The following is a 114,022-nucleotide window of genomic DNA, read 5'->3' as shown; positions in this document are numbered from 1 at the left end:
ATAGTGCCACTTACCCTGGTATTTGTTATGTGTCACCAGGCCATCTTCAACAATACGTTTGAAGAACTCATTTAAAAACAGTGGGTTTCCGCCTGTTTTGTCATGTATGAGTTTGGCCAGAACGCTAATATCTGTGGTGCGTTGTTGAAATACCTCGGTCAGCCAGCGGGTGACGTCTTTAACGGAAAGCGGTGCTGGGATAATCTCGATATTCCGTTGTGCGGCGTTCTGGAGAAGGGTCTGCGTCAAGGAGGTGTTGTCTGTTGCGTCAGTCTCACGCAGGGCCACCACCATCAGTAATGGCAATGTGCGGCTGTTCCTCAGTAACGATTCCAGCACCTGGAGACTGGCAGTATCAATCCATTGAATATCATCAATCAGCAAGACCAGTGGAGCGCCCGGCAAGGTAAAAGCAGTGACCAGAGCGGATATCATGTAATTAAAGCGCGCTCTGGCATCGGTTGAAATCGAGTCGGGTAGGTGGCGGGGTTTATGCTCCAGTAACAGCCCTAATTCAGGGACAAAACTCACAGCCAGGTGTTCGTAACCTTCCAGTGCGCGTGACAGCCGGGTTTTCCTGATGGCCACTTCTTCGCCAGGTGATCCCAGCAACGTGAGCGTCAGCGTCCGGAAAGCCGTGGATAAAACCCCATAAGGCAGCGAGGATGAAAACTGGTCAACTTTTCCCACAGCCAGTAGATTGCGCTTGTTCTGCAACTCTTGCAGGGCTGAAGCAATCAGCGAGGATTTACCGATACCCGATGGCCCGCGGATGATGGCAAGCAAATGTGTGCCGCTGCGATTCACATCATCAAATGCGGCAACCAACTCACCCGTCTGGGGGTGGGCAGTATATAGCGTATCCGCCAGATGGACTTCGGGTGACCTGTCTTGTAAGCCCGGAGTGAAAGGGATGATTTTATTGTCTTCGGTCAGGGTCGCCTGGCAGCGGCGCAAATCGGCGATCAGGCCATCAATGGTCTGGTAGCGGTTATCTGGCGACTTTGCCAGTAAACGAAGGATAACGGTGGAAAGCATCACAGGCACTGTTTCGCGCACGAAATGCGGCGGTTTAGGTTCCGAGGCAATGTGGTGATGCGCCCATTGTGCAGGGTCATCTTCGCTGAGATCAAAAGGTAGTACGCCGGTTAGTAGTTCATAAAATACAATGCCGAGGCTGTAAAGATCGCTGCGGCTGTCTATCGGGCGTTGAGTACGAGTGGTGTGCTCAGGCGACATATACGCAAGCGTACCGCCAGAAAACGAAAGTCGGACCTTTTTCAACTCTTCCGAGGTGCCTGTCGTCAGGCCAAACCGTGCAAGGCGGCAGGATGAATCACCGTGAAGGAAAATATTCCCGGGTTTGATGTCGCCGTGAATCAGATTCAGCATGTGCATTTGACGTAGCGGAAGGCATATCCGTATCGCCAGCTCAATAAAACTGGCAATGCATGTTCTGGGCTGCCTCATGATGCGAGCCAGGGATTCAATGTCCAGCGTCGGATAGATCAGCGCATAACGGCCACGATATTGGGTGCAGGCTGCGGGTTTAACGGCCCAGCTATCGGATAAATACGCGCGCAGTGAAAACTCGTTTTTGAGCAGTTGGGTGGCGTCCGGTTCCGCCTCATCACTCACTGCCGTGGCGAGAATAAAAACCCCGTTTGATAAAGAGTGCCGCCCTTTCATCCAGATAATACTGCCTTCTGTGGTCAGCGGAGTAAAAATCACATCATCTTTATAGGCAAAGAGTTGCCCATCCTGAATTTCTGGAAGGAGAGAATATTCAGGCGGTAACAGCTTATGAATCATTGAGATCTCTCGCAGTGAGCGGTCTTATCAGGGTGTCAGGTGTTTTCTTCGGGTCTGATTGCTTTCTGTAAATGATTAAGTAGGACTTCAATGTCGATAGGCTTACGCAAAAAAGCAACGGCGCCCAGACTGATGGCAAACCGTTGCATGTTTTCATCCCCGTGTCCGGATATAAAAATCACCGGGGGCGGTGTCGCGTAAGTCTTTATTTCTTCATAAAAATCCAATCCACTCATTCCTTTGAGCTTAATATCAATAATCATAAGCGAAACGTCGAAAAGTGCATTCTTATCGTTTAAAAATGCCTCAGCAGACTCGAAGGTACATGTCAAATAGCCGTCTGATTGCAGCAGGTTGCTCAACCCACTGCGAACGGCGCGTTCATCATCGACAATGGCAATTCGCTGCGACAGCTTCATGCAGTCATTCCTCTGGTCTTCATCTCTACCGCGGGGGAGCCTCAGGGGGAGTCGGCGCCTGTGTGGGCGGCGGAGTTCCGCTTATTTGTGGAACGCATTCATGGCGAAACCATGCAAACGTAAAGGGTTGACGGCTTACCAGACGCCGGGTAATAGGAATAATTTGTTCGCCAACCAGCATGCCGAACAGGCCCAGCAGCGCAATAACAGGAGGTGCCGGAGAGTGAATATCCAGTGCGGCATAAATAACCCCTGCGAGCAGGCCGAGTGCCAGAGAAATAATCCAGATCTTCATGATTTAGCTCCTGGCGGGCAGGCGGTATTTAACGATGCCGTCGCGGTGGGTTGTGCCGGGCAGGTGTGAAGCGCGGTGGTGTGCACCGGTTTCAGCATTTGCACCGTGACCTGCTCGCCAATAAGCATGCCTAACAATCCCACCAGTGCGATGGCGGGTGGTGCCGGGGAACGAGCTTTAAGCAGGGCATATATCAGGCCAATCAAAATGCCAGCAAACAGTGACAGTAATTCTGCACTCATGTTTATCTCCCAAATCAAGCTGGCCAGTGTTTACCGGCCAGCTCCCGCTGATTAACGTGCCGCGACCGGTGGCAGGGTTTCATGCTCGCTCTTCTCACGAGAAGGAGCCTTATGCACCATGGTGTAGGCGTAATCTACCCCCATACCGTAAGCACCAGAATGCTCACGCACGATATCCATCACGGCGTTGTAAGTCTCTTTGCGAGCCCAGTCACGTTGCCACTCCAGCAACACCTGCTGCCAGGTGACCGGGATAACACCCGCCTGAATCATGCGCTGCATAGCGTAATCATGGGCTTCTTTTGAAGTGCCACCGGAGGCATCCGCCACCATATAGATTTCATAGCCACCTTCAAGCATGGCGCAAAGTGCAAAACTGTTGTTGCACACTTCGGTCCACAAACCCGATACCACCACTTTTTTCTTGCCGTTGGCAGCCAGCGCGTCACGCACTTTCTGGTCGTCCCATGAGTTCATTGAGCTGCGTTCGAGGATCTCTTTACCAGGGAACACATCCAGCAGCTCCGGATAGGTATGGCCTGAGAAACTTTCGGTTTCAACGGTGGTGATGATGGTGGGAATGTTGAATACTTTGGCGGCTTTTGCCAGGCCGACGGTGTTATTTTTGAGTACCTGGCGGTCAATCGACTGCACGCCGAAAGCCATCTGTGGTTGTTGGTCGATAAAGATAATTTGACAGTTATCAGGCGTCAGGACTTCAAGCTTAGAGGTTGTCATAGCAATACCCATTCAGAATGTGGTTAAAAGTATCAGAACCGCCACGCTTGAGACGCAGCGACAGTCGGGACAGCAACCCGGTGATGGATGTCATCAACGAGCTGAATACTAGGCGGGTGAAAGGAGTAAAACTATTATCTGATGGTATAACTAACCCTTGGTATAACTATACTTTGGTATAGCTATCCCAATGTATAACTAGGCATTTCAACCCACCATTTACATACTCTTTCCTGTTCATGCCACCCACTGAGGGGGCGTGCTGTTTGTCCGGTCTGAGCCGGGCATCTCTAACGGGAGGATGTATGGTTTCACTGGGCAAAGCAGATTTAATCCTGGTTAACGGACAGTTTCATACCGTCGATCGCGAAAACCCGCTCGCAGAAGCAGTCGCAATTCGTGAGGGGAAATTCCTTGAAGTCGGCACGGTGGCGCAGGTCATGCAGCACCACGCTGAAGGGACAAAAGTGGTGGACCTGAAAGGGCACACGGCCATCCCTGGACTGAATGATTCCCACCTGCACCTGATTCGTGGTGGCCTAAACTACAACCTTGAACTGCGCTGGGAAGGGGTGCCTTCGCTGGCTGACGCGCTACGGATGTTAAGAGAACAGGCGCTGCGTACCCCGTCACCACAGTGGGTGCGTGTGGTGGGCGGCTGGAGCGAATTCCAGTTTGCCGAACGCCGTATGCCTACGCTCGATGAGATAAACGAAGCAGCGCCGGAAACGCCTGTCTTCATTCTTCATCTTTATGATCGTGCTTTGCTTAACCGCGCAGCGCTTCGCGTGGTGGGTTACACCAAAGACACGCCAAATCCACCGGGTGGGGAAATTCAGCGCGACAGCAACGGCAACCCAACCGGCATGCTGATTGCGCGACCGAATGCGATGATCCTTTATTCCACGCTGGCTAAAGGCCCGAAATTACCCCTCGAACATCAGGTCAACTCAACGCGCCAGTTTATGCGTGAACTGAATCGTCTGGGATTGACCAGCGCTATCGATGCGGGTGGTGGCTTCCAGAATTACCCGGAAGACTACGAAGTGATTGCCGAGCTGCATCAGAAAAAACAGATGACACTGCGCATTGCCTACAACCTGTTTACCCAACGTCCGGGCCACGAACTGGAAGATTTCGAGAAATGGACGGATATGTTGACCCCCGGCCAGGGCAGCGATTACTTCCGCCATAATGGCGCGGGTGAAATGCTGGTGTTCTCCGCCGCTGATTTTGAAGATTTCCTCGAACCACGTCCGGATTTAGCACCAGGAATGGAGGACGAGCTGGAGCGAGTGGTGAGCCATCTGGTTGAACATCGCTGGCCTTTTCGCCTGCATGCCACCTACGACGAATCCATCAGCCGCATGTTAGACGTGTTTGAAAAAGTGAACCGCGAAATCCCATTCGACGGTCTGCACTGGTTCTTTGACCATGCGGAAACCATCACCCAGAAAAATATCGACAGAATTAAGGCGCTGGGCGGGGGCATTGCGGTTCAACATCGTATGGCTTTCCAGGGCGAATATTTTGCCGGGCGTTATGGCATAGAAGCGACTCGTCATACGCCTCCGGTCGCACGCATGCTGGAAACAGGTGTTCCGGTGGGGCTGGGAACCGACGCAACCCGCGTAGCCAGTTACAACCCGTGGACGGCACTTTACTGGCTGGTTTCAGGCCGTACGGTGGGGGGTATGCAGATGTATGACGTCAATGCGCGCCTGGATCGTGACACGGCGTTGATGCTATGGACGCAGGGAAGTGCATGGTTCTCCAGTGAGCAGGGCAAAAAAGGGCAAATCAGAGCGGGGCAACTGGCGGATCTGGCGGTACTGAGTAAAGATTATTTTCGCGTGCCGGAAGAGGAAATCAAAGGGATTAAATCCGTGTTAACGGTGGTAGATGGCAACATTGTCTATGCCGCAGGTACGTTTGGCCCCTTGTCGCCGCCATCCATTCCAGTACTGCCGGAGTGGTCACCCGTGGTGAATGTCCCCGGTCACTACCGCTCTGCACCACCTGTTGCCCAGACACGCGTGGGGATGACGGCGCAGATGCACCATTGCAGTGGGCCCTGCGGCGTTCACACCCATAATCATGATTTCGCTCGCGGCTCAAGCGTACCCGTTGCAGATGACACTGCATTCTGGGGTGCGCTCGGCTGCAGCTGCTTCGCGTTTTAATGCCATGAATACTTCATCGAGATACTTCATTACACCACAGATAAACCTCGGACTGTTCTTTCTGCGGGTGGCGGGCAGTCTGCTTCTGCTCTACGTTCACGGGCTGCCGAAGGTGTTCCACTTCAGCGAAGAACTGACGCGGATTGAAGACCCTTTTGGCATGGGGCCTTACTTCAGTTTGATACCGGCAATAATCGCTGAGGTTATCTGCCCGCTGTTCATTATTTTGGGGTTCGGGACGCGTATCGCCTGCTTGCCCATCATCGGTGTGCTGCTGGTGGCGATGTTGTTCGTGCACCCTGGCTGGTCCATCGCCGAGGGGCAGTTTGGCTGGTTACTCCTGATTATCTTCACCACGCTTGCTATAACCGGGCCGGGTAAATGGTGCATCGGGGCAGGCAAACAGCGGGAATGGCGTCATGGCATCGATCAATGAAGTTCACCACGTTAGCGCTGAATCACTAAAAGAGGCGACCACGACCAGCGGGTCACCCTGGCAGCCCCTGCGCCTGCGTGTGTTCCGCATGTTATGGATTGCGACTGTCGTGTCGAACATCGGTTCATGGATGAACGATGTTGCCATGAACTGGACCATGCTGACGCTCAGTGCCGACCCACTGTCAGTTGCCATGATCCAGGCCGCCAGCAGCCTGCCGATGTTTTTGTTTGCCCTACCGTCAGGCGTGATGGCGGATATTGTCGACCGCCGCAAATATCTGATTTTTTCGCAGGTGTGGACGTTACTGGCGGCGTGCGGGTTGACCGTGCTTTCGCTGACCGGACATGTGACTCCCGGCGTGCTGCTCGTCGCCGCTTTTCTGATGAGCACCGGTGCGGCAATGAGCTCCCCGCCGTTCCAGGCCATCGTACCGGACCTGGTTCGCAAACAGGATTTAGGGGCGGCAATAGCTCTTAATTCACTGGGGATTAATATCAGCCGTGCCATTGGGCCGGCATTGGGTGGGCTGATCCTCTCTTTTGCCGGGGCGTGGGTGGTGTTTGCGCTCAATGCGGTTTCCGTGTTGGGGGTTGCCTGGGTGTTATACCGCTGGAAGACAGAACCTTCCGTGCAGCGTCTGCCACCTGAGCATTTTTTCTCTGCCGTACGTGCCGGGGGGCGTTATGTCCATGCCGCCCCTGTTCTACGCAACGTACTGGTTCGTACTGTCGCTTTTTTCCTGTTTGCCAGCGCGGCCTGGTCTTTACTGCCGTTAGTGGCCCGGCGCGAACTCGGTTTAGGGCCCGGTGGTTACGGAATTATGCTGGCCTGTATTGGCGTGGGGGCCATTTTTGGCGCGGTGACGCTGCCGCGCCTGCGTAAACATCTTAATCCCGACCGTTTAATGGTGCTGGCGAGCGTGATGTTTGCTGTAGCGATGTTGGCTCTCGCGTTTGTGCGGCACTTCTGGCTGTTAAACGTCTTCGAATTTATGACGGGTTTTTCCTGGATAGCTGTGCTGACAACGCTCAATCTCGGCGCACAGCGCAGTGCGGCGAAATGGGTGAAAGCGCGGGCACTTGCGATTTACCTGACGGTTTTCTTCGGTTCGATGACCGCAGGCAGCGCGCTGTGGGGGCAACTGGCATCACATTATGGCATCGCCGTTTCGCTGAGTGTGGCGACCCTTGGCATGTTACTGGGTTGTACGGCTGTGTTGCGCTGGCGGCTGGATAAAGACCCTGACCTGAACCTTGATGCCAGCGTAGAGAATCACATTGCCCCTGAGATTGACGTGCATCACAGCCGTGGTCCGGTGATGGTGAGCTACGAATATCTGATTAAGGCTGAGGATGCACACGCATTTACCGTCTGTATGCAGGATATGCGGCGCGTCAGGCGACGCGGTGGCGCACTGAGCTGGTCGGTTTATGAAGACATTCTTAAACCTGGAATTTTTGTCGAAACATTTTTGGTCGGTTCCTGGGTTGAACATCTGCGACAGGAAGAACGTTACACCATGAATGACCGAAAAATAGAACATCGTGTTCAGCAATATCATCAGGGTGAATCCCGCCCCGAGGTCCGTTATCTGGTGGCTCCGGTTTAACCGTGTTTGCCAGTCAATATCTTTCCCAACACACAATGCAGAGGTCTACGATGAGCACAATCAGCACAAAAGATGGCACGCAGATTTATTACAAAGACTGGGGTAAAGGAAAGCCCGTGTTGTTCAGCCACGGCTGGCCACTGGATGCGGATATGTGGGACAGCCAGTTGAATTTCCTGGCTGAGCGAGGATATCGTGCCATTGCTTTTGACCGTCGCGGGTTTGGCCGCTCAGAGCAACCCTGGACAGGTTATGACTAAGACACTTTCGCCTCTGACATTAACGACCTGATCACCCAGCTCGACTTGCAGGAAGTCACGTTAGTGGGGTTCTCGATGGGCGGCGGTGATGTGGCACGTTATATCGGGCGCTACGGCAGCGAGCGTGTTGCAGCCCTGGTACTGTTGGGCGCTGTCACACCGGTCTTTGGTAAAAGTGCGACTAACCCAGACGGTGTTGATCTCTCTGTATTTGAAGGGATCCGCGAGGGATTACGTCAGGATCGCGCTCAGTTTATCAGCGATTTTGCACCCGCATTCTATGGCACTAATGCAGGGCAGACGGTATCAGAGGGCGTATTCACTCAGACACTAAACATTGCGCTACTGGCTTCACTGAAAGGAACCATTGATTGCGTCACGGCGTTTTCTGAAACCGACTTCCGTGAAGATCTGGCAAAAATTGACGTCCCGACACTGGTTATTCATGGTAGCAACGACCAGATAGTGCCAATTGATACCACGGGCAAAGCGGCGGCTGAAATGATCCGGGGTGCGGTACTCAAAGTCTATGACGATGCACCGCACGGTTTTGCCGTTACCCATCAGAGCCAATTGAACGACGATTTATTAGCGTTTTTGCAAGCGCGCTAAGTTAATCCCTGGTGCAGGGACCCATGGGTCCCTGCATATCAAGAAGAATGATGATTTATCAGGATGTTTTGACTTTATTCAAATTCAGGCGCTCGGCATGGCGAACCAAATCGGCGAGTGAGCGTACCTGCATTTTATCCATGACTCTGCGTCGATGAACCTTCACGGTGATTTCACTGACGCCCAGTTCCGCAGCAATTTGCTTATTGAGCAGGCCTTTAATCGTCAACGCCAACACTTCTTGTTCACGCGGCGTGAGTGTCTTATGACGCTGCTTGAGATTGTGATATTCACGCAGTTCGTCAGCGTTGTCTGAGGCCAGTGTCAGTGCGTTTTCAACGGCCCTGAGCAGCTCCTCGGCTTTAACCGGTTTGGTTAAGAACTCATATGCACCGGCTTTCATGGCCTGTACCGACATAGGAATGGTGCCGTAGCCTGTGAGGAAGATGATAGGCATTTCCGTATCGCGTGTATTTAGCACGTCGGCGACTTCTAAACCGTCTTTGTCCGGCATTTTCATATCCAGAATGACGCAACCCGGTAAGTCAGGAAAGGGATAGGCCAGAAAAGAGTCAGCAGATTCGAACTCGATAGCGCTGTAACCTGCAGAGTTGAGTAGTCGAACAATCGATTGCCGTACTGAATGGTCATCATCAACAACATAAACGATGTGTTCCATAATTCCCTCTGTCACCCTGGTTTAAAAGAGCAGTCGTCGACTTAATGCCAAAAACAAAAGGCAGGTATTTTGTATGGGCAATTTCGTCGTAACATATTGAAAACAGTATAGTAACACGACTTCAATCATTACAAATAATACTTAAGGATAATAGACATTCACATTATACAAACAGCCTCTGAAACCAAAAACTGAAAGGAATTAAATTGGTAGACCTTCCTCTCACTTCACTCGACATATTCAGGTAGCAATCTATACCGGCAGCGGTACACGCAGAGGTAATCAGACGTTCATCATTGATATACAGCACCCATGATAATCGGGCCGTAAAGGTCATTGACCGCATAACCGGTGTTCAGCACCATAATCTCCGGTTTGAAACGCTGCAAGCTTCTTGCGTAAGGCTTAACCCAGACGGTATCACCCGCGAGATACAGCGTTTTTTCATTAAGATAGATGAAGACCAGCCCATATGCATCACCCAGTAGCTCACCCCACTTGGCATCTGCATACAATTCGTTGCTGCCGTGCTGACCATCGGTTTTGTAAATCGTCGTGCCGTCGACGAAATGATTTTCATCTTTCATAACGCGAATGTTCAGAAAGCTCTGGGAACGGAGAAGCGCCGCATCTTTACCCTCCCAGATTTCTTTTTCGGCCAGCATAGGATCGATAAGGAATTTTTTACCGGCATGTTCCAGTTCCAGCGTGGCATTGCGGATTTGCGTTAATTTCATTGATTGCTCCAGTCATTAATCAGAGTTATTCATCCTCCGTATTGGCTGTTATGCCGGAGTCTTGTCCATCTTCATATTTGCAACAGAGCCACATACACTATTACCCGCATAATGTCGACAAGACTCCCTAATATAGTTTAACTGAGAATTATTTTCTTTTAAGGCTTACCAAACCTCTAGCGGCTTGATTTAATAATCGACTGAATGCTAATTAGATGTTGGATAGAAATGATATTCACCCGTTTTACTACATTAAGACAAATCCCCCGCGGTGTTTGGGTGCTGGGTGGTGTCAGTATGCTGATGGATGTTTCTTCCGAAATGGTCCACAGTCTGCTCCCGCTGTTTATGGCCACAACGCTAGGGGCAAGCGTTGTGATTATCGGCCTGATTGAAGGTCTGGCAGAAGCCACTGCGTTAATTACCAAGGTATTTTCAGGTGTACTCAGTGATTATCTGGGTAGACGCAAGGGGCTGGCCCTGTTGGGGTATGGATTGGGAGCACTCAGTAAACCTTTGTTTGCGATAGCATCCAGCGCAGGTCTGGTGTTTGGCGCACGCATGATAGACCGTATAGGTAAGGGTATCCGTGGTGCGCCGCGTGATGCGCTGGTCGCCGATGTTACACCCCCGGAGATCCGTGGGGCAGCTTTTGGTTTACGTCAGTCACTCGATACCGTCGGCGCGTTTATGGGGCCACTACTGGCCGTTGGATTGATGCTGCTGTGGCACAACGACTTTCGGGCCATTTTCTGGGTTGCTGTGATCCCTGGCGTACTGGCCGTTGCGTTGCTCTTTTTCGGACTGCAGGAGCCCATATCGCCGGTCAAACACAAACGCCGCAACCCCATCAGGCGGGAAAATTTGACCCGACTGGGAAGAGGATATTGGTGGGTTGTCGGATTGGGGGCCGTATTTACCCTGGCCCGCTTCAGCGAGGCTTTTCTGGTATTAAGGGCGCAGCAGATGAATATTCCCCTGGCCCTCATCCCATTGGTCATGGTGGCAATGAACTTGCTCTATGCCTTTTCAGCGTACCCCTTTGGCAAGCTTGCTGACCGTATGAGCCACAGCAATATGTTGCAAACAGGTTTACTGGTGTTGATTGCTGCCGATCTCGTACTGGCGGTCAGTCATCACTGGACCGGACTCCTGCTAGGGGTAGCGCTGTGGGGGATTCATATGGGGATGACCCAGGGGTTACTCGCAGCCATGATCGCCAATACTGCGCCGCCAGACTTACGTGGCACCGCCTTCGGCATGTTTAACCTGATGAGCGGCGTTGCGCTGCTGTTGGCCAGTCTGGGCGCCGGTATTTTATGGGAAACATGGGGGGCGGCATCGACCTTCTATACTGGAGCAATAATTTGCGTGATGTCGTTGTTGGGCATGCGAATAGCAGAAAAGATCGGAGTTATTCATTGAGGTAGGTTTCAGAAGTGTTGCAGTTTTTTCGCGCGCATTTTCGCGTCAATTCGGCTACTTGCCTCGCGAGAGCAAATCCCTCGGGGCTCGATATTGAAGGAATGTTTTAGTCCGCTTATGGATCAAAAAAGAGTGTTATTCATTATTTACACAAAATATCGAAAAATTAATCCAGATCATTAAATGTTAAATTAGCCAGCGAAGTGTGATCGTGGTTAGATCACTTTGTACCCAAAAGTGAGTATATTCAGCCCGCTTATAAAACCATAACAAGGAGAGGGCTATGAAAAAATTATCTGTGGCGTTACTTGCATTAAGCTGTTTGTCGGGCGAGGTGTTGGCGCACCAACAAGGTGAGTTCTTCATGCGTGCGGGTTCTGCCACCGTGCGTCCTACGGAAGGTTCTGACAGTGTGCTTGGCATGGGCGGCTTTAATATCAGTAACAATACTCAACTGGGACTGACATTCGATTATATGGTGACGGATAACATCGGTATCGAGCTATTGGCTGCGACACCGTTCCGTCATCACGTAGGTTTAGGCCCAACAGGAAACCTGGCAACGGTGAGCCAACTGCCGCCGACACTCATGGCGCAGTGGTACTTTGGTAATTCGAAAAGCAAAGTGCGCCCTTATGTTGGCGTGGGCATCAACTACACCACTTTCTTTGATACCGATTTTAATCAGACCGGTAAAAATGCAGGTTTTACCGATCTCAGCGTGAAAGATTCATGGGGCGCGGCAGGTCAGGTGGGGCTGGATTATATGATTAACCCAAACTGGCTGTTGAATATGTCGGTCTGGTATATGGATATCGACACCGAAGTGAAGTTTAAAGCCGCTGGCGAGCAGCAGAACATTAATACGCGTATCGATCCGTGGGTGTTTATGTTCTCAGCGGGTTATCGCTTCTAAATGTCCTTCACAAAAGCTGGTCATTACTCGGCCAGCTTTTTTATTGTTCGCGAATCATTCCTGCGTATTAATCCTCATGAATGATTTCCGCCCCATGTGTCACTGAACACCATGATATCCATCAAGATAGGTTTCGCGTAACTCCTCGGCCCATAACATGACATCTTTTGTTTCACCAGGTTCGATGCTAGAAGCGGCCTGTGGCGCATTAGAGAAGGACTTTTTCTGCGTAGCTCCCAGGTTCGCAGTTTTGATCAGTTCCGCCTTTTGCAATGCGGTTTCTTCGCTGACGCCTGCGGCACGATCGACTTTGCCGGAATTATACAGTTCTTCGAAAACATGGAGATTCAGACGAGCTGTCGCATCAGGTCTGCTGACCAGGTTGCCGTTAAGCTCAGAGGATTGATGTGTGGCGTAGTGGTAAGAATGACGCATAGGGGCAGTTTTAGCACACCCAACAAGTGTGGTTGCAATAGCTATCAAAATCAGAGTATTACGCATGAAAATAATCCAGGGAATGAAAAGATGCCCAGATTAGATTCAGGTGCGCTTACAAAAATTGATCTAAATCTATCTAACTTTACATTTGTACGATGAATGTATCTTCTTGAAATTATTTCATGATGGGATGAATTGTGAAGAAAAGGCCGGAATTGCTCCGGCCTTATGTGACTTACGCGGAGAGAGTCGCAGCTTTCAAACTCTGCACAAACGCTTTTAGCTCACTGAGCATCACATCGGGTTTATCCAGGTTTTTCTCAATAATCTTCACGATCGCAGAGCCAGAAATTGCGCCCGCTGCACCGGCGTCAATTGCATCCTTAACCTGCGAAGGCTCGGAAATCCCAAAGCCTTGCAGTGAAGGTGCGGCACCAAATTCCGCTAACTTTTCGACCAGATGATGAAGCGGCAACTGTGCACGCGTTTCTGCACCCGTGACACCGGCACGAGAAAGCAGGTAAGTGTAACCACGGCCATGGGTGGCGATTTCACGCAGCAGCGCATCATCAGCATTTGGCGGACAAATGAAGATAGGCGCGACGTTGTGGCGCATTGCCGCCTGGCGGAATGGCGCAGACTCTTCAATTGGCACATCAGCAATCAGCACTGAATCCACACCGACTTTGGCGCACAGCGCGTAGAACTCATCAATGCCACGGTTATAAACCAGGTTGGCGTACATCAGCAGGCCGATTGGAATCGTCGGGTGCTTCTGGCGAATCACGGCCAGCATTTCGAAACACTGCGTTGGCGTTACGCCTGCGGCAAATGCACGCAGCGCCGCATTCTGAATGGTTGGGCCATCGGCCAACGGGTCAGAGAACGGGATGCCTAATTCCAGCGCATCGGCCCCGGCTTCAATCAGCGTGTCGATAATTTTCAGCGACTGCTCAGGTGACGGATCGCCCAGCGTGACGAAGGGAACAAAAGCGCCTTCTTTACGTGCCTGTAACTGCTCAAAAGCGTGTTGATAACGTTCCATTAGATTTCCCCTCGTGCTTTCAAAATGTCGTGAACGGTGAAGATGTCTTTGTCACCACGGCCAGAGAGGTTCACCACCAACAGTTGTTCTTTTTCCGGATTCTCTTTGATCATTTTCAGTGCGTGAGCCAGCGCGTGGGAAGACTCCAGCGCCGGGATTATTCCTTCGCTACGGCACAGCGTTTTGAAGGCTTCGAGTGCTTCGTCATCGGTAATTGAAACATAATCGGCACGACCGATACTGTTCAGGTGCGCGTGTTGCGGCCCGACAGAAGGGAAGTCCAGACCGGCAGAAATTGAATAAGATTCTTCAATCTGACCTTCGTCGGTTTGCATCATCGGCGATTTCATACCGAAATAGATGCCCACACGACCATGCTTAAGTGGCGCGCCGTGTTCACCGCTTTCAATACCATGTCCGGCAGGCTCCACGCCAATCAGACCGACTTTAGCGTCATTGATGAAATCAGCAAACATACCAATGGCGTTTGAACCACCGCCGACACAGGCGATAACCGCATCAGGGAGACGGCCTTCTTTTTCAAGAATTTGCGCTTTTGTCTCTTCGCCAATCATGCGCTGGAATTCACGCACGATAGTCGGGAACGGGTGCGGGCCTGCTGCGGTACCGAGCATATAGTGAGCGGTGTCGTAGCTGCCAGACCAGTCGCGCAACGCTTCGTTACACGCATCTTTCAGCGTCGCAGAACCGCTGTGTACCGGAATGACTTCCGCACCCATCAGACGCATACGGAACACGTTCGGCGACTGGCGCTCAACGTCTTTAGCACCCATGTAAATACGGCATTTCAGGCCGAGCAGGGCGCTGGCTAAGGCAGAAGCCACACCGTGTTGCCCGGCCCCGGTTTCCGCAATGATTTCGGTCTTGCCCATTCTTTTAGCAAGCAGAGCCTGGCCGAGAACCTGGTTAGTTTTGTGTGCGCCACCGTGCAGCAAATCTTCACGCTTTAAATACAGTGTGGTTTTGGTGCCAGCCGTCAGGTTGCGACATTTAGTCAGCGCCGTTGGACGGCCTGCGTAGTTCTTCAGTAAATCGTTAAATTCAGCCTGAAAATCTGCATCACTTTGCGCAGCAACAAAGGCTTCTTCCAGTTGACGCAGTGCTGGCATCAGGATTTGCGGCACGTACATGCCACCGAACTCACCAAAATAGGGATTAAGTAAAGTCATGATATTTTCCTTAGTAAGCCCGCAGCGTCTGGAAGACGGCAGCCAGCTTGTTAGCATCTTTAATACCCGGCGCGCTTTCGACACCTGAGTTGAAATCTAAACCGATGCAGCCCGTTTTCGCTGCTTCAATGCAATTATCCGCACCCAGTCCGCCAGCCAGAATCACGTTGTCCAGATTCTGTCCTGCAAGGAGTGACCAATCAAACCGTTGCCCGCTACCGCCCTGGCCGTTGTCGAACAGGTAGTTATCAACGTGGTTTAAATCACGGGCTGGCAAAGTATCTTTCACGCTCAGCGCTTTCCAGATTTGTACATTTTCAGGAAGGGCAACGCGCAGTTCGTCGATATAGGCCTGGTCTTCATCGCCATGCAGCTGTACGGCATTGAGCGAGAACTTCTCCACTTTTTGCAGCACTTCCGAAAGCGGCGTATTGCGGAAAACCCCTGCGTATTTCAGCGGTGCAGCGGCGATAACCGTTGCAGCGGTTTCATCGCTGACAAAGCGGGGTGATGAAGGAACAAAAATCAGCCCGCCATAAATGGCACCGGCTTCATAGGCGGCGCGGGAATCTTGCGCCCGCGTTAGTCCACAGACTTTATTGTTCCCTAAGGTGACGCGACGAACCGCAGCATTGAGATCGTCTTCGCCCATTAAGGCGGAGCCAATCAGGAAGCCGTTGGCAAAATGGCTCAGTTCACGAATCTGGCCGTAGTTGCTGATGCCTGACTCACTAATCACCGTCACGCCGTGACCTAAACGCGGCGCTAACTGGCGCGTACGGTTCAAATCAATCGACAAATCACGCAGGTCGCGGTTATTGATACCGACGACTTTTGCACCCAGAACGATGGCTCGCTCCAGCTCTTCTTCGTTACTGACTTCAGTCAATACGCCCATATTCAGGCTGTGCGCGACCGCCGCGAGCTGGCGATATTGCTCATCATCAAGCACAGAAAGCATCAGCAGACAGGCATCGGCCTGGTAAAAACGCGCCAGATGAATCTGATACGAGTCGATAATAAAGTCTTTGCACAGCACTGGCTGCGTGACAATGTCACTTACGATCGGTAGGAAATCAAAACTGCCCTGAAAATACTTTTCATCGGTTAAGACTGAAATCGCAGAAGCGTAGTGTTTATAAACGTTTGCAATACGCGCCGGGTCAAAATCATCACGAATCACGCCTTTGGATGGAGAGGCTTTTTTGCACTCCAGAATGAAAGCGGTTCGGGCACCTTGCAGTGCGTGATAAAAATTACGTGCCGCCGGTACAATGTTGTTCTGGAAACTTGCCAGGGGTTGTTGTTGCTTGCGTGCTTCAACCCATATCGCCTTATCAATGACGATCTTCTTTAATACGGTTTCCTGCATGACTTATCCTCTTCCTGCCAGCGCTGTTACCCGGTCATACGCAGCACCGCTGCGCAGTACTTCCAGCACTCGTTGTGCGTTTGCTTTGAGATCTTCTTGCCCGTGAAGACGCATTAACATGGCGACGTTTGCCGCTACCGCAGACTCATGAGCCGTCTCTCCTTTACCTTGTAACAGGCGGGTGAGAATGTCACGGTTTTCTTCCGGTGTGCCGCCTGCAAGCTCGTCCTGGTGATAGGCGGGCAGGCCGAAATCGGTGGCTTCAAGCTGGTAACTTTTAATCTCGCCTTCGTTCAGTTCTGCCACTTGCGTGGTGGCATGCAGAGAAACTTCGTCCATTCCACCGCTGTGTACTACCGCCGCACGTTTGTATCCCAATACGCGCAGGGTTTCGGCAATTGGCAGCACCAGTTCCGCGCTATAAACACCAATCAGCGCCATTTGCGGGTGAGCCGGGTTAATCAGCGGCCCGAGTACGTTAAACAATGTGCGTGTTTTTAACTGCTGGCGCACAGGCATCGCGTGGCGGAAACCGGTGTGATATTTCGGCGCGAACAGGAAACAGACACCTAAATCATCCAGCGCTTTGCGCGATGCATCAGCACTCATTTCCAGGTTAATACCAAAAGCGGCCAGTAAGTCTGACGAACCTGATTTACTGGAAACGCTGCGGTTGCCGTGTTTGGCAACTTTCAGTCCGACCGCTGCGGCAACAAACGCGCTGGCGGTCGAGATGTTAATGCTGTTGCTGCCATCGCCGCCGGTACCAACGATATCGGCAAACGGGTAGTCCGGGCTTGGGAATGGCGCAGCCGCTTCAAGCATCGCTGTTGCCGCCCCGGCAATTTCGTTTGGATGCTCGCCGCGCACTTTCATACTTACCAGCGCAGCGGCCAGTTGTTCTGGCTTCAGCTCGCCGCGCACTATTGCGGCGAACAGTTGGTGGCTCTCTTCCCGGCTCAGGGTTTGCGCTTTATACAGTTTGTCGAGAATCGGTTGCAGCGTGTTGGCTTGTTTTAACTTCAACAGCGCCCAGTCGAGCGTTTGTTCGAGCAGACGCGCGCCGTGGGTAGTCAGGATGGATTCAGGGTGGAACTGGAAACCACATACGCGGTCAGCGTCGTGGCGAACCGCCATCACCATGCCATCGAAATGGGCGTTAATCGTCAAGCCTGCCGGAATGTTGCTGCCAACCAATGAATGATAACGGGCAACTGGCAGCGGATTTGGCAGACCGGCAAACATCGCTTCGCCATCATGAGAAATAATCGAGGCTTTACCATGCAGGATTTCACCCGCCTGGCCAACGTACCCGCCGTAGGCTTCAACAATCGCCTGGTGGCCGAGGCAGATACCGATAATCGGCAATTTGCCGCGCAGGCGAGTCAGTAACTCTGGCATACAGCCTGCTTCACTTGGCGCGCCAGGGCCTGGGGAAAGCATCAACACCGGGTTATCCATGGTTTCCAGACGTTCAATTAACGTTTGCGCCGGAACATGGTTGCGATAGATAACGACATTGTGTCCGTTGGCACGCAACTGATCGGCCAGGTTATAAGTGAACGAGTCGATGTTATCGAGCAGCAGAATGTCAGCCATCAGAAAATCTCCTGTGCGTGATGCGCGGTGGCAATGGCGCGCAGTACAGCGCGGGCTTTATTGCGGGTTTCATCGGCTTCGGACTGCGGGACGGAGTCCAGCACCACGCCAGCGCCTGCCTGAACGGTGGCAATACCGTTTTCAACGTAGGCAGAGCGGATAACGATGCAGGTGTCTAAATCACCGTGCGCGGTGAAGTAACCGACCGCGCCGCCGTAACTGCCACGGCGCACGCCTTCGGCTTTGGCAATCAACTGCATCGCACGAACTTTTGGCGCACCGCTCAACGTGCCCATATTCATGCAGGCGCGGTAAGCATGCAGCACATCGAGATCTTTATGCAGCTCGCCTACAACACGGGAAACCAGGTGCATCACAAACGAATAACGGTCGACTTTCGTCAGGTCGGCAACGTAACGGCTGCCAGGAGTGCAAATGCGTGCCAGGTCGTTACGGGCGAGATCTACCAGCATTAAATGCTCGGACATCTCTTTATGGTCAGTACGCATTTCCAACTCTATGCGGCTGTCGAGGTCACGATCCAGCGTTCCATCTGCGCGGCGACCGCGTGGGCGAGTTCCGGCAATCGGGTAGATTTCAATCTGGCGGGAATCCGCGTCGTATTTCAACGAGCTTTCCGGGGATGCGCCAAATAAGGTGAAATCATTGTCCTGCATAAAGAACATATACGGGCTTGGGTTGCTCTTTTTCAGCGTCTGGTACGCAGCCAGTGGAGAAGGGCAAGGGAGTGAGAAGCGACGCGATGGCACGACCTGGAAAATCTCACCGATGCGGATCGCTTTTTGCATTTTGCGCACCACATCGCCAAATTCTTCATCGCTCTGGTTGCACTCGCAGGTCATGCGTTCCACTTTTTGCACCGGCAGCGCAGAAGGCTCTTGCTGCATTTGCTTGCTCAATTGCGCCGTGCGCTGAATTAAACGCTGTTTTTCAGAAGCTGACGGAGTGAACAGGCTCGCCTGGATACGGGTATGTTTTCTCTGATGGTCAATCACCAGCAGCGTTTCAGCTAAATAGAAACAGTAATCAGGGCAGTTGTTGTCTTGCTTGAGAGTAGGTAAGTCTTCAAATCCCGCAACCAGGTCGTAGGCAAACAAACCGCCGAAGAACATCGCCTCGCGTTCGTTTTCCGGCACCGTGACCAGTTCCTGCATAATGCGGAAGGCATCAAATACCGACAGTGAACACAGACGCGCATCTTCATCGAGCAGGGAACTCACCGCCGGGAAGCGCAGGACACGGCCTTGCGGAGAATGTTGGTTCTCAACTCCAGCAGGAAGTGCTGCATCAAGCAAAGGGAGTAATGAAGCACCGTTCTCAGATAGAGCTTGAATCGTGACGGTGTCACCTAAAGCGGTAATCCGTAGCGCGCTGTCAACTAACAGCAGGCTTTTCAAATCATCTTTGCTGTCGATATCGGCTGATTCGAGCAACAAGGTCGCAGGGCGCGCGCCGCATAGCTGGTGGAAAACCGCTGTTGGGTTATCACGATATGGCGCGTCACCGATGAGTAATTCGAGCGCTGGTTTTTGTGTTTGCATTTTCTGCTCTCATATTTTGTTCAAAAAAAAGCCCGCTCTGGGCGGGCCTGGTATCTGGGCTGAATTTCAGCCATAGCGATTACACTGCCCGTTATCAGGAAGTACGCCACCCGCTATGCATGAGGATGTTCGCTTTCATTTTCAGATACCTTTCTCGTGTGAACTTTCGTACTAGTTAACTAGTTCGATGAATCAAAGTCAATAGCGATTTTTAGTTATTGCCGAATATCGTTATTATGAGCGGCGTTTTCTTTTTATTAACACACCCGGAGCCATTTTGAGCGAACCCACACTAGCGGTGATTTACGACTTACATAGCCATACCACCGCGTCAGATGGCTTGTTAACGCCCGAAGCGCTGGTGAAGCGTGCAGTAGAAATGCGAGTGGGTATTCTGGCAATCACTGACCATGACACAGTAGCCGGAATTGGCGCTGCAAGGGAAGCGGTATCACGCCTGCAACTGCCCCTGCGCGTGATCAGCGGTGTGGAGATTTCCACCGTCTGGGAAAATCATGAAATCCATATCGTTGGATTGGGTGTTGATGAACATCATCCCGTTCTGACAGAATTTTTAGCGCAGCAAAGCGAGCGCCGTGTTCAACGTGCGGCCTTGATCGCAGAACGGCTTGAAAAAGCCCATATCCCCGGTGCGCTGGAAGGTGCAATGCGTCATGCCAACGGCGGAGAAGTCACCCGTGGGCATTTCGCGCGTTATCTGGTGGAGTGCGGGAAAGCCAATACCATGGCCGATGTGTTTAAGAAATATCTTGCAAAAGGGAAAACCGGTTACGTTCCGCCACAGTGGTGTACAATAGAACAAGCTATTGATGTCATTCATCATTCTGGCGGACAAGCGGTTCTGGCACATCCAGGCCGTTATGACCTTACCGCTAAATGGCTGAAAAGATTGCTGGCGCAGTTTGCCGAAAGTGGTGGCGATGCCATGGAAGTCGCCCAGTGTCAGCAAGCCCCCAATGAGCGCACCCAACTTGCGAGTTACGCACAGCAATTTAATTTGCTGGCGTCGCAAGGCTCAGATTTCCATATGCCATGTGCGTGGATTGAGCTTGGGCGCAAGCTCTGGCTGCCCGGTGGCGTCGAGCCGGTCTGGCAGAATTGGGAGAAAAGTTATAGCGAAAAAGAGAGGGCACTATGAGTCAATTTTTCTATATTCATCCGGATAACCCGCAACAGCGCCTGATTAACCAGGCGGTAGAAATTGTTCGCAAGGGCGGCGTCATTGTTTATCCCACCGATTCGGGTTATGCGCTGGGGTGTAAACTGGAAGATAAGTCGGCGATGGAGCGCATTTGCCGTATTCGCCAGTTACCTGACGGGCACAACTTCACCCTGATGTGTCGCGACCTGTCGGAGCTTTCGACCTACGCATTTGTCGATAACGTGGCGTTTCGCTTAATCAAAAATAATACGCCGGGCAATTACACGTTTATTCTCAAAGGCACGAAAGAAGTCCCGCGCCGTTTGTTGCAGGAAAAGCGCAAAACTATTGGTCTGCGCGTGCCTTCAAACCCGATTGCGCTGGCACTGCTCGAAGTGCTGAACGAGCCGATGCTATCGACGTCGCTGATGCTGCCAGGAAGTGAATTTACCGAGTCTGACCCGGAAGAGATTAAAGACAGACTCGAGAAAGTTGTCGATTTAGTGATTCACGGCGGTTACCTCGGCCAGCAACCGACAACGGTGGTGGATTTGACCGACGATTCACCGGTTGTTATCCGCGAAGGCGCGGGCGATGCAAAACCTTTCTTATAAGTTCGTCTGCGGCTATACTGTCCGGCCTAAAATGGGGCTATCAGGCCCCATTACCCCAATTCGACGCCTGTGAAGGCGACACCCGAGGAAGCTCAATGAGCGATAAGAGCGAAAAGTTACAAAAAGTTTTAGCCCGTGCTGGTCATGGTTCCCGTCGTGAGATTGAAACAATTATCTCCGCAGGCCGTGTCAGTGTGGATGGCAAAATTGCCAAATTAGGCGACCGTGTTGAAGTGACACATGCGCTGAAAATCCGTATTGATGGTCACCTGATTTCTATTAAAGAATCTGCTGAACAAATTTGCCGCGTGTTGGCTTATTACAAGCCAGAAGGCGAATTATGTACGCGTAATGACCCTGAAGGGCGTCCAACCGTATTTGACCGTTTACCAAAATTGCGCGGCGCGCGTTGGATTGCGGTCGGTCGTCTGGATGTGAATACCTGTGGTTTACTGCTTTTCACCACTGATGGTGAGCTGGCAAACCGCCTGATGCACCCAAGCCGTGAAGTTGAGCGTGAATACGCGGTGCGTGTATTTGGCGAAATTGACGACGACAAAGTGAAACAGTTGGGTCGTGGCGTGCAGCTTGAAGATGGCCCAGCGGCATTCAAAACCATCAAATTTACCGGTGGTGAAGGGATTAACCAGTGGTACAACGTGACTCTGACCGAAGGCCGCAACCGTGAAGTGCGTCGCCTGTGGGAAGCGGTTGGTGTGCAGGTTAGCCGTCTGATTCGTGTGCGTTACGGTGACATTCAGTTGCCGAAAGGCCTGCCGCGTGGCGGTTATACCGAACTCGATCTGGGGCAAACTAACTACCTGCGTAAATTGGTAGAACTGCCTGAAGAGACAGAAAGCAAAGTGGCGGTTGAAAAAGACCGTCGTCGTATGAAAGCGAATCAGATTCGCCGTGCGGTTAAACGCCATACGCAAACCACGGGTGGCGGCGGTCGTCGCGGTGGTCGCAGCAGCTAAAATACAAACCCCTCAGTTGAGGGGTTTTTTAATGCTTAATAATCAATACCGATTTGCGCTTTAACACCCGCATCAAACGCGTGCTTCACAGGCCGTAACTCGCTGACGGTATCTGCGATTTCAAGAATATCCCGATGACATCCACGTCCGGTAATAATCACCGTCTGGCTCTCTGGACGCTGTGTCAGGGCCGTCAGCACCTCTTCCAGCGGTAAATAGTCATAGGCCACCATGTAGGTGATTTCGTCGAGAATAACCATATCCAGTGAGCTGTCTGCCAACATACGCTTTGCATGCTCCCACACTTCCACGCACGCTGCGGTATCCGTTTCGCGGTTTTGTGTATCCCAGGTAAAACCGGTCGCCATCACCTGAAATTCCACGCCTAATGGCTCCAGTAAATTGCGTTCGCCATTCGGCCATTGGCCTTTGATGAATTGGATAACGCCGACTTTTTTGCCGTGCCCGACTGCGCGTGTGGCGGTGCCGAAAGCGGCTGTCGTTTTACCTTTACCGTTTCCGGTAAAGACAATCACAATCCCGCGTTCTTCTTGCGCTGCTGCGACGCGGGCATCCACTTTTTCTTTCTGGCGCTGTTGGCGCTGCTGGTAACGATCTTCACTCATTCGGAAATTCCTGGTTTACGATTGGGTTGAGCATCAAAGCTCATGCCTGTTTTGCGGCGGCTGTCATCGCCCATTAGCCAAAGATAGAGCGGCATTAAATCACGTGGCGTTTTCAGTTTTTCGGGGTCTTCGGTCGGGAATGCACTTGCGCGCATAGCAGTTCGCGTTCCGCCTGGGTTAATACAATTAACGCGTAAATTATGCTGCTTATACTCTTCTGCGAGCACCTGCATCATGCCCTCAGTCGCGAATTTTGATACCGCATAGGCACCCCAGCCCGCGCGGCCCTGACGACCGACACTCGAACTGGTGAACACCAGTGAGCCTGAGTCTGATTTGAGTAATAAAGGAAGCAAAGCCTGTGTCAGGAAGAAAGTCACATTCACATTGACCTGCATCACAGCCTGCCACGTTTGCGGATCTTGCTCGTCCATTGGCCGAATATCGCCGAGGATCCCGGCATTATGCAGGACGCCATCCAGGCGGGGAATTAACCCTGAAAGCTTGTGTGCCAGACTCTGGCAATCATCAGGTGTCGCCGTGGCAAAATCGAGAATAAACCAGTGGGGAAGGCTGCCGTAGCGGGTCTGTAGTTCATGGGCAACGCTGCGCAGTTTTTCTTCGTTACGACCCAGTAATATGACGCTGGCACCGTATCTGGCGTAAGTTAGTGCGGCTTCTCGACCGATGCCATCGCTGGCCCCGGTGACTAAAATGATGCGGTTTTGCAGTAAGTCGGTCTTCGGTTGATAGTGCACATTCAACTCCTCGCGTGATGTGTCGCTCACGTCTTGATTCTCAGAAATACCTGGGTATGCATGGGCTTTACGCTTTATGCCTGAAAGGGCTTGTTATTTCAATCAGGCAACAGGAGACAATACCTTTGATTAACATTTTGCAAAAGTTTCATTTTATTAAAAACGTTCAGGAAGCAGGCTCGCAGCATTTATAGTTGCTTGCAGACGCGGAATCACCGCTCGGTTACACTGAGCAGAAGATATTTAATGTCCTGAATGGAAGGCGGAAAGCGTGGATTTGATTGCAAACTATGGGCTTTTTTTGGCGAAAATCGTCACGGTCGTTGCGGCTATTGGCATTCTTGTCACAATAATCGTGAATGTTGCCGGGCGTAAAAGACACCAACGTGGGGAATTACGTCTCACCAATTTAAGTGAACAATACCAGGAAATGCAGGAAGAAATGCAGGTCGCAAGACTTGATGGTCATCAGCAGAAACTCTGGCATAAAACCCAAAAGAAAAAACATAAGCTGGAAGCTAAACAAGCCAAAGCGCGTGCTAAACGTGGCGAAACGGTTATTTCTGACAAACCGACGCTTTATGTTCTGGATTTTAAAGGAAGTATGGATGCGCATGAAGTCACTTCCTTACGTGAAGAAATCACAGCCGTGCTGGCGGTAGTCAAACCCGAAGATGAGGTTTTACTCCGTCTGGAAAGCCCTGGCGGTGTGGTGCATGGTTATGGGCTGGCGGCATCACAGTTGCAGCGTTTGCGTGAGAGCAAAGTGCGCCTGACGGTTGCTGTCGATAAAGTCGCGGCTAGCGGCGGTTATATGATGGCGTGCGTGGCAGATAAAATCGTTGCCGCTCCGTTTTCTATTATTGGTTCGATTGGCGTGGTGGCTCAGGTGCCTAACTTCCACCGCTTGCTGAAACGCAATGATATTGATGTCGAACTGCATACTGCTGGTCAGTACAAACGTACTCTGACTTTGTTTGGTGAAAACACCGAGCAGGGGCGTGAAAAATTCCGTGAAGACCTGAATGAAACACATCTGCTATTTAAGCAGTTTGTGCATGACATGCGTCCATCACTGGATATTGATTCTGTTGCAACGGGCGAGCACTGGTACGGCACGCAGGCACTGGAAAAAGGTTTGATTGATGCGGTAAGCACCAGCGACGACCTGCTGATTGGCCTGATGAAAAATCACGATGTGATTAATGTGCACTACACGCGCCGCAAAAAAATGATGGATCGTTTCACCGGTAGCGCGGCTAACAGTTTAGATAATCTGTTGTTGCGCTGGTGGCAGCGTGGTGAAAAACCACTGTTGTAATCAGATTTGAGGTGAAAGTAGAAACGAGGCCATTTGGCCTCGTTATTTTACTTAGTCTTGCAGGTGATATTTCTCTGCAAACACATGCGCAAGATGCTTGAACATATTAAATACTGCGGTGCTTTTCCCGGTAGGTAAGCCTTGCTCATCAAGGAAGTATTCACCTTTGAATACCAGCACCCCGTTTTTTTGTTCAACGTCCGTTGCTTCCATTCCATGCATGAAATCTTCATGAGCACGGATCACTTTATTGGCTTCAACGAGTAGCGACTGTTTATCGATAGGTTGAGTGGTTGGTAGCATGATTTCCTCCTTTAAAAACTGGCAGTAGTGTACTTCCGCTATACTGCAAAGGGCAATATCTCCCTGTAAACCTAAGGTGATTTAATCAGTTTACTGTGCTGGCAGGAATCCGGGTTGCATGCTAATAAAGTTGCGTAACTCATTTTATCAGGTAGAGTGTGACGCTTTCGCAAATCTGGCAACGGAATTGCTTGACATTCAACCAAAGTTCCGTCGTGCTATGTCACCGGTGCGAAAGACTCGTTATCTCAATCACCTGCGAATGTTCGCTAATCAGCCGGTGGATGAAAAAAGAGTTGATATCCATTGACGCTGCCGCAATATAAAAAAGCGCGTCGCCAGTGGAAGGTGTGATTAGTGTGCGACGTCTCCTGGAAGAATTACATTAGGTAAAGGTGAATATGGGTAAAGCTCTCGTCATCGTTGAGTCCCCGGCAAAAGCCAAAACGATCAACAAATATCTCGGTAATGACTACGTGGTTAAGTCCAGCGTCGGTCATATCCGTGATTTGCCGACCAGTGGATCAACCACCAAGAAGAGCGCTGACTCCGCCTCCACCAAAGGGACCAAAAAGGTCAAAAAGGATGAACGCGGCGCGCTCGTAAATCGTATGGGTGTCGATCCATGGCACAACTGGGAAGCACAGTACGAAGTGCTGCCTGGTAAGGAAAAAGTGGTTTCAGAACTGAAGTCACTGGCTGAAAAAGCAGACCATATCTATCTCGCAACCGACCTTGACCGCGAAGGGGAAGCCATTGCATGGCACCTGCGGGAAGTTATCGGTGGGGATGAAACGCGTTACAGCCGTGTTGTGTTTAACGAGATCACAAAAAATGCAATTCAACAGGCCTTCGAAAAGCCGGGCGAATTGAATATTGACCGTGTTAACGCACAGCAGGCGCGTCGTTTTATGGACCGCGTTGTGGGTTACATGGTGTCTCCGCTGCTGTGGAAAAAAATTGCCCGTGGTCTTTCTGCTGGCCGCGTACAGTCCGTTGCTGTGCGTCTGGTTGTTGACCGTGAACGTGAAATTAAAGCGTTCGTACCGGAAGAGTACTGGGAAGTTGACGCGAATCTGACAACGCCGAAAGGCGATAGTTTGCCGGTTCAGGTCAGCCACCATAAAGACAAGCCGTTCCGCCCGGTTAACCGCGAGCAGACAATGTCTGCGGTTAGCGAGTTGGAAAAAGCGCGTTACACCGTGCTTGAGCGTGAAGATAAACCGACCAGCAGCAAACCTGGTGCGCCGTTTATCACCTCCACGTTGCAACAGGCTGCAAGCACCCGTCTTGGTTTTGGTGTGAAGAAAACCATGATGATGGCGCAGCGTCTGTATGAAGCGGGTCATATCACTTACATGCGTACTGACTCAACCAACTTGAGCCAGGATGCAGTGAGTATGGTTCGTGGGTATATCGAAGAGAGTTTCGGTAAGAAATATCTCCCGGAAGCCGCGAATCAGTACTCCAGCAAAGAAAACTCTCAGGAAGCGCACGAAGCGATTCGTCCTTCTGATGTGAGTGTCGTTGCTGAGTCGCTTAAAGATATGGAAGCTGACGCGCAGAAACTTTACCAGTTGATCTGGCGCCAGTTTGTGGCGTGTCAGATGACACCAGCGCAATACGATTCCACCACTTTGACGGTGCAAGCAGGTGACTTCCGCCTTAAAACGCGTGGCCGTACGCTGCGTTTTGATGGCTGGACTAAAGTCATGCCTGCACTGCGCAAAGGCGATGAAGACCGTACTTTACCCGCCGTTGAACAGGGTGATGAGCTCGCGCTGGTTGAAGTTATTCCTGGGCAGCACTTTACAAAACCACCGGCTCGCTTTAGCGAAGCTTCGTTGGTTAAAGAGTTGGAAAAGCGTGGCATTGGCCGTCCGTCTACTTACGCGTCAATCATTTCCACCATCCAGGATCGTGGCTATGTGCGTGTAGAGAACCGCCGCTTCTACGCTGAAAAGATGGGTGAAATAGTTACTGACCGCCTGGAAGAAAACTTCCGTGAGCTGATGAACTACGATTTCACCGCGCAGATGGAAAGCAGCCTTGACCAGGTGGCCAATAATCAGGCCGAGTGGAAAGGGGTGCTGGATAACTTCTTTAGCGACTTCAGCGAACAGCTTGGTAAAGCTGAACTGGATCCGGAAGAAGGCGGTATGCGTCCAAACCAGATGGTTCTGACCAGTATTGATTGCCCGACCTGTGGTCGTGAAATGGGTATTCGTACTGCCAGCACTGGTGTGTTCCTGGGTTGTTCTGGTTATGCACTGCCGCCGAAAGAACGCTGCAAAACCACCATCAACCTGGTGCCGGAAAACGAAGTTCTCAACGTGCTGGAAGGCGATGACGCGGAAACTAACGCCCTGCGTGCGAAGCGTCGTTGCGTGAAGTGTGGCACTGCGATGGACAGCTACCTCATCGATCCGAAACGTAAACTTCACGTCTGTGGTAATAACCCGACGTGTGATGGTTACGAAATCGAAGAGGGCGAATTCCGCATCAAGGGTTATGACGGCCCAATCGTTGAGTGTGAGAAATGTGGTTCTGAAATGCACCTGAAAATGGGGCGTTTCGGTAAGTACATGGCTTGTACCAATGACGATTGCAAAAATACGCGTAAGATCCTGCGTAATGGCGAAGTGGCACCTCCGAAGGAAGATCCGGTTCCATTGCCTGAGTTGCCTTGCGAGAAGTCCGACGCTTACTTTGTTCTGCGTGATGGCGCGGCGGGTGTTTTCCTTGCGGCAAACACTTTCCCTAAATCGCGTGAAACACGTGCGCCGCTGGTCGAAGAGCTTTATCGCTTCCGCGACCGCCTGCCAGAAAAACTGCGTTATCTGGCCGACGCACCACAGCAAGATGCAGACGGCAACAAAGCGGTTGTTCGCTTTAGCCGTAAGACTAAGCAACAGTATGTTTCTTCTGAAAAAGAAGGCAAAGCGACTGGCTGGTCAGCATTCTTTGTTGATGGTAAGTGGGTTGAAGGTAAGAAGTAACTAGCCTTCAGACGCAAAAGCCGGGGCCGATGCTCCGGCTTTTTTATATCCTTTTATATAACCTGATTATTATTTTTTCTTTCTAACTATACATAGATAGTATAAGTGATATAGTAATCCGAGAGAATTTCACCTTGTCTGAATCCCTGCCACCGCACGTGTCGGGGCTGTTTTTACTGCGGATGGAACGTCATGAAACTACAGCAACTTCGTTATATCGTAGAGGTGGTAAATCACAACCTCAACGTCTCGTCGACGGCAGAAGGGCTTTACACTTCTCAGCCGGGGATCAGTAAACAAGTTCGTATGTTGGAAGACGAACTGGGGATTCAGATCTTTGCACGTAGCGGCAAACACCTGACTCAGGTAACGCCTGCGGGGCAGGAGATTATCCGTATTGCCCGCGAAGTGTTGTCAAAAGTTGAAGCCATTAAGTCCGTGGCGGGTGAGCATACCTGGCCGGACAAGGGTTCATTGTATGTCGCGACGACCCATACACAGGCGCGTTACGCGCTGCCAAATGTGATTAAAGGGTTTATTGAGCGCTATCCACGCGTTTCCCTTCACATGCATCAGGGTTCGCCTACGCAGATTGCTGAAGCGGTATCCAAGGGTAATGCGGATTTTGCTATTGCGACTGAAGCTCTGCATCTCTACGATGATTTAGTGATGCTGCCGTGCTACCACTGGAACCGTTCGATTGTGGTGACGCCGGATCACCCGCTGGCATCGAAAGAGTCGGTTTCCATCGAAGAGTTGGCTCAATATCCGTTAGTCACCTACACCTTCGGTTTCACCGGGCGTTCCGAATTAGACACTGCATTTAACCGTGCCGGATTAACGCCGCGAATTGTCTTCACGGCAACAGATGCTGATGTGATTAAAACCTACGTGCGTTTGGGCTTAGGTGTGGGGGTTATTGCCAGTATGGCGGTTGATCCGGTTTCTGACCCGGACCTGGTGCGTATTGAAGCGCAGGGCGTTTTCAGCCACAGCACCACGAAAATAGGTTTCCGCCGCAGCACTTTCTTGCGCAGTTACATGTATGATTTTATTCAGCGTTTTGCGCCGCACCTGACGCGTGATGTTGTCGATACCGCCGTTGCTTTGCGTTCAAATGAAGATATTGAAGCCATGTTTAAAGATATTAAATTACCGGCTAAATAATATCTGAAGGTATCTTTTCTCCCAGGAAAGATACCTCTTCTCTTTGCATTAAAGAATATGATTCATCCCTTCCAGTTTTAAATATCCCTCAAATCTTTATTACCCATACTTTTTAAGTGGTTAATCTGTCTCAATTAAGAGACAAACGTAGATAATAATTAACTACCCTGCAAATTTATTGTTTCAATTATTTATTTCAGGTCAAAAGATTAAATCTTTTCCTGCATTCGGGAAGCAATTTCGCTGGCTTTTGTACTAGAGTTTCTTTAGGATTAATCCCATCAGGCGATTAATTATACCGATTGTTTAAGATTTTATGATAAGTGGTGCCGATTGTATGAGGTTAGCAATGCCTTCAGGAAGTGAAGAACCGCAGAGGGAAACAGGGCTAAAACGTAAAGCCTGGATGGCGGTGTTTTTGGTATCAGGTCTGTTCTGGCTTGTCGTTGCAGTGGCAGCCTGGCATTTTTGGGGGTAACAATGACTTCCTTTGCTCAAACACAAGCACAGAAAACGGTGCGTCAGAAAGATGACAAACCACAACAAGAAGCGAAACCTGGAAAAGTTCAGGTGCCTGAGTCATGGCAACTGACGCAACAACAAAAAGACTTTATCGATCTGTTTTCAACAGACGAACATATTAAACAATAAATATAATTCTCATTTACCTTTATTTAACTTGCTGTCAGTCACACTTTATAATTAAGCGTGATTAAGAGCACACTCTTTAAGTAATCACTACACACAGCAATATTCAAATCGACTGATTAATTATTCAGTCACAGTGTTTACTAAAATAAAGAGAGCGGCTTATGAATACTCACTGTAGCGTCAAGTACTGGTCATGGTTTACCGCATTTACTGTTTCGTTAGCCTTTTGGGCGCAAATGGTTTGGATGCTGACTCAGTAACACTTTCTTGATTGTGCCCTGGTTCTCTGCCGGGGCGCTGATTCACTCCTCCTTTCCCTTTACACTTCTCGATTTATCAATTTGGGTTGTTATCAAATCGTTACGACATCTTTGTGTTATCTTTAATACTGTCCCTGATCTTCATCCGGGATACCGCTATCCTAAGAAATTTATGGAGGAGCTATGTCGTTAACCCTACGAGAAGCCAGTAAGGACACTTTACAGGCGCTGAATAAAACCTATCACTATTACAGCTTGCCGCTGGCCGCAAAAGAACTTGGGGATATCACCCGGTTACCCAAGTCGTTAAAAGTTTTGCTCGAAAACCTGCTGCGCTGGCAGGATGAAGATTCTGTCACTCAAGATGACATTCACGCGCTGGCCGCCTGGCTGAAAGACGCTCACGCGGACCGTGAAATTGCTTATCGCCCAGCTCGCGTACTGATGCAAGATTTCACCGGTGTCCCGGCGGTGGTTGACTTAGCCGCCATGCGTGAAGCGGTTAAACGCCTCGGTGGCGATGTGGCCAAAGTTAACCCGCTTTCCCCTGTGGACCTGGTCATTGACCACTCGGTGACTGTCGATCACTTTGGCGACGATGATGCATTTGAGGAGAACGTGCGCCTCGAAATGGAGCGCAACCATGAGCGCTATGTCTTCCTGCGTTGGGGGCAGCAAGCTTTCAGTCGCTTCAGCGTTGTGCCACCGGGAACCGGTATTTGTCACCAGGTTAACCTGGAATATCTCGGTAAAGCCGTGTGGAGTGAAATGCAGGGGGATGAGCTGGTGGCTTATCCTGACACGCTGGTGGGGACTGACTCCCATACCACCATGATCAACGGTCTCGGAGTTTTGGGCTGGGGCGTAGGGGGGATTGAAGCCGAAGCGGCCATGCTCGGCCAGCCGGTTTCAATGCTTATTCCGGATGTGGTCGGCTTTAAACTTGACGGTAAATTGCGCGAAGGCATTACCGCGACAGACCTGGTTTTGACCGTTACGCAAATGCTACGCAAACACGGCGTTGTGGGCAAGTTCGTTGAATTCTACGGCGACGGGCTGGACACTTTACCCCTGGCCGATCGCGCAACAATTGCCAACATGGCTCCTGAATATGGTGCCACCTGCGGTTTCTTCCCGATTGACGCTGTGACGCTGGATTATATGCGTCTGAGTGGACGCAGCGAAGAGCAGATAGCATTGGTTGAGGCGTATTCCAAAGCCCAGGGCATGTGGCGAAATACCGGCGATGAACCGGTATTTACCAGCACTCTGGCGCTGGATATGAATGAAGTTGAAGCAAGCCTGGCGGGGCCAAAACGTCCGCAGGATCGCGTTGCGCTGGGCGATGTCCCGAAAGCGTTCAACGCCAGCAATGAACTCGAACTCAACTCCTCTCACAAAGACCGTGCGCCGGTGAATTACACCATGGGTGGGCGCGAATACCAGTTGCCTGATGGCGCGGTGGTCATTTCTGCGATTACTTCTTGCACTAACACCTCAAACCCCAGTGTTCTGATGGCTGCAGGGTTGCTGGCTAAGAAAGCGGTGACTTTAGGTTTAAAACGCCAGCCTTGGGTAAAAGCGTCGCTGGCGCCTGGCTCAAAAGTGGTTTCGGATTACCTGGCGAAGGCCCGATTGACACCTTATCTCGATGAATTAGGTTTTAATCTGGTGGGATACGGTTGTACCACGTGCATCGGGAACTCTGGCCCATTACCGGACCCTATTGAACAAGCAATCAAGAAGGGCGATTTGACCGTGGGGGCCGTGCTTTCGGGGAACCGTAACTTTGAAGGGCGAATTCATCCATTGGTGAAAACCAACTGGCTCGCATCCCCTCCACTGGTGGTGGCTTATGCTCTGGCTGGGAACATGAATATTAATCTGACCACCGACCCACTTGGTCATGACCTCAAAGGCGAGCCGGTTTATCTCAAAGATATTTGGCCGACCAGCCAGGAAATAGCTCGTGCGGTCGCACAGGTGACAACGGAAATGTTCCACAAAGAATATGCCGAAGTCTTCCTGGGGACACCTGAATGGCAAAGCATCGAGGTGGACCGTTCAAATACTTACGGCTGGCAAAGCGATTCTACCTACATTCGCCTGTCGCCATTCTTTGATGATATGGAAGCCACACCAAAACCCGTACCGGAGATTCATGGTGCGCGCGTTTTGGCGATCCTCGGCGACTCGGTGACCACAGACCATATTTCACCTGCCGGTAGCATCAAGCCAGACAGTCCGGCTGGGCGCTATCTGCAAAACCATGGCGTTGAGCGTAAAGATTTTAACTCTTATGGCTCACGACGCGGCAACCATGAAGTGATGATGCGCGGCACGTTTGCCAATATTCGCATTCGCAATGAAATGGTGCCGGGAGTTGAAGGGGGCATGACGCGATTGTTACCGGGCGATGAGGTTGTCTCGATTTATGATGCGGCAATGAAATACCGCGATAAAGGGATCCCGCTTGCCGTGTTTGCCGGTAAAGAATATGGCTCCGGTTCTAGCCGTGACTGGGCGGCAAAAGGGCCGCGATTACTGGGTGTGCGGGTCGTTATTGCCGAGTCCTTCGAGCGAATTCACCGTTCCAACCTGATTGGTATGGGGATTCTTCCGCTGGAGTTTCCGCAGGGCGTGACGCGTAAAACGTTGGGGCTGACGGGCGAGGAGTTTATCGATATCACTGGCCTGAACGAACTGGTGCCCGGGACTACGGTGCCGGTGTCATTAACCTTTGCCGATGGTAGAAAAGAGGTGATTGAGTGTCGCTGCCGAATTGATACCAGTAATGAACTGACGTACTTCAAAAATGATGGGATTTTGCATTACGTGATTCGTAACATGCTGAAGTAGTAGAAATTCTCCCCCAGCGATGGGGGAGAAAACAGCTTATTCTTTGGACAGTAAATGACCCATTTTGGCCGCTTTGGTATCCAGATAATGCGCGTTCTTCGGGTTGCGACCCACAATAAGTGGCACTCGCTCAGTGATGTTAATTCCTGCCTCAGAAAGAATCTCAACCTTGCGCGGGTTGTTGGTCAGCAAGCGTACCGCATCGATACCCAATAATTTAAACATGTCTGCGCACAGCGTGAAGTCGCGTTCATCGGCAGCAAAACCGAGTTGGTGGTTCGCTTCAACGGTGTCGTAGCCTTTATCCTGCAACGCGTAGGCGCGAATTTTATTCAGTAGGCCAATGTTGCGTCCTTCCTGGCGGTGATACAGCAACACACCGCGACCTTGTTCAGCAATTTGAGCCAGAGCTGCTTCAAGCTGGAAACCACAGTCGCAGCGCAGGCTGAAAAGGGCGTCGCCCGTCAGACACTCTGAATGTACACGCGCCAGAACAGAATCATTTCCAGTAATGTCACCAAAAACCAGTGCAACGTGATCTTGCCCGGTTGCCAGTTCTTCAAAACCCACCATCAGGAAATCGCCCCATGGGGTAGGCAGTTTGGCTTCTGCCACACGTTTAAGCTGCATGTGATTCTCCAGGTACTCTTATTGGCTCACGAAGTATTGACTCGCGTGATACCTGCCAGCTTTCTGGCTTGTTAAATTCCTATTGGCTATTTTGCCACAACGCCGGGCACTTCGCCTAATTGACTGGGCGCACTCCTATTTTTACGCTTAAAGTCACGCCACGTTTTCCCATCGGTGCGCTTTATCGGGTATTCTTAATGCTCAAATTGCATAAGGAAAAGTGATGAGGGCAATAGCGAAGCGAACGACAATTGGAGCCGGAATACTATTAATCATGCCGCTAGCGGTATGGATTTCAGGTTGGCAGTGGGTTCCTGGTGCGCAAGGCGCCTGGCTTAAAATGATGTATTGGATGACAGAAACCGTCACGCAACCGTGGGGCATCATTACTCATGTTTGCTTATGCGCCTGGTTTTTATGGTGCCTGAGGTTCCGCCTAAAAGCGGCAGTCATGCTATTTGCCATCCTTGGTGCGGCTATTCTTGTTGGGCAAGGCGTGAAATCCGTCATCAAAGACAAAGTTCAAGAACCTCGTCCTTTTGTGGTATGGCTTGAAAAAACACAACATATTCCAACAGATGAGTTCTACAATTTAAAGCGTAAGCAACGTAGCGAACTGGTTAAAAGTCAGCTCGAGTCTCAGGCGGAAGTGCCTGGTTGGCTACGTAAACACTGGCAAAAAGAGACCGGATTTGCTTTCCCTTCCGGGCACACAATGTTTGCCGCAAGTTGGGCATTACTGGGCGTTGGCCTGTTGTGGCCGCGCAGGAGAACGTGGACTATTGCTTTGTTGCTGGTGTGGGCAGTCGGGGTGATGGGGAGTCGGTTAGTGCTCGGTATGCACTGGCCGCGAGATTTGGTAGTCGCAACATTAATCTCCTGGATATTAATTACCCTGGCAACCTGGCTTGCGCAAAAGTTATGCGGTCCACTATCGCCACCAAGGCAAGAAGATGAGGAAATAGCCGAACGAGACGGCGAACCTTGAGAATCTTGATTTAATCCCCATTTCTTATGAATTGGACGTCGCTAATGGATTCCCCGGAACACCGGGAAATGGTAGTTTATACCGTTGGAAATGCATTAGGGCATAATTTAGTCGCGTAAGACCACATGACGGGAAGTAATGTGAAATATTTATTCATTTTCTTACTGGTGCTAGCGATTTTTGTGATTTCTGTCACTCTGGGCGCGCAAAACGATCAGGTTGTACACTTCAATTATCTGTTGGCACAAGGCGAGTATCGCGTCTCCACCTTGCTGGCGACTCTTTTTGCTGCGGGTTTTTTATTGGGTTGGATGATTTGTGGTCTGTTCTGGCTGCGTTTGCGAGTTTCCCTTGCCCGCGCCGATCGCAAGATCAAACGCCTGGAACAGCAAATCACCACGGGTTCTGACACCACCACAGTGGTTGCACCGGCTGTGAAGGAATAACCTGCCATGTTGGAATTGTTGTTTCTGCTGTTGCCTGTTGCCGCCTTCTACGGCTGGTATATGGGCCGCAGAAGCGCGCATCAAGACAAGCAACAAGAAGCCAACCGCCTGTCGCGTGATTACGTGGCGGGGGTTAACTTTTTGCTGTCTAACCAGCAAGATAAAGCCGTAGATTTATTCCTCGATATGCTTAAAGAGGACACCAGTACCGTTGAGGCTCACCTCACGCTGGGTAACTTGTTCCGTTCCCGCGGTGAAGTCGATCGCGCCATCCGAATCCATCAGTCATTAATGGAAAGCGCCTCGCTAACCTACGAGCAGCGCCTGCTTGCGGTTCAGCAATTGGGTCGTGACTACATGGCCGCCGGTTTGTATGACCGTGCAGAGGATATGTTCGGGCAACTGATCGATGAAACAGATTTCCGTATTGGTGCCTTGCAGCAATTATTACTGATTCATCAGGCGACCAGCGACTGGCAAAAGGCTATTGATGTTGCCGAGCGTCTGGTGAAACTGGGTAAAGATAAACAGCGTACTGAAATCGCTCACTTCTATTGTGAACAAGCCTTGCAGTTGATGGGGAGCGACGATCTCGACCGCGCCATGTCACTGCTGAAAAAAGGGGCAGCGGCCGATAAAAACTGTGCGCGAGTTTCTATTATGATGGGCCGTATCTTCATGGCTCGAAATGAATATGCAAAAGCGGTTGAGTCATTACAACGCGTCATCAATCAAGATAGTGAGTTAGTCAGTGAAACGTTGGAGATGCTCCAGACTTGCTATCAACAACTCGATAAGCCACAAGAGTGGGAAGCCTTCTTAAAACGCTGTGTTGAAGAGAATACCGGCGCAGGGGCAGAACTGATGCTCGCAGAGATCCTTGAGCACAAAGAAGGGTCTGAAGTCGCTCAAATATATATCAACCGCCAGCTCCAGCGCCACCCAACCATGCGTGTGTTCCATCGTTTGATGGATTATCACTTACAGGAAGCGGAAGAAGGGCGTGCGAAGGAAAGCCTGATGGTGTTGCGAAACATGGTGGGTGAGCAAGTGCGCACCAAGCCACGTTATCGTTGCCAGAAGTGTGGATTTACCGCTTTCACGATGTACTGGCATTGTCCATCTTGCCGGGCATGGTCGACCATTAAACCGATCCGCGGTTTGGACGGGCAATAACGCATAGAAGGCGTAGCGTTATAAAAAAAACGCGCACTTTAGTTACAACATACTAATGGTTAGTATCAGGAACTAAACCTCAGCACCGAGTCGTTTGTGTCTTGCAGAGTGCAATGGCAACTGTAATTTTCTTCCCGCCGCGAGTAGAATGCTTGCCGTTTATCTCTTGCGCCGTGCTGGTGCCCAACAGTCAGAAGGTTTAGCCATGAATTCAACTGCATCCTCCTCCTCCCGTGTTGCCACCGACTCCCCAATTGTTGTTGCACTTGATTACGATAATCGCGATAAAGCCTTAGCTTTCATTGACCGTATCGATCCGCGCGACTGTCGTCTGAAAGTCGGCAAAGAGATGTTCACTCTGTTTGGGCCACAACTGGTGCGTGATATCCAGCAGCGTGGTTTCGACGTCTTTCTCGATTTGAAATTTCACGATATCCCAAACACAACGGCTCACGCGGTTGCGGCAGCGGCAGATCTTGGCGTGTGGATGGTGAATGTTCATGCAAGCGGCGGGGCGCGCATGATGAGTGCTGCGCGAGAAGCATTGCAGCCCTTTGGCAAAGATGCACCACTTCTAATTGCTGTGACCGTTCTGACCAGCATGGAAGCAAGCGATCTGGCGGATCTCGGCATTACCTCGACGCCTGCGGAATATGCTGAGCGTCTGGCACGCTTAACACAGAATTGCGGATTAGATGGCGTGGTTTGTTCTGCACATGAAGCTGCGCGTTTCAAAAGTGAACTGGGGCAGGCATTTAAACTGATTACTCCGGGTATTCGTCCGGCTGGAAGTGACGCAGGCGATCAGCGCCGCATCATGACGCCACAGCAGGCGCAAAGTGTAGGTGTCGATTTTATGGTAATTGGACGCCCGATCACCCAATCTGCAAATCCAGCTCAGACGCTGCATGATATCCGTCAGTCTTTGAAGCAGGGGGCATGATGAAAGACGATAACAGCCGTTTAGTTTACTCCACAGAAACAGGCCGCATTGACGAACCTAAGGCGGCACCGGTTCGTGAAAAAGGCGATGGGGTTGTACGCATTCAGCGCCAGACTTCGGGCCGTAAAGGCAAGGGAGTATGTCTTATCACCGGAATTGATGCTGATGATGCTACGCTCACTCTGCTAGCCGCAGAACTTAAGAAAAAGTGCGGTTGTGGTGGCTCTTTAAAAGATGGCGTTATTGAAATTCAGGGCGATAAACGTGACCTGATTAAATCGCTGTTGGAAGCTAAAGGCATGAAAGTAAAATTAGCAGGCGGTTGATTTAGTTGCTGAAAATAATCAGGCCACGGTAAATATACCGTGGCCTTTTATTATGACTGCTGAAAGTCAGACCTGAATATCAAAGCTATTTATAATAAATTAAAAGCGTTTGCGCTTTCACAGGCAACAGGCTTTATTTACCCACCTGATGGCCGATAATACCACCCACTGCGGCACCACCTAATGTACCCAGTGCGCTACCGTCAGTTAAGACAGCACCACCCACAGCACCAGCACCAGCACCAATCGCGGTGTTACGGTCACGTTTGGACCAGTTAGAGCAGGCGCTAAGGGACATTGCAACGGTCAAGGCCAGCACAACGGCAGCAATTTTTTTGTTATTTAAGGTCATATTACTTTCTCCTGAATTATTGATTCACGGAAATAAGTTTCTCTAAAAGTATAGTGGTTCTCAGGCAACTGATAGAAAGTCTCCGCGAAACTGCATGACGATATAAGACCTAAAAGATAACGCCAGTGATTATCACTTCCTGTTATATCGCTAATAAACATTCTAATTTCTACAGTAAATAACAACAGGTAAATAATCTTAAAGGGTGTGCAGGATAATTCTGATAAGAGAACTGCCCGCAACCGATGCAGGCAGTCTAAATGACATTATTCGAGGGGGAATTGTTTAACGATATTGACCTGTACGCCGCTGTCCTGAATCTGCTGCGTAGCGTTTTCGCTAAGACCATCATCGGTAATCACCCGGTTGATGCGTGAAATGGGGCCTAGCGTGTAGGGATGCATAGCTCCAAACTTACTACTGTCTGTCAGAACAATGGTTTCGCTGCCTTTTTCCAGAACCGTATTCACCACATCAGCACGCATCATATCGCGGCTGGTAAACCCGGTTTCCGGCAAGAATCCATCGATGCCGATAAACGCCTTACTAAAGTGCACTTGCTGAATAAACTGGCGCGTCAGCGGTCCAACCATGCTTTCGCTTTTCTTCTGGTAGATTCCGCCCAGCAAAACAACTTCACAGTCAGTATCTTTCAAAAGATGGGCGATGTAGCTACTCACGGTAATCAGCGTAATCTTTTTCTGCTCGGCTAAAGCGCGTGCCAGAAGGGCGTTACAGCTACCGTTTTCGATAAAAATGGTTTCACCGTCATTAACCAGTGTGGCCGCAAAATCCGCAAGTTGACGTTTCAGCGAATAATTGTTCATCATCCGCGTTTCAACATCTTCGCTATCCAGCGGTACGGCATAACCGTGAGCACGGCGCAGATAGTTTTTTTTCTCCAGCAGATTAAGATCCTGGCGAATAGTTACTTCTGAGACACCGGTTGTTTTAGCGAGTGAGGCCACACTCATGCGGCCTTGATCGATAACCATTTGTAAGATTATTTGTTGTCTGGAGTTCATGTCAGCCAATTATGGGCGGTGCTTAATGCACCGCCGGGATTATCAAAGTGTATGTTCAGTACGGGCTATAATATCATCCTGAGCGTCTGGAGATAAGGCAGTAAAGAAAGCAGAGTAACCTGCTACACGTACGACCAGATCACGATATTTGTCAGGATGTTGTTTGGCATCTAACAGGGTTTCGCGGGAAACAATGTTGTATTGCACATGCCAGCCTTTATGCGCCTCGAAGAAAGTACGCAGCATAAACATCAACTTCTCGCGGTCACGCGGGTTATCCAGGGTTGCTGGGTTCAGTTTTTGATTCAGTAAAACGCCCCCCAGAATTTTGCTGGTTGGCAGTTTGCCGACAGAGCTGATTACCGCGGTTGGCCCCAGACGGTCGGTACCTGATGCTGGGCTTGCGCCTTCAGCCAGCGGGGTTGTCGCTTTACGACCATCCGGTGTTGCCATGGTTGCGGCACCAAACGGCACGTTAGCAGAAATTGAAGATGTCCCAGCGTAGTAAGTCCCGCCGATAGGGCCGCGGCCAAAGCGCGTGTTGTGATACTGCTTCAGTTCATCAATGTACGTCTGATATGCGCGAGCCAGCAGCAAATCGACTTCATCTTCATCGTTACCATATTTTGGCGCGCCGTTAATCAAACGCTGCCGTAACTGCTCACCGGTCAAACCGTCAAAGTCATTAGCCAGCGCTTCGGCTAACTGCTGCTGTCCAATAGTACCTTGTTCAAACACCAGTTTCTTGACTGCGGCGAGGCTGTTACCGAGGTTGGCGATACCAACTTGCAGACCTGAAACCCAGTCATATTTAGCGCCGCCTTGCTTGATGCTTTTACCGCGCTCGATGCAATCATCCACCAGAGCGGAGCACAGAATATCGTGGGCGTTCTCTTCAAGAACCGTATCAACGACAAATTCTATCTCGATAGATTTCTGCGTGTAGTAACGAATCTGCGTATCCCAGGCATCCATAACATGTTCAAACTGGGTGAAATTGCCTGCGGAAAGGGCATGTTCTTGTGGCAGGAAGATTTTACCGCTGGTTGCGTCACGGCCATGTTCCATCGCCGCCAACATCACCCTGGCAAAATTAATGAAGCTCATGCCGGTGCAACGATAACCCCATTTGCCTCCCACTGCTGTTTCGATACAACCGATGGCTGCGTAGTCGTAGGCATCTTCGCGAGCAACACCGAGTTTGATGAATTCCTCAATGACGATTTCATCATTATTAAATGCTGGCATCCCGAAGCCGCAGCGAATGACCTGAACACAGGCGTCCAGGAAGTCATTGCTCATGCCCGCATGGTAGCGCACGCTCAAGTTCGGTTGTGTGGAGCGTAACTGTCCGCAAGATTCCAGAATGGCGTAAGACAGAGGGTTCACCGCATCAACAGCCTCGCCGTTCACCAGGTTTTGTCCACCAATGGTCACGTTCTGGTAAAGCGGGCTACCGGCCGATGCTTTGGAGTGGGAACCAGAACGAATCTTGTTCACCTCCAGCAATTTTAACCAGCAGCTTTGCAATAGCTCAATGGCCTGCTCGCGACCCAGGGTTTGCTCGAGTTCAACATCACGGCGATACCACGGATACAAGAACTGGTCGAGGCGGCCAAATGACACGGAGTGACCGTTAGATTCAATCTGCAAGACTAATTGCACGAAGTAGCTCAACTGCAATGCCTGCCAGAAAGAGGCCGGTTTTTGATGCGCGATAAGCTCGCAATTCTCAGCAATCGCCAGTAATTCATCACGGCGTGCCTCGCGTTGTTCAGTGCCTGCCATTTCTTTAGCCAGGGCAGCGAAACGCATAATGTGGTCACTTAATGCCACAAAGGTAATATCAATCGCTTTCAGGAACTGCTCTTTGTGCAAATCTTCCCAGTCGGTCAGATGCAGACGCGAACGACGCTCGGCGACTTTGGCTCGCAATCCGTCAATGCCTAGTTCCAGTAAGAGCGGGAAGTTAACTGCCAGATGCGCATCACCCGAAGTCATATTACCTTCAGCTTTGATAATGCCGCTGGCGAGTAACTCTTTCTGCTCGTCGGTAAACATGCCGTAGCAACGATCTTGGACGGTCTGGCCACGCCACCACGGGCAAATCTCATGCATTACTGCTTTATCGGCATCCGAAATAGAGAAGCCAGCGCCTGGGCGGTCGCCTAATTCATCAATCTCAGTTTCAATCCAGCCCACGGTATATTCCGGGAAGAACGGTGCACCACGAACGTGACTGGCCTGGTTACCAACAATCAGCTCATCGTGCTTAATCCAGATGGTGCGTTCGGCCAGATGATGGGCGAGGGCAAGAGCGCGACGCACCGGCAACGGTTTGTCCTGGTGCTGCTGGTAAATCGCTGTGTAATGCTGCGCGCGTTCGGTACAGACCGGCGGCTTCACAATGTGAATCAAGGCTTCTTTATGGTCTTTGATGCGTTGGCTTAAGGTGTTCAGGTTCAGTTGTGTCATCAGTCTATCCTCTTATCCAGGCGGTCATCCCTTTTTGGCTTGCGTACTGCTGGGCAAATTCCAGCAGTTCTGGCGCATCAAGAGGTTGCTGCGCGGCCAGATAAGGGAGATTCAGGAGTTTATATTTGTTGATACCTAAGGTGTGGTAAGGCAAAAAATGAATCGCTTTCACGCCGAGTTCATCGGCGGCAAAATTACTGATAGCGCGAATAGATTGCTCATCAGCATTAAAATCAGGAATCAGCGGCACACGAATGGTCATCTCCACATTGCGGGCGGCCAGTTTGCGGAAGTTATCCATCACGCGTTCAGCACTGCCATCGGTCCATTGTTTAAAGCGCTTTGCATCGACATGTTTCAGGTCGGCCAGCAACAAATCGAGATGCTCAATCGACGGTTCGATGTATTTCCACGGTACGTGAAGACAAGACTCGACAGCAGTATGGATGCCCGCTTCTTTGCTTCTGCGCAGGAGCTGTTCCGCGATTTCAGGCTGCATAAAAGGTTCGCCACCGGAAAGCGTAATCCCACCGCCGCTGCGGTCATAAAAGGGTTTATCGCGCAGGACTTTTTGCATAATGGCATCAACGCTTTGCGTTTCACCGCATACGCTTAACGCCTGAGTCGGGCAACAATCCGTCAACGTCACCATATCGTCAGCCATTAATTTTTCGCGTGCGATAACCAACGCGTCGTCAATTCGGCTAATCGCATGAGGTGCTGCCTGCGGACAAAGTTCGCAACCGGCGAGGCACAGGCGCTCATCAAACAACACATCATGTTCACGTGCGCGGCTTTCAGGGTTCTGGCACCAGCGGCAACCTAATGAGCAGCCTTTCAGGAACACCACGGTGCGGATTCCGGGACCATCATGCGTTGAGTAACGTTGGATATTAAATAGCATATTCCTGCCCTTGATCTTCTTTCGTAAATTAGATTACTTTCGAATGAAAGTTTTATTGATTTTGATCAGATAAAGAACAGACAGTGACGCTATGATGTCGGCAATGAGATAGATGACCAGTCTGGAGAGCTTATGGAACTGTATTTAGACACTGCTGATGTAGCCGCAGTTAAACGCCTGGCGCGTGTTTTGCCTTTGCAAGGTGTCACCACAAACCCGTCCATTGTTGCAAAAGCGGGTATTTCGCTATGGGAAGTGCTGCCTGCGTTGCAGGAGGCATTAGGCGGCGAAGGTAAACTGTTTGCACAGGTTATTGCCGCACAGGCTGATGAAATGGTGAAAGAGGCCGAGTTGTTGGTTAAGCGCGTGCCGGGCCTTGTTGTCAAAGTTCCGACCACGATAGAAGGCCTGGCGACCATGAAACAATTGAAGGTTCTGGGGATCCCAACGCTGGGTACGGCGGTTTATGGTGCCGCTCAAGGATTATTAGCCGCGCTGGCGGGCGCTGAATATGTTGCGCCATATGTGAATCGTCTTGATGCGCAGGGCGGGGATGGCATTCAAATGGTGCAGGATTTACAGCAATTGCTGACGTTACACGCGCCGCAATCTAAAGTGCTTGCCGCCAGTTTCCGCACACCACATCAGGCGATGTCATGCCTGTTGGCCGGTTGCGAAGCCATTACGTTACCGATTGATGTGACTGAACAGCTGTTAACCACGCCAGCCGTGAATGCCGCCATCGCGACTTTCGAAAAAGACTGGCAGGGCGCATTCGGTTCACTGAGTTTGTAAATTGAAGTGATCGTTTAAAAGCAGCGCCGGTTCATACCGGCGTTAGACTCAAATCTCCCAGGGTGACTTTTTCAAGTCGCTTTCTTTTTCCTCTTCGCCGTGCGCAATAGCGATTAATTCCGCTTTTAAAATTTCCAGATTATTAATGGCGGAAGCATGATCGCCACCCACCAGAATATCCAGCACAGTATCAATGCGTTTTGCGAGTTGCAGAGGGTTCACTGTAGGCATTGTGCATCCTGTAATTATTGGAAAAGTGTTGCCATCATAATGCAAAAAATGGCGCTAAAAGAGAAGGCGCAGACGCGCTTTTTTAGCCTTACTCATCAATCAATTATCGAACAATATATAAGTAATAATTATTAAATCCCCCCACACATTCATACATAAGCGGTAGTGGATTAGTCTGATCCTGCGTGTAACGCGCTTTCATAACATGAGGATAAGATAATGACAGTGATTAACCAACCGACTTGCAAATTGTTCACGGATACTTCTCGATTCACGCAATTGTCAGGATATTACGAAGCTGAACGCCGCACCGTGTGGATGATGCTCGGTGCACAGCCACGCCCTTGCTTTAATCACAAGCTGATTGAAGAAATTATGAACCTGCGTTACCTGGTTCAACAGGAGGGATTTGTCGTTGATTTTTGGGTGACGGGCTCACTGGTTCAGGGGATGTATAACACAGGCGGCGATTTAGGATTCTTTGTTGAATCCATTCAACAAGGCCAGCGTGAGGCACTGCGTGCTTATGCGCGGGCTTGCGTCGATTGCGTTCATGCGGCTTCTCGTGGTTTCGATAGCGGTGCAATTAGCCTGGCTATGGTTGAAGGCAGTGCATTAGGCGGCGGTTTTGAAGCAGCACTCGCGCACCATTTTATTCTGGCGCAACGAGATGCTCGCCTCGGCTTCCCTGAAATTGCCTTTAATCTGTTCCCCGGAATGGGCGCTTATTCGCTGGTTGCACGTCGTTCAGGTATGAAACTGGCAGAAGAGCTGATTTATAAAGGGGAGTCACACACCGCCGAATGGTACGAGCAATTTGGTTTGGTGGATCAGCTTTTCGAACCCGGCCAGGGTTATCTCGCGACCCGGACGTTTATTGATACCCTGCAACCCAAACTGAACGGTGTGCGCGCTATGCTGCGTGCCCGTCAGCGTGTTTTGCAGTTGCCGCGAGCGGAATTAATGGATATCACCGAGGACTGGGTTGATGCTGCTTTTTGCCTTGAACCGAAGGACATTGCGTATATGGAAAGATTGGTACAACTGCAAAATCGTCACAGTGCGACGACGTTGCGCAAAGCCAGCTAACCGCGCCACTTACGCTCTAATATGGCCGCGGGCAATGGTTTAGTTAACTTCTGACTTAGCCATCTGTTGACGCCATTCTCGCAAAGAAGGCGTCTTCTTTCACTCAACCTACTGTTTCCGTGCCCGAACCAGCTCAAGGAAAAAGAGCAACGCAGGGGACAGGTTTTCCTTCGACCATGCGACAGCAATTCCCATCGACAAACGCTTCGTGTCTTCCTTCAACTTGCGAAAAACCACGCCTTGCCGTTTGATGCACTGCAAAGAGGATGGAACCAAAGCGATGCCTTTGCCTTCGGCAATTAGCCCCAGCATGATGTGGTGATCTGGCGGCTCTGCAATCGCGTTTAGCTTAAAATTGATGCTTTGGAAAAACGTCTGACAATGATCATAAAAGCCGGGATTCATGCGCCGCTCAAACCAAAACATCGGCTCTTCGCGCAGGTCATCAAAAGAAATACTGCGTCTGGCGGCAAGCTTATGACCCGCAGGTAAAGCCACAACGAGGGGATCGTCGATAATTTTCTCAACCGCCAGATCCTGCGTTTCGGTATGCAAACCCACAAACGCTACATCCATTGTGCCGTTCTTCACTTCGCGAACCAGATTAACTGAATAATTTCCTTTTGAGAGAATTTGCCAGTCTGCAAAACGCTGCTGCATCTCTTTTGTCACATCAGGGATTGCGCTTCGTTCGAACACGGTGGTGTAGCCAATGATAAATTTACCGGCATCAGTGCTCCGTTTCGATCTGGCGACAGCAATGGCTTTTTCCGCCTGAAGTAGCGTCTTTTTAACCTCGGGTAAAAATGCCGTGCCGGCCTCAGTAAGCGTTACGCCACTCTTATGGCGATTAAACAACTGAACACCTAGCTGCTCTTCGAGCTGATGAATCTGCCTGCTTAACGGTGGCTGCGAAATATGCAGACGCAATGCGGCGCGGCTGAAGTTGAGCTCTTCACATACCGCGAGAAAGTAACGAAACTGGCGTAAATCTATAGATTCATTCATACCAAAAAGGTATCACAAAAAGGGTATTGGATGCATAGCCCGGCAGAATTTACAGTGCGTTCATCACACAACGTTAAGGAATGAAAAATGGAAAATGAACGCTATTTACGTGGGCTTGCGAAATTAAAAGAAGTGGACGGTCACGCCGGGGAACACGTCATCAACAGCCTGAGCGACATTGCGCCAGATTTTGCCCGCCTGCTGATTGAATTTCCTTTTGGCGATATCTATTCAAGGCCGGGGCTGGATTTAAAGTCCCGTGAAATTGCGGTGGTTGCCGCACTTACCGCACTGGGTAACGCCACGCCACAACTCAAAGTGCATATCGAAGGTGCGCTTAATGTCGGCTGTACAGAGCAGGAAGTCATTGAAGTGATCATGCAGATGGCAGTTTACGCGGGGTTTCCTTGCGCACTGAATGGGATATTTGCTGCTAAAGAGGTCTTTGCAAAAAGGAAATAGCCAGGCTTGCCTGGCTAGATCAAACTATCGCGCTGTTCTGGCGAGATATCGCTTTAACCAACGCTCGAATACGGCAGCGGGCATCGGTTTAGCAAATAAATAACCCTGCCGTTCGTTGACGCCATTCTTAGTCAGAAAGGCGTCTTCTTTTTGGTTTTCAACACCTTCAGCAATCACCTGTAAATTCAGCGCCTGCGCAACGGCAACGATTGCTCGCACCAGCGATTGCGATACTGATTGTTTGTGAATGTCGCGAACAAAACTTTGGTCGAGTTTAATCGCATCTATTGGAAAGCGCGCAAGCTGAGACAGTGAAGAATAACCGGTTCCAAAATCATCCAGATGTACCTGCGCACCCAAACGGCTGAATTGCTGGATAACGGAAAGGGCGAGTTCTTCATTTTCAATCAGACAGCTTTCGGTCAGTTCCACATCAATCGGGCAGTACTCAAAGTTGAGATCTTTCAGCGCTTGCTTGAGGTCGCTGAAGATAGTTTGATCGGCTAACTGGCGTGCAGAAACGTTCACCGCAACGCGCAAATTAATGCCTTTATCGCGCCATTTCGCCACTTGCTGAACCACACTCAACATCACCCAACGGCCAAGCGGGACAATCAAACCCGATTCTTCGGCATAAGAGATAAAATCCAGCGGCGGAATTAACCCGCGCTCCGGTGACTGCCAGCGCACCAGCGCTTCCAGACTTCGGACTTCACCACGCCAGGTCATCTTTGGCTGATAGTGAATCACCAGTTGGTCGTTCTCCAGCGCTTTGCGCAGGTTGGTATCGAGCCACAGATATTCAAAAACACGCTGGTTCATCTCAGGCGAGAACACGCAGAATTTACCGCGGCCGCCCTCTTTGGCGGTGTACATTGCGGTATCGGCATTCCGGATAACACTTTCTCTATCTTCACCATGCTGTGGTGCCAACGAAATCCCTAATGAACAACCGGTGTAAACCTCAATCAGCCCAATGCGGAATGGCTGTTTCAGGCGAGTCAGAATACGAGACGACATGGCTTCAAGTGCCGCCTGAGAAGTATCCGTTGCCAGAACGATAAACTCATCGCCACCGAGGCGCGCCAGAATCTGCCCTTCATCAAGGCAGCTGAGAATGGCCAGCGACACCGCCTGTAACAGCTGATCGCCGAACATGTGCCCGTAGGCGTCATTCACTTTTTTAAAGTTATCGAGATCAAGATAAACAATGCCCACTTGAGTATCAGCGCGATTCTCAATGGCAGCAGTGATTAAATCGTTGATGGCATTGCGATTGGGGAGGCCTGTGATGGTATCGGTATTCGCCAGAACACGCAGTCGCTCCTGAGAGCGGCGTTCTTCGGTAATGTCAGTACCCGAGCAAATCAGATAGATTTCGTTTTTGCCGCTGCCACTGTGGACGAATTTATTGCGAAACAAAAACAGGCGCTGGCCTTTACGGGTTTTTACCCAACGCTCGACCTCATAAGAATTCCCGTTACGGAAGAAGCCGCTGATATTTCGTTTCGAAGCGGCAGCCTCGCTGCGGCTCATAAAAAGTTTAAAGACGTTTTGGCCAATGACTTCTTGTTCTTTCAGTCCGGTATATTCTTCGCTCAAGCGATTGAAACGCTGAATATTCCCCAAGCGGTCAAGAATCACGATGACTGAATTTGCCTCGGAAACGACCTGCTCGGCAAAGGAGAGTCCCTGAACCAAATCGCGCGCGACAGAAGGGGTGTCATTCCAGGCGGATGCCGTGCCAGCCCACTCTTTCTTCGAGACTTTGCGCCCCACCAAATGCACAGGAACCTCACTGCCGAACAGTGAAATAGAGAGCGTGACGCTGGAGGTGATAACCGTCATCTGGCGGATTTGGTCTGCCTGCTCTGGCTCAAGAGCGACGACCTGGCTGACGTCTGAACTTTCGCTTGCTGCTAATTGCAACGCATTGCTATCGTTCGGCAAACGCCAGTATGGGCTGGTTGTCCCTAAATAACGGTAGAGCAGATTCTGCTCCAAATCGTCTTTCATGCTCTCTCCTGAACGGGGCCGACATAGCGTGCCAGTCTCTTATTTATATTAGCAATATAAAACCGATCTTAAAGTGACAACCGTGAGTAAAAGACATTGTTTTTGCAGAAGATGTGAGAAATCTGAATCTTCGCCTTTAGATTGGTGACTTTCCGTGAGTTAAAACCGGAAAAAAGGAGTCATAACGCTAATCATTTCCCAGTTGTGATTATTAACTGTAAATCAGTAACCGTGAAAGAAATCAAAAAAAGCTGAACATAAAGTTCAGCTTTTTAACGATGGTTCACAAACTTGATATCAGGCAGCGGGGCGAGCTATCACGCTGCGGGTTTCCATACGAACTTCCGCGATGGTGACATCAATCACGTCAGTGACTTTGTAAGCCACTTCGCCCTTGATTTGCACAGTGCCTAATTCCTGGCTGCACACCATTTCATCACGCACTGAGTGAATAAACGGGGCAGGGATAAAGGCAACCGCACCGTTATCAATCAGGCGAACACGCATTCCGCCACGGCTGACATCAATAATCTCTGCGGCAAATTTGGTATCCGTTCCCGCTTTATCTTGCAGGAAACGAGCATACAGCCAGTCGCCAACATCACGTTCAGCCATGCGGTTCAGACGGCGGCGTTCTGCCATTTGTACCGTAATTTCATCTTGCGGACGTGATGCCGTTTCACCTTTGATAATCGCTTTTAGCAGGCGATGGTTAATCATATCGCCGTATTTACGAATCGGTGAAGTCCAGGTGGCGTAAGCTTCAAGACCCAAACCGTAATGCGGACCCGGCTCGGTACTGATTTCAGCAAACGACTGATAACGACGAATACGACTATCAAGGAATCCGGTTGGCTGTGCATCAAGTTCGCGGCGCAGTTTGCAGAAACCGTTAAGCGTCAGCACTTCCTGCGCGTTAACTTCAAGGCCATGGCCTTGCAGCATCGTGGCAAGTTGTTCGATGTTTGCCGGGTCAAAACCGGTGTGGACGTTATAAACGCCGAAACCAAGTTTTTCACGTAGCACGATGGCCGCACAGACGTTTGCCGCAATCATTGATTCTTCAACGATGCGGTTAGCGATACGACGTGGCTCGGAAACGATATCCAGCACTTCGCCTTTCTCGCCTAATACAAAGCGGTAATCTGGGCGGTCTTTAAACACCAACGCGTGAGTGCGGCGCCAGTCAGCACGGCTCAGGCAAACACGCTCGAGCAGGCGAATTTGTTTAGCTATGGCGTCAGATGGTGGCTGCCAGTCGCCTTTTTCTTCTAACCAGTCGGACACATCGTCATATGCCAGTTTGGCTTTTGATTCGATGGTGGCGACGAAGAAGTTAATCTCGCTCTCGATGCTACCGTCCTGCGCGATAACCATGCGGCAAGCCACAACAGGGCGCGTGACATTAGGGCGCAGCGAACATAAATCGTCCGACAATTCGCGTGGCAGCATCGGGATGTTGAAGCCCGGCAAGTAGTTTGTGAAGGCGCGAACTTTCGCGATATCGTCAAGCTTGCTGCCTTCTTCAATCCAGGCGGTTGGATCGGCAATCGCGACGGTCAGTTGCAGTTTGCCGTCGGCAAGTTCTTCAACAAACAGCGCATCATCCATATCTTCGGTGCTAGCGCTATCAATGGTGACAAAATCCAGGGCGGTTAAATCTTCACGCACCAGGCCTTCATCGAGCATTTCAGTCGCTACGCCATTAGGCGCTTCACGCTCAAGATTGTGGCGTGACAGTGTCACCCACCATGGTGCAAGGTGATCGTCACCGGAAGTGATGAATTGAGTCAAATCAGCATAGAAACCGCGATCCCCTTTCAACGGATGGCGCTTCATCTCTGCGACGGCCCAGTCACCATTCTGGAAATCATGGGTGACGTTACGGTCAGCTCGACACTGAATCGCATCGCGCAGTAATGGGTGGTCCGGAACAATTGTCAGACGGTCGTCTTTACGTTGCACACGGCCAACAAACCGGCTGAGGAACGGTTCGATAAGCTCTTCTGGCTCAGCGATTTCGCGGTCCTTTTCGGTATGAATCACCGCGCTCACGCGGTCACCGTGCATCACTTTTTTCATCTGCGGTGGCGGAATAAAGTAACTTTTCTGGGAATCCACTTCGAGGAAGCCAAAGCCTTTTTCCGTGCCTTTAACCACGCCTTCAACGCGTGGAGTTTGGGAATGCAGTTGCTGTTTAAGCTGCGCGAGCAGCGGATTATCCTGGAACATGTTTTTTAGTTTTCGTGGCCAAAAGAGCGGCTGACAGTTTTACGCGAAACCACCCTTTGCGGCAAGCGCTGTTTGCCGCAAAAGCACGTGTTAGCTCATGCTTAACTGGCATTACCCAGCCCGATTTTTAGCCGATTCAACCAGCCGTATAGCCCTGAACTGACAAGTAATTTTACAATGTCATGCTCATTAAAACCCTGCTCGTACAAGGGTTGAAGCTGGGCGGCGCTAAAGCTGCCAGGCGATCGCGTTAACACACGCACAGCCTGGATGATTGCCCGTTCACGCGGGTGGTTATGGCACCACGCCTGTAACGCTCTTTCACCATTGCGCATGGTTTCTGGCAGATGACTTTCACCACGCCAGGCAAGTGCAAAATCTGTAAAGCAACTCACGCTGCCATTAATGCGTGCGGTCAACAGCCCAACCAGAATCGTATCGTCATTAGCCTGAGCTGTCGGCAGGCAAAATAATCGGGTCAACTGGCTCAATGCGTGAAGCGCTGAGACATCGTTTGCCAACAATCCGCTTAAGTCTCGTAACGCTTGCTGAGGTTCACTGAAATTGAGTGCCTCTAATTGTTGGCTATTGGCATAGCGCTGTTCTACCGCAGGCAAAGCGGGCTGCCAGGATTTATCACCTTCGAGGAATAACTCTGCACTGGCGTCCTGTTGCATATCAAGACCCGGCAACCAGCGTACAGGAAGCCCCTGGAGCGCCTGAAACACAGCAATCACGCGGGCCTGAAAACCGATAAAGCCAATCAGTTGATTAAACGTAACGATGTCATTTATTGAGAGCGCGACTTCATCGAGCTGCTGGCGCGAATTGTCATCAATTAACGTAGGCTGACTGGCCAGTTGGCGAGCGTACTGCGTGATCTGCGTCAGGCGACGATTGCTCTCGCGGGAGGAGTCAGGACCCGGTTGCGGGGCAAGGCGGGCGGCATAGTGGTTACACAGACGCTGAACGCCGTAAACCTGGGCGACAGTCAGAGCTGTACTCAGACGGTCATAGCAACTTAGCGTGTTCAAGCGCGTAACAGGGGTGCTTTCCGGGAGCAAACATTCAGCGGCATTGCGCGCGACGCAAAGCCAGTCTGCTTCAGTCGTACGTTGCTCAATACTGAGCGCCAGGTCGAGCAAAAAGCGGTCCTGAATGAATGCGGCCTCAGGAACTAACGGTAATACGGCGTCGCTGCGGCTGGATTGAGTTTCATGATACCAGTGGCCTTTGCCAGAGATTCGGCGTTGTTCCATGGTCGTTCCTTGGTCAAAGAGTTTACAAGCCCGGGTAAAACACCTGACGGCCTGGTTAGCTGCTTTATCCTGGCGTAACCACGGAACACGACAAAAGAATGATAGGAGATAACAAATATCAGAAAAGAATAACTGCCAGAGAGGAAAAGAAGAACAGGGCGGACGAACGCCGCCCCGTTGCGAACGGAATTAGTCTTTCAGTTCCAGTTCGTTCATTGCAGCGATGCTGAAGCCGCCGTCAACGTGCAGGACTTCACCGGAAACACCGGCAGACAGATCAGAGCACAGGAATGCTGCTGAGTTGCCCACATCTTCAATGGTCACGGTACGACGAATAGGCGTTACCGCTTCGCAATGTGACAGCATTTTACGGAAATCTTTAATGCCAGATGCCGCCAGAGTACGGATTGGACCCGCAGAAATCGCGTTCACACGCACGCCTTCTGGACCCATCGCGTTCGCCATATAGCGCACGTTAGCTTCCAGAGACGCTTTAGCCAGACCCATAACGTTGTAGTTAGGGATAGCACGCTCAGCGCCCAGGTAAGACAGAGTCAGCAGTGCAGAACCAGGGTTCAGCATTTCACGGCAAACTTTAGCCATTGCTACAAAGCTGTAGGAGCTGATGTCGTGAGCAATTTTGAAGCCTTCGCGGGTAACTGCATTCACGTAATCGCCATCTAACTGGTCGCCTGGTGCGAAGCCAATTGAGTGAACGAAACCGTCAAACTTCGGCCAGCTTTTCGCAAGCTCAGCAAACATCGCGTCGATGCTTGCATCTTCTGCCACGTCGCACGGCAGAACCAGGCTTGAACCCAGATCCGCAGCAAAACCTTCTACACGGCCTTTCAGTTTTTCATTCTGGTAAGTGAAAGCCAGTTCAGCACCTTCGCGGTGCATAGCCTGTGCGATACCGTAGGCAATGGAGAGTTTACTGGCGACGCCAGTGATCAGAATGCGTTTACCGGTAAGAAAACCCATAGCTTTGAATCCTTATAGTTTCTGCTAATTTTATGACTTAACAATCATAAGCTTACGATTGATTCGTCACAATTTTTCAACACGAAAGTGAAATTATATCCCACTCAGCGCCTGTTGTGTCAGCTTATTTTTCTGGCTCCGGTTAACTGGTTATCACGTCGCCAGAGGTCATTCCTGTTACGTTCACGCTAAAGCAAAATATAAAAGACGCAGTAAACTTAAATCTCACCCTGGAAACAGAAAAACCGGAGAGTATTGATGAAAATTACTGTTGAAACTCGCGTTAAAGCGCCAGTTGAAAAAGTCTGGCAGGCCTACATCAATCCGGAAGATGTTAAGCAATGGAACACCGCTTCACCCGACTGGCACACGCCAACGGCAGCCGCTGATTTCAGAGAAGGCGGGGCGTTTTCATTCCGCATGGAAGCTAAAGACGGCAGCATGGGGTTTGATTTTTCTGGAGTTTATACCCGCATTGTGCCGCTACAACTCATTGAGTACACCTTCGGAGATCGCGAAGCGAAAGTGGAATTTACTCAAACCGCCGATGGCGTAGAGGTGCGTCTGGATTTCGACCCGGATCAACAATACCCCGTTGAACACCAGAAGAACGGCTGGCAGGCGATTCTGGATAATTTTGCGCGGTATGTTGAGGCAAAAAGTTGAGATGAGTTTTGTAGGTCGGATAAGCGAAGCGCCATCCGACTTACTTCCCTGATAACTAGCGATCTTTTCGCCATGCATCCGCCGTCAGTGCTTCACCAAAGTGGCTGGTAATCAGGCGTTTGGTTAAATCATGCAGTGGCGAGGCGAGAACATCCGCCGTGCTGCCACGCTCAACGACTTCACCCTGATGCATCACCATTACCTGGTCGCTGATGTGTTTCATCATCCCGATATGTTGAGTCACGTAAATATAGGCAATGCCCTGTTTTTCCTGAAGTTCAAGCATTAGGTTGATCAGTTGCGAACGCATCGACATATCGAGTGAAGCCAGCGCTTCATCGGCAATAATCACTTTCGGGCGCAGAATTAACGCACGCGCCAGACCCAGACGCTGTTTTTGACCAGGCGCGAGCATGTGCGGGTAATAACTGGCATGATCGGGCAGCAAACCGACCATGCGTAGCGTTTCGATAATCTGCTTATTTCGCGCTTCCGGCTCCAGGTCTGTATTCAGTCGCAGCGGGAAATCGAGGATCTGCGAAATACGCTGGCGCGGATTAAGCGACGTGCTTGGGTCCTGGAAAATCATGCGAATATGCTGGCTACGGTAGGTATAGTCGCCGTAATGCAGTAAATGGTCGTCGATCACCATCTCGCCGGTCGTGGGTTCAATCATCCCTGCGAGCATTTTCGCCAGCGTTGATTTGCCTGAGCCGTTCTCACCGATAATCGCCAGCGTCTGTTTTTCTCGCAGGGTGAAACTCAGCGGTTTGACGGCGTCAACATGCTGACGATGGAACAGCCCCGTACGGTAACGAAACGTTTTACTTAAATTACGGACTTCGAGCAGCGTTTCGACCATTACTGACTCTCCATATTCAGCGGGAAGTGGCAGGCATAAAGATGGTTTTTTGCCCCCATCAGACGTGGCGTTTCGATGCATTCACGTTGTGCGTAAGGGCAGCGCGGCCCGAGCCGGCAACCCATCGGTAAATGCTCCAGTAAAGGGATCGCGCCCGTCATGGTATTCAGTCGGCTTTTGGGCGGCATCGGGCTACCAAAGTCCGGGATGGCGCGGATTAGCGCCTGGGTATACGGGTGGTGCGGCGTGGCAATAAGATCTTCGCTTGTGGCACTCTCCACCGTTTGCCCGCAGTACATCACGTTAATTTTATCGGCCCACTGGCTCAACATCTGCAAGTCGTGGCTGATCAATAAAATCGTGGTGTTGTTGTACTGGTTCAGACGGGTGAGCAATTTGAAAATTTGGAGTTGAGTCGTCGGTTCCATGGCGTTTGTCGGCTCATCGGCAATCAACAAACGTGGCTGATTCGCCAGCGCAATGGCAATCATCACTTTCTGGCATTCGCCGTCGGTCAGTTCGTACGGATAACTGCGCATCGCATCTTTGTGATCTTTAATCCCGACGCGGTGTAGCAGCTCTATCGCCCGGCGTTTACGCCAGCCAAACCGTTTCCACCAGCGGCCCTTATAAGTCCAGCCGGGAATATTCTGCGTCAGCTGGCGGCCCACTCGCTCTGAAGGATCCAGACACGATTGCGGTTCCTGGAAAATCATCGAAACGTTATGGCCGACCAGGCGTCGACGCTCGCGGCCACTCAAGCGTAGCAGGTCGATGTCGTCAAACCGCATACGGTCGGCGGTGACGCGCCAGTTATCTTTGGTGACACCGCAAATGGCTTTGGCAATCAGGCTTTTTCCTGAACCAGACTCGCCGACTAAACCGCGGATTTCCCCTTCGTTCAGGGTCATACTGACGCGGTCTACCGCTTTAACCCAACCTTCGGATGTCATAAATTCGATGGTCAGATTTCGAATATCAAGTAATGGCATTATTGCACCCCCGCATTGATTGCGCGGCGTAAACCATCGCCCAGCAGGTTGACCAGCAGCACACTGATCATGATAGCCACTCCTGGCAGCATAACCGTCCACGGAGCGACATAAATCAGCTCCAGCGCGTCACCCAACATGGAACCCCATTCCGGGGACGGGAGTTGTGCGCCTAAATCCAGGAAACCTAAGGCCGCAATATCAAGAATCGCCATCGACAGCGCGCGGGTAATTTCAGTCACCAGAATCGCGGCGGTATTGGGCATCACGGCAAACCAAAGAATATTTAACGTCGATGCACCATCCAGACGGGCGGCAACCACATAATCCTTTTCCAGCTCGTCATGCACCGCGCTGTAAACCGAGCGCACCATGCGGGGCAAAAGTGCCAGCCACACCGCGAACATAGCGTGAACCAGATGCGGACCGACAAACGCGACCACGATAATCGCCAGCAACAGGGAAGGGATCGACAGCAGCGTGTCGAGAATATGGTTCAGCACCGCAGAACGTAAGCCATGTGTTGAACCCGCAAAAACGCCGAGAATAATCCCGAACACGGCCGCAGCCAGTGTCACCACAAACGCACCACCAACGGTGGGAGCGGCGCCATTTAATAAGCGGCTTAAAACATCGCGACCCAGATCATCGGTGCCGAGGAAAAACGACACATCGCCATAGCGTGACCAGGAAGGCGGTAACAATTGATAACCGAGGAATTGCTGGTCGATGCCATACGGCGCAAAGACGCCACCAAATATACATAACAGCACCAAAGCCCCGCAACCATACAGGCCAATCATTGCCGTGGTGTCGCCGTAAAACTTGCGCCATGTCAGGCGTAGCGTGCTCGGCGGTCGCTTCTCGCGATAGACGCTATCGTAAGGCATACCATTCCTTATGTGTCAGTGGGTTTGCCATCGCACCCAAAATATCGGAGATAACGTTCACAATAATCACCAACGAACCGATGACCATTACGCCTGCGGAAATGGCTGTATAGTCCTGTTGGCGAATAGCGTTGATAAGCCAGCGCCCAAGACCCGGCCAGCTGAACACCACTTCGGTGATCATTGCCAGCGTCAGCATGGTTGAAAATTGCAGGCCGAGGCGTGGAATGACCGGCGGCAGCGCGTTGTGCAAGACATGACGATGCAAAATCGTCAGGCGTGACAAACCCCGCGTTGCCGCTGCTTTTATATAGTTTTGGTCAAACACTTCAATGGTGCTCAGACGCATCAAACGCACCACTTCGGTGGTCGGGGCGACAGCCAGTGCGACCACGGGCAAGATCATGTGGCGAATGGCGCTCATGATCATCTCTTCGCGGTAAGGCGAGTCAGACAGCCAGGCATCAACCAGGGCAAAACCTGTCTCAGACTTCACTTCATAGAGCAAATCAAAACGCCCGGAAACCGGTAGCCAACCTAACGTTAACGAGAAGAACATCGTCAGCAGGAGCGCAAACCAGAACACCGGAATCGAGAAGCCTAACAGGGCGAGGGCGCTGATCAGTTTATCCTGCCATTTATTGCGCATGATTCCGGCCAACATTCCTACCGGAATACCCACCAGTAGCGCGAGGCCAAACGCCAGCAGGCAAAGTTCCATCGTGGCCGGGAAGACCATGCGTAACTGTTCGTTTATCGACTGGCCGTTAATGCTGGACACGCCGAAATCCCAGTGCAGGATACTTTCAAACCAGAACACCCAGGCGTTCCACAGCGATGCACCCTGCAGCGGAGCGTGGGGAGTAAAGTAGTTGAGGCTAAAACCAATAAAGGTCAGAAAAAACAGCGTAACCAGCAGCAATAGCAGGCGGCGCAAGGTGTAAATAATCATGGTTTTTTCACCTCAACATTCTCACGGGAAACCCCCGCAAACGATGCGTTACCAAACGGACTTAGCACCAGGCCTTTAATGTCATAGCGGTAGGCTTGCAAACGCAGCGATGACGCCAGTGGCAGCACCGGCAATTCTGCTGCCAGAATATCCTGCGCTTCGCGATAAGCCTCAATGCGTGACGCCAGTTGCTGAGAGGCCAGTGCCTTCTGTAGCACTTGATCAAACTTAGGATCACACCAGCGAGCATAGTTGGTCTGGGAACGAATGGCGGCGCAGCTCAGCATCGGGCGGAAGAAACTGTCCGGATCGTTACTGTCTGTTGCCCAACCGGCGAGCGTCAAATCATGGTTCATGTCCATCAAACGCGCTTCCTGGAAGCGACCTTCGACCGGCACAATAATCACCTTCACCCCAATCTGCGCCATATCAGCCTGAATCAACTCTGCCGTTTTTAGCGGGCTTGGGTTCCACGCCTGAGAGCTGGTCGGCACCCAGAGGCGTAATTCCAGGTTATTCAGACCGAGAGCTTTGAGTTGCTGGCGGGCTTTTTCTGGATTGTATTCGGTAATTTTAGAATCACTGTCATACGCCCAGGACGCGCGGGGCAAAATAGAAGCGGCTGTTTCGGCTGTCCCGTAATAAATCGACTGCATCAGACGTTGGTTATTGATAGCCAGCGCCAGCGCATGGCGCACTGCCGGGTTATTTAGCGGGGCTTTATTAGTGTTAAACGCCAGATACGCGATGTTCATCCCTGGGCGCAAAGTCAGCCGTAGACGCGGGTCATCACGCAAAATCGTTAACTGACTGGCCGCAGGATACGCCAAGACATCACATTCCCCCGTCAGCAACTTAGACAATCTGCCCGTCCCGCCTGACCCCAGGTCCAGAACGACCTGCGGCATTAATGGCACGCCGCGCCAGAATTTCTGGTGGCGAGCCAGGCGAATGTACTGCCCGGCACGATACTCGCTAATCTGGAATGGCCCGGTACCTACTGGCTGACGGTCCATCAACTCCTGGCGATCGGCTTTAGTCAGCTGTGCGGCATATTCCGCTGACATGACGGACGCATAGTGCGTTGCCATGTGCCACAGGAATGAGGCGTCAGGTTTTTCGAGACGAAATTCGACAGTGTTATTGTCCAGTTTACGCACACTTTTCACGGAGTCCGGGAACTGGAGACTATCAAAATAGGGATAGTTGCCGCCATTAACGTTATGCCACGGGTGTTTGCGGTCAAAAACACGTTGGAAGCTGAACACCACATCGTCGGCATTCAATGCGCGTGTAGGTTTAAACCACGGAGTGGTCTGGAATTGCACATTTGAGCGTAAATGGAAGCGGTAAGTGGCCCCGTTATCCAGCACTTCCCAGCTTTCAGCCAGTTCAGGCACCAGGCGATAGGTGTAGGGATCAACATCCAGTAAGCGGTCATACAACTGTGCGGCGAGGGTGTCGACAATCAAGCCGCCGCTGGCCATTTGCGGATTAAAGGTATTGACCTGACCGCTGACACAATAAACAAATCCGCTGCTACGGATATCTGCTGGCTTTTCAACAGGTGGGGCAGCAAATGCCGCGCCACTCAGGCAGCTAACCGCCAGTAACAGGGAGGATACAATTCCGCGCATAAGTTTTTGAGTTTTCTCGGGTGATAGCCAAAGTGTATCGCACTCTGGAGGGCTTCCCAAAATATGTCAGGCTATTTTGCTTTTTTTATCAACAATGCCGGCAAAAAAAGCAGGGGAATGCTGTTTTTTGCGGCGTTTACCGCATTTGCCCAACTCTGAAGTTAACGCAAAGGACGTTTATTCGGCCTGAACTATCTGATGTTTTTTAAGCAATGCGCGCAATTGATGGTACGTCAACCCAAGCAATTCAGCCGCTTTACGCTGGTTATATTTCGCCTGTTTCAGGCTTTGTTCTACCAGGATTTTTTCTTGTTCGTTTTGCCAGGCACGAAGGTCCATCGGCAGACTCAGGGGTAATTCACCCTGTTGTTGCTTTAATGGCGCAGGTTTTCGGGCAAACGGGTCGAGAATCACTTCATCTACCGGCTCGTCACTGGAACCATGGCGATAAACCGAACGCTCCACCACGTTTTTTAACTCACGGATATTTCCCGGCCAGGCGTAATCCAGCAGGGTTAACTGCGCCTCTTCGGTAAAGCCCGGGAAGAAGGGAAGGCCAAGTTCGCGGCACATGGTGATCGCAAAATGCTCCGCCATTAACATGATATCCGGCTGGCGCTCGCGTAGCGGCGGCAGTTTCACGACATCAAAAGCCAGGCGGTCGAGGAGATCAGCACGGAATTTGCCTTCTTCAGCCAGTTGGGGCAGATCGGCGTTTGTCGCACACACCAGGCGCACATTGACCTGCAAAGGCTGGCTGCCGCCCACACGCTCAAGCTCGCCATATTCCACCACACGCAGCAGCTTTTCCTGCACCATCATCGGTGCGGTGGCGAGTTCATCAAGGAAAAGCGTTCCGCCGTCAGCCCGCTCAAAGCGACCGGGATGGCGTTTTTGCGCCCCGGTAAACGCCCCGGCTTCATGACCGAAAAGTTCTGAATCAAGCAGGTTATCGTTAAGTGCCGCACAGTTCAGGGAGATAAACGGCCCTTGCCAACGGCGTGAAAGAAAATGCAATCGGTTAGCAATCAATTCCTTGCCGGTGCCGCGCTCACCAATCACCAACACGGGTTTCTCAAGTGGTGCCAGCCGCGAGACTTGTTCCAGCACTTCAAGAAAGCTGTTCGCTTCGCCAATCAGGTTATCTTTACTATCTGCCATGATTAAATTAACTAATAGTTAGTGAATATCACCACTATAAACGTTATGCATAATGAGTCAAATTTAATCATTTCGTTTAAAATCAACGGAATAAAAAGTTGGCACACCCCTTGCAATATTCTTGTCGAGCAAGGTGCCGGGCACCTGAAATAATGACTAAAGAGGATTGAATTATGGGTATTTTTTCTCGTTTTGCCGACATCGTGAATGCCAACATCAACTCACTGCTTGAGAAAGCAGAAGATCCACAGAAGTTGGTGCGCCTGATGATTCAGGAAATGGAAGACACTCTGGTTGAAGTGCGTTCCACCTCGGCTCGTGCGCTGGCAGAAAAGAAACAGCTTTCTCGTCGTGTAGAGCAAGCGACCGCACAGCAAGCCGAATGGCAGGACAAAGCTGAACTGGCGCTGCGTAAAGAGAAAGAAGATCTTGCGCGTGCGGCACTGATCGAAAAACAAAAAATGACTGACATGATTGCCACCCTGGAAGATGAAATGGCGCATGTCGATGAAACCCTGGCGCGCATGAAAAAAGAAATTGGTGAGCTTGAGAATAAACTCAGCGAAACCCGCGCGCGCCAGCAGGCACTGACCCTGCGTCACCAGGCTGCTTCGTCTTCACGTGATGTTCGTCGCCAGCTTGATAGCGGCAAAATCGACGAAGCAATGGCGCGTTTTGAATCGTTTGAACGTCGCATCGACCAGATGGAATCAGAAGCGGAAAGCCACGGCTTTGGCAAGCAAAAAAGCCTCGACACAGAGTTTGCTGAACTGAAAGCAGATGATGAAATCAGCGAACAACTGGCTGCACTGAAAGCTAAAATGAACAACCAGGATCGTGGGTAATTAATTACACGGCGGCATGGGTATCATGCTGCCGTTGCCTGACTTGTAAAAGGAGTACACATGAGCGCGCTTTTTCTTGCCATTCCATTAACGATTTTTGTGTTGTTCGTCGCCCCGATCTGGCTGTGGTTGCACTACAACAACCGCGCTGCAAATGGTGGGCAGTTATCCCAGGGCGAACAACAGCGTTTGGCACAATTGACTGATGAGGCACGCCGTATGCGTGAACGCATTCAGTCGCTGGAGCAGATTCTTGATGCAGAACATCCGAACTGGAGAGACAAATAATGGTGAATTCAATTTCCGGTCGTAAATTATGGCGCATTCCAGAAAAAGGCATGGTGAAAGGTGTGTGTGCGGGTATCGCGCAATACCTTGATGTGCCAGTAAAACTGGTTCGTATGATTACCGTTTTAGCGATGATTTTTGGCCTGTTTTTCTTTGTTATGGTCGCCTACATCGCACTGACTTTTATCCTTGATCCCATGCCTGCGGGTGCGGAGCAGGGAACACCGCAACCGACCAGCCGTGATTTGCTGGACGAAGTGGACGCCGAATTAGCAGCCGGTGAACAGCGTTTACGCTCCATGGAACGCTACATCACCTCTGATACCTTTACATTGCGTAGTCGCTTCCGCCAGCTTTAACCTCAGACTTTCTCCCTCTCCTGGGGGAGAGGGTCGGGGTGAGGGCGAACAGATCTCATGCAAATTCTTAACCGTTACACCGGAGATAACATGTCCAAATTCCAGACGGCTGCGAACAAAGCGAAGCCAGGCCTGAAAATCGTTGGCAAATTAGTGTTGCTAACGGCGCTGCGTTATGGCCCTGCAGGCGTCGCGGGTTGGGCAGTTAAATCGGTAGCGCGTCGCCCGCTGAAAATGCTTTTGGCACTGATTCTTGAACCCATGATGGCAAAAGTTTTGCGCAAAGTTTCAGCGCGTTACAACAGTCCATCAGTGAAGTAACACTCCATACCAGCCTGTTCCGCTCGTTTTTGAGCGGAACATTCCCATCTCTCTCTTTCCATTCTCCGCCGTTTCATTTTAATTTGCGTTACCTCACAAATATTAATCTTCATTTCCCACTGCGTTGACAGAAAAATAAACCGGGAGTAGTCTCGCTTCTCGTGGTACCGCTCCCATGAGAAAACTAAAAATGCAGAAAATTAAAGAATTGCTGTCATCAATTTATGACAACACGTTAAATAAATCAGTTACAGATACTTTTATTTCACGGGTAGAGCAGGGCAAGCATGTCAGGATGAAAACCCGCAAGCAAGGTTGGGACGAAAGTGATGTGGTGCTCATTACCTATGCCGATCAATTTCATCATCTGAATGATAAAACCTTAAAAACATTGGGCGACTTTTATAATCAATGGCTAAGTAAGAGTTTTTCACATATACACCTGCTGCCATTTTATCCATGGTCATCAGATGATGGTTTTTCGGTGATTGATTATCATCAGGTTGACCCTGTATGTGGCGATTGGGACGATATTGCAAAATTAAATAAATCAACAAGGCTCATGTTTGATTTTGTGTGCAATCATATTTCAGCGAAAAGCAGTTGGTTCCAGCAATATCTGGAAGGGAATCCTGAATTTGAGAATTTCTTTATATCAATCGATCCAGAATCTGACTTGTCAGCCGTAACACGCCCTCGCGCATTGCCACTCTTGTCACCCTTTATTCTGGCAGATGGCACAAAACAACATATCTGGACCACTTTCAGCGACGACCAAATCGACCTCAACTTTGCCAATCCGCAAGTACTGCTGGCAATGGTTGATGTCTTGCTGCATTACCTGGACGCAGGGGCAGATTATATTCGCCTCGATGCGGTGGGATATATGTGGAAAACACCCGGTACCTGTTGTATTCACCTGGAAAAAACACATCAACTCGTTAAACTTTTCCGCGCTATTGTTGATGAAGTCGCACCAGGCACCGTGCTGATTACCGAAACCAACGTTCCGCACAAGGACAATATTTCCTACCTCGGTAACGGTCACGACGAAGCGCATATGGTGTATCAATTCCCGCTGCCGCCGTTGGTTCTGCATGCTATACACAGCGGTTCTGCGAGGGTGTTAAGCCAATGGGCTGCGTCTTTAGAAACCGCAGAAAACAACAATACCACCTGGTTTAACTTCCTTGCTTCTCACGACGGTATCGGCCTTAATCCGTTACGCGGAATTCTGCCTGAAGAAGATATTCTGCACCTGGTCAACGAACTGCAGGAGCAAGGCGCATTAGTTAACTGGAAGAATAATCCGGATGGTACACGTAGTCCGTATGAAGTTAATGTTACGTATATGGATGCGTTAAATCGACGAGATAGCAGTGACGAAGAGCGTCTGGCCAGATTTATCCTGGCACATGCTATTTTGCTGGCATTCCCCGGCGTCCCGGCAATATACATTCAAAGTATTCTTGGTTCACGTAACGATTATGCAGGTGTTGAACGCCTGGGCTACAATCGGGCTATAAATCGCCAGAAATATGACCTGCATGAAATTGAAAGCCAATTATCAGGTGAAAACGAATTGCGTGAGCAGGTCTATAAAAAATTATCGCACCTGATTAATGTTCGCAAAAAACAGGCGGTGTTCCACCCTGGTAGCTCTTTTAATACGCAATGTATTAATGACAATTTGCTTGTGATTAAACGGCATTCAAATAAAGGTGATAACGTCCTGGCCTTATTTAATTTAAGCCATGTGTCGCAGCCCTTCATGCTACCGGACAATAATTTCGAAGACTTAATCACCGGGCTAAAAATTAACGGAAAGCAATCTTACAACATGCAACCTTATCAGGTGTTATGGCTTAGTTATTAATATAAGGGAATAACCATGAAAACGTCTAAAACGGTGCTGTTGTCAGCACTAATAGCCGCTGCTTTGCTCTCAGGATGTAAACAAGATGATCCTCAACAGGTCACGATAGAATTTATGCATTCGTCGGTTGAGCAGGAACGCCAGGCCGTTATCAGCAAATTGATCGAGCGTTTCAGCCAGGAAAACCCACAAATCATCGTCAAGCAAGTTCCGGTTGAAGAAGACGCTTACAACACCAAGGTCATCACGCTTGCGCGCTCCGGGGCGTTACCGGAAGTGATTGAAGTGAGCCATGATTATGCCAAAGTCATGGATAAAGAACAGCTTATTGACAGGGACGCGGTGAAAATGGTCATCGCAGGTGTCGGGGAAAACAGTTTCTATGACGGTGTGCTGCGCGTGGTACGCACCGAAGATGCCGCGGCGTTTACTGGCGTACCAATTAGCGCGTGGTTAGGTGGCGTCTGGTATCGCAAATCTGCCCTGGCGAAAGCGGGAATCGCGGAGCCAAAAAACTGGACCGAATTGCTTAATGCCGCACGCAGCATGACCAACACGGCGAATAAAAAATATGGCATTGCGCTACCTACCGCTGAAAGCGTGATGACCGAACAAACCTTCTCACAGTTTGCGCTCTCCAACGGGGCGAACGTCTTTGATGCTGCGGGGAAAGTCACGGTTAACTCCCCGGAAATGCTCGCATCACTCAATTACTACCGGGATCTGGCGCAATACACCATGCCGGGTTCCAACGATGTCATGGAAATTAAAGATGCCTTTATGAATGGCACCGCGCCTATGGCCGTCTATTCCACCTACATCCTGCCTGCTTTCTATAAAGACGGCTCGCCGCAGGATTTGGGCTTTGTCGTGCCAACGGAAAAATCACCCGCGGTGTACGGCATGCTCACTTCTCTGACCATCACTTCAGGCCAAAGCAAAGAAGAGACTGAAGCGGCCGAGAAATTCGTCTCCTTCATGGAAAAAGCACAGAACTCTGCCGATTGGGTATTGATGTCACCGGGTGCGGCGCTGCCTGTCACCAAAGCGGTGGTCGAAACCGATAGCTACAAAAATAACGACGTGATCAAAGCCTTTGGTTCACTCCCGTATGAGTTGATTGCGCAGTTCGCTAACGTGCAGGTCTTTGGTTCGGTGGGTGAGAAGAACTTTACCCGCATGGGGGATATCACCGGTTCGGCCATTTTAAGTGAGATGGTGAACCAGGTGACGGTGGGCGAGCAGGCCACGGCGCAAGCGTTGGATAAAAGCCAGCAGCGCATCGTTGAATTAATGAAACAACACTGATCCACAGGATAAGTCATTATGAAGAAGTGGTTTTCTGGCCGCTCTGACATGCCATTCGCCATGATGCTTCTCGCACCCAGCTTGCTGTTGCTGGGTGGCCTGGTCGCCTGGCCGATGCTGTCGAACATCGAAATAAGTTTTCTGCGTTTACCGTTGAATCCGAACATTAATGCCCGGTTTATCGGATTAGAAAACTACATCAATATCCTGACGGATTCCGCTTTCTGGCACTCGTTATGGACCACGTTCTGGTACACCGCACTGGTGGTGCTTGGCAGCACCGGTCTGGGACTTGGCGTGGCGCTGTTTTTCAACCGTGAATTTCGTCTGCGCAAAACGGCGCGTTCACTGGTGATTCTTTCCTACGTCACACCGTCTATTTCGTTGGTGTTCGCCTGGAAATACATGTTCAACAGCGGCTACGGCATTGTGAACTACCTCGGTGTGGACGTGCTTCACCTGTTTAACGAAGCGCCACTGTGGTTCGATAACCCCGGTAGCAGTTTCTTCCTGGTGGTGCTGTTCGCCATCTGGCGCTACTTCCCGTATGCTTTTATCTCATTTCTTGCCATTTTGCAGACTATCGACAAATCGCTGTATGAAGCAGCAGAAATGGACGGTGCTAACGGCTGGCAGAAATTCAAAATCGTTACGCTGCCCGCGATTATGCCGGTGCTGGCAACCGTGGTCACGCTGCGCACCATCTGGATGTTCTATATGTTCGCCGATGTCTGGTTGTTAACCACCAAAGTAAACATTCTGGGCGTCTATCTCTACAAAACGGCCTTTGCCTTTAATGACTTAGGTAAGGCGGCTGCAATTTCTGTGGTGTTGTTCGTCATCATCTTCGCCGTCATCTTGCTGACCAGAAAACGGGTAAATCTTAAATGACTGCTAATAACCGCAAACTGCTCGGGCGTGTAGGCTTTTACATCGGGCTGGCTCTGTTCCTGCTGGTCACACTGTTCCCGTTCTTTGTCATGTTGATGACGTCGTTCAAAAGCTCGCAGGAAGCGATTTCCCTGCATCCGACTATCTTCCCGCAGGCGTGGACGCTGCAGCATTACATCGACATTTTTAATCCGCTCATTTTCCCGTTTTTGACCTATTTCAAAAACAGTCTGGTGGTGTCGTTAACGTCCTCCGCTATTGCGGTGCTGATTGGCATTCTTGGCGCGTATGCACTTTCTAAACTGCGCTTTAAGGGGCGCATGACCATCAACGCCAGTTTCTATGCGGTGTATATGTTTTCGGGAATTTTGCTGGTGGTGCCGCTATTTAAAATCATCACCGCCCTGGGAATTTATGACACCGAACTGGCGTTGATCATCACCATGGTGACGCAAACGCTGCCGACTGCCGTGTTTATGTTGAAAAGTTACTTCGACACCATCCCGGACGAAATTGAAGAAGCGGCAATGATGGACGGCTTAAACCGCCTGCAAATCATCTTTTACATCACGGTGCCGTTGGCGATATCCGGCCTGGTTTCCGTATTTGTCTACTGCTTTATGGTGGCGTGGAACGACTATCTGTTTGCCTCTATTTTCCTCTCCAGTTCTGAAAACTTCACATTGCCAGTTGGCCTGAGCACGCTGTTCAGTACGCCTGATTATGTGTGGGGAAGAATGATGGCCGCCTCATTAGTGACCGCATTACCGGTGGTGGTGATGTATGCGTTATCGGAACGGTTTATTAAAAGCGGCCTGACTGCAGGCGGCGTAAAAGGTTAACCACCCAATAATTTAAATATCGGAGTTGAACAATGAAGAAGTTAATCGCAAGCGCACCGCGCGTAGCCCAGTTAGTCGAGTATGAAGATCGCCCGGTACAGGCGCATGAAGTCAAAATTAAAGTCGCGTTTGGCGCACCAAAACACGGCACCGAAGTAGTGGATTTCCGCGGCGCCAGCCCGTTCATTGATGAGGAATTCAACAGCGAGTGGAACCTGTTTGTCCCACGTGCTGAAGGGGCGGCTCGCGGCATCGAGTTTGGTAAATTTCAGCTCGGCAATATGGTGGTGGGTGAGGTCATAGAACGTGGTTCTGATGTCACCGACTACCAAATCGGCGACCAGGTTTGTACTTATGGCCCATTGCAGGAAACGGTCATTGCGAATGCTGTAAACAACTATAAATTGCGCAAAATGCCCGCGGGTTCGAGCTGGAAAAATGCCGTCTGCTACGACCCTGCACAGTTCGCCATGAGCGGCGTGCGTGATGGTAATGTTCGCGTAGGGGATTTTGTCGTGGTGGTGGGCCTCGGCGCCATTGGTCAGATTGCTGTCCAGTTGGCGAAGAAAGCGGGTGCATCGGTGGTGATTGGTGTTGATCCTATTGCCCATCGCTGCGAAATCGCCACCCGCCACGGCGCAGATTTCTGCCTGAACCCGATAGGTACCGACGTCGGACTCGAAATCAAGAAAATCACCAACAAGCTTGGCGCTGACGTGATTATCGAAACCAGCGGTAATGACCAGGCGCTGCAAGGTGCTCTGCGCGGTATCGCCTACGGCGGCACCATCTCTTACGTCGCTTTCGCCAAACCTTTCCACGATTTCAACCTCGGACGCGAAGCGCATTTCAACAACGCAAAAATCGTCTTCTCACGTGGCAGCAGCGAGCCAAACCCGGACTATCCGCGTTGGGATCGCAAACGTATCGAAGAAACTTGCTGGGAACTGCTGATGAACGGTTATCTCAATTGCGAAGACCTGATTGACCCGGTCGTTACCTTCCACGATAGCGCGGAAAGTTACATGAAGTACGTCGATCAACACCCTGATCTGAGCATCAAAATGGGCGTTTTATTTTAATTTAAAAGGACTTAAATCATGAAAATCGGTACTCAAAATCAGGCGTTTTTCCCGCCAGATATTCTGGAAAAGTTTAAATATATTAAAGCCATGGGCTTCGACGGCTTTGAAATCGACGGCAAGCTATTGGTGGAAAACGTTCAGGCGGTCAAAGCCGCAATTGCTGAAACCGGTCTACCCGTGACCACGGCTTGTGGCGGCTACGATGGCTGGATTGGCGATTTTATTGAAGAACGCCGCCTTAACGGACTGCAACAAATCACCCGCATTCTGGAAGCGTTGGCAGAAGTGGGCGGCAATGGGATTGTGGTTCCTGCAGCGTGGGGCATGTTTACCTATCGTTTGCCGCCGATGAATTCACCGCGCAGTCAGGCGGGTGACCGTAAAGCCGTGAGTGATTCTCTGCGTTATCTGGATGAAGTTGCCGCGCGTACCGGCACAAAGGTGTACCTCGAACCGCTCAACCGTTATCAGGATCATATGATCAATACCCTGGCGGATGCGCGCTCATATATCGAAGAAAACCAACTCAAACATACGCAAATCATCGGCGACTTCTATCACATGAATATTGAAGAAGACGATATCAGCCAGGCGTTCCATAAAAACCGCGATTTGTTGGGCCACGTACATATTGCAGACAATCACCGCTACCAGCCGGGAAGCGGCAGCATTGATTTCAAAAAACACTTCGAACAGCTTCGCGCTGATGGCTATGACGGATACATCGTCTACGAAGGCCGCATTCGTGCGGAAGATCCGGCAGCGGCATATCAGCAATCGCTGCAATTTTTGCGTACCTGCTAAGAGGCAACGTGAGATGAGTCGAAAACTCAGGGTGGCGATTATCGGTGGCGGCCAGGTCGCAGAAACCGTACATGCGTCGTATTACCTGACCCGAAGCGAACTGGAACTGGTGGCTGTCGTCGACAGCAATATCGAGCGAGCGCAGTCCCTGGCAAATCGCCTGGGGATTGCACATGCATTCGCAGATGCGGATGAAATGTATCGCCAGTGCCAGCCGGATATCATTAGTGTGTGTACACCAAACCGTTTCCACCATCAGCATGTTATGCAGGCGCTGGAAAACGGCTGCCATGTGATGTGTGAAAAACCGCCAGCGATGACGCCGGAAGAGGCCGCTGAAATGCGTGATGCCGCGCGTAAAGCCGGGAAAGTGCTGGCTTACGATTTCCACCACCGTTTTGCCAGCGACACGCAGTTTTTACGAGAACAAGTGGTCGCCGGGACGCTGGGTGAAATTTATGTCACCACCGCAAAAGCGCTGCGCCGTTGTGGAGTGCCCGGCTGGGGCGTGTTTACCAACAAAGAGTTGCAGGGCGGCGGGCCGTTGATTGATATCGGCATTCATATGCTTGATGCGGCCATGTACGTGCTGGGATTCCCGGCGGTGAAGCGCGTTTATGCTCATTCATTCCAGAAACTCGGCACGCTCAAACATAGCGGGCAATTTGGCGAGTGGGACCCCAAAACCTACACCGTTGAAGACGCGCTGTTTGCCACTGTTGAGTTCCGCAACGGGGGTATCTTGCGACTGGAAACCTCGTTCGCACTGAATATAGAACCGGTTTCGGTGATGAACGTTGAGTTCTGCGGTGTGAACGCAGGTGCAACGCTGTTCCCGGCACATATCTATCAGGATGAAGCGGGTAAATTGGTGACATTGTCACAACGTGAAAGTGCAGACACTGAACGCCACTTCAAAAGTATGCGTGCCTTTGTTGATCATGTGCTTGGCGCACCGGTCAGCATCGCTGATGCAGAGCAGGGCTACCTTATTCAGCAACTGGTCGCGGCTATTTATCGCGCAGCAGAATCAGGAGAGAGCATAGAGTTATGAGCACTCTCACAAGGCTTCAGGAGCCGCAATTTAGCCCCCATACGCTGAATAAATTTGCCACTTTAATGACGGCGGGTAACGGCTATCTTGGCCTACGCGCCTGCCATGAAGAAGCGTATACCGATCAGACTCGCGGCATGTATCTGGCGGGCTTTTACCATCGCAGCTCGCCACTTGAAACGACGGAACTGGTGAACTTGCCAGACATTCTGCAGATGCGCATCGAACTGGATGGTGAAATTTTCACGCTGTTGGCAGGTCAAGTCGTGGAATACCAGCGCGAGCTGGATTTTGCCACCGGAGAGCTGCGCCGCAACGTGCTGTGGCTGGCCCCAAACGGCAAGCGTTATCGAATCGAATGCCAGCGGTTTTTATCTGCCGCGCAGCACTCGCTGGTTTGTTCACGCATCGCCATTACACCGCTGGATAGCGAAGCTACAGTCACAATCAGCACTGGAATCGACGCCACGCAAACCAACTCTGGCCGTCAACACCTGGATGAAACCAGCGTTCGCGTTTTTGAACAGCGTTACTTGCAAGGCTGCTATCGCACGCTCGATGGTAGCAACGAAGTGATTATCAGCAGTTATTGCGCGCTACCATCTGAAAGTCACAGCAGTTTTTATGCGAAAAACCGCCGTCTGACACAGCACTGTAGCGGCCTTGTCGCCCAGGGTGAAGCTTTCAGCCTGGTGAAAACTAGCTGGATTGCCAGCTCGCTTGATGAAAACTATCGCGCTGAAACCTGCGCGGAATTCGCACTGCAAAACCTGATGCAATGCGTTGAGTGCGGGTACGAACAGCTTCTTGCGCAGTCAGCTCAGGTCTGGAATGGTTACTGGCAGCGTAGTCGCGTGAAGCTCGAGAGCGTGAATGAAGAAGATCAAATCGCGCTGGATTTCGCGTTGTACCATCTTTACGCCATGACGCCCGTTCACAACGAGCGCTGTAGCATTGCCGCGAAAGGACTGACGGGTGAGGGCTATAAAGGCCATGTTTTCTGGGATACTGAAGTTTTCCTGCTGCCATTTCATTTAATGACTCAGCCACATATTGCCCGCCAGTTACTGAGTTACCGTTGGCATAATTTGCGTGGTGGGCAGAAAAAAGCACGGGAAAACGGCTGGCAGGGTGCGCTATTCCCGTGGGAAAGCGCGTGGACGGGTGAAGAGGAAACCCCTGAGTTTGCCGCAATTAATATCCGCACGGGTTTGCGCCAGAAGGTTGCTTCAGCGCTGGCGGAACACCATCTTGTCGCTGATATTGCCTGGGCTGTTGATGCGTATTATCAGGTAACTGCCGACGAAGTTTTCATGCGCGAACGCGGAGTGACCCTGCTTCTGGAAACTGCACGATTCTGGATAAGCCGGGCGGTGAATGTGAACGGAAGGCTGGAACTGCACGATGTTATCGGCCCGGATGAATACACCGAGCATGTTGATAACAACGCGTACACCAATTATCTGGCATTCCATAACGTAGAGCGGGCAAGGCACTATGTGCAGCAATTCGGCATTCAGAACGCTGCATTTGTCAGTGCCGCGGATGATTTTCTGGAACGCCTTTGGCTGCCACCTGCCAATGAGCAGAACCTGATTGCTCAAGACGATACCTTCTTTAGTAAACCGACTATCGATCTCACTCGTTACAAACAGCAGCAGGGCACGCAGGCGATTTTGCTCGATTATTCACGCGCTGAAGTCAACGAGATGCAAATCCTCAAACAGGCTGATGTGGTGATGCTCACTTACATGTTGCCGTGGCGTTTTACGGCTGAACAGTTGGAGGCGAATCTTGGGTACTACGAACCAAGGACGATTCACGACTCGTCACTGAGCAAAGCTATTCACGGTGTGATTGCCGCTCGTTGTTACCGAGTCACTCAAGCTTACGAATTCTGGCAGCAGGCGGGCCTTATTGACCTCGGCGACGATCCACATAGCTGTGACGACGGCATTCATGCTGCCGCCACGGGCGCAATCTGGCTGGGCGCGGTACAGGGGTTTGTTGGGTTAACCGTCGAACAGGGCGAACTTCACCTAAACCCACGAATGCCCGCGCAGTGGCAATCTGTCGCGCTGCCGTTTTTCTGGCAAGGAACACAAATTCATCTGATGTTAACTCACCAGCACGTCACAATTTCTGGCGCGCAAAATACACCGCTAACGCTTTGGCTGGGTGGAAAGCACGTCTCATTTGTTGGTACACAAACTTTTTTACTGGCTGAGTTTTTTGCGCCCGTTAATGGGAGCGGTACCACAAAAGGGACGAAACAATGAAACCTCTGGCGGTAATCTTTGATTTAGATGGCGTGGTGACCGATACCGCGCATCTGCATTTTTTGGCCTGGCAGCGTATCGCTCATGAGATAGGTATTGCGATTGACGAGCAGATAAACGAGCAGCTTAAAGGCATCAGTCGTATGGGTTCTCTGGAGAGAATCTTGCGTAGCGGCGGGGCAGAACATCGCTATAGCGCGCAGGATAAACATCGCCTGGCGGAGCGCAAAAATGCTTTCTACGTCGCCTCCCTTCAGCAATTGAACCCCGGTTCAGTATTGCCTGGCATTGCGGCATTGCTCGAAGAACTTCATCGGCAGGATGTGCGCGTTGGCCTGGCGTCGGTTTCGTTAAATGCCCCACGCATTCTTGAGGCGCTCGGTTTAGTCGAGCAATTTGATTTCTGTGCTGATGCCAGCCGAATTCAGCGCTCAAAGCCCGATCCCGAAATATTCATCGCCGCCTGTGCGGGGCTGGGTGTTGCTCCCGCTAACTGTATCGGTATCGAGGATGCCCAGGCAGGAATCGAGTCGATTAACGCCAGCGGTATGCTTTCGGTAGGAATTGGAGTGCAGCTCTTAAACGCTGATTTATTGCTGCCAGATACCGCGCAACTGAACTGGCCGCTTCTGCAAACATTCTGGCTAACCCAACATAGCGTGAACGCTGTGTGAGAAAAGGAACACGTGATGGCACAACTCTCGTTGCAGCACATTCAGAAAATTTATAATAACCATGTTCATGTGGTGAAAGATTTCACCCTCGAAATCGAAGACAAAGAATTTATCGTCTTTGTGGGCCCCTCTGGCTGCGGAAAATCCACAACTTTACGCATGATTGCCGGGCTTGAGGAGATTAGCGGCGGCGAACTGCTGATTGACGGCGTATGCATGAACGATGTTCCTGCAAAATCGCGCGGTATCGCCATGGTGTTCCAAAACTACGCGCTATACCCGCATATGTCGGTCTACGACAACATGGCATTTGGCCTGAAAATGCAGAAACTGGATGCCAAAATAATTGATGAACGCGTGCAGTGGGCAGCTTCAATTCTGGGGTTGAAAACCTATCTGGATCGCAAACCGGCGGCTCTTTCCGGCGGGCAACGCCAGCGTGTCGCGTTGGGGCGCGCCATTGTGCGCGAAGCGGGCGTGTTCCTGATGGACGAACCGCTGTCGAATCTGGATGCCCGGCTGCGCGTACAAATGCGTGCGGAAATCAGCAAATTGCATCAAAAGCTGAACACCACCATGATTTACGTCACTCATGATCAAACCGAAGCCATGACAATGGCGACGCGTATCGTGATTATGAAAGACGGAATTATTCAGCAGGTCGGGGCGCCTAAAACCGTTTATAACCATCCCGCTAATATGTTTGTTGCCGGTTTTATTGGTTCGCCATCCATGAATTTCATTCGCGGTACGTTGGATAACGGCCATTTTGTTACCGAAACGCTGAAACTGGCGATACCCGAAGATAAATATGCGGCATTAAAGCTCGCGGACTACCAGCATAAACCAGTGATATTGGGGATTCGGCCGGAAGATATTTTGCCATCACCAAAAGAAGAGGGGATTGATGCACATATTACGGTTGCCGAACTCACCGGAGCTGAATTTATGTTATATGCCACAGTGGGCGGGCATGAATTAACGCTACGAGCCAATTCAGATGTTGATTATCGGGCGGCGCAAAATATAAAAATCACCTTTGACATGAATAAAAGTCATTTTTTTGACGCTGAAACCGAATGCACCATTAACTAAATAATTAATACCGTACCCTGCCGGGAAGTTACTCCCGGCTTCATAGTTGTTTTTGACAAGGAAATCAAATGAAAAAAATTATACAATGCGCAGCGCTTATTGCCTGTGCCGGGCCTCTCTATGTTCATTCCGCAGAAGTTGATGCATGGCATTACAATATTGGTGCCATGTACGAAATAGAAAACGTGGAAGGGCAGGCTGACGATAAAGACGGGCTTTATGAGCCATCGGTCTATTTCAATGCCAGCTACGGGGCGTGGACCCTCTCGATGACGATGTATCAGGAAGGTTCTGCTGACTATAGTAATTTTACGCGTGGCACTTATTTTAATCGTCCTGAATTAGATATTCGCTATCAGATTGTTGATAATGATGCATGGTCATTGGGTTTCACCGGGGGCCTTCGTAATTATGGTTATCACTTTAAAAATGATGACGGATCTAATAATGGAACAGCTAATACCCAACGTTATAAATTCCAGCCTGACTGGAATGTGAATATCAACAATGACTGGAGCTTTAGCGGTTGGTTAGCCTACTATCGTTTTGATAACGATCTTGACCAAACCGGGTACTCTGATAGCCGCATTGAAACGGAAACTGGATTTACCTGGAAAATCAATGAAACCGTTTCTGTGCGCACTAACTATTATTTGGAACGTGGATTTAACACCGAAAGCGATAAAAATAACGGTGAGTTCTCAACGCAGGAAATCCGCGCTTACCTGCCGATTGCTTTAGGGAATACCACCTTAACGCCTTATACCCGACTGGGGCTGGATCGCTGGACAAACTGGGACTGGTCTGAAGATATTTATCGCGAAGACCACGACTATAACCGCCTGGGTCTGCTCTATGCTTACGATTTCCAGAACGGCCTGTCAATGACGCTGGAATATGCCTACGAATGGGAAAACCATGACGAGGGTGAGAACGATACGTTCCATTACGCGGGCGTTGGTGTGAATTACGCGTTCTGAGTTATATGCAATTCAACTGGCGGGCGCAATCCCGCCAATTGCGCTAGCATGGTAAACCTAATTCACCCGCCTTATTCAGATCAAGTAATAGAGTCTGTCAAAGATATTGTTGTCGGAATGATTGTTCTGCCCGGAGCTGCTTTCCCTGTTATTTTATCAAACAACAAGGCACTGCCTGCGGTACCTAATTCAAGTGTCGGCACTTCGATTCCACCTGGCGGTGGGGAAAGTAAAAAACTGAGCATATCATTGCTATAACCCACAACAGATAATTGCTCGGGTATTTTGATTCCTTTTTCTTGTGCGATACGGTAAATGCTCATTAGCTTCAGGCTATCTGTGGCAAATATGGCTTCCGGGATATTCTCCCCGCTTAATAATTTTTGCGCTGCCTCAAGTGCCGTTTCATTGGTATATCCACCATCGACGATCCATTCATCAGGCAGGTTAATATCTTGCTGACGCAGGCAATCTTTAAAGCCAGCAAGGCGGTCGACCGAAACATGATAATCGAGCGGGGCATGCAGACAGGCAATCTTACGATGCCCTTTATTGAGCAGTGTTTGTGTCAGCGCGATACTGTCGTGGTAATTATCGGTATCGACGGAACAAACATGCTTGAATTCACCGTCGACTTTACCAATCACAACCACCGGAATAGCGTACTGATCTAACTCTTCAAAAAATGATTCATCGGTCGGTGAACTGAGCATAATTATGCCCTTAATCATTTTCTGTTTGATTTTACTGACGCACTTTTGCAGATCTTCTTTACTATTTTTGGATGTTTGCAAAATGACGTCAAAACCTTCCAGTTCTGCGCGAGCGGTAATTGCGTGCAACACTTCAGAGAAAAAGGGATTTCCCGCCGTGGTTTTGGTCGAGCGCGTGGAGATCACCATAATCGCATCAAAGCCAGAAGACGTTAGCCCTCGGGCTAATTTATTCGGCTGATAATTTAACTCTTCAATCGCTTTTAAAACACGTTCGAGCGCTTCCGGTGAAATATTGGTTTGCTTATTGAGCACGCGCGATACGGTGGATTTGGAAACATTCGCCAAGCGGGCAATATCATAAATGGTGGGCGACATGACTGAACCGGTCCTGTTCTGCGCCAAAAGATAACGCATATTACTGAACACGTAACGGGCTGTCTATTGCCGATGCGTCAGTGTAAATAGGTGTAAAATGATTCTATGTCCTTTGATTTATCACCATTTACCCCCATAACCTTTCTCATTAAAGTCACAGATGGGTGCTGCCAGGACGCATATGAACAGAATCAAGAATGAACTGAATGCCCTGATGAACCGGGGCGTAGACCGGCATTTACGCCTTGCCGTAACGGGTTTAAGCCGCAGTGGTAAGACGGCTTTTATCACCGCGATGGTGAATCAATTATTGAGCGTGCATAACGGTGCACGTTTGCCGTTACTAAACGCAGTGCGCGAAGAGCGTCTGCTGGGCGTCAAGCGTGTGCCGCAGCGCGATTTAGGCATTCAGCGTTTTACCTATGATGAAGGACTGGCGCAGCTTTATGGCTCCCCGCCGAGTTGGCCGACGCCGACGCGTGGGGTGAGCGAAATGCGCCTGGCGCTGCGTTATCGCTCTAACGATTCGCTGCTGCGTCACTTTAAAGACACCTCGACGTTGTACCTGGAAATTGTTGATTACCCTGGTGAGTGGCTGCTGGACTTGCCGATGCTGGCGCAAAATTACCTCACCTGGTCGCGTCAGATGACCAGTTTACTGACGGGCGATCGCGGCGAGTGGTCAGCACAGTGGCGTACATTGTGTGAAGGGTTAGACCCGCTCGCGCCTGCCGATGAAAACCGACTGGCAGAAATATCTGAAGCCTGGACGGATTACCTGCTGCGTTGCAAGCGTGAAGGTTTGCACTTTATCCAGCCGGGGCGTTTTGTGCTGCCCGGTGATATGGCGGGAGCCCCCGCGCTGCAATTCTTCCCGTGGCCGGATGTGGACGCCATCGGCGAGTCAAAACTTGCTCAGGCTGATAAAACCACCAACATCGGTATGCTGCGCACGCGCTTTGATTACTACTGCGACAAAGTGGTTAAAGGGTTTTATAAGAACCATTTCCTTAAATTTGACCGTCAGATTGTGCTGGTGGATTGCCTGCAACCGCTCAACAGCGGCCCGCAAGCATTTAACGACATGCGTCTGGCGCTCACGCAACTGATGCAAAGTTTCCATTACGGCCAGCGCACGCTGTTCCGCCGCCTGTTTTCGCCGGTTATCGACAAGCTGTTATTTGCCGCCACCAAGGCCGATCATGTCACCGTCGACCAACACGCCAACATGGTCGCGCTGCTTCAACAACTGGTGCAGGACGCCTGGCAAAATGCCGCGTTCGAAGGTATCGACATGGATTGCATGGGGCTTGCATCGGTGCAGGCGACGCAAAGCGGCCTGGTCGATGTGCGCGGAGAACAAATCCCGGCCTTACGCGGCAATCGTTTAAATGATGGCGAGCCGTTAACGGTTTATCCCGGCGAAGTGCCTGCGCGTTTACCGGGCAGCGCATTCTGGGAAAAACAGGGTTTTCAGTTTGAACAGTTCCGCCCACAGGTGATGGATGTGGACAGGCCGATGCCGCACATTCGCATGGATGCGGCGCTGGAGTTTTTAATCGGGGATAAATTGCGATGAACGAACCATTAAAACCGCGTATCGATTTTGCGCAACCGCTGGATGTGGAAAAAGCAGATACCTACAAAGCGCCGCACGCTTTTAGCGAGCCAGAGGCCGAAAAATTTACGCCTGCGCTCATTACTTTAGACGACGTTGAAGACGATGGGCAGGCAGAAGCCGTCATTGAAGCGGCGTTGCGCCCGAAACGCAGCCTGTGGCGGCGCATGGTCCAGGTTGGTCTGGGTCTGTTTGGTGTCAGCGTCGTGGCGCAGGGCATCCAATGGACGCACAACGCTTATGTTACGCAGGACTGGATTGCCCTCGGCGGTGGCATCGCTGGCGGGCTGATTATAGCCGCCGGGGTCGGTTCTGTGGCAACAGAGTGGCGGCGTTTATGGCGCTTGCGCCAGCGTGCAGAAGAACGAGATGAAGCCCGTGAATTAATGCACAGCCATGGCATGGGTAAGGGGAAAGCCTTCTGTGAAAAGCTGGCTCGCCAGGCCGGGCTGGATCATGGTCATCCGGCGTTGCAACGCTGGTACGCCGCGATTCACGAAACACAAAACGACCGCGAAGTGGTGGAGCTGTATGCCCGATTAGTTCAGCCGGTGCTGGATAACCAGGCGCGTCGGGAGATCAGCCGTTCTGCCGCTGAATCCACGCTGATGATTGCCGTCAGCCCATTGGCTATGGTGGATATGGCATTTATTGCCTGGCGAAATTTGCGTCTGATTAACCGTATTGCCACGGTGTATGGCATTGAGTTGGGCTACTACAGCCGGATTCGCCTGTTCCGCCTGGTTTTGCTGAATATAGCCTTTGCCGGAGCCAGCGAACTGGTGCGCGAAGTGGGGATGGACTGGATAGGCCAGGATCTCGCCGCAAGGCTTTCAACACGTGCGGCGCAAGGGATTGGAGCCGGTTTACTGACTGCGCGTTTAGGGATTAAAGCGATGGAACTTTGCCGCCCATTACCGTGGATTGAGAATGATAAACCGCGTTTAGGTGATTTCCGTAAGCAGTTGCTGGTTCAGCTCAAAGAGACAATGAGTAAAAGCAAAACCCGCCCTGTCGAGTAACTCACAAACAGTGCCGTGAGCATTTTGCTTTACGGCATTGCTCCTATTCAGCGACTTATCTGTCAACTTTTCTTCACACATCTCTTCTGACCATTCGTTATCTGGAGTATCATCACTTCACCCAATGACTCAGCTTATTGCAATTGAAGGACACATCCATGCGTCTGGAAGTTTTTTGCCAGGACCGTCTTGGTCTTACCCGTGAATTACTTGATTTACTGGTGCTGCGCAGTATTGATTTGCGCGGTATCGAAATTGATCCCATTGGGCGAATCTACCTGAATTTCTCTACTCTCGACTTCGATACATTCAGCAGTCTGATGGCTGAAATTCGTCGCATCCCGGGAGTGACGGACGTGCGTACCGTGCCGTGGATGCCGTCCGAGCGCGAACATCGTGCGTTAAGCGCCTTGCTTGAAGCGCTGCCTGAACCAGTGCTGTCGCTGGATATGAAAAGCAAAGTGGAGCTGGCGAATCCGGCGAGCTGTGCACTGTTCGGCCAAAACGAAGACAAGTTGCGTAACCATAACGCCGCGAGCCTGGTGAACGGTTTTAACTTTATGCGTTGGCTGGAAAGTGCGCCGACGGAATCTCATACCGAACACGTGGTGATTAACGGGCAGAATTTCCTGATGGAAATCACGCCGGTTCATCTTGATAGCGAAAACGAAGGCGCGACGTTAGTCGGCGCGGTGGTGATGCTGCGTTCAACGGTCCGCATGGGGCGCCAGCTCCAGAACCTCTCTAATACCGATGTTGGCGCGTTTAGCCAGATTGTCGCTGTCAGCCCGAAAATGCGCCATGTGGTTGATCAGGCACATAAACTGGCATTGCTGAATGCACCGCTGCTGATTGTGGGTGATACCGGAACCGGTAAAGATTTGCTGGCTCATGCTTGCCATCTTGGCAGTCCACGGGCGCAGAAACCGTATCTGGCACTCAATTGCGGCTCGATGCCGGATGACGTGGTTGAAAGCGAATTGTTTGGCCATGCACCAGGCGCATACGCCAATGCTGTCGAAGGTAAAAAGGGCTTCTTCGAGCAGGCCAACGGTGGCTCAGTTTTGCTGGATGAGATCGGCGAAATGTCGCCGCGTATGCAGACAAAACTGCTGCGTTTCCTCAACGACGGGACATTCCGCCGCGTGGGCGAGGAACATGAAGTTCATGTTGATGTGCGCGTGATTTGTGCGACGCAAAAGAACCTGATTGAAATGGTTCAAAAAGGCGAATTCCGTGAAGATCTCTATTATCGCCTGAACGTCCTCACGCTGAATTTGCCGCCGCTGCGTGACCGCCCGCAAGATATCATGCCGCTGACCGAGCTGTTTGTGGCCCGTTTTGCCGATGAGCAAGGTGTTCCGCGTCCAAAACTGGCCAATGACTTAAGTAATGTGTTAACGCGTTATGGTTGGCCGGGCAACGTGCGTCAGTTAAAGAATGCTATCTACCGCGCATTAACCCAACTGGAAGGGTACGAGTTACGTCCGCAAGACATTTTGCTGCCAGATTTTGATACGGCGAGTTTAGTGGTTGGGGAAGAAGCAATGGAAGGGTCGCTGGATGATATTACCAGCCGCTTTGAGCGTTCGGTGCTCACACAGCTTTATCGTACTTATCCAAGTACGCGTAAGTTGGCTAAACGTTTGGGCGTTTCGCACACCGCGATTGCGAACAAATTACGTGAATACGGCCTGAGCCAGCGTAAAACAGAAGAGTAACCAATATGCCCCCGGTTCACGGGGGCATTCACACTTAAGCCTTCAGAGCTTCCAGTGCTGCGGCATAATCTGGCTCATTAGTGATTTCGTTCACTAACTCGCTGAATACCACTTCGTCTTTCTCATTAAGAACCACTACGGCACGAGCCGTCAGGCCTTTCAGTGCGCCTTCAGAAATACCCACACCGTACGCTTGCTGGAACTCTGGGTTACGCAGAGTAGACAGTGTGACAACATTGCTCAGGCCTTCTGCGCCGCAGAAGCGAGATTGTGCAAATGGCAGGTCAGCGGAAACACACAGTACAACGGTGTTATCCATTTCTGTCGCCAGTTGGTTGAATTTGCGCACGGAAGCCGCACAAACGCCGGTATCAATGCTTGGGAAAATGTTCAGGACTTTACGTTTTCCATCGAACTGGCTCAGAGTAACGTCAGACAGATCTTTAGCTACCAGTGAGAAAGCTTCAGCTTTGTTGCCAGCTTGTGGGATCTGACCTGCAACCGCTACAGGGTTGCCCTGGAAATGAACGATTTGTGACATGTTTGATTTTCCTTTTTACATATAATTAACGCCGCCGACAGTGTATGTCAGTATTCATCATCTGAATATAAAAAACTGATACTGCAAGTAAAAGTGTTCTCTGGCTATACTCTGGCAACGATAAAAACAACGACGACAGGCAAAAAATAATGAGAACAGTCAAGGTTTACCAGGAAGCGTGGCCCCTCCATACACCGTTTGTGATTTCACGTGGTAGACGCAGCGAAGCGGTAGTTGTGGTGGTCGAATTGGAAGAAGACGGCATTAAAGCGGTGGGTGAGTGCACCCCGTATCCGCGCTATGGCGAGAGTGTGGAATCGGTGCTGGCGCAAATCACCACGGTGATTCCCCAGTTGGAAAAAGGAATGACGCGTGCGCAACTGCAAGATGCACTCACGGCGGGCGCTGCGCGTAATGCCATTGATAGCGCATTGTGGGATTTAGAAGCCCGACGCAAACAACGGACGCTTTCTCATATTGCTGGGGTCGAACTCCCGGAACTGGTGACCACGGCACAAACCGTCGGTATTGCCGAACCTGAACAAATGGCGGCCGCCGCGAAACTGCTGTGGGATAAAGGCGCGCGTCTGTTAAAGGTTAAAATTGACGACCGACTCATTACCGAGCGCATGGTGGCGATTCGTGCCGCCGTGCCAGAGGCAGTGATTATCGTTGATGCCAATGAAGCCTGGAAAAGTGACGGCCTGGCGGCGCGTTGCCAGTTACTCGCCGATCTGAATGTGGCGATGCTTGAACAGCCGCTGCCTGCCGGGCAGGACAGTGCGCTGGCGAATTTCATCCATCCATTGCCTATTTGCGCGGATGAGAGTTGCCATACTCGTGAAAGCCTTGCCGGGCTGAAAGGGCGCTACGAAATGGTGAACGTGAAGCTGGATAAAACCGGTGGTTTAACCGAAGCGTTGGCCTTAACGCAGGCCGCTCGCGAAGCAGGATTTGATGTGATGTTGGGCTGTATGTTGTGTACATCCAGAGCTATCGCCGCCGCTTTACCGCTGGCGGCGAAAGTCCGTTTCGCCGATCTCGATGGCCCAACCTGGCTTGCGGTGGATGTTGAACCCGGTTTGCACTTTGAAACCGGGAAACTTTATCCGTAAGACTTTTATTTTTGCCAGTGCAGTAAGCCCATCATGGCATCCAGATACCGCTCACTCGCTTCGTCAGCCGAGATGGGCGGGAATTCTGCGGTAATACAAGGTAGGCCTAAATCGGCACACCAACTGCCAAATGACCCTGGAGTTTCATAGCCCACACTGGTCACTAACGGCAACGCAAACTCTTTCGCAAGCCATGCGCCAAGCGGCGAATTATCGGGATCTTCAATACAGCCTAACGGATCGTGGAAAGAGACAATCCATGCAGGTTGTAACGTATGAATCAGCTGACATAACGCAGCAGTTTCTGGCTCAGAACCGGGCTTGTTGCCGGTCGATAACACCACGTCGCGTGCATCGGCACTGCTGTTCCAGCGATAAACGGTTTCGCCAGATTTCCAGTTTGCCGCCGGGAAATTACGATTTAAATCCACACCGTTGGCATTAGCGCGTAAACCCAGTTGGCAACCGTCAGGATTCACCGCCAGCACAACGTGATGACGGCGGTGTTTGGGTTCCAGGGTGCGCAGTGCGCAAGACAACGTGACCATGGCCGCATTTTCATCGCCATGCGTGCCTGCAATGATTAAGCCGCTGCGTTGTTCACTCGGTGCGGCCGGGAACCAGATAAGCGGCGCGCCAAACACAGATTTGCCATAACGCTCGGAGCCTTTCGGCAAATGACCGCGTTGTGAACGTGGGCGGTGGGCTGACATAGCATTCCTTAAATCGACTCAGATTTTTAATGCTGATAGTAATAGCAGTGATTTAAAAAAAACTCATCTGAAACAATCTCCTGTCAGACCAGTTCATCCTTTGCGCCGATATTCACAAAAACCCCGCCGGGAGGCGATTTTCGTCACGTTATTTATTTTTGTTATTGGCAAAACAGTTGATTGCGTTACATTGTTTGTCTGTCACTGGCGTGAGCGTAGTGCTGGCCCAAACAAAATTATTCATAAGGGTAAAACATGAAAAAGCGTTTTTTGACTACTTGTTGCGCATTAGCCATTGCCAGCCTCTTTTCTAATGCCTGGGCGGCGGATGTCCCTGCTGGCACTAAACTCGCGGCTGACCAAACACTGGTTCGTCATATTAAAGATGAACCGGCTTCTCTTGATCCCGCCAAAGCCGTTGGGTTGCCAGAAATTCAGGTGATCCGTGATTTGTTTGAAGGCCTGGTTAACCAGAACGAAAAAGGGCAGCTCGAACCCGGTGTCGCCACCAAATGGCAAAGTAATGACAACCGTACCTGGACATTTACCCTGCGCGACAACGCGCGCTGGTCTGATGGCTCACCGGTTACCGCACAAGATTTCGTTTATAGCTGGCAGCGTTTGGTTGATCCGAAAAACACCTCACCATTTGCCTGGTTCGCCGCCCTTGCTGGCATCAACAATGCGCAAGCCATTATTGATGGCAAAATGCCTGCGGATAAACTGGGCGTGACGGCGGTTGATGATAGAACGCTGCGCATTAATCTCGATAAGCCCGTACCATACTTCCCGAATCTGACCGCTAACTTCTCGCTCTATCCGGTGCCAAAAGCAGTGGTTGAGAAATTCGGCAATGACTGGACCAAACCTGGCAACCTGGTTGGCAACGGGGCGTATGCGCTGAAAGATCGCATCGTGAACGAAAAACTGGTGGCGGTGCAGAATAAAAATTACTGGGATAACAGCAAAACGGTCATCACCGAGGTGACATTCATTCCTATCAACCAGGAATCTTCGGCCACCAAGCGTTATCTGGCGGGAGACATTGATATCACTGAGTCATTCCCGAAAAACCTCTATCAAAAATTATTGAAAGATATTCCGGGGCAAGTTTATACCCCGCCACAGTTGGGCACCTATTATTACGCCTTTAACACCCAGAAAGGCCCGACGGCTGACGCGCGCGTGCGTCTTGCCCTGAGCATGTCGATTGACCGTCATATCATGGCTGAAAAGGTATTGGGCACAGGTGAGAAACCGGCATGGCGCTTTACGCCAGATGTGACGGCGGGCTTTACGCCAGAGCCTTCACCATTTGAGCAAATGAGCCAGGAAGAAGCCAACGCTCAGGCTAAAACACTGCTGCAAGCGGCAGGCTATGGCCCGAACAAACCGCTTAAATTAACGCTGCTGTATAACACGTCTGAAAACCATCAGAAGATTGCGATTGCAGTGGCATCAATGTGGAAGAAAAATCTTGGTGTGGATGTGAAGCTACAAAACCAAGAATGGAAAACGTACATTGATAGCCGCAACACCGGTAACTTCGATGTAATTCGTGCTTCGTGGGTGGGGGATTACAACGAGCCTTCGACGTTCCTGTCGCTGTTAACTTCAACGCACAGCGGTAATATTTCGCGCTTCAACTCCCCGGAATATGACAAAGTTCTGGAGCAGGCAAGCCTGGAAACAACTGATGCCGCGCGTAATAAAGATTACAATCAGGCGGAAAAAATCCTCCAGGAAAAAGCCCCGATCGCACCGATTTACCAGTACACCAATGGTCGCTTAATCAAGCCATGGCTGAAAGGGTATCCGATTAATAACCCTGAAGATGTTGCTTACAGCCGTACCATGTATATCGTGGCGCATTAATTAAACTTAGATCTTAAAGGCCCTGACTTGCATCAGGGCCTTTTTTGTTTCATCACGAAACAGAAGTGGCGTAACCCCCGACAATAAACCAGGTGATAAACACGATTGCGGCCACGATGATGGCTATTGGGAACAAAACGCCAATTTTCATTTTCTTCTCATTCTTCAGTATGGAAAAGTTGCCACTGGTTCCGGCCTTGTTCTTTGGCCTGATACAGCGCCGCATCAGCTTGCGCAATCAGTCGCGTAGCAGACATGCCCGGCTCCCAAATCGCGATACCGAGACTCATTGTGACGTAGGGTAATACAAGCGACCCGGCATGGGGAATCGCCAGTGCTTTTAAGTTCTGTTGGATGCGTTCTGCCACCTCAATCGCCTGCTGCGCAGGGGTATCAGGAAGCAGCACAATAAACTCCTCGCCTCCAAACCGCGCCGCAACATCTTGTGTCGAACGAACTGCATCTTCAAGGCATTTAGCGACTTTTATCAGGCATTCATCACCGGCCTGATGACCGTAATGGTCGTTATATTTTTTGAAGTGATCGACGTCTAACATAATCACTGACAGCGGCGAGTTGCATTGTTCCTCACGTTGCAGCGCTTTATCCAGCAACAGATGGAACACCCGTCGATTGGCAATCCCGGTTAACGGATCGCGGTTAGCCAGCGTTTGTAACTGTGTTATCAAATCTCTGTTTTCATGCTCACGGCGGACGGCCAGAATAAACCAACCGCACAAAATCCGGCGGCCCGACTCAAACAAGCCAGCCAGCAGGATATACAACAGCGCATTAAGCACCGTGAGGTCGGAAGGATAAACAAAATTACAAATCAGAATCACCACCCAAATGGGCAGGGTGAAACTCAGTAAAACGCGGGTATCAAAATAGAGTGAAATCAGCGCGGTGAAAATCAGCAACGCAGCGAAGGGGAACACAATCCGCGAATCGCCGCTGGCAATGAAGATGTAAAAACAACACACCCAAAGAGCGCTGATGCCCAGTAATGCCCCGTGCAGGCACTTACTCAGCCACTCGGCGTGTTGATCGGGGGCCATTCGCAAAAGGAAAATCACCGAAGACGAGATGGCGAGTATCAACCCCATAAGCAGTTCTAGCACGGGATATGATTGGGTGATGCTGGCGATTTGTTTTATCGGCGAAAAGTAGTGTCGGCCTAAAATAAATAAGCAGAACAATAAGTTAATCCACAAAAACCAGACACCACTGATTGTGATTGCGCGTTGCCGCATGACCTTTAGGCGAAAATCTAAATTGGTGTAAGTTCTGCGTACGTCTAGCAAACATCATCTCCGTATGCCCTGGTGGCATTGCTGTATCTGAAAAACAACAGAAATGTAACATTTTTTATTGAGCAAATTCAGGAAGTTTGCCTATTTTTCCGAGTTACATAACAAAAGAAGACGGCTAGACTGACAACAGAAATGTGGCAATACGTGGAGAAATGCTTTGGAAACCATTAAAGGGCACGATTTAAAAGTGCCGGACGCCGTATTAGCCTGGCAACTCGATGGCAATGGCGGCGTCAAAACCATCGAAGATAATGACACTATCGATGCTGCACATCCTGGTTGGCTGCATTTAAATTATACCCATTCCGATAGCGCAAACTGGCTGGCGACCACACCTTTACTGCCCAATTATGCCCGCGATGCGCTGGCCGGCGAAAGTTTGCGCCCGCGTGTGACGCGCATTGGCGAAGGGACGCTCATCACGTTGCGCTGCATCAACGGTAGTACCGATGAACGCCCAGACCAACTCGTCGCAATGCGGTTATACATCGACGAACGGCTTATTGTCTCAACGCGTCAGCGCCGGGTACTGGCGCTCGATGACGTGGTGAATGACCTCAAAGAGGGCGCAGGTCCGGCCGATACGGGCGGTTGGCTGGTGGATGTTTGCGACGCGCTGACTGACCATGCCAGCGAGTTTATTGAACAGTTGCATGACAAAATTATTGATCTCGAAGATAACTTGCTCGATCAACAAATCCCTCCCCGAGGTTTTCTGGCTTTACTGCGTAAACAGCTGATTGTGATGCGCCGTTATATGGCGCCGCAGCGGGATGTCTATGCACGTCTTTCGAGTGAGCGACTGCCGTGGATGACCGATGATCACCGTCGTCGGATGCAGGATATTTCCGACAGGTTAGGGCGCGGGCTTGATGAAATCGACGCCTGTATTGCGCGTACTGCTGTGATGGCAGATGAAATCGCCCAGGTGATGCAGGAAGCGATGGGGCGTCGCACCTATACCATGTCATTAATGGCGATGGTTTTCTTGCCAAGCACGTTTTTGACGGGGCTATTTGGTGTGAATTTAGGCGGCATTCCAGGCGGCGGCTGGCATTTTGGTTTTAGCCTGTTTTGCATCATGTTGGTGGTTCTTATTGGTGGTGTTGCCTGGTGGTTACATCGCAGTAAATGGCTGTAAAATTTAACATTTTTAACAAAGCGCTTACTAAAAAAGACTGCGATAATTGAGCCAGGTCAATAACTGGAACGACGGTTCAAGGCACTATCTCTCTCGCAGGTGAATGCAACGTCAAGCGATGGGCGTTGCGCTCCATATTGTCTTACTTCCTTTTTTAGAATTACTGCATAGCACAATTGATTCGTACGAGCCGACTATTAGTCGGCTTTTTTTTGTCTGCGATTTGTTGTCTATGCTTAAAGGGAAGGAACAAAACTGGAGGCCATAATGACTTTTTATCGAAGCTTATTCATGAGCGACCCGACATTCCCGAGCGAACCCACGCCTGTGCCCGATCCAATTCCCAGGCCGCAGCCGATACCCGACCCGCCGCTTGATCCCGATCCAAAACCGATTATCGACCCGCCGCCGCACATGTGAAGGTTTCCCTCTCCGTTGCCGGAGAGGGATGATGTGACTATTTTATTTCGAGGATATCGAGGCGTTGCACAGGGGAATCACTGTCTTCGTCTTCTGGCTGCCAGCCAACAGGCTGCATAGGCAACTCTTCGCGGTCGAACGCTAAATCGCCACCGTCTACAACTTCCGCACCGTGCTTCAGGCCTTTGAAATCAAACAGCGTGGTATCGCACATATGCGAAGGCACCACATTTTGCATCGCGCTGAACATGGTTTCGATACGGCCAGGATAACGTTTATCCCAGTCGCGCAGCATCTCGCCAATCACCTGGCGCTGGAGGTTTGGCTGCGAACCACACAGGTTGCACGGAATAATCGGGTATTCACGCGCGATGGCGAAACGCTCAATGTCTTTCTCGCGGCAGTAGGCCAGCGGGCGAATCACAATGTGCTTGCCGTCATCGCTCATCAGTTTTGGTGGCATGCCTTTCATTTTGCCGCCGTAGAACATATTCAGGAACATCGTCTGAAGAATGTCATCGCGATGGTGGCCAAGGGCAATTTTCGTTGCCCCTAACTCGGTTGCGGTGCGATAGAGAATGCCACGGCGCAAACGAGAGCAGAGCGAACAGGTGGTTTTCCCTTCTGGAATCTTGTCTTTTACGATGCCGTAAGTGTTTTCTTCGACAATTTTGTACTCAACACCAATGCTTTCCAGGTACGCAGGCAGAATGTGCTCAGGGAAACCGGGTTGCTTCTGGTCGAGGTTAACTGCCACCAGGCTGAAATTGATCGGCGCGCTCTGCTGCAAATTACGCAGAATTTCCAGCATGGTGTAGCTGTCTTTGCCACCGGACAGGCAAACCATAATGCGATCGCCTTCTACAATCATGTTGTAATCAGCGATAGCTTCGCCCACGTTACGACGCAGACGTTTCTGTAATTTGTTCAGGTTGTATTGTTCTTTTTTAGTAACTTCTTGTTTATCTTGCATTTAGTTGACGCTCTAACTCGAAAAGGGGCACCGCAGGGGCATAGCCATGCTACATGGCGTGTATGGTACGGATTGCGGCGACGAAAGTCAGCACGAAATGAAGTAAAAAGCGTTTCTCAATGGCGTGGTTTTAAAGAGATTAAAATAAGTTTGCCCTATTAAAACCATATTTATTGCATGGATAATTTCACTTATGTATTATGCGCCGCCGGCCAATCTATATAATCTTCATGTGATTATGAAATGAAGGGTCAGGCATGCGTTAAAAACCGCCACTAGCTCATCGGGAAGAGCGGCAACCTCAGTGTTGTAGTACGGGGTTCGAGGCTCCGGTGGCGGACCAAAACAAAATCACTTTTAGCGACACTCTTTGCTTCACACAATCCCGTTATGCATCTGGTTTTTCATAGCGCGGCAACTGCGTAATCTCATAGGTACTTGTGCTCAGCACGACGCAACGATCTGGCTCAGGATTGCCGGAATAAAACATGAAGTAGGTCTGTTTCCCCGGGAAGAACACCAGGTCATCTCCATTTTGAAACCGTGTGACGCGGAAAGGGACATCATTCTGGGTTTTGTTCTGTCTGACTCCGGAGGCAACCTGAAAGTGTTCGTCCCATTTCATCGTCGTGAGACTGTAAGCAAAACGCGAAATCACCATATTTTCACGCATTGAGCATGATAGTCGGGTTGCTGTGGCGGCAAATACAGAAGAATGAACGAGGCCTAAAAGGCTTAATAAAAGAACAAATTTCATGAGACACCTTGTCATCTAATGTAGGTAACAGGAGGGTAACATGAATCGCCATAGAATTTAAATTTGCGCAATTCATATTGTTTAGATGATTTATCTAATGAAATTGAAGGTTCGTGGAACTCAAAACCGAGGAGGGATATATTCGCAGGCGGGTATTAATTCGGGGAGGGTTTAACTTGAGTAAGAATTTAGTAAATTAAAATATTTAAAGCCAGTGCATAACACTGGCTATTTAACTTACTTAGAGCAATAAACGCGTGCATCACGTGGGGTATAAATACCAAACGTGATAAAGCCGAGGAAACCGTCAGCAAACGTCTGCTGAACTTCTGTACGCACAACTTTATCCGCACCGCCACATACCGCCGCCGCATCAACAGTTTTGGTTTGGCCAATACCGCTTACAAAGAAGTGATGTGTCGTGGTTTGCTGTGGTTTCTCAGCAATTTCTTTATTAATAGTGAATGTTTGCTGCGCGCAGCCAGATAAAACCAGAGAAGCAACAGCTGCTATCATTAACTTTTTCATAACAATCCCTTTTTTATTTGTAGTAACCGCGCGCAGAATCGCATTGTAATTATTAATAAGAAATCCGACCAGTTATTCGTATGAGAATTATCTCAGCATTGTTTTGGGTTTGTTTATATCGCATCAAATTAGACGATTTGGATTAACCTTTATCGATCAATTGAAAGATTTAATACTGGAGTAATGACAACCAGGGCAAATCAGATCTTATCGCAGCGTGCGGCTTGAAATGGCAGTGCTAATTTGCTGGAAACTGCCGCGTTACAGCGACGAATCTGCTAATATGCGCGCCAGACGCTGTCTGACAGCCCATTAATTGAGAGTATAACTGTGACATCTTTTTCTACCCTAAACGTTCTGCCTGCAGAACAACTCGCCAACCTCACCGAACTTGGTTATCACACCATGACGCCTGTTCAGGCGGCTGCATTACCCGCGATTCTGGCTGGGAAAGATGTCCGCGCACAGGCGAAAACCGGCAGTGGTAAAACCGCTGCATTTGGTCTGGGTTTACTGCAACACATTGACGCGAGTCAGTTTATTACTCAGTCGCTGGTATTGTGCCCGACTCGTGAGCTGGCTGATCAGGTGGCAAAAGAATTACGCCGCCTTGCGCGCTATATGCCGAATATTAAAGTGCTCACGCTTTGTGGCGGTCAGCCGTTTGGCGCTCAGCGCGATTCGCTGCAACATGCTCCGCATGTGATTGTCGCAACGCCAGGCCGTTTGCTGGATCACCTGAAAAAAGAGACCGTCAAGCTCGATGCCTTGCAAACGCTGGTGCTGGACGAAGCAGACCGCATGCTGGATATGGGATTTGCTGACGCCATTGACGAAGTGATTAGCCATGCGCCGCAAGATCGCCAGACCCTGCTTTTCTCTGCTACCTGGCCGACGGCTATTGCATCAATCAGCTCCCGCGTGCAGCGTTCGCCAGAAACCATCGAAATTGATTCCGTAGATGAATTGCCTTCTGTAGAGCAGCAGTTCTATGAAATCTCCCGCAGTGGCAAAATTAGCCTGTTGCAGAAACTTCTCAGCAAGCATCAACCTGCGTCTTGCGTCGTCTTCTGTAACACCAAGAAAGATTGCCAGGCCGTTTGTGATGCGCTAACCGAAAGTAACCAAAGCGTGCTGGCGCTGCATGGCGACATGGAACAGCGCGATCGCGATCAAACGCTGGTGCGTTTTGCCAACGGCAGTAGCCGCGTGCTGGTCGCAACGGATGTTGCAGCGCGTGGCCTGGACATCAAAGCACTGGAAATGGTGATTAACTACGAACTCTCCTGGGACCCGGAAGTTCACGTTCACCGCATTGGTCGTACCGCTCGTGCTGGCGAAAGTGGCCTGGCAATTAGCCTATGTGCGCCGGAAGAAGCCCAGCGTGCCAGCGTGTTAGCTGAGATGTTGAACTTGTCTTTGAGCTGGCAGCCCGCGCCTACGGCCGGAAGCATCAAACCGCTGGAAGCGACTATGGCGACGTTGTGCATCGACGGCGGCAAAAAAGCGAAAATGCGTCCGGGTGATATTCTCGGTGCGTTGACCGGTGATTTGGGGCTGGATGGCGCAGATATCGGCAAAATTGATGTCCACCCGATGCACGTTTATGTCGCGATCCGTGAGTCTGTAGCGCGTCATGCGTGGAAGCAATTGCAGAGCGGTAAAATTAAAGGCAAATCGGTTAAAGTGCGTTTGCTGAAGTAAGTTTTTAACACCGCTCCCTGCAACATTAGGGCAGGGAGCGGTTAATTCTATTCCTGCGCGACCGCATCCAGTACCCGCACCAACTGCGTGACGAAACCGTACTCGTTATCGTACCAGGCCACGGTTTTAACCAGTTGCAAATCACCCACTTCAGTCACTTCCGTCTGCGTGGCATCAAACACCGAACCAAAATTCGTGCCGACAATATCGGACGACACAATTTCCTCGTCGGTGTAGCCAAACGATTCGTTGCCGTCGGTCGCTTTTTTCAGCGCCGCATTAATCTCCTCGACCGTTACCTTCTTATCAAGAATCGACACTAATTCAGTGACCGAACCGGTCAGCGTTGGCACACGTTGCGCGTGGCCTTTGAGTTTGCCCTGAAGTTCAGGGATCACCAGACCAATGGCTTTTGCCGCGCCGGTTGTATGCGGAATGATATTTTGCGCTGCCGCACGCGAAGCGCGCAGATCTTTGCCTCGCGGGCCATCTACCAGCGATTGCGTGCCGGTGTAAGCATGGATAGTGGTCATGGTGCCGACCTTAATCCCAAAGTTGTCGTGCAGCGCTTTTGCCATTGGCGCGAGGCAATTGGTGGTGCAGGAAGCGACGGAAAGAATTTTATCTTCCGGGGTAATCGTGTTGCAGTTGACGTTAAAGACGATGGTTTTCATGTTGCCAGCAGGGGCGGAGATCAGCACTTTCTTCGCTCCGGCATCCAGATGTGCGCTGGCTTTTTCCTCGGAGGTATAGAAACCGGTGCATTCGATGACTATCTCAACGCCGACTTTTCCCCAGGGAATGTTTTTGGCGTCTTTCTCGGCATACACCGCAATTTTTTTGCCGTTCACAATTAACGCATCGTCGGTGTAATCCACCGAGCCGTTGAAATTGCGGTAACTGGAGTCGTGTTTTAACAAATAAGCCAGCACTTCAGGCGAGGTGAGATCGTTGATAGCAACAATTTCAACTTCACTTTTGGTTTCAAGAACACGGCGTAACACCAGGCGACCTATACGACCAAAGCCATTGATACCGATCTTTTTCATGACGCGGACCTCACTTTTAATCATGGAAAGTAGCTGAATTCTTAATCAACTGTAGTGATAGTCCATAAATGAAGGGGCCGCAAACCCAGGCCTGGCGAGGAAATGTTGCGGTAATTCACCTGATGTTAATGATTTTCTAAGTATTTGCCGTTATCCTGGAAAAAATCATTGTGACTATGCAGGACACCTTAATGCGAAGCAAATACACCTCGTTACAGATAACACTTCATTGGCTGGTATTTTTATTGATAGTGGGGGCTTATTGCGCCATGGAACTGAAAGGTTTTGCGCCGCGTTCGTATCGGCCCATTTTTAACGCGACCCATGTAACCTGCGGGATCAGCGTCTTTATTTTGATGATTTCGCGCCTGCTGGTGCGAATTAAGTATCGCGCTCCCGCCATCACGCCCAAGCCACACCCCGCGATTACCGGGATGTCGCACCTGGTGCATACGATTATCTATCTGATGTTTATCGTGTTACCGATTCTGGGATTCATGACGGTGTACTTCAAAGGCAGCGACTGGTCGGTGTTGGGGATCCCGATGCCACACGCCGTTGAGCCGGATGAAGACATGGAATTCAACATCAAAAGTTACCACGAACTGCTCGCCAACATCGGCTACTTCGTGATTGGCATTCATGCTTTCGCCGCGTTGTTTCATCATTACGTCTGGAAAGACAACACGCTGCTGCGCATGATGCCTGGCAAAAAAGAGTGATCTCAGGCCACGCCGAACTGGCGCAAAGTAGCCGTGATTGCCGCTGAAATAATGATCACTGCAATAAGTGGGACTTTGCGCCAGGCAAGAAACACGGCAATCGCCACGCCCGTAACGCGGGCTATGCCAGAAAAATGATCGTTCTCGTAAAAAGTAGTGGCGATGGCGACCGAAAAAAGCAGTACCGTCGCCGCATCCAGACCGATGGTTTCCGGTGCGGGTAACAGTTTACCCACCGCACTGCCCAGCAGCGTTCCAAGCGGCCAGAAGAGCGCCACGCCAATCCCGCATAACCAATATGCCGCCTTATGCGCCTCGGGCGTTTTCTGCGATAAACCAAACACCACGCAGGTTATTCGTAAAGGGGAAGGGACGAAAGTAGTGTCTGAGCGTGCAGATTACCAGGCGATTTTGCTGGCGACATGCCCACCAGGTGCGCGGCGCGATGTGTATCTTTTAATGGCGCAACCGGGCGAAGAGCGGCGTTCGCATCCGCATCCAGCAGGGTCAGTTGAACATATTATTATCACGCAAGGCAAAGCGCTGGTCGGCACACTGGACAACGCGCATCAGCTTGAGGCGGGGGATTACATTTGTTATCCCGCTGATGAGGAACATTTATTTAAGGCGCTGGAAGCCGATACCATGGCGGTGATGGTTTCCGAGCAAAACTAAAAAATAACTCAATCCAGTTCAACAATATTCAGGCCGTCTTGCCCAAATACGTAACGGCAGAGGATTTTGTAACTGTCGCGGTCAAAATGTGTTGTGGGCGTGATCATTGATTTTCCTGATTCCAGAGACTGAGCCGTCCCCAGATATAACCAGTTATTCAGGATATGGTATTCAGTGAGCGCGCCTGATTTCTCTTCTATTGCGATGCGCCCGGGATAAGGCCAACTGCGAACTCGTAACGACTCAAGCGAATCTCTGAGTCGTTGCTGATGGTTTTCCAGCGTCTCTTGCCCGCAACATGCGCCTGCACATTTCTTCAATGAGAAACGAAAGCACGCTCTTCCCTGTGTTAATTTTTCCAGCCCCAGTGCGCCATAGCAAAGCCGTTCCTGATCCGCTAACTCTCTTATCTGATCGATAGCCGCATGCCGGGTTTTAAACAGGCCAAACAAATCTGGCGCATGCGTGAAATCAGTTTCATTGCTGAAAACAAATTGCGTGGTTTTCTCGGTAATGCGCAGGGAACACAGTTTACGAGCTACCCGTAATCTCTTATTAAACAATGGGCTTTGGTTTTTTATCAGTTGCGATTCAAGCAGCAGGGCACCAATTTCACCGATGGTTTCATGAAAACCAATGTCAGTGGTCATATGCAGCAATTTCGCTTCCGATTGCGTTCTGAAATGTGCCAGAACACGGTTGCGGATGTTGATACTCTTCCCGATATAGAGCGGGAAGGTTTGATCCGAACCATAAAAAATATACACGCCGGGACGCGACGGAAGTGTTTCAAGGGTATGCCGGAGATGTTCAGGATATTGATACTGTAGGGTCATGCTTGAGTCAGATAATTCTCTTCACAGCGGGAAATAGCGCATCCACTTGCAATATCGCAGTCTTTGCATGAGTTTTAACCAGGTTATCGTAATGCTCATTTTGTGGACTTGCAACACTGGACACCCGCGTCGTCTATGGTTTTATTAGCAGATAAGCAGATAAGCAGATAAGCAGATTGTTAGCGAAACGCGATAAAACAATGTACCATACCCCCCTATAGTATCAGGAGGTCAAAATGCCCCATTCACCTGAAGACAAAAAACGCATTCTGACTCGCGTGCGGCGTATTCGTGGCCAGACAGAAGCGCTGGAGCGCGCGCTGGATAGCGGCGAGCCATGTATCGCTATCTTGCAACAAATCGCCGCCGTACGCGGGGCCGCGAATGGCCTGATGGCCGAAATGATGGAAATCCATCTTAAAGATGAACTGGTCGCGGGGGAAACCTCCGAGGATCAGCGTGCGCTGCGCATGGCAGAAGTCGGCCATTTAATTCGCTCTTATCTAAAATAGCGCTTATCTAAAATAACATTCACTCTCACCTGACGACGGAAGAAGAATATGAAATCACGTGCTGCAGTTGCATTTGGCCCAGGCAAACCGCTTGAAATCGTTGAAATTGACGTAGCGCCGCCACAAAAAGGCGAAGTGCTAGTGAAAATTACCCATACCGGCGTGTGCCATACCGATGCGTTTACTTTATCTGGCGACGATCCTGAAGGCGTATTCCCGGCGGTGTTAGGCCACGAAGGCGGCGGGATTGTGGTTGAAGTGGGCGAGGGCGTCACCAGCCTGAAACCCGGTGACCATGTCATTCCGTTGTACACCGCAGAATGTCGCGAGTGTAAATTCTGCAAGTCTGGAAAAACTAACCTTTGCCAGGCGGTCCGCGCTACGCAGGGCAAAGGCTTAATGCCAGACGGCACCACGCGTTTCTCCTACAACGGCGAGCCGATTTATCACTATATGGGCACCAGTACCTTCAGCGAATACACTGTGGTTGCTGAAATTTCACTGGCAAAAGTCAACGAGCAGGCCCCGTTAGATAAAGTTTGCCTGCTGGGTTGCGGCGTCACCACCGGTATCGGTGCGGTGCACAACACGGCAAAAGTGAAAGAGGGCGATACCGTTGCTGTCTTTGGTCTGGGCGGCATAGGTCTGGCGGTTATTCAGGGCGCGGTGCAGGCAAAAGCCGGACGTATTCTGGCTATCGATACCAATCCTGAGAAATTCAAACTGGCGACCGAAATGGGCGCGACCGACTGCATCAACCCGAAAGATCACGAAAAACCTATTCAGGACGTGATCGTGGAGTTGACGGACGGCGGCGTAGATTTCAGCTTTGAATGTATTGGCAACGTGAATGTTATGCGTTCCGCGCTGGAATGCTGCCACAAAGGCTGGGGCGAAAGCGTCATCATTGGCGTTGCGGGTGCGGGTCAGGAAATCAAAACCCGTCCATTCCAGTTGGTCACAGGCCGTGTGTGGCGCGGTTCAGCGTTCGGTGGCGTCAAAGGGCGCACGCAGTTGCCGGGTATGGTAGAAGATGCGATGGCGGGCAGAATCAATCTCGACCCGTTTATCACGCACCGTATGCCGCTTGAGCAAATCAACGAGGCGTTCGACCTGATGCACGAAGGGAAATCTATTCGTACTGTGATTCATTTCGGCGACAAATAAACCCTCATCTGGCCCTTACTGATTTCGCCGCAAAGCGAGTCGGTAAGGGTTTTTACCCCTCCAGTTCCCCGCCATTTTCTCTCATCCAGTGTGCTAAAGGTTTCACAACTCTGGCCGCGCCTCGACGTTTTCGCTTGCGCGCACGCTTTCCGGCGAAAAGCGAATTACAGTTGATGCGTACCAGGCCGCCGCTCGTTGACGTGATAATAAAATTCACGGAAATCGGCGGCGGAATCTTCAGCTGCCTGGCGCAATTCGTCGCTGTCTGCCTGGTGGCGCAACAGCATATCGGCACTTTTCACCACCAGGTACAGGTGTCCATGCGTTTGCGCTGTGGTCTGGCCGGAAAACAATGCCGCGCCGACCAACAGCAAAATCATCCCCAGTTTTGACCTCAATTGCTTAACCATTCCAGCCCACCTCATTAACGTGACGGGCTAAATGTATAGATAATTTCGTCTGGCGACTATTCAACTTTTCGAAAGTTAGCAAAAGAATTGTCAGTTATGTAAAAGGCTCAACAGTTAAAATTTGGTTTACGGTTGGTTAATAATTGGTATGCGATGCTCGCGCGTTTTGCCGGGAGCATCGACGGTAAAAAGAGGGGATTAGTGAGCGACAGATTTTGAAAAAAGATTGACAACTAACACGCCAATAATGATCAGCGCCATTCCCGCAATCGCTGGCCAGTCGAGTTTCTGCCCCAAAAATATCCAGCCCACCGCCCCAATTAATACAATTCCTGCCCCGGACCAAATCGCATAAATCACTCCAGTCGGAATAGTGCGCATCGTTACCGACAGGCAATAAAACGCCACGCCATAAAAGACAATCGTGATAACGCTTGGCCATAAACGAGTAAAGCCTTCAGAAAGTTTTAGCGAAGTCGTCGCGATGACTTCAGCGACAATCGCCACAATTAGCCAGATATACGTCATGTCAGTTTCTCCCTCGAGTTCAGGCCGCCAATGTAAAGATCAAAGTGATTTCTGGCAATAATTGCGGCGCATAGTCATCAATAATTCTCATTAAAATCACGAGTGCTAAACGTCCTGTAACAATTGTAAATGTCAGTTGAAAACACTGGCTTTGTTGTTAATGATACAATTTCTGTGATTGTAAATAAGCGAAATATTAGTTTTATATTCTTTATGTATTTAAATTCTTACATTATGATACCGGTAACATGTGAGGCCCTAATGTGTATTCGTCAGACCTCCTGTGGATGACAGCACTGGGTTTCACATGACCTTTGGGGTAAAGAATGGACTGGTTTGTTGATTACTTTTCGACGTATTTATACGGTTTGAAAGTCATCGCTATTACTCTGGCAATTCTGATGTTAATCAGCGGAATTGATGACTTATTTATTGATATCGTCTATTGGGTTCGCCGCGTATGGCGCGCGATCACGGTATACCGCAGCAACGATCGTCTGGACTATAAAGCCCTTTATGAGCCGCAAGAAAAGGCGTTGGCAATTATGGTTCCCGCCTGGAATGAAACCGGCGTTATTGGTAACATGGCGAGCCTTGCCGCCAGTTCGCTGGACTACGAGAACTATCATATTTTTGTCGGCACTTATCCTAACGACCCGGATACACAACGCGATGTCGACGAAGTTTGCGCGCGTTTTCCGAACGTTCATAAAGTTGTCTGCGCCCGTCCAGGGCCCACCAGCAAAGCCGATTGTCTGAACAACATTCTTGATGCCATTTTGCAGTTCGAGCGCAGCGCGCGGTTTAACTTCTCCGGCTTTATCCTCCACGACGCGGAAGATGTTATCTCTCCGCTCGAGTTGCGTCTGTTCAACTATCTGGTCGATCGCAAAGACTTAATTCAGATCCCGGTTTATCCGTTTGAACGCAAATGGACACACTTCACCAGCCTCAGTTATCTCGATGAGTTTTCAGAACTCCACGGCAAAGATGTTCCAGTGCGCGAAGCGTTGGCAGGGCAGGTTCCCAGCGCGGGCGTAGGCACCTGTTTTAGCCGTCGCGCCGTGCTTGCATTATTGGCCGATGGGGATGGTATTGCGTTTGACGTGCAAAGTTTGACCGAAGACTACGACATCGGTTTCCGCTTGCGTCAAAAAGGCATGGAAGAGATTTTCTGCCGCTTCCCGGTGGTTGACGAAAACGACCGCTCCTCTAAACCCTTTTTACAGCGCGCCCGCACCGCCAATGTTATCTGCGTGCGTGAATATTTCCCGGACACCTTTGCCACCGCCGTGCGACAAAAATCGCGCTGGATTATCGGCATTGTTTTCCAGGGCTTTAAAACTCACCGCTGGAGCACCAGCCCTGTCCTTAACTATTTCCTGTGGCGCGACCGCAAAGGGGCGATTGCCAACTTCCTGAGCTTTGCCGCGATGCTGGTGATGTTACAGCTCGTCGCCATCATGATTTATCAGCGCAGCGTCGAAGGTGCCTGGCAGTTCCTGTCTATTTTTGTCGGCGGAGCGTGGCTGACGACATTGCTATGGATTAATTTCTTCCTGATGGCTAACCGCATCATTCAGCGCATGATTTTCGTCACGGCTTATTACGGCCTGGCGCAGGGCATGCTGGTGTTGCCGCGTTTGTTTTGGGGCAATCTGATTAACTTCATGGCGAACTGGCGGGCGATAAAACAGGTCATTCAACATGGCGATCCGCGCCGTGTGGCGTGGGATAAAACCACGCATGATTTCCCGACTGTCAGCGAACAGCGTTCGTCCCAACCGCTGGGTTATATTCTTGTCGACTCCGGTGTGATTACCCAGGCACAACTCGAAGAGGCATTACAAACACGCGTTCATGGCCTGAAACTGGGCGGCAGCATGGTGCATCAGGGGTTGATTACCGCGAAGCAACTGGCGGTGGCGCTTGCCAAACAGGCTGAAGTTCCGATGGAGTCGATTGACCCGCTGAGTCTGGAGCAGTCGCTGGTGCAAAGTATTGCGGCGAAGGTCGCGCACCATCATGCGGTGCTCCCGATACGCCTGGAAGGCGAAACAATGGTTTTGGCTTCTGAAAACACCATCGATCCCGTTTCGCTTGGCGCGCTGGCACGCAAAATTGGTCGCCCGGTGCGTTATGTGATTGTGCCGCGCGGGCAGGTGGTGGTTGGCCTGCGCTACTGGTTCGGTGACGATAAAACCCTCAAAGAAAAACGACTGCTGGACGGTGCGGTGCGCGAACAGCTTCTCACTCAGGAGCAGGCCGACGAGCTTTGGGACAAATATGTCTCCGGGCAACTGATGTTCGCCGAAGTGCTGACCAACGAATCGCATCTGAATGAAGCGGTGCTTCGCGCGGTGCTGCTGCGCTATGAACGTAGCGAGGTGATGTTTGGCGAATATCTGGTGCAGGAAGGGGTGGTTAGCCAGCACATTGTTGACCAGTCACTTGAGCAACAGCAGCAACTGCAACCAAGCATGAGCGCACTGCTGCAAAGTGTCGGTATTAGCGAATTGCAACAGGCTCGTCTGGCGGGGGAAGCGTTATGAATATCCGTTTAAACCCGCTGACGGCGCTGATTTGTGGTGTGTTACTCGCTTCTCCAGCCATGGCCGCACAAGAAGGATCTCGCCAGGATCTTGGCCTTAGCGATTACCGCTACTTCAAGGTGTATCCGCACATCGAGCGGGCGCAGAAAGCCCTGAAAGCCAATGATGAAACCCGGGCGTTGCGCAGTTTTGAACATGCACACCAGATGGCACCGGAAAGCTTACGTTTGACGTTGTGGCTCGCCGAAGCGTATCGCCATTTTGGTCACAATGATAAAGCGCAAGCGTTGCTGGAAAGTGAACTCAAAAAACACCCGCAAAATGCTGACTTACAGCGTGCGCTGGAGGCCATTCCCGTTCCGGCTCCAGACATTCACACCACAGAACAGTTGGTGGCGCTACAAAAGCAATGCGATGCCACGCCAACGGTGCATTGCCACAGTGAGGTGGGCAATTATGCTATCAAGCTCAACCAGTTAGACATTGCGCGTGCGCAGCTAACGGATGCGAAATTCCGCCACACCAAAGAAGGTTTAGTCCTGGCGGACAACTACACGCAGCGGGCGATATTCCTGCAACAGTGGGCCGCTGCGGATCAGGGTTTTGCGCTGCTTGATGGCGTGGCCACGCTCACTGACTCGCAGTATCAGCAATGGTTCGCCATCTTGCTGCATATGCAGCGCGACCAGCGGATTCTGGACTTGCAAAGTCAGGGCGTGATGAACACGGCAGGTATGCAGCTTGCGTATGCGCAATCGCTGGCTGAACGCCAGGCGCTGGGGCCGCTGCGCCGCTATTTGGCTAACCGTAAACCGGAGTTTTCGACACCCGCGGAAGAGCACAACTGGATGCGATTGCTGGCAACTTACAGCCAGCAACCCGGCAATGCCGTCGCTAACTGGCCGGTGAAGTACGCGGAAAACAAAAAGTACGTGTTATCCACCCTGGTGCCTATTCGCATTCAACAAGGCGACTGGCAAGGTGCGAACCAACTGCTCAACACCTTTCCTGAAAGCCAGGTGCTCGATCAGCGCCTGGCGTTAAGTCTGGCGCAGAAAGATACGCCATCCAGCCTGCGGTTGCTCAATCAAATCAACCTGACGCGCGGATTAACAGCCCAGGAACTGGGCACCTTAAGCTATCAGCTTGCGGCGCACCCGGAATGGATGAACGCCGAAAACAAAGCCCGGCTGGCAAAACCCTTGCCGACACCTGCGCAACGTATGGCGCAGGCGCGCCTGTTCCAGGGCAAAGAAGATTGCACCATCGTGCGTGATTTATTGGGCGATTTGTCGCCGCAGTATGACGCCGAAAGCTGGTCGCATCTGGCGCAGTGTTATCCGTGGCAACCAGGCCTTGCGTTATACGCCGCCCAGCAGGCCGCCGCGCGAGACTCGTCGCCATATTATCAGCGCCAGGTGGGATATCTGGCCTACAGCGCGGAAGATTACCCGCTGGCGCAAGCGCACGGGGTCGTCGCTCCACAGGCTAGTGCGGCGGAGCCCGACGACGCCTCCCGTGGATTTGCCCTGGCCGCACAAGGCAAACATCAAGAAGCCCGTGACGCACTGGAAAAAGCGCGTAAGGCACAGCCAGACTCACCAGAAATTCTGCGTCAACTGGTGTTTCTCAATGAACACCTCGACGATAAACCAAAGACGAAGCAGTACAGCGAGCGCGTGGTGGACGACATAGATAACACCCTTACGCCACAGCAATCCCTGAGCGACAAACAGCAAGAAGACCGTTTTGCCTTCCGCCGTATTCACGAGGACAGCCAACGCCGCTGGACGTTTAGCTACGACGGCTCATTTGGTTTAACGCCCGACTCGCTAAACAGCGGCGGCAGTAATAACGGTGTTCAGCAAAATAAAAGCTATCGCAGCTACCAGCAATTTGAGGCGGAATACCGCATCGGTAAGAACAAAATACTCGACGGCGACCAGCTCTCTGTTTACAGCCGGGTGTTTGCAGGCAGCAAAGACAATAACTTTGTGCCGGTGGATGAGCCAATGCTTGGAATTGGTGTGCGCTGGAAACCGCTGCGCGACCAGGTCATTTATCTGGCCGCCGAGCAGCAAATCCCGCTCGACCACCACCATGGCGAAGCGGATCTGATGTTACGGGCCAGCGCTTCATTCTTTAACGGCGGGAAATTCAGCGATGACTGGCATCCCACCGGCAATGGCTGGATGGCGCAAAATCTGTATCTGGATGCGGCGCATTTCGTTAAAGCAGATTATCAGATCTACACCGCGGATTACCGCATGAGCTGGCACCAGAAAATCAACCACAAACAAACGCTCGAGCCTTACTGGCACGCGCAGTACAACGCCAGCACCGACACGCCATATCGTGATAACACCCTTGGCGGCGTAGGGGTGCGGCTGAATACCTGGTTTGGTGAATCGCATTACAGTGCCTTCCCGCACAAAGTCAGCGTGGGCCTGGAATATCAACGTGCGTTCTCAGGTCACAATCGCGACACTGATTCCAAAAACAGTCTTTTCCTGACGTTAGGAGCACGCTGGTAATGAAGAAAATCCTGTTAACTACGCTGTTGCTCGTCACACCGCTGGCAAATGCAATGAATGCGGTGATGTATCAACCCCAGTTGCGTGATACCACGGTTTCTGACGCCCAATGGCAAAGCGTGTTAAACAAACTAAAAGGGCAGGGAATCGACACCTTAGTGTTGCAGTGGACGCGCTATGACGATGCGTTCCGCGAAGGAGATTCTCGCGCCTGGCTTGAGCATAAAGCGCAACTCACGACCGCAAGTGGTCTGAAACTGGTCATCGGCCTCGCGGCGGACGGGCAGTTTTTCGAACGCCAACTGCAGCCGCTTCCGGCACTGGAAAACTATCTCAACCTTTTACGTGCCGATGACGTATCGGTGGCGAAACGTTGGGTAGAAGTGCTGGGCAAAAATGCGATTGCAGGCTGGTACATCAGTAGCGAACTCGATGACCGGCGTTGGCGCGAACCCCAAATGCAGCAAGCGGCACAAGACTGGCTGAACAAAACCCGGCTGTCTTTGGCGGCGGTTGCGGATAAGCCGGTTGCGGTAAGCAGCTTTTTTGCCGGAAATATGACGCCTGATTCCTACAGCAAATGGGTGACGACACTCAGTCTGAGCGGCGTAAAAGTGTGGGTGCAGGATGGGGCAGGAACGCAGATGCTGAATGAAGCCGAACGCTCGCTTTACCTGAAAGCGCCGTCAGCCGGGAAGGTGATTGAACTCTTCCGCCAGGACAAACAGGCGAAAGTGTTCAAAGCGACACCCGCTCCCGCGCAATATCAGGAAAAGTGGCTGGCAACGCCTGTCCCGCCGGGGCAGGACAGAATCTACTTCTCATTACGTTATATGAATGCGGCCAGCGGTGTGCTGGCCTTGTAACGGGGATATTATCGGATGACGTCCTTGTAGGGGGGATAAGCGTTAGCGTCATCCACCATTTCCCTCACACAGATATCAGGATTTAAATCCGGCGGCGGTCATCAGCAGCCGGAACCCCATTCCCACGGCGGCCAGGGTTAAAACACTGCCGCCCCATAGCACCACCAACCACACCATTCGAGTTGCCGTTTGTTTCATCAGTGATACCCCTCACCATGCTGTACTTTTCCGCGGAAAACGTAATAACTCCAGAAGGTATAAACCAATATGATCGGGATGATAAACAGCGCGCCGACCAGCATAAAACCCTGACTTTGTGGCGGAGCCGCGGCTTGCCAAAGCGTAATAGACGGTGGAATAAGATACGGCCAGATACTGATGCCTAATCCGCTAAATCCTAAGAAAATCAGCGCCAGCGTCAGCAAAAAAGGCGTGCTGTGCCAGCTTTGCTCAGACCCCACGGCTTTCCATAACCAGATGCTACACAGCACAACCAACAGCGGAACTGGCAGCAGGAAATAAAGGTTCGGCAGACTAAACCAGCGACTGGCAATTTGTGGATGCGCAAGCGGCGTCCACAGGCTAATGACTGCAATAATCAGCAGCATAACCATCAGCAGCGGTTTGACGATTTTACGCATTACTTTCAGCAGTGGATCTTCGCTCTTCATCACCAGCCAGCTTGCGCCCAATAGTGCATAAGCCACGATGAGCCCGACTCCGCAGAACAGATTAAACGGTGTGATCCAGTCGAGCTGCGAACCGCTAAACGCGCGTCCGCTCACCGGGAAGCCGGAAATCACCGCTCCGACGACCACGCCCTGGCAAAACGTCGCCACGATCGATCCACCAATAAATGCTTTATCCCAGAAGGGACGGTGCGCGGGTGTCGCTTTAAAGCGGAACTCAAATGCCACCCCACGGAAAATAAGCCCGAGCAGCATGACCGTCAGCGGAATCGTCAACGCATCAATAATCACGGCGTAGGCGAGGGGAAACGCGCCGAACAGCGCCGCTCCACCCAACACCAGCCAGGTTTCGTTGCCGTCCCACACCGGTGCGACACTGTTGACCATCACGTCCCGGTCTTGTGCGTCGCGCACAAACGGAAACAGAATGCCGATGCCGAGATCAAAGCCATCCATCACGATATACATCAACGTGGCGAATACGATAATCACAAACCAGATAACGGATAAATCGACGCCCATTAGTGTGTCTCCTCAAACGGCTGCGGCCCTTTCTTAATCTGCTTGATCATGTAGCTGTAACCCACGCCAAATACCGACATGTACACCACAAAGAAGGTCAGCAGGCTGATGCTCATCTGCAAATTGCCGTGTGCCGAAACCGCGTCTTTGGTGCGCAACAAGCCATAAACCACCCACGGCTGGCGACCCACTTCGGTTGTTACCCAACCGGCGAGAATGGCGATAAGCCCGGACGGCCCCATCCACAGCATAAAGCGCAGGAACGTGCGGCTTTCATATAAACGATGGCGATAGCGCAGCCACAAACTGAACACGCCAGCCAGAATCATCAACATGCCCAGCCCCGCCATAATGCGGAATGACCAGAACACGATGGTGGAATTTGGGCGATCTTCTTTTGGGAACTCTTTTAACGCCGGAACTTGTTTATCCAGGCTGTGAGTCAGAATCAGGCTGCCGAGTGCCGGGATTTCCAGCCCGTAACGCGTGCGCTCTTGTTCCATATCCGGCCAGCCAAACAGCAACAGCGGTGTCGGTTCGCCCGGCACGTTTTCCCAATGACCTTCAATCGCAGCTATTTTTGCGGGCTGATGTTTTAAGGTATTCAGACCATGCATATCCCCAATCATCGCCTGTAGCGGGGCGACGATTAATGCCATCCACAGCGCCATCGAAAACATGGTTTTGATGGCTGGCGTTTTGTTGCCTTTCAACAAATGCCAGGCCGCCGACGCCCCGACAAAAAAAGCACTACTGAGAAACGCCGCCACCGACATATGCAGCAGTCGGTATGGGAAGGACGGATTAAACACCACGGCAAACCAGTCAACCGGCACCACTTGTCCGTTGTGAATTTCAAACCCTTGCGGTGTTTGCATCCAGCTGTTGGACGCCAGGATCCAGAACGTGGAAATAAGCGTACCTAACGCCACCATACAGGTGGCAAAGAAGTGCAGGCCAGGGCCGACGCGCTTCCAGCCAAATAGCATTACGCCAAGAAACCCGGCTTCAAGGAAGAATGCCGTCAGTACTTCATAAGTCAGCAGCGGCCCGGTGATACTGCCCGCAAACTGCGAAAAACCGCTCCAGTTGGTCCCGAACTGATAGGCCATTACCAGCCCGGACACCACCCCCATGCCAAAGTTGACCGCAAAAATCTTCGACCAGAAATCGTAAAGCGAACGGTAAACAGGTTTTTTAGATTTGAGCCACAATCCTTCAAGCACCGCCAGATAACTGGCAAGCCCGATGGTGATGGCGGGGAAAATAATGTGGAAGGAAACAGTAAACGCAAACTGAATTCTTGCCAGATGAAAAGCGTCTAAACCAAACATGCGCAACCTCATAGCACAATAACTTCAAGGCTATGTTAGGGCTTTGGGAAGGGAATAATCAGAAACAGAAAGGTGATATTTATCTATAACAGTTGGCACATTTAGCGTATTTTTATCTAACTGTTATAGAGCGTGGTATCACCAACACAATGAAAAAATACCAGCAACTTGCCCAGCTTATTATTGACCAGATTGCGCTTGGCGCCTGGCTTGCGGGAGACAAACTCCCTTCACTGCGTGAGCAAGTCGCGCTGAGCGGCATGAGTTTTATGACCGTCAGCCATGCTTACCAGACGCTTGAAAGCCAGGGCGTGATTGTAGCGAGGCCGCAATCGGGTTATTACGTAGCTTCCCGCCCAGCGGCACGCAACACGCTGGCCCCGGTAAAAGTGACGCGCGACGAAGCGGTGGACATCAATACCTATATTTTTGATGTGCTGCAGGCGAGTTGTGATGCCAGCGTGGTGCCGTTTGGTTCCGCATTTCCCGACCCGCGTTTATTCCCGCTACAACAGCTTAATCGCTCGCTGGCGACCGTCAGTAAAACCGCCACGGCCATGAGCGTCATTGAGAACCTGCCTCCGGGGAATGAAGCGTTGCGCCACGCCATTGCGCGGCGTTATGCGCAGCAGGGAATGCAGGTTTCGCCGGATGAAATTGTCATCACGGCAGGCGCGCTCGAAGCGTTAAACCTCAGTCTGCAAGCTGTTACCGAACCGGGCGATTGGGTGATTGTAGAAAACCCATGTTTTTATGGTGCATTACAGGCGCTGGAGCGTCTGCGCTTAAAGGCGTTGTCGGTCGCCACCGATCCCATAAACGGCATTGATCTTACCGCGCTAAAACAGGCTCTTAACGATTACCCGGTGAAAGCCTGCTGGCTGATGACCAACAGTCAAAATCCGCTCGGCGTGACACTGTCACCTGAAAAGAAACAACAGTTAGTTGAATTGCTGCAACAACATAACGTGACGCTGATAGAAGATGATGTTTACAGCGAGTTGTATTACGGGCGCGAGCGCCCCTTACCGGCTCGCGCGTATGACGAAAAGGGCATTACGCTACATTGTTCATCGTTCTCAAAATGTCTGGTTGCCGGGTTCCGTATTGGTTGGGTGGCGGCGGGGAAACATGCCCGTCGCATTCAGCAACTCCAGTTAATGAGCACGCTTTCGACCAGCTCACCGATGCAACTGGCACTGGTTGATTACCTGGCGACCAAACGTTATGACACCCATTTGCGCAAATTACGGCGCATTCTTGCGGAGCGCAAACAGCAAACCTGGCAGGCATTGCATCAGCATTTCCCCGCTGGGGTGAAAATTCACCACAGCGAAAGCGGTTACTTTTTGTGGATTGAATTGCCGCAATATATGGATGCCAGCATCCTGAGCGAACAGGCGATTGCACAAAAAATCAGTATCGCTCCGGGGAAAATGTTTACGACCGGAGGCGCCTGGCATAATTATTTCCGTCTGAACGCGTCATGGGCTTTGGGCGAACGTGAGCGACATGCCGTGTTAACCCTGGCAAATTTAATCAGACAAAACATTAAGGAGTGAACATGGAATACCACACCGAGCGCCTGATTTTACGCCGCTGGAAGCAAAGTGACCGTGAGCCTTTTGCTGCGTTAAATGCCAATCCAGAAGTGATGCGCTATTTCCCCAGCACGCGCACTCGCGAAGAAAGCGACAAAATGGTCAACGCCGTTGAGCAAATAATCGCCGAGAAAGGCTGGGGTTTGTGGGCGGTTGAAGAAAAGAGTAGCGGGGAATTTATCGGTTTTGTCGGGTTAAATATTCCCGGCTATGAATTGCCTTTTTCGCCGGTAATTGAAATTGGCTGGCGCCTGGATAAACCCTTTTGGGGTAAAGGCTATGCGCCTGAAGCGGCAATAAAAGCGCTGGAAATTGGTTTTGAACAGTTTGGCATGAAAGAAATTGTCGCGTTTACCGCGCTGGAAAACTTACCGTCACAACGGGTAATGGAAAAAATCGGCATGACACGCTGCGAGGAATTTGATCACCCAATGCTGGCAGAACATCACCCTTTGAGGCGTCATATTCTTTACCGAATTTCGCACCCAAAAGCCGGTTAAAAAATAGTTCTTGAACCCATCTCGCAAATTTGCGACATTTTGTCGCGTCGCACGAAAAGATGAGCGTAAACTTATTCACAACTGAAGGTCACAAGGAGGTGATGGAGTATGAACATGGCTATTAGCATACGGTTAGATGACCAGTTTGTAGCGGATGTCAAAATTCACGCCGACGCCTGCAGCCGGAGCGTGCCAAAGCAAATAGAGTACTGGGCGAAGATTGGGCAAATCGTTGAAGATAACCCTGATTTACCTTACAGCTTTATTAAAGAAACGATGCTGGCGCAAAGCGAAATGGAAAATGGCAGAGTGCAAAAATATGTCCGCAGAACGAAACGGCAAACCCCTGACGGTGTATGAAACCGCGCGTTTTGGAAAGGCTCTGGAGAAACTACCAGAAACCTTCCTGGCGCAAGTGGAAGACGAAATTGAAAAGGTGATTGCCGAGCCGGAAATTGGCGAGCGTAAAAATGGCGATCTCAGCTATTTACGGGTGCATAAATTCCGACTTAATAACCAGCAAGCATTGCTGGGTTATAGCTGGCAGAACGCCCGCTTAGAACTCTATTTACTGAGCCTGGGTGCCCATGAGAATTTCTATGAAATGCTCAAGCGCCAGCGCAATGCAGACTTGCGCTTAATCGAAACCCAAAGCCGTTAACCGGCTCTGGTTTTGTCGGATGACGCTGCGCTTATCCGACCTACAAGTGCATGGTTTTGTAGAGTGGATAAGCGTTAGCGTCATCCACCAATTGAACCAGTTTGTATCAGTCTCAAATCACGAAGTGATTTCAATCAGATTACCGTCGGGGTCGGAAATCACGGCTTCGTAATAACCATCACCCGTCCAGCGTGCTTCATGGACTAAAGCCCCCAAAGGTTTGAGGCTGGCGACCATCGTATCCACCGCTTCAACGGTGCCAAGGCTTATGGCGATATGGGCCCAACCGGTGCGGTTATCTTCACGGGGTGGTTTATCCACCAGCCCTGGCAACGTCATCAACTCCAGCGCAGGCCCATTTTCCAGCGTCACAAAATGGGAGATAAAACCTTCGCGGCGTTTAGAGTGATAAGCCTCGCCAATATGTGCTTTAAAATGCAGACGCCAGAATGTACAAGCCTCTTCAAGTTTATTCGTCCACAGCGCGATATGTGCAACCTGCATTTATTCTCTCCATCCATATGAAATTTCGATAATTAAGAAAACCAGTGGCGTACTTTCATCGCCTCGCTTACATCTATCTACACTTTATAAATCATCCAGTTATCTTACCCCGGAAGAAATATCAGGGGCGCGTTTTACTGCGCTGTGTATCACATCCTGATGAAATTTCCTCTTGCCGCCATGCTTGCCATATAGCCGCAGACTATTGTTTTTATACGGGGATTTTTTTGCTCTTTCGGCACTGATTTTTAGCTTGCGTGCCGCCTTTATCTTTCAGACAGGAGTAGCAGCAATGCGTACAAAACAGACTATATGGACTCTTTCAGCCCTCTGTTTGACCGTGCTCTCTGCACAGGCGGCGGGGCTTCCGGACAAAATCGGTGCTGGCGAAGGGCAGCTCGATATCATCGCCTGGCCGGGTTATATCGAACGCGGTGATACTGATAAAGCCTACAACTGGGTGACGGATTTCGAAAAAGAAACGGGCTGTAAGGTCAACGTGAAAACAGCGGCCACTTCCGATGAGATGGTTAGCCTGATGGCGAAGGGGGGTTATGACCTCGTCACCGCGTCGGGCGATGCGTCCCTGCGTCTGATTATGGGTAAACGTGTGCAGCCGATAAACACGGCGCTGATCCCAAACTGGAAAAACGTCGATCCGCGTCTGGTGAAAGGATCGTGGTTTAACGTTGACGGCAAAGTCTATGGCACGCCGTATCAGTGGGGGCCAAACCTGCTGATGTACAACACCAAAACTTTCCCGACGCCGCCGGATAGCTGGAGCGTGGTGTTTGTGGAACAAAATTTACCGGATGGCAAAACTAATCAGGGCCGTGTGCAGGCTTACGATGGGCCTATTTACATCGCCGATGCCGCGCTGTTTGTTAAAGCTACACAGCCGCAACTGGGCATTACCGACCCGTACCAACTCACCGAAGAACAATATTCCGCAGTGTTGAAAGTGTTGCGCGACCAACACGGCCTGATTCACCGCTACTGGCATGACACCACCGTTCAAATGAGCGACTTCAAAAACGAAGGCGTGGTGGCCTCAAGCGCATGGCCGTATCAGGCTAACGCACTGAAAGGTGAAGGTCAGCCGATTGCCACCGTATTCCCGAAAGAAGGTGTCACCGGTTGGGCGGACACCACTATGTTGCATGCTGATGCTAAACATATGAATTGCGCATACAAATGGATGGATCACTCGCTAAAAGCGAAAGTTCAGGGTGATGTCGCGGCCTGGTTTGGTTCGCTCCCGGCAGTGGCTGAAGGATGTAAAGCCAGCACATTGCTTGGCGATAAAGGCTGTGAAACCAACGGCTATAACTACTTCGATAAGATTGTGTTCTGGAAAACTCCGGTCGCCGAAGGCGGTAAATTCGTGCCGTACAGCCGCTGGACTCAGGATTACATCGCGATTATGGGTGGCCGTTAAGTCCTGGAGGAGTTATGCCGTACGCTGTGCAGTTCAAAAACGTCTCGCGCCTTTATGGTGATGTACGAGCCGTCGATAACGTCTCGATTGATATCGAAGACGGGGAGTTTTTCTCGATGCTCGGGCCATCTGGCTCGGGCAAAACCACCTGCTTGCGGCTGATTGCGGGCTTTGAGCAGGTGACATCCGGGGAAATCGCCATTTTTGGCAAACCGGCACAAGACGTGCCGCCTTATCAGCGCGATGTGAATACGGTCTTTCAGGATTACGCATTATTCCCACACATGACGGTGCTGGAAAACGTTGCTTACGGCTTGATGGTAAAGGGTGTCGATAAAAAGACCCGCCTTGCCAAAGCACAGGAAGCACTAGAGCGCGTGGCGCTGGGATTTGTTCACGCCCGTAAACCCTCGCAGCTTTCTGGTGGCCAGCGTCAGCGTGTGGCGCTGGCTCGCGCTTTAGTCAATCGTCCACGCGTTTTGCTGCTGGATGAACCGTTGGGCGCACTCGATCTCAAACTGCGTGAGCAAATGCAGGGCGAACTGAAAAAGCTCCAGCGCGAATTGGGCATCACGTTTATTTTCGTCACCCACGACCAGAGCGAAGCACTGTCGATGTCTGACCGCGTTGCGGTATTCAATAACGGTCGCATCGAACAGGTCGATACTCCGCGCCAGCTCTATATGCAGCCACGCACCGCCTTTGTGGCGAGTTTTGTCGGCACTTCAAACGTCTTGCAACCGGCGCTTTCCGGCAAAGTGTGCGGCGAGGAAGGGCTGTTTTCCCTGCGCCCTGAACATATCGTTCTTCATGATGAACCGGTTAGCAGCGGTGAAATCCGGGTGAGCGGTCTGATCCAGGAAATTCACTATCAGGGTGCAGCAACACGGCTTGAACTGCGCCTGGCAGACGGCGAAAAACTGCTGGTCAGCGAGGCGAATCCGCAACGCATTATCAGCGAAGAACGCTATCAAATCGGGCAGCAAGTTACTGCAGTCTGGCCCCGTGCTGCGATGGTTCCGTTGCAGGGGGAAGGATGAAATGGATATGAGTCTTCCCGCGTCCCATCCTGACAACCGCCTGATGCGGCGTGTCGCCACGTTTTTGTGGCAACGCCCTGGGTTCTGGCTGGCGTTGTTATTGCTGCCGCCATTGCTTTGGTTCGGCGTTATTTATCTTGGTTCGCTGTTAACGCTGCTGTGGCAGGGGTTTTACACCTTCGATGATTTCACCATGTCGGTCACGCCGGACCTGACTTTTGCCAACATCGCCGCGCTGTTTAACCCGGCGAACTACGACATTATTTTGCGCACGCTGACCATGGCAGTAGCCGTCACGCTCGCCAGCGCCGTATTAGCGTTCCCGATGGCCTATTTTATGGCGCGTTATACCTCGGGCAAACTCAAAGCATTTTTCTACATCGCCGTGATGCTGCCGATGTGGGCGAGCTACATCGTTAAGGCTTACGCCTGGACGCTGTTGCTGTCTCGTGATGGCGTGGCGCAGTGGTTCCTTAATCATATGGGGTTGGAACCGCTATTAAACCTGATGCTGACGATTCCGGCAGTAGGCGGTAACACGCTGTCAACCTCCGGTTTTGGGCGTTTTCTGGTGTTTCTCTACATCTGGCTGCCGTTCATGATCTTGCCGATTCAGGCCGCTCTTGAGCGTTTGCCGCCGTCATTGTTACAGGCATCTGCTGATTTGGGTGCTCGCCCAACACAAACCTTCCGCCATGTAATTTTGCCGCTGGCGATCCCCGGCGTGGCAGCCGGCTCAGTGTTTACGTTCTCACTGACGCTGGGTGATTTTATCGTGCCGCAACTGGTTGGCCCGCCAGGGTATTTCATCGGCAACATGGTCTACTCTCAACAAGGTGCGATTGGCAATATGCCGATGGCGGCGGCTTTTACGCTGGTGCCCATCGTGCTGATTGCGATTTATCTCTTACTGGTGAAACGACTGGGGGCTTTCGATGCACTCTGAACGCGCTCCATTATTGTTGAAAATCGCCGCCTGGGGCGGGGTGATTTTCCTGCATTTCCCGCTGGTGATTATCGCGCTGTATGCGTTTAACACCGAAGAGGCGGCATTCAGTTTCCCGCCCAAAGGGCTGACGCTGCACTGGTTCAGTGTGGCGGCATCGCGTGGCGATATTCTTGATGCGGTGACGTTGTCACTTAAAATTGCCGCGCTGGCAACAGGACTTGCTTTGATTCTTGGCACGCTGGCGGCTGCGGCGCTGTGGCGGCGGGAATTCTTCGGCAAAAACGCCATCTCTTTATTGCTGCTGTTACCCATTGCTTTGCCGGGGATTATCACCGGGCTGGCGCTGTTAACGGCCTTTAAGATAATGAATTTTGAGCCGGGATTTTTCACGATAGTGGTCGGGCACGCGACGTTCTGCGTGGTGATCGTCTTTAATAACGTCATCGCCCGTTTTCGCCGCACCTCGTATAGCCTGATTGAAGCGTCGATGGATTTAGGGGCCGATGGCTGGCAGACCTTCCGCTACGTCATTTTGCCCAATTTAGGTTCGGCGTTACTCGCCGGGGGCATGCTGGCGTTTGCGCTCTCGTTTGATGAAATTATTGTCACCACCTTTACTGCCGGGCATGAACGTACATTGCCGCTGTGGCTGCTCAACCAACTGGGCCGCCCGCGTGAAGTACCGGTGACAAATGTCGTGGCGTTAATGGTGATGCTGATGACCACCATTCCGATTTTAGGGGCGTACTGGCTGAGCCGTGGCGGAGATGAAGTCGCGGGCAGCGGTAAATAACGAAAGGGTATCACTATGCAAAGCCAACTCTTAATTAACGGCCAGTTAGTGAACGGCCTGGGTGAAAAATTGCCGGTCTACAATCCGGCAACGGGGGAAGTGCTGCTTGAAATTGCGGAAGCCACAACGGAGCAGGTAAACGATGCGGTGAATGCCGCAGAGTTTGCGTTTGCATCCTGGGGGCAAAGCACGCCGAAAGAGCGTGCCGAACATCTGCTCAAGCTGGCGGATGTTATCGAGCAAAACGGCGAAGCGTTTGCCCGTCTGGAATCGCAAAACTGCGGCAAGCCTTACCACTGCGTGTTAAATGATGAAATTCCGGCGGTCGTGGATGTCTTCCGTTTCTTCGCGGGAGCCAGCCGTTGCCTGAATGGCCTGGCCGCTGGGGAATATCTTAGCGGCCACACCTCGATGGTCCGCCGTGATCCGGTGGGGGTGGTGGCGTCTATCGCACCGTGGAACTACCCGCTCATGATGGCAGCGTGGAAACTTGGTCCGGCACTCGCCGCAGGCAACTGTGTGGTGATCAAACCGTCAGAAATTACGCCGCTCACCGCGCTGAAACTCGCTGAACTGGCGAAAGATATCTTCCCGGAGGGCGTACTGAACGTGCTGTTTGGACGTGGGCAAACCGTGGGTGATGTGCTGACCGGACATCCAAAAGTGCGCATGGTGTCGCTCACCGGATCGATTGCCACGGGCGAACATATCATCAGTCACACCGCGCCTTCGATTAAGCGCACCCATATGGAGCTGGGTGGCAAAGCGCCGGTTATTGTGTTTGATGATGCCGACTTAGATGCTGTCGTCGAAGGGGTTCGTACTTTTGGTTATTACAACGCCGGGCAAGATTGCACTGCCGCGTGTCGTATCTACGCTCAGAAAGGAATTTACGACAAACTGGTCGAGAAACTGGGTGAGGCGGTCAGCACGCTGAAATTTGGTGCGCCGGATGATGAGTCCACCGAACTTGGCCCACTGAGTTCCGCCGCCCATCTTGAGCGCGTCAGCAAAGCGGTGAATGCCGCCAAAGCCTTGGCGCACGTGAAAGTGGTGACGGGCGGGGCAAAAGTAGACGGGCCGGGATATTACTTCCAGCCGACGCTGCTTGCCGGTGCGAAACAGGAAGACGACATCGTG

The 114,022-nt window shown here is 51.0% G+C and carries 111 protein-coding genes, 3 pseudogenes and 1 other annotated feature (2 of these 115 running past the window's edge); of the genes and pseudogenes, 64 read left to right on the top strand and 50 right to left on the bottom strand.

The window, feature by feature from the left end:
- The 5 genes in view from GBAG_RS10245 to GBAG_RS10225 are tightly spaced (at most 51 nt apart) and all read right to left on the bottom strand, a layout consistent with a single transcriptional unit that may run on beyond the window.
- Positions 1–1,812, bottom strand: the 5' end (the start) of a protein-coding gene (locus GBAG_RS10245) for a trifunctional serine/threonine-protein kinase/ATP-binding protein/sensor histidine kinase (RefSeq protein ID WP_051873685.1). It extends 3,801 nt beyond the left edge of the window; the window shows 1,812 of its 5,613 coding nt (coding positions 1–1,812); the start codon lies at positions 1,810–1,812; its stop codon lies off the left edge, out of view.
- Positions 1,813–1,847: 35 nt separating this feature from the next.
- Positions 1,848–2,231, bottom strand: coding sequence for a response regulator transcription factor (locus tag GBAG_RS10240; RefSeq protein WP_034495690.1), 384 nt, complete (start codon positions 2,229–2,231; stop codon positions 1,848–1,850).
- Positions 2,232–2,256: 25 nt separating this feature from the next.
- Positions 2,257–2,526 carry a XapX domain-containing protein gene (locus GBAG_RS10235; RefSeq protein ID WP_034495689.1) on the bottom strand — a complete coding sequence of 90 codons (270 nt, stop codon included), beginning with the start codon at positions 2,524–2,526 and terminating at the stop codon, positions 2,257–2,259.
- On the bottom strand, positions 2,523–2,768 hold the full coding sequence (locus tag GBAG_RS10230; RefSeq protein ID WP_034495688.1) for a DUF1427 family protein: 246 nt from the start codon (positions 2,766–2,768) through the stop codon (positions 2,523–2,525). The genes GBAG_RS10235 and GBAG_RS10230 overlap by 4 nt, the downstream gene beginning before the upstream one ends.
- A gap of 51 nt (positions 2,769–2,819) precedes the next feature.
- Complete coding sequence (locus tag GBAG_RS10225; protein ID WP_034495687.1) at positions 2,820–3,506, bottom strand: hydrolase; 687 nt, start codon at positions 3,504–3,506, stop codon at positions 2,820–2,822.
- A 305-nt stretch (positions 3,507–3,811) separates the two neighbouring features.
- On the opposite strand from GBAG_RS10225, the gene GBAG_RS10220 reads away from it, so the two are divergent.
- The 4 genes and pseudogenes from GBAG_RS10220 (at position 3,812) to GBAG_RS10205 (ending at position 8,609) form a co-directional block, all read left to right on the top strand.
- Complete coding sequence (locus GBAG_RS10220; RefSeq protein WP_034495685.1) at positions 3,812–5,689, top strand: amidohydrolase; 1,878 nt, start codon at positions 3,812–3,814, stop codon at positions 5,687–5,689.
- 4 nt (positions 5,690–5,693) lie between these two features.
- The gene (locus tag GBAG_RS10215) at positions 5,694–6,125 is read left to right on the top strand and encodes a DoxX family protein (protein ID WP_034495719.1); all 432 of its coding nucleotides are present in this window, start codon (positions 5,694–5,696) and stop codon (positions 6,123–6,125) included.
- Positions 6,109–7,737 (top strand): MFS transporter, encoded by a 1,629-nt coding sequence (locus GBAG_RS10210; RefSeq protein WP_034495684.1) that lies wholly within the window; start codon positions 6,109–6,111, stop codon positions 7,735–7,737. Before GBAG_RS10215 ends, GBAG_RS10210 begins: the two co-directional genes overlap by 17 nt.
- A 50-nt stretch (positions 7,738–7,787) precedes the next feature.
- Positions 7,788–8,609, top strand: a pseudogene (locus GBAG_RS10205) (alpha/beta fold hydrolase).
- A gap of 58 nt (positions 8,610–8,667) precedes the next feature.
- Here GBAG_RS10205 and GBAG_RS10200 read toward each other — a convergent pair.
- Complete coding sequence (locus tag GBAG_RS10200) at positions 8,668–9,288, bottom strand: response regulator transcription factor (protein ID WP_034495683.1); 621 nt, start codon at positions 9,286–9,288, stop codon at positions 8,668–8,670.
- Positions 9,289–9,596: 308 nt separating this feature from the next.
- Positions 9,597–10,025 (bottom strand): annotated as a pseudogene (locus GBAG_RS10195) (MBL fold metallo-hydrolase); the annotation flags it as partial.
- Between the two features lie 231 nt (positions 10,026–10,256).
- Between GBAG_RS10195 and GBAG_RS10190 the strand changes: the two are divergent.
- Positions 10,257–11,450 (top strand): MFS transporter, encoded by a 1,194-nt coding sequence (locus tag GBAG_RS10190; RefSeq protein ID WP_072011167.1) that lies wholly within the window; start codon positions 10,257–10,259, stop codon positions 11,448–11,450.
- A gap of 283 nt (positions 11,451–11,733) precedes the next feature.
- On the top strand, positions 11,734–12,366 hold the full coding sequence (gene ompW / locus GBAG_RS10185; RefSeq protein WP_034495681.1) for an outer membrane protein OmpW: 633 nt from the start codon (positions 11,734–11,736) through the stop codon (positions 12,364–12,366).
- 99 nt (positions 12,367–12,465) lie between these two features.
- Here the strand turns inward: ompW and GBAG_RS10180 are convergent, their stop codons facing one another.
- From GBAG_RS10180 to GBAG_RS10155, 6 genes are all read right to left on the bottom strand, one after another.
- On the bottom strand, positions 12,466–12,867 hold the full coding sequence (locus GBAG_RS10180) for an Exc2 family lipoprotein (RefSeq protein WP_034495680.1): 402 nt from the start codon (positions 12,865–12,867) through the stop codon (positions 12,466–12,468).
- 172 nt (positions 12,868–13,039) lie between these two features.
- Positions 13,040–13,849, bottom strand: a complete 810-nt coding sequence (gene trpA, locus GBAG_RS10175) for a tryptophan synthase subunit alpha (RefSeq protein ID WP_034495679.1) — start codon at positions 13,847–13,849, stop codon at positions 13,040–13,042.
- The gene (gene trpB / locus GBAG_RS10170; protein ID WP_034495717.1) at positions 13,849–15,042 is read right to left on the bottom strand and encodes a tryptophan synthase subunit beta; all 1,194 of its coding nucleotides are present in this window, start codon (positions 15,040–15,042) and stop codon (positions 13,849–13,851) included. The genes trpA and trpB overlap by 1 nt, the downstream gene beginning before the upstream one ends.
- Before the next feature lie 7 nt (positions 15,043–15,049).
- Positions 15,050–16,411 (bottom strand): bifunctional indole-3-glycerol-phosphate synthase TrpC/phosphoribosylanthranilate isomerase TrpF, encoded by a 1,362-nt coding sequence (gene trpCF / locus GBAG_RS10165; protein ID WP_034495678.1) that lies wholly within the window; start codon positions 16,409–16,411, stop codon positions 15,050–15,052.
- Between the two features lie 3 nt (positions 16,412–16,414).
- Positions 16,415–18,010 carry a bifunctional anthranilate synthase glutamate amidotransferase component TrpG/anthranilate phosphoribosyltransferase TrpD gene (gene trpD / locus GBAG_RS10160; protein WP_034495677.1) on the bottom strand — a complete coding sequence of 532 codons (1,596 nt, stop codon included), beginning with the start codon at positions 18,008–18,010 and terminating at the stop codon, positions 16,415–16,417.
- Entirely contained in the window at positions 18,010–19,572 is a 1,563-nt protein-coding gene (locus GBAG_RS10155) for an anthranilate synthase component 1 (protein WP_034495676.1), read from the bottom strand. Before GBAG_RS10155 ends, trpD begins: the two co-directional genes overlap by 1 nt.
- Before the next feature lie 22 nt (positions 19,573–19,594).
- Positions 19,595–19,690, bottom strand: a sequence feature (Trp leader region).
- A gap of 159 nt (positions 19,691–19,849) precedes the next feature.
- Between GBAG_RS10155 and rnm the strand changes: the two genes are divergently transcribed.
- From rnm to rluB, 3 genes are all read left to right on the top strand, one after another.
- On the top strand, positions 19,850–20,731 hold the full coding sequence (rnm, locus tag GBAG_RS10150; protein WP_034495675.1) for an RNase RNM: 882 nt from the start codon (positions 19,850–19,852) through the stop codon (positions 20,729–20,731).
- Positions 20,728–21,348, top strand: coding sequence for an L-threonylcarbamoyladenylate synthase (locus GBAG_RS10145; RefSeq protein ID WP_034495673.1), 621 nt, complete (start codon positions 20,728–20,730; stop codon positions 21,346–21,348). The genes rnm and GBAG_RS10145 overlap by 4 nt, the downstream gene beginning before the upstream one ends.
- Positions 21,349–21,443: 95 nt before the next feature.
- Complete coding sequence (rluB, locus tag GBAG_RS10140; RefSeq protein ID WP_034495672.1) at positions 21,444–22,325, top strand: 23S rRNA pseudouridine(2605) synthase RluB; 882 nt, start codon at positions 21,444–21,446, stop codon at positions 22,323–22,325.
- A gap of 35 nt (positions 22,326–22,360) precedes the next feature.
- Here the strand turns inward: rluB and cobO are convergent, their stop codons facing one another.
- Both cobO and GBAG_RS10130 read right to left on the bottom strand, forming a co-directional pair.
- Positions 22,361–22,951, bottom strand: a complete 591-nt coding sequence (cobO, locus tag GBAG_RS10135; protein WP_034495671.1) for a cob(I)yrinic acid a,c-diamide adenosyltransferase — start codon at positions 22,949–22,951, stop codon at positions 22,361–22,363.
- Entirely contained in the window at positions 22,948–23,709 is a 762-nt protein-coding gene (locus GBAG_RS10130; protein WP_034495669.1) for a YciK family oxidoreductase, read from the bottom strand. Before GBAG_RS10130 ends, cobO begins: the two co-directional genes overlap by 4 nt.
- Before the next feature lie 271 nt (positions 23,710–23,980).
- Here GBAG_RS10130 and sohB point away from each other — a divergent pair, with 271 nt between their 5' ends.
- Complete coding sequence (gene sohB, locus GBAG_RS10125; RefSeq protein WP_034495668.1) at positions 23,981–25,030, top strand: protease SohB; 1,050 nt, start codon at positions 23,981–23,983, stop codon at positions 25,028–25,030.
- Between the two features lie 51 nt (positions 25,031–25,081).
- On the opposite strand, the gene GBAG_RS10120 is transcribed toward sohB, so the two are convergent.
- Entirely contained in the window at positions 25,082–25,333 is a 252-nt protein-coding gene (locus tag GBAG_RS10120) for a YciN family protein (RefSeq protein ID WP_034495667.1), read from the bottom strand.
- Between the two features lie 401 nt (positions 25,334–25,734).
- On the opposite strand from GBAG_RS10120, the gene topA reads away from it, so the two are divergent.
- The 6 genes from topA (at position 25,735) to acnA (ending at position 33,269) form a co-directional block, all read left to right on the top strand.
- Positions 25,735–28,332, top strand: a complete 2,598-nt coding sequence (gene topA / locus GBAG_RS10110) for a type I DNA topoisomerase (protein ID WP_034495665.1) — start codon at positions 25,735–25,737, stop codon at positions 28,330–28,332.
- Positions 28,333–28,524: 192 nt separating this feature from the next.
- Positions 28,525–29,499, top strand: coding sequence for an HTH-type transcriptional regulator CysB (cysB, locus tag GBAG_RS10105; RefSeq protein WP_034495664.1), 975 nt, complete (start codon positions 28,525–28,527; stop codon positions 29,497–29,499).
- Positions 29,500–29,815: 316 nt separating this feature from the next.
- The gene (locus GBAG_RS23170) at positions 29,816–29,977 is read left to right on the top strand and encodes a YmiA family putative membrane protein (RefSeq protein ID WP_115628448.1); all 162 of its coding nucleotides are present in this window, start codon (positions 29,816–29,818) and stop codon (positions 29,975–29,977) included.
- Between the two features lie 2 nt (positions 29,978–29,979).
- Complete coding sequence (locus tag GBAG_RS22730) at positions 29,980–30,150, top strand: hypothetical protein (protein ID WP_156104875.1); 171 nt, start codon at positions 29,980–29,982, stop codon at positions 30,148–30,150.
- A 161-nt stretch (positions 30,151–30,311) separates the two neighbouring features.
- Entirely contained in the window at positions 30,312–30,410 is a 99-nt protein-coding gene (gene ymiC / locus GBAG_RS23165) for a small membrane protein YmiC (protein WP_273693565.1), read from the top strand.
- 183 nt (positions 30,411–30,593) lie between these two features.
- The gene (gene acnA, locus GBAG_RS10100) at positions 30,594–33,269 is read left to right on the top strand and encodes an aconitate hydratase AcnA (protein ID WP_034495663.1); all 2,676 of its coding nucleotides are present in this window, start codon (positions 30,594–30,596) and stop codon (positions 33,267–33,269) included.
- Between the two features lie 36 nt (positions 33,270–33,305).
- Here the strand turns inward: acnA and ribA are convergent, their stop codons facing one another.
- Positions 33,306–33,899, bottom strand: a complete 594-nt coding sequence (gene ribA / locus GBAG_RS10095; protein WP_034495662.1) for a GTP cyclohydrolase II — start codon at positions 33,897–33,899, stop codon at positions 33,306–33,308.
- A 223-nt stretch (positions 33,900–34,122) separates the two neighbouring features.
- Between ribA and pgpB the strand changes: the two genes are divergently transcribed.
- From pgpB to yciH, 5 genes are all read left to right on the top strand, one after another.
- Positions 34,123–34,887 (top strand): phosphatidylglycerophosphatase B, encoded by a 765-nt coding sequence (pgpB, locus tag GBAG_RS10090; RefSeq protein ID WP_034495661.1) that lies wholly within the window; start codon positions 34,123–34,125, stop codon positions 34,885–34,887.
- 140 nt (positions 34,888–35,027) lie between these two features.
- On the top strand, positions 35,028–35,333 hold the full coding sequence (locus GBAG_RS10085; RefSeq protein ID WP_034495660.1) for a LapA family protein: 306 nt from the start codon (positions 35,028–35,030) through the stop codon (positions 35,331–35,333).
- A 6-nt stretch (positions 35,334–35,339) separates the two neighbouring features.
- Positions 35,340–36,509, top strand: coding sequence for a lipopolysaccharide assembly protein LapB (gene lapB / locus GBAG_RS10080; RefSeq protein ID WP_034495658.1), 1,170 nt, complete (start codon positions 35,340–35,342; stop codon positions 36,507–36,509).
- Positions 36,510–36,714: 205 nt separating this feature from the next.
- Positions 36,715–37,452 carry an orotidine-5'-phosphate decarboxylase gene (gene pyrF, locus GBAG_RS10075; protein ID WP_034495715.1) on the top strand — a complete coding sequence of 246 codons (738 nt, stop codon included), beginning with the start codon at positions 36,715–36,717 and terminating at the stop codon, positions 37,450–37,452.
- Entirely contained in the window at positions 37,452–37,778 is a 327-nt protein-coding gene (gene yciH / locus GBAG_RS10070) for a stress response translation initiation inhibitor YciH (protein ID WP_034495657.1), read from the top strand. Before pyrF ends, yciH begins: the two co-directional genes overlap by 1 nt.
- Before the next feature lie 133 nt (positions 37,779–37,911).
- On the opposite strand, the gene osmB is transcribed toward yciH, so the two are convergent.
- The 4 genes from osmB to GBAG_RS10050 form a co-directional block, all read right to left on the bottom strand.
- Positions 37,912–38,130, bottom strand: a complete 219-nt coding sequence (osmB, locus tag GBAG_RS10065; RefSeq protein WP_034495655.1) for an osmotically-inducible lipoprotein OsmB — start codon at positions 38,128–38,130, stop codon at positions 37,912–37,914.
- Positions 38,131–38,396: 266 nt separating this feature from the next.
- Positions 38,397–39,155: a DNA-binding transcriptional regulator YciT gene (yciT, locus tag GBAG_RS10060; RefSeq protein WP_034495654.1), complete on the bottom strand. Its 759-nt coding sequence runs from the start codon at positions 39,153–39,155 to the stop codon at positions 38,397–38,399.
- 42 nt (positions 39,156–39,197) lie between these two features.
- Positions 39,198–41,630, bottom strand: coding sequence for a formate C-acetyltransferase/glycerol dehydratase family glycyl radical enzyme (locus GBAG_RS10055; RefSeq protein ID WP_034495653.1), 2,433 nt, complete (start codon positions 41,628–41,630; stop codon positions 39,198–39,200).
- Positions 41,631–41,634: 4 nt separating this feature from the next.
- Entirely contained in the window at positions 41,635–42,534 is a 900-nt protein-coding gene (locus GBAG_RS10050; protein ID WP_034495652.1) for a glycyl-radical enzyme activating protein, read from the bottom strand.
- A gap of 132 nt (positions 42,535–42,666) precedes the next feature.
- Between GBAG_RS10050 and fsa the strand changes: the two genes are divergently transcribed.
- On the top strand, positions 42,667–43,329 hold the full coding sequence (fsa, locus tag GBAG_RS10045; protein ID WP_034495649.1) for a fructose-6-phosphate aldolase: 663 nt from the start codon (positions 42,667–42,669) through the stop codon (positions 43,327–43,329).
- 48 nt (positions 43,330–43,377) lie between these two features.
- Here the strand turns inward: fsa and yciZ are convergent, their stop codons facing one another.
- Complete coding sequence (gene yciZ / locus GBAG_RS10040; RefSeq protein ID WP_034495648.1) at positions 43,378–43,560, bottom strand: protein YciZ/DeoL; 183 nt, start codon at positions 43,558–43,560, stop codon at positions 43,378–43,380.
- A 219-nt stretch (positions 43,561–43,779) separates the two neighbouring features.
- On the opposite strand from yciZ, the gene GBAG_RS10035 reads away from it, so the two are divergent.
- A complete protein-coding gene (locus GBAG_RS10035) occupies positions 43,780–44,649 on the top strand; it encodes a crotonase/enoyl-CoA hydratase family protein (RefSeq protein ID WP_034495646.1) in 870 nt (289 codons plus the stop codon).
- Between the two features lie 108 nt (positions 44,650–44,757).
- On the opposite strand, the gene GBAG_RS10030 is transcribed toward GBAG_RS10035, so the two are convergent.
- Complete coding sequence (locus tag GBAG_RS10030) at positions 44,758–45,657, bottom strand: LysR family transcriptional regulator (RefSeq protein WP_034495644.1); 900 nt, start codon at positions 45,655–45,657, stop codon at positions 44,758–44,760.
- Between the two features lie 87 nt (positions 45,658–45,744).
- Here GBAG_RS10030 and GBAG_RS10025 point away from each other — a divergent pair, with 87 nt between their 5' ends.
- Positions 45,745–46,119: a carboxymuconolactone decarboxylase family protein gene (locus GBAG_RS10025; RefSeq protein WP_034495641.1), complete on the top strand. Its 375-nt coding sequence runs from the start codon at positions 45,745–45,747 to the stop codon at positions 46,117–46,119.
- 24 nt (positions 46,120–46,143) lie between these two features.
- Here the strand turns inward: GBAG_RS10025 and pdeR are convergent, their stop codons facing one another.
- From pdeR to fabI, 4 genes are all read right to left on the bottom strand, one after another.
- Positions 46,144–48,135, bottom strand: coding sequence for a cyclic di-GMP phosphodiesterase (gene pdeR, locus GBAG_RS10020; RefSeq protein ID WP_034495638.1), 1,992 nt, complete (start codon positions 48,133–48,135; stop codon positions 46,144–46,146).
- A 297-nt stretch (positions 48,136–48,432) separates the two neighbouring features.
- Positions 48,433–50,367, bottom strand: a complete 1,935-nt coding sequence (locus GBAG_RS10015) for an exoribonuclease II (RefSeq protein WP_034495635.1) — start codon at positions 50,365–50,367, stop codon at positions 48,433–48,435.
- A gap of 101 nt (positions 50,368–50,468) precedes the next feature.
- A complete protein-coding gene (locus tag GBAG_RS10010; protein ID WP_034495632.1) occupies positions 50,469–51,626 on the bottom strand; it encodes a CMD domain-containing protein in 1,158 nt (385 codons plus the stop codon).
- A 189-nt stretch (positions 51,627–51,815) separates the two neighbouring features.
- Positions 51,816–52,607, bottom strand: a complete 792-nt coding sequence (fabI, locus tag GBAG_RS10005; protein ID WP_034495629.1) for an enoyl-ACP reductase FabI — start codon at positions 52,605–52,607, stop codon at positions 51,816–51,818.
- A gap of 258 nt (positions 52,608–52,865) precedes the next feature.
- Between fabI and GBAG_RS10000 the strand changes: the two genes are divergently transcribed.
- Positions 52,866–53,273 (top strand): SRPBCC family protein, encoded by a 408-nt coding sequence (locus GBAG_RS10000; RefSeq protein ID WP_210434937.1) that lies wholly within the window; start codon positions 52,866–52,868, stop codon positions 53,271–53,273.
- A 55-nt stretch (positions 53,274–53,328) separates the two neighbouring features.
- Here the strand turns inward: GBAG_RS10000 and sapF are convergent, their stop codons facing one another.
- The 6 genes from sapF to pspF form a co-directional block, all read right to left on the bottom strand.
- The gene (gene sapF, locus GBAG_RS09995) at positions 53,329–54,135 is read right to left on the bottom strand and encodes a putrescine export ABC transporter ATP-binding protein SapF (protein WP_034495623.1); all 807 of its coding nucleotides are present in this window, start codon (positions 54,133–54,135) and stop codon (positions 53,329–53,331) included.
- A complete protein-coding gene (gene sapD / locus GBAG_RS09990) occupies positions 54,135–55,127 on the bottom strand; it encodes a putrescine export ABC transporter ATP-binding protein SapD (protein ID WP_034495620.1) in 993 nt (330 codons plus the stop codon). Before sapD ends, sapF begins: the two co-directional genes overlap by 1 nt.
- Complete coding sequence (sapC, locus tag GBAG_RS09985; RefSeq protein ID WP_034495618.1) at positions 55,127–56,017, bottom strand: putrescine export ABC transporter permease SapC; 891 nt, start codon at positions 56,015–56,017, stop codon at positions 55,127–55,129. The genes sapD and sapC overlap by 1 nt, the downstream gene beginning before the upstream one ends.
- On the bottom strand, positions 56,004–56,969 hold the full coding sequence (gene sapB, locus GBAG_RS09980; protein WP_034495615.1) for a putrescine export ABC transporter permease SapB: 966 nt from the start codon (positions 56,967–56,969) through the stop codon (positions 56,004–56,006). Before sapB ends, sapC begins: the two co-directional genes overlap by 14 nt.
- Positions 56,966–58,606, bottom strand: a complete 1,641-nt coding sequence (gene sapA / locus GBAG_RS09975; protein ID WP_034495613.1) for an ABC transporter substrate-binding protein SapA — start codon at positions 58,604–58,606, stop codon at positions 56,966–56,968. Before sapA ends, sapB begins: the two co-directional genes overlap by 4 nt.
- Before the next feature lie 177 nt (positions 58,607–58,783).
- On the bottom strand, positions 58,784–59,767 hold the full coding sequence (gene pspF / locus GBAG_RS09970) for a phage shock protein operon transcriptional activator (protein ID WP_034495610.1): 984 nt from the start codon (positions 59,765–59,767) through the stop codon (positions 58,784–58,786).
- Positions 59,768–59,940: 173 nt separating this feature from the next.
- On the opposite strand from pspF, the gene pspA reads away from it, so the two are divergent.
- The 15 genes from pspA (at position 59,941) to GBAG_RS09895 (ending at position 74,468) form a co-directional block, all read left to right on the top strand.
- On the top strand, positions 59,941–60,612 hold the full coding sequence (gene pspA / locus GBAG_RS09965) for a phage shock protein PspA (protein WP_034495608.1): 672 nt from the start codon (positions 59,941–59,943) through the stop codon (positions 60,610–60,612).
- A gap of 60 nt (positions 60,613–60,672) precedes the next feature.
- On the top strand, positions 60,673–60,900 hold the full coding sequence (pspB, locus tag GBAG_RS09960; protein WP_034495605.1) for an envelope stress response membrane protein PspB: 228 nt from the start codon (positions 60,673–60,675) through the stop codon (positions 60,898–60,900).
- A complete protein-coding gene (gene pspC, locus GBAG_RS09955; RefSeq protein WP_034495602.1) occupies positions 60,900–61,259 on the top strand; it encodes an envelope stress response membrane protein PspC in 360 nt (119 codons plus the stop codon). Before pspB ends, pspC begins: the two co-directional genes overlap by 1 nt.
- Positions 61,260–61,316: 57 nt before the next feature.
- Positions 61,317–61,580, top strand: coding sequence for a phage shock protein PspD (gene pspD, locus GBAG_RS09950; protein WP_425591297.1), 264 nt, complete (start codon positions 61,317–61,319; stop codon positions 61,578–61,580).
- A gap of 190 nt (positions 61,581–61,770) precedes the next feature.
- Positions 61,771–63,456, top strand: coding sequence for a sugar phosphorylase (locus tag GBAG_RS09945; protein ID WP_081908399.1), 1,686 nt, complete (start codon positions 61,771–61,773; stop codon positions 63,454–63,456).
- 15 nt (positions 63,457–63,471) lie between these two features.
- Complete coding sequence (locus tag GBAG_RS09940) at positions 63,472–64,764, top strand: ABC transporter substrate-binding protein (protein ID WP_034495597.1); 1,293 nt, start codon at positions 63,472–63,474, stop codon at positions 64,762–64,764.
- An 18-nt stretch (positions 64,765–64,782) separates the two neighbouring features.
- The gene (locus GBAG_RS09935; protein ID WP_034495594.1) at positions 64,783–65,655 is read left to right on the top strand and encodes a carbohydrate ABC transporter permease; all 873 of its coding nucleotides are present in this window, start codon (positions 64,783–64,785) and stop codon (positions 65,653–65,655) included.
- Positions 65,652–66,497, top strand: a complete 846-nt coding sequence (locus tag GBAG_RS09930) for a carbohydrate ABC transporter permease (protein ID WP_034495592.1) — start codon at positions 65,652–65,654, stop codon at positions 66,495–66,497. Before GBAG_RS09935 ends, GBAG_RS09930 begins: the two co-directional genes overlap by 4 nt.
- A 32-nt stretch (positions 66,498–66,529) precedes the next feature.
- Positions 66,530–67,579: a D-guloside 3-dehydrogenase gene (gene ycjQ / locus GBAG_RS09925; RefSeq protein WP_034495589.1), complete on the top strand. Its 1,050-nt coding sequence runs from the start codon at positions 66,530–66,532 to the stop codon at positions 67,577–67,579.
- An 18-nt stretch (positions 67,580–67,597) separates the two neighbouring features.
- Positions 67,598–68,386 carry a 3-dehydro-D-guloside 4-epimerase gene (gene ycjR / locus GBAG_RS09920; RefSeq protein WP_034495587.1) on the top strand — a complete coding sequence of 263 codons (789 nt, stop codon included), beginning with the start codon at positions 67,598–67,600 and terminating at the stop codon, positions 68,384–68,386.
- A gap of 13 nt (positions 68,387–68,399) precedes the next feature.
- Positions 68,400–69,440: a D-glucoside 3-dehydrogenase gene (gene ycjS / locus GBAG_RS09915; RefSeq protein WP_034495584.1), complete on the top strand. Its 1,041-nt coding sequence runs from the start codon at positions 68,400–68,402 to the stop codon at positions 69,438–69,440.
- A complete protein-coding gene (locus GBAG_RS09910; RefSeq protein WP_034495581.1) occupies positions 69,437–71,719 on the top strand; it encodes a glycoside hydrolase family 65 protein in 2,283 nt (760 codons plus the stop codon). The genes ycjS and GBAG_RS09910 overlap by 4 nt, the downstream gene beginning before the upstream one ends.
- A complete protein-coding gene (gene pgmB, locus GBAG_RS09905; RefSeq protein ID WP_034495579.1) occupies positions 71,716–72,393 on the top strand; it encodes a beta-phosphoglucomutase in 678 nt (225 codons plus the stop codon). Before GBAG_RS09910 ends, pgmB begins: the two co-directional genes overlap by 4 nt.
- A 15-nt stretch (positions 72,394–72,408) precedes the next feature.
- Positions 72,409–73,488 carry an ABC transporter ATP-binding protein gene (locus GBAG_RS09900; protein WP_034495576.1) on the top strand — a complete coding sequence of 360 codons (1,080 nt, stop codon included), beginning with the start codon at positions 72,409–72,411 and terminating at the stop codon, positions 73,486–73,488.
- A gap of 68 nt (positions 73,489–73,556) precedes the next feature.
- Entirely contained in the window at positions 73,557–74,468 is a 912-nt protein-coding gene (locus tag GBAG_RS09895) for an OmpG family monomeric porin (protein WP_034495572.1), read from the top strand.
- Positions 74,469–74,548: 80 nt separating this feature from the next.
- Here GBAG_RS09895 and GBAG_RS09890 read toward each other — a convergent pair whose 3' ends face one another.
- Positions 74,549–75,559, bottom strand: coding sequence for a LacI family DNA-binding transcriptional regulator (locus GBAG_RS09890; protein ID WP_034495570.1), 1,011 nt, complete (start codon positions 75,557–75,559; stop codon positions 74,549–74,551).
- 181 nt (positions 75,560–75,740) lie between these two features.
- Between GBAG_RS09890 and GBAG_RS09885 the strand changes: the two genes are divergently transcribed.
- From GBAG_RS09885 to tyrR, 3 genes are all read left to right on the top strand, one after another.
- Positions 75,741–77,138, top strand: a complete 1,398-nt coding sequence (locus GBAG_RS09885) for a YcjX family GTP-binding protein (RefSeq protein WP_034495568.1) — start codon at positions 75,741–75,743, stop codon at positions 77,136–77,138.
- Positions 77,135–78,199 carry a YcjF family protein gene (locus tag GBAG_RS09880; protein ID WP_034495565.1) on the top strand — a complete coding sequence of 355 codons (1,065 nt, stop codon included), beginning with the start codon at positions 77,135–77,137 and terminating at the stop codon, positions 78,197–78,199. The genes GBAG_RS09885 and GBAG_RS09880 overlap by 4 nt, the downstream gene beginning before the upstream one ends.
- 158 nt (positions 78,200–78,357) lie before the next feature.
- The gene (gene tyrR / locus GBAG_RS09875; RefSeq protein ID WP_034495563.1) at positions 78,358–79,920 is read left to right on the top strand and encodes a transcriptional regulator TyrR; all 1,563 of its coding nucleotides are present in this window, start codon (positions 78,358–78,360) and stop codon (positions 79,918–79,920) included.
- Between the two features lie 34 nt (positions 79,921–79,954).
- Here tyrR and tpx read toward each other — a convergent pair whose 3' ends face one another.
- On the bottom strand, positions 79,955–80,461 hold the full coding sequence (gene tpx / locus GBAG_RS09870) for a thiol peroxidase (protein WP_034495560.1): 507 nt from the start codon (positions 80,459–80,461) through the stop codon (positions 79,955–79,957).
- A gap of 149 nt (positions 80,462–80,610) precedes the next feature.
- On the opposite strand from tpx, the gene ycjG reads away from it, so the two are divergent.
- Positions 80,611–81,576: an L-Ala-D/L-Glu epimerase gene (gene ycjG / locus GBAG_RS09865; protein WP_034495557.1), complete on the top strand. Its 966-nt coding sequence runs from the start codon at positions 80,611–80,613 to the stop codon at positions 81,574–81,576.
- A gap of 5 nt (positions 81,577–81,581) precedes the next feature.
- Here ycjG and mpaA read toward each other — a convergent pair whose 3' ends face one another.
- Entirely contained in the window at positions 81,582–82,289 is a 708-nt protein-coding gene (mpaA, locus tag GBAG_RS09860; RefSeq protein WP_034495554.1) for a murein tripeptide amidase MpaA, read from the bottom strand.
- Between the two features lie 255 nt (positions 82,290–82,544).
- On the opposite strand from mpaA, the gene GBAG_RS09855 reads away from it, so the two are divergent.
- Positions 82,545–84,164: a peptide ABC transporter substrate-binding protein gene (locus GBAG_RS09855; protein WP_034495550.1), complete on the top strand. Its 1,620-nt coding sequence runs from the start codon at positions 82,545–82,547 to the stop codon at positions 84,162–84,164.
- Positions 84,165–84,216: 52 nt separating this feature from the next.
- On the opposite strand, the gene GBAG_RS22725 is transcribed toward GBAG_RS09855, so the two are convergent.
- Both GBAG_RS22725 and GBAG_RS09845 read right to left on the bottom strand, forming a co-directional pair.
- Positions 84,217–84,315: a YoaK family small membrane protein gene (locus GBAG_RS22725; protein ID WP_034495548.1), complete on the bottom strand. Its 99-nt coding sequence runs from the start codon at positions 84,313–84,315 to the stop codon at positions 84,217–84,219.
- Between the two features lie 7 nt (positions 84,316–84,322).
- The gene (locus GBAG_RS09845) at positions 84,323–85,417 is read right to left on the bottom strand and encodes a GGDEF domain-containing protein (RefSeq protein WP_051873682.1); all 1,095 of its coding nucleotides are present in this window, start codon (positions 85,415–85,417) and stop codon (positions 84,323–84,325) included.
- A 217-nt stretch (positions 85,418–85,634) separates the two neighbouring features.
- Here GBAG_RS09845 and zntB point away from each other — a divergent pair, with 217 nt between their 5' ends.
- Entirely contained in the window at positions 85,635–86,618 is a 984-nt protein-coding gene (gene zntB / locus GBAG_RS09840) for a zinc transporter ZntB (protein ID WP_034495542.1), read from the top strand.
- A gap of 267 nt (positions 86,619–86,885) precedes the next feature.
- A complete protein-coding gene (gene ynaL / locus GBAG_RS22720; protein ID WP_156104874.1) occupies positions 86,886–87,038 on the top strand; it encodes a proline-rich small protein YnaL in 153 nt (50 codons plus the stop codon).
- A 37-nt stretch (positions 87,039–87,075) separates the two neighbouring features.
- On the opposite strand, the gene ttcA is transcribed toward ynaL, so the two are convergent.
- The 3 genes from ttcA to GBAG_RS09825 all read right to left on the bottom strand — a co-directional run bounded on the left by ttcA (position 87,076) and on the right by GBAG_RS09825 (position 89,296).
- Positions 87,076–88,011, bottom strand: a complete 936-nt coding sequence (gene ttcA / locus GBAG_RS09835) for a tRNA 2-thiocytidine(32) synthetase TtcA (protein ID WP_034495539.1) — start codon at positions 88,009–88,011, stop codon at positions 87,076–87,078.
- A 388-nt stretch (positions 88,012–88,399) separates the two neighbouring features.
- The gene (locus GBAG_RS23075; protein WP_232062578.1) at positions 88,400–88,768 is read right to left on the bottom strand and encodes a hypothetical protein; all 369 of its coding nucleotides are present in this window, start codon (positions 88,766–88,768) and stop codon (positions 88,400–88,402) included.
- 237 nt (positions 88,769–89,005) lie between these two features.
- Entirely contained in the window at positions 89,006–89,296 is a 291-nt protein-coding gene (locus tag GBAG_RS09825; protein ID WP_034495534.1) for a Bor family protein, read from the bottom strand.
- 330 nt (positions 89,297–89,626) lie between these two features.
- Between GBAG_RS09825 and dbpA the strand changes: the two genes are divergently transcribed.
- Entirely contained in the window at positions 89,627–91,000 is a 1,374-nt protein-coding gene (gene dbpA / locus GBAG_RS09820; protein WP_034495531.1) for an ATP-dependent RNA helicase DbpA, read from the top strand.
- Between the two features lie 47 nt (positions 91,001–91,047).
- On the opposite strand, the gene gap is transcribed toward dbpA, so the two are convergent.
- A complete protein-coding gene (gene gap / locus GBAG_RS09815) occupies positions 91,048–92,049 on the bottom strand; it encodes a type I glyceraldehyde-3-phosphate dehydrogenase (protein ID WP_034495712.1) in 1,002 nt (333 codons plus the stop codon).
- 191 nt (positions 92,050–92,240) lie between these two features.
- Between gap and cybB the strand changes: the two genes are divergently transcribed.
- Positions 92,241–92,771, top strand: coding sequence for a cytochrome b561 (gene cybB / locus GBAG_RS09810; protein ID WP_034495529.1), 531 nt, complete (start codon positions 92,241–92,243; stop codon positions 92,769–92,771).
- A 2-nt stretch (positions 92,772–92,773) separates the two neighbouring features.
- Here cybB and GBAG_RS22715 read toward each other — a convergent pair whose 3' ends face one another.
- Positions 92,774–93,055, bottom strand: coding sequence for a hypothetical protein (locus tag GBAG_RS22715; protein ID WP_034495711.1), 282 nt, complete (start codon positions 93,053–93,055; stop codon positions 92,774–92,776).
- 55 nt (positions 93,056–93,110) lie between these two features.
- Between GBAG_RS22715 and GBAG_RS09800 the strand changes: the two are divergent.
- Positions 93,111–93,446, top strand: a pseudogene (locus GBAG_RS09800) (cupin domain-containing protein); the annotation flags it as partial.
- An 8-nt stretch (positions 93,447–93,454) separates the two neighbouring features.
- Here GBAG_RS09800 and cho read toward each other — a convergent pair.
- Positions 93,455–94,282, bottom strand: a complete 828-nt coding sequence (gene cho / locus GBAG_RS09795; RefSeq protein ID WP_034495526.1) for an excinuclease Cho — start codon at positions 94,280–94,282, stop codon at positions 93,455–93,457.
- Between the two features lie 236 nt (positions 94,283–94,518).
- On the opposite strand from cho, the gene GBAG_RS09790 reads away from it, so the two are divergent.
- Together GBAG_RS09790 and GBAG_RS09785 are read left to right on the top strand one after the other, a co-directional pair.
- Positions 94,519–94,794, top strand: a complete 276-nt coding sequence (locus GBAG_RS09790) for a metal/formaldehyde-sensitive transcriptional repressor (RefSeq protein WP_034495523.1) — start codon at positions 94,519–94,521, stop codon at positions 94,792–94,794.
- A gap of 48 nt (positions 94,795–94,842) precedes the next feature.
- Complete coding sequence (locus tag GBAG_RS09785; protein WP_034495521.1) at positions 94,843–95,961, top strand: S-(hydroxymethyl)glutathione dehydrogenase/class III alcohol dehydrogenase; 1,119 nt, start codon at positions 94,843–94,845, stop codon at positions 95,959–95,961.
- Between the two features lie 164 nt (positions 95,962–96,125).
- Here the strand turns inward: GBAG_RS09785 and GBAG_RS09780 are convergent, their stop codons facing one another.
- Both GBAG_RS09780 and GBAG_RS09775 read right to left on the bottom strand, forming a co-directional pair.
- Entirely contained in the window at positions 96,126–96,371 is a 246-nt protein-coding gene (locus GBAG_RS09780; RefSeq protein ID WP_051873681.1) for a DUF2554 family protein, read from the bottom strand.
- A 198-nt stretch (positions 96,372–96,569) separates the two neighbouring features.
- Positions 96,570–96,899: an SMR family transporter gene (locus GBAG_RS09775; protein WP_034495516.1), complete on the bottom strand. Its 330-nt coding sequence runs from the start codon at positions 96,897–96,899 to the stop codon at positions 96,570–96,572.
- Between the two features lie 326 nt (positions 96,900–97,225).
- On the opposite strand from GBAG_RS09775, the gene nfrB reads away from it, so the two are divergent.
- From nfrB to GBAG_RS09760, 3 genes are read left to right on the top strand one after another with little or no spacing between them, the layout of a single operon-like run.
- Complete coding sequence (nfrB, locus tag GBAG_RS09770) at positions 97,226–99,451, top strand: cyclic di-3',5'-guanylate-activated glycosyltransferase NfrB (protein WP_034495513.1); 2,226 nt, start codon at positions 97,226–97,228, stop codon at positions 99,449–99,451.
- Positions 99,448–101,985 (top strand): NfrA family protein, encoded by a 2,538-nt coding sequence (locus tag GBAG_RS09765; RefSeq protein ID WP_034495510.1) that lies wholly within the window; start codon positions 99,448–99,450, stop codon positions 101,983–101,985. Before nfrB ends, GBAG_RS09765 begins: the two co-directional genes overlap by 4 nt.
- Complete coding sequence (locus tag GBAG_RS09760; protein ID WP_034495508.1) at positions 101,985–102,851, top strand: DUF4434 domain-containing protein; 867 nt, start codon at positions 101,985–101,987, stop codon at positions 102,849–102,851. Before GBAG_RS09765 ends, GBAG_RS09760 begins: the two co-directional genes overlap by 1 nt.
- A 75-nt stretch (positions 102,852–102,926) precedes the next feature.
- On the opposite strand, the gene GBAG_RS22125 is transcribed toward GBAG_RS09760, so the two are convergent.
- From GBAG_RS22125 to GBAG_RS09750, 3 genes are read right to left on the bottom strand one after another with little or no spacing between them, the layout of a single operon-like run.
- The gene (locus GBAG_RS22125; protein ID WP_072011165.1) at positions 102,927–103,049 is read right to left on the bottom strand and encodes a DUF2474 domain-containing protein; all 123 of its coding nucleotides are present in this window, start codon (positions 103,047–103,049) and stop codon (positions 102,927–102,929) included.
- The gene (cydB, locus tag GBAG_RS09755; RefSeq protein WP_034495506.1) at positions 103,049–104,062 is read right to left on the bottom strand and encodes a cytochrome d ubiquinol oxidase subunit II; all 1,014 of its coding nucleotides are present in this window, start codon (positions 104,060–104,062) and stop codon (positions 103,049–103,051) included. Before cydB ends, GBAG_RS22125 begins: the two co-directional genes overlap by 1 nt.
- Positions 104,062–105,396, bottom strand: a complete 1,335-nt coding sequence (locus tag GBAG_RS09750) for a cytochrome ubiquinol oxidase subunit I (protein ID WP_051873680.1) — start codon at positions 105,394–105,396, stop codon at positions 104,062–104,064. Before GBAG_RS09750 ends, cydB begins: the two co-directional genes overlap by 1 nt.
- Positions 105,397–105,545: 149 nt before the next feature.
- Here GBAG_RS09750 and GBAG_RS09745 point away from each other — a divergent pair, with 149 nt between their 5' ends.
- From GBAG_RS09745 to GBAG_RS09730, 4 genes are all read left to right on the top strand, one after another.
- Positions 105,546–106,958: an aminotransferase-like domain-containing protein gene (locus GBAG_RS09745; RefSeq protein WP_034495503.1), complete on the top strand. Its 1,413-nt coding sequence runs from the start codon at positions 105,546–105,548 to the stop codon at positions 106,956–106,958.
- Positions 106,959–106,960: 2 nt separating this feature from the next.
- Entirely contained in the window at positions 106,961–107,497 is a 537-nt protein-coding gene (locus GBAG_RS09740; RefSeq protein WP_034495501.1) for a GNAT family N-acetyltransferase, read from the top strand.
- Between the two features lie 114 nt (positions 107,498–107,611).
- The gene (locus GBAG_RS09735) at positions 107,612–107,857 is read left to right on the top strand and encodes a TA system antitoxin ParD family protein (RefSeq protein WP_034495706.1); all 246 of its coding nucleotides are present in this window, start codon (positions 107,612–107,614) and stop codon (positions 107,855–107,857) included.
- On the top strand, positions 107,817–108,158 hold the full coding sequence (locus GBAG_RS09730; protein WP_034495498.1) for a type II toxin-antitoxin system RelE/ParE family toxin: 342 nt from the start codon (positions 107,817–107,819) through the stop codon (positions 108,156–108,158). Before GBAG_RS09735 ends, GBAG_RS09730 begins: the two co-directional genes overlap by 41 nt.
- 117 nt (positions 108,159–108,275) lie before the next feature.
- Here GBAG_RS09730 and GBAG_RS09725 read toward each other — a convergent pair whose 3' ends face one another.
- Positions 108,276–108,662, bottom strand: a complete 387-nt coding sequence (locus GBAG_RS09725; RefSeq protein ID WP_034495494.1) for a VOC family protein — start codon at positions 108,660–108,662, stop codon at positions 108,276–108,278.
- A 292-nt stretch (positions 108,663–108,954) separates the two neighbouring features.
- On the opposite strand from GBAG_RS09725, the gene ydcS reads away from it, so the two are divergent.
- The 5 genes in view from ydcS to patD are tightly spaced (at most 15 nt apart) and all read left to right on the top strand, a layout consistent with a single transcriptional unit that may run on beyond the window.
- Positions 108,955–110,100 carry a putative ABC transporter substrate-binding protein YdcS gene (ydcS, locus tag GBAG_RS09720; protein ID WP_034495492.1) on the top strand — a complete coding sequence of 382 codons (1,146 nt, stop codon included), beginning with the start codon at positions 108,955–108,957 and terminating at the stop codon, positions 110,098–110,100.
- A gap of 14 nt (positions 110,101–110,114) precedes the next feature.
- Complete coding sequence (locus GBAG_RS09715) at positions 110,115–111,140, top strand: ABC transporter ATP-binding protein (protein WP_034495489.1); 1,026 nt, start codon at positions 110,115–110,117, stop codon at positions 111,138–111,140.
- Positions 111,141–111,147: 7 nt separating this feature from the next.
- Entirely contained in the window at positions 111,148–112,086 is a 939-nt protein-coding gene (locus GBAG_RS09710; protein ID WP_410372839.1) for an ABC transporter permease, read from the top strand.
- Positions 112,076–112,882, top strand: coding sequence for an ABC transporter permease (locus GBAG_RS09705; protein WP_034495484.1), 807 nt, complete (start codon positions 112,076–112,078; stop codon positions 112,880–112,882). The genes GBAG_RS09710 and GBAG_RS09705 overlap by 11 nt, the downstream gene beginning before the upstream one ends.
- Positions 112,883–112,897: 15 nt before the next feature.
- Positions 112,898–114,022: the 5' portion of an aminobutyraldehyde dehydrogenase gene (gene patD / locus GBAG_RS09700; RefSeq protein WP_034495481.1), read on the top strand. It continues 300 nt past the right edge of the window; only the first 1,125 of its 1,425 coding nucleotides appear in the window; it begins with the start codon at positions 112,898–112,900; its stop codon lies beyond the right edge, outside the window.

Source organism: Buttiauxella agrestis ATCC 33320 (genome assembly GCF_000735355.1).
In the GTDB taxonomy this organism is placed as follows: domain Bacteria; phylum Pseudomonadota; class Gammaproteobacteria; order Enterobacterales; family Enterobacteriaceae; genus Buttiauxella; species Buttiauxella agrestis.
This window is presented reverse-complemented; position numbering and strand designations above follow the sequence as displayed.

Bases quoted from the DNA above. Each gene is read 5' to 3' on its own strand.
- GBAG_RS10050 (WP_034495652.1), bottom strand. From the start codon at position 42,534: ATGCTATTTAATATCCAACGTTACTCAACGCATGATGGTCCCGGAATC.
- osmB (WP_034495655.1), bottom strand. From the start codon at position 38,130: ATGACCTTAAATAACAAAAAAATTGCTGCCGTTGTGCTGGCCTTGACC.
- trpA (WP_034495679.1), bottom strand. From the start codon at position 13,849: ATGGAACGTTATCAACACGCTTTTGAGCAGTTACAGGCACGTAAAGAA.
- GBAG_RS23075 (WP_232062578.1), bottom strand. From the start codon at position 88,768: ATGAAATTTGTTCTTTTATTAAGCCTTTTAGGCCTCGTTCATTCTTCT.
- GBAG_RS10180 (WP_034495680.1), bottom strand. From the start codon at position 12,867: ATGCGTAATACTCTGATTTTGATAGCTATTGCAACCACACTTGTTGGG.
- gap (WP_034495712.1), bottom strand. From the start codon at position 92,049: ATGAAAAAGATCGGTATCAATGGCTTTGGTCGTATAGGTCGCCTGGTG.
- GBAG_RS10235 (WP_034495689.1), bottom strand. From the start codon at position 2,526: ATGAAGATCTGGATTATTTCTCTGGCACTCGGCCTGCTCGCAGGGGTT.
- GBAG_RS10225 (WP_034495687.1), bottom strand. From the start codon at position 3,506: ATGACAACCTCTAAGCTTGAAGTCCTGACGCCTGATAACTGTCAAATT.
- GBAG_RS10240 (WP_034495690.1), bottom strand. From the start codon at position 2,231: ATGAAGCTGTCGCAGCGAATTGCCATTGTCGATGATGAACGCGCCGTT.
- pspA (WP_034495608.1), top strand. From the start codon at position 59,941: ATGGGTATTTTTTCTCGTTTTGCCGACATCGTGAATGCCAACATCAAC.
- GBAG_RS09780 (WP_051873681.1), bottom strand. From the start codon at position 96,371: ATGGTTAAGCAATTGAGGTCAAAACTGGGGATGATTTTGCTGTTGGTC.
- GBAG_RS09740 (WP_034495501.1), top strand. From the start codon at position 106,961: ATGGAATACCACACCGAGCGCCTGATTTTACGCCGCTGGAAGCAAAGT.
- fsa (WP_034495649.1), top strand. From the start codon at position 42,667: ATGGAACTGTATTTAGACACTGCTGATGTAGCCGCAGTTAAACGCCTG.
- ydcS (WP_034495492.1), top strand. From the start codon at position 108,955: ATGCGTACAAAACAGACTATATGGACTCTTTCAGCCCTCTGTTTGACC.
- rluB (WP_034495672.1), top strand. From the start codon at position 21,444: ATGAGCGATAAGAGCGAAAAGTTACAAAAAGTTTTAGCCCGTGCTGGT.
- GBAG_RS10035 (WP_034495646.1), top strand. From the start codon at position 43,780: ATGACAGTGATTAACCAACCGACTTGCAAATTGTTCACGGATACTTCT.
- GBAG_RS09880 (WP_034495565.1), top strand. From the start codon at position 77,135: ATGAACGAACCATTAAAACCGCGTATCGATTTTGCGCAACCGCTGGAT.
- cydB (WP_034495506.1), bottom strand. From the start codon at position 104,062: ATGGGCGTCGATTTATCCGTTATCTGGTTTGTGATTATCGTATTCGCC.
- GBAG_RS10010 (WP_034495632.1), bottom strand. From the start codon at position 51,626: ATGGAACAACGCCGAATCTCTGGCAAAGGCCACTGGTATCATGAAACT.
- tpx (WP_034495560.1), bottom strand. From the start codon at position 80,461: ATGTCACAAATCGTTCATTTCCAGGGCAACCCTGTAGCGGTTGCAGGT.
- yciZ (WP_034495648.1), bottom strand. From the start codon at position 43,560: ATGCCTACAGTGAACCCTCTGCAACTCGCAAAACGCATTGATACTGTG.
- sapA (WP_034495613.1), bottom strand. From the start codon at position 58,606: ATGCGCGGAATTGTATCCTCCCTGTTACTGGCGGTTAGCTGCCTGAGT.
- pyrF (WP_034495715.1), top strand. From the start codon at position 36,715: ATGAATTCAACTGCATCCTCCTCCTCCCGTGTTGCCACCGACTCCCCA.
- sapD (WP_034495620.1), bottom strand. From the start codon at position 55,127: ATGCCATTACTTGATATTCGAAATCTGACCATCGAATTTATGACATCC.
- GBAG_RS09790 (WP_034495523.1), top strand. From the start codon at position 94,519: ATGCCCCATTCACCTGAAGACAAAAAACGCATTCTGACTCGCGTGCGG.
- tyrR (WP_034495563.1), top strand. From the start codon at position 78,358: ATGCGTCTGGAAGTTTTTTGCCAGGACCGTCTTGGTCTTACCCGTGAA.
- GBAG_RS09825 (WP_034495534.1), bottom strand. From the start codon at position 89,296: ATGAAAAAGTTAATGATAGCAGCTGTTGCTTCTCTGGTTTTATCTGGC.
- pgmB (WP_034495579.1), top strand. From the start codon at position 71,716: ATGAAACCTCTGGCGGTAATCTTTGATTTAGATGGCGTGGTGACCGAT.
- fabI (WP_034495629.1), bottom strand. From the start codon at position 52,607: ATGGGTTTTCTTACCGGTAAACGCATTCTGATCACTGGCGTCGCCAGT.
- nfrB (WP_034495513.1), top strand. From the start codon at position 97,226: ATGGACTGGTTTGTTGATTACTTTTCGACGTATTTATACGGTTTGAAA.
- GBAG_RS09745 (WP_034495503.1), top strand. From the start codon at position 105,546: ATGAAAAAATACCAGCAACTTGCCCAGCTTATTATTGACCAGATTGCG.
- pspD (WP_425591297.1), top strand. From the start codon at position 61,317: ATGCAAATTCTTAACCGTTACACCGGAGATAACATGTCCAAATTCCAG.
- GBAG_RS09750 (WP_051873680.1), bottom strand. From the start codon at position 105,396: ATGTTTGGTTTAGACGCTTTTCATCTGGCAAGAATTCAGTTTGCGTTT.
- GBAG_RS09910 (WP_034495581.1), top strand. From the start codon at position 69,437: ATGAGCACTCTCACAAGGCTTCAGGAGCCGCAATTTAGCCCCCATACG.
- GBAG_RS09725 (WP_034495494.1), bottom strand. From the start codon at position 108,662: ATGCAGGTTGCACATATCGCGCTGTGGACGAATAAACTTGAAGAGGCT.
- ymiC (WP_273693565.1), top strand. From the start codon at position 30,312: ATGAATACTCACTGTAGCGTCAAGTACTGGTCATGGTTTACCGCATTT.
- lapB (WP_034495658.1), top strand. From the start codon at position 35,340: ATGTTGGAATTGTTGTTTCTGCTGTTGCCTGTTGCCGCCTTCTACGGC.
- GBAG_RS09945 (WP_081908399.1), top strand. From the start codon at position 61,771: ATGCAGAAAATTAAAGAATTGCTGTCATCAATTTATGACAACACGTTA.
- GBAG_RS09765 (WP_034495510.1), top strand. From the start codon at position 99,448: ATGAATATCCGTTTAAACCCGCTGACGGCGCTGATTTGTGGTGTGTTA.
- GBAG_RS09775 (WP_034495516.1), bottom strand. From the start codon at position 96,899: ATGACGTATATCTGGCTAATTGTGGCGATTGTCGCTGAAGTCATCGCG.
- GBAG_RS23170 (WP_115628448.1), top strand. From the start codon at position 29,816: ATGATAAGTGGTGCCGATTGTATGAGGTTAGCAATGCCTTCAGGAAGT.
- GBAG_RS10015 (WP_034495635.1), bottom strand. From the start codon at position 50,367: ATGTTCCAGGATAATCCGCTGCTCGCGCAGCTTAAACAGCAACTGCAT.
- GBAG_RS09785 (WP_034495521.1), top strand. From the start codon at position 94,843: ATGAAATCACGTGCTGCAGTTGCATTTGGCCCAGGCAAACCGCTTGAA.
- GBAG_RS10200 (WP_034495683.1), bottom strand. From the start codon at position 9,288: ATGGAACACATCGTTTATGTTGTTGATGATGACCATTCAGTACGGCAA.
- ynaL (WP_156104874.1), top strand. From the start codon at position 86,886: ATGACTTTTTATCGAAGCTTATTCATGAGCGACCCGACATTCCCGAGC.
- sapF (WP_034495623.1), bottom strand. From the start codon at position 54,135: ATGGTCGAAACGCTGCTCGAAGTCCGTAATTTAAGTAAAACGTTTCGT.
- ompW (WP_034495681.1), top strand. From the start codon at position 11,734: ATGAAAAAATTATCTGTGGCGTTACTTGCATTAAGCTGTTTGTCGGGC.
- yciT (WP_034495654.1), bottom strand. From the start codon at position 39,155: ATGAACTCCAGACAACAAATAATCTTACAAATGGTTATCGATCAAGGC.
- pgpB (WP_034495661.1), top strand. From the start codon at position 34,123: ATGAGGGCAATAGCGAAGCGAACGACAATTGGAGCCGGAATACTATTA.
- cobO (WP_034495671.1), bottom strand. From the start codon at position 22,951: ATGAGTGAAGATCGTTACCAGCAGCGCCAACAGCGCCAGAAAGAAAAA.
- sapB (WP_034495615.1), bottom strand. From the start codon at position 56,969: ATGATTATTTACACCTTGCGCCGCCTGCTATTGCTGCTGGTTACGCTG.
- cybB (WP_034495529.1), top strand. From the start codon at position 92,241: ATGCGAAGCAAATACACCTCGTTACAGATAACACTTCATTGGCTGGTA.
- ycjS (WP_034495584.1), top strand. From the start codon at position 68,400: ATGAGTCGAAAACTCAGGGTGGCGATTATCGGTGGCGGCCAGGTCGCA.
- GBAG_RS22730 (WP_156104875.1), top strand. From the start codon at position 29,980: ATGACTTCCTTTGCTCAAACACAAGCACAGAAAACGGTGCGTCAGAAA.
- GBAG_RS09900 (WP_034495576.1), top strand. From the start codon at position 72,409: ATGGCACAACTCTCGTTGCAGCACATTCAGAAAATTTATAATAACCAT.
- cho (WP_034495526.1), bottom strand. From the start codon at position 94,282: ATGACCCTACAGTATCAATATCCTGAACATCTCCGGCATACCCTTGAA.
- ycjG (WP_034495557.1), top strand. From the start codon at position 80,611: ATGAGAACAGTCAAGGTTTACCAGGAAGCGTGGCCCCTCCATACACCG.
- pdeR (WP_034495638.1), bottom strand. From the start codon at position 48,135: ATGAAAGACGATTTGGAGCAGAATCTGCTCTACCGTTATTTAGGGACA.
- mpaA (WP_034495554.1), bottom strand. From the start codon at position 82,289: ATGTCAGCCCACCGCCCACGTTCACAACGCGGTCATTTGCCGAAAGGC.
- GBAG_RS09845 (WP_051873682.1), bottom strand. From the start codon at position 85,417: ATGCGGCAACGCGCAATCACAATCAGTGGTGTCTGGTTTTTGTGGATT.
- GBAG_RS09895 (WP_034495572.1), top strand. From the start codon at position 73,557: ATGAAAAAAATTATACAATGCGCAGCGCTTATTGCCTGTGCCGGGCCT.
- GBAG_RS10055 (WP_034495653.1), bottom strand. From the start codon at position 41,630: ATGACACAACTGAACCTGAACACCTTAAGCCAACGCATCAAAGACCAT.
- GBAG_RS09715 (WP_034495489.1), top strand. From the start codon at position 110,115: ATGCCGTACGCTGTGCAGTTCAAAAACGTCTCGCGCCTTTATGGTGAT.
- GBAG_RS09760 (WP_034495508.1), top strand. From the start codon at position 101,985: ATGAAGAAAATCCTGTTAACTACGCTGTTGCTCGTCACACCGCTGGCA.
- pspB (WP_034495605.1), top strand. From the start codon at position 60,673: ATGAGCGCGCTTTTTCTTGCCATTCCATTAACGATTTTTGTGTTGTTC.
- ycjQ (WP_034495589.1), top strand. From the start codon at position 66,530: ATGAAGAAGTTAATCGCAAGCGCACCGCGCGTAGCCCAGTTAGTCGAG.
- GBAG_RS09940 (WP_034495597.1), top strand. From the start codon at position 63,472: ATGAAAACGTCTAAAACGGTGCTGTTGTCAGCACTAATAGCCGCTGCT.
- GBAG_RS09855 (WP_034495550.1), top strand. From the start codon at position 82,545: ATGAAAAAGCGTTTTTTGACTACTTGTTGCGCATTAGCCATTGCCAGC.
- GBAG_RS09935 (WP_034495594.1), top strand. From the start codon at position 64,783: ATGAAGAAGTGGTTTTCTGGCCGCTCTGACATGCCATTCGCCATGATG.
- trpCF (WP_034495678.1), bottom strand. From the start codon at position 16,411: ATGCAGGAAACCGTATTAAAGAAGATCGTCATTGATAAGGCGATATGG.
- GBAG_RS10120 (WP_034495667.1), bottom strand. From the start codon at position 25,333: ATGCTACCAACCACTCAACCTATCGATAAACAGTCGCTACTCGTTGAA.
- GBAG_RS10155 (WP_034495676.1), bottom strand. From the start codon at position 19,572: ATGCAAACACAAAAACCAGCGCTCGAATTACTCATCGGTGACGCGCCA.
- cysB (WP_034495664.1), top strand. From the start codon at position 28,525: ATGAAACTACAGCAACTTCGTTATATCGTAGAGGTGGTAAATCACAAC.
- sapC (WP_034495618.1), bottom strand. From the start codon at position 56,017: ATGCCTTACGATAGCGTCTATCGCGAGAAGCGACCGCCGAGCACGCTA.
- GBAG_RS09735 (WP_034495706.1), top strand. From the start codon at position 107,612: ATGGCTATTAGCATACGGTTAGATGACCAGTTTGTAGCGGATGTCAAA.
- topA (WP_034495665.1), top strand. From the start codon at position 25,735: ATGGGTAAAGCTCTCGTCATCGTTGAGTCCCCGGCAAAAGCCAAAACG.
- GBAG_RS09890 (WP_034495570.1), bottom strand. From the start codon at position 75,559: ATGTCGCCCACCATTTATGATATTGCCCGCTTGGCGAATGTTTCCAAA.
- pspC (WP_034495602.1), top strand. From the start codon at position 60,900: ATGGTGAATTCAATTTCCGGTCGTAAATTATGGCGCATTCCAGAAAAA.
- GBAG_RS22725 (WP_034495548.1), bottom strand. From the start codon at position 84,315: ATGAAAATTGGCGTTTTGTTCCCAATAGCCATCATCGTGGCCGCAATC.
- GBAG_RS22125 (WP_072011165.1), bottom strand. From the start codon at position 103,049: ATGAAACAAACGGCAACTCGAATGGTGTGGTTGGTGGTGCTATGGGGC.
- GBAG_RS10220 (WP_034495685.1), top strand. From the start codon at position 3,812: ATGGTTTCACTGGGCAAAGCAGATTTAATCCTGGTTAACGGACAGTTT.
- GBAG_RS10000 (WP_210434937.1), top strand. From the start codon at position 52,866: ATGAAAATTACTGTTGAAACTCGCGTTAAAGCGCCAGTTGAAAAAGTC.
- GBAG_RS10145 (WP_034495673.1), top strand. From the start codon at position 20,728: ATGAGTCAATTTTTCTATATTCATCCGGATAACCCGCAACAGCGCCTG.
- ribA (WP_034495662.1), bottom strand. From the start codon at position 33,899: ATGCAGCTTAAACGTGTGGCAGAAGCCAAACTGCCTACCCCATGGGGC.
- ttcA (WP_034495539.1), bottom strand. From the start codon at position 88,011: ATGCAAGATAAACAAGAAGTTACTAAAAAAGAACAATACAACCTGAAC.
- GBAG_RS09885 (WP_034495568.1), top strand. From the start codon at position 75,741: ATGAACAGAATCAAGAATGAACTGAATGCCCTGATGAACCGGGGCGTA.
- GBAG_RS10210 (WP_034495684.1), top strand. From the start codon at position 6,109: ATGGCATCGATCAATGAAGTTCACCACGTTAGCGCTGAATCACTAAAA.
- GBAG_RS10230 (WP_034495688.1), bottom strand. From the start codon at position 2,768: ATGAGTGCAGAATTACTGTCACTGTTTGCTGGCATTTTGATTGGCCTG.
- ycjR (WP_034495587.1), top strand. From the start codon at position 67,598: ATGAAAATCGGTACTCAAAATCAGGCGTTTTTCCCGCCAGATATTCTG.
- GBAG_RS09730 (WP_034495498.1), top strand. From the start codon at position 107,817: ATGTCCGCAGAACGAAACGGCAAACCCCTGACGGTGTATGAAACCGCG.
- GBAG_RS10215 (WP_034495719.1), top strand. From the start codon at position 5,694: ATGAATACTTCATCGAGATACTTCATTACACCACAGATAAACCTCGGA.
- GBAG_RS09710 (WP_410372839.1), top strand. From the start codon at position 111,148: ATGAGTCTTCCCGCGTCCCATCCTGACAACCGCCTGATGCGGCGTGTC.
- GBAG_RS09705 (WP_034495484.1), top strand. From the start codon at position 112,076: ATGCACTCTGAACGCGCTCCATTATTGTTGAAAATCGCCGCCTGGGGC.
- GBAG_RS10025 (WP_034495641.1), top strand. From the start codon at position 45,745: ATGGAAAATGAACGCTATTTACGTGGGCTTGCGAAATTAAAAGAAGTG.
- acnA (WP_034495663.1), top strand. From the start codon at position 30,594: ATGTCGTTAACCCTACGAGAAGCCAGTAAGGACACTTTACAGGCGCTG.
- pspF (WP_034495610.1), bottom strand. From the start codon at position 59,767: ATGGCAGATAGTAAAGATAACCTGATTGGCGAAGCGAACAGCTTTCTT.
- GBAG_RS09930 (WP_034495592.1), top strand. From the start codon at position 65,652: ATGACTGCTAATAACCGCAAACTGCTCGGGCGTGTAGGCTTTTACATC.
- GBAG_RS10030 (WP_034495644.1), bottom strand. From the start codon at position 45,657: ATGAATGAATCTATAGATTTACGCCAGTTTCGTTACTTTCTCGCGGTA.
- trpD (WP_034495677.1), bottom strand. From the start codon at position 18,010: ATGGCTGACATTCTGCTGCTCGATAACATCGACTCGTTCACTTATAAC.
- yciH (WP_034495657.1), top strand. From the start codon at position 37,452: ATGAAAGACGATAACAGCCGTTTAGTTTACTCCACAGAAACAGGCCGC.